We start from the raw sequence: 115343 nt of genomic DNA on the forward strand, positions 1-115343 counted from the left end.
TGACAGATCCACCGGAAATTCCCGGTATATCCGTCACAACGGCGGAAAATCCCGTGCCCGTTTCAAAAGTAGTCACTCCGCGAACCGTGGCAATCTTCCAGAGATTCTGGCTGGTCCCTCCCCCGGTCAGTAAATACAATGAGCCGTAAGCCTCACCATAATCTCCTGCATTGTAGGACCGCGGCGCAAATTGCTGATAAATGACCCTGTTGACAAGATAAGGTATTGGCTCATTTTGCGAGGCAGGAATAAAGCTGGTTGTGGTCTTTACTTTCCAGTTCCGGCTGGTTTCGGCGGCGTAGATTTCACGCACGCGGATGACGTATCCGTTCCGGGTTGTGTCCCTGACATTGGAAAATGTAATATCCAACATTTCCCCGGTATTGTAAGCAAGATTTTTGCCGGGGATGATGCTGTAAGAATCCAGCGTTAAATCTTTCCGCGTCGTCTTGCTTCCTCTTCCCAGGTCCACGGTCAATTTTCCCGCGGACGTTAATTGCCAGGGGACGGCAAAACCCGCGAAACTGGAATAATTCCACTGGCCTTTAGGACCCGCAAAGTAATGAACAATCGTGCTGTGCGTCCGTGCCGGAACGTTCGTCTGCGCATACTGGCCGGGAATGAGAACGGTAGTTGCCGCCGTCCCCGTCGCCGTTATCGCTTCTGTGTCCAGATAAGCAGGCAGCGTAAAAAGGCCCGTCACGCCGGCCATGCCTGCGGCATACATGCGATTAACTGCCGCCGTATCCGTCGCCGCCCCCACGGCAAGCGGAATATTGATGCCTCCGTTGGCGTTGACGGCCCCCGCCGCCGTCAGACCTCCGGCCAGCGTCATGTTGCCGGAGGCGTCCACCTGCGGCATGGCCTCAAGGGCCTGCTGGGCCGCCGTCGCGGCGTTGGCCGCAGCGGTGGCAGATGTTGCGGCATCGGAGGCAGACGTGGACGCGGTAGCGGCGGACTGGCCAGCCGTCCGCGCCGCAGCCTCGGCGATCGCGGAGGATTGCCGCACATCCCGTCCCAAGCTATCCAGTTGCCTAGCGGTGGCCAGCTCCATCCCTCCCAGGGTGATGCCGTCGTCATAGTCCACCACCACGGTCATCAGCGGGGCCATCGTGCCATTCACCGTGGGCGGGTTGGCCACCTCCGTCACCAGACCGCGCCCAGGGACGGAAGGGGTCAGGACAGCGTGCATGCCCAGAGCGTAGGGCGTCATCTCCGTCCCCTCGCACACCTGGATGATGATTTTGTCTCCGCGCTGCAATATAACGCCCGGCGTAAATACCCACGTGGCCGTCTGACCGCTGGACAGGTTGGACACATAGGCGGAGGTGCCAATCAGGCTGTAAGCTCCGTCCGTCAGCCGCCAAATCCGCAGGCAATACTGATTCAGGGCGGGGTCGGTGAAAAAATACACGGTTGAAATACTCGTCAGGCGGCAGCTGTCGGGCAGATGCCCGGCCAGTATCTCGTCTCCCCACGTCATCGCGTAGCCTCCGACGATGGTCCAGATGTCGGCGGCATCTCCGCTGGACAAGGTGGATTTCCCGGTCGCGGCTTCCAATTCCACTCCCGCATCCTTGAGCGCGGCCGGCAATTTATTTGCTACAGCCTCATTGACCAATTCCCCGCTTTTCACCTGGCCTTCCAGCGTTTCCACAAACCGCTTTGCTTCATCCCGGGCCGCTTCGGCCTGTCGTACAAGTTCCTCGACCACAATGGACGGATTTTCCACAATGGTCACGGAGCCGTCTTCCGTTTCGGGGATGGAGACATCAAGTGCACCAGCTACGGCTGCGGCCTCTTCCGTTCCATCCGGAGGCGTAACGCGAGACACGACATGCACGGCTCCCTTCAACAAGGGGTATTCTTTGCCCGATGCGTCGGTCAGAAAAATATCATAAGCGCCGCATCCGGAGGCCAGCCTCGGCCATGTCACCAATGCCGTACTCGCCCCCGTAACGGCACAGTCCAGCATGATCACCCCATCCTGTACTACCGCGCCGCGTAGCGTCATGCCGCTGATGTCCATATCCTCACCGGATGGAGAAATAAAATGCAGCGCAAGAGACTGCGGCAGGGATTCCGTGGCGTGTATGTTGTAGTTGGCGGCTTGCCTCATGAAAATATGATGCGGCAATCCTCAAATCCGTAAATAACCGGGACTGGATATAAGTTTCAAATTTCGCAAGAGACAGGACCTTCCGCCCAAGAGTCATAATACCACCCTTCCGTGTCCGGAGGCGTGTACACATCCGTTTCCTCCGTCCAAATGCCACGGGAGGAACGGCCGGCCCAAATAGCCATGAAAATCACATCGGCCCGGTCCGGGGAATGCAAGCCCTTTCCCCGCATGTCCTCTTTGGACATGACGCGGAGGCGGCCCTTCTGATCCCATTCCATCTGGCGTGTAGTCATCTGGCGGAATGTGACCGGGTCGAGTTTATCAATGCGGATCTTTCCGTTGACGATGTCGCGAGCTCCCAGTATCCACGCTTCGGAAATGGTGTTCAGATAATGTTCCGGGTCTTCCCCGGGCAATCCTCCTCGGAACTCTTTGATACGGTAGCCGTCCCCGCCGCTTTCAACCGGTTCGGCCATTTGCTGGACGATAGGCAGTCCCAGGCCGTCCGAATCTCCCCACGCATTATGTGCCTTAATGCCGAGTTCCTTGAGGCGGTTTGCCATCCGGCGCCGGGCCTGTACCGTGCTGGATTGTCTAAACGCCTGGTCCAGGCTGACAAGATTTCCTTCTCGTACAGCAATGGAATTTTCATCTCGACCGGCGGCAAAATCTAAAGCGGCCCATTGTCCGCCCGGTCTGAACGCCGGAGGATGGTCTATCGCATGCCGCAGTTGTTCCGGAGTAATGACAAGCATGTCTTCCCCTTCCGTCCATTCCGCAAGATGCATGGAACGGTAGAGGGGATGGGATTCTCCGTAGGTTTCCAGGTCTTCCGCACGTTTTTCCGGACGGATGTGGGGACACATGTATGACGTAACCCTGGTTCGCCTCCAGTTTTTGGCCTCGTCGTGAAAGCAGCGGTAATGCTTCCCCATAGCGGAACCGGGGGAAGAAAGATACAGATACCGGGTGACGGTGCATCGGTCCGCCGCCTCAAAAATACCGTCCTGAACGCCTTTCGCTTCATCCACGATATAAAGGACAGGCGTTGCCGCCGTCGCGTGATACCCTTCCGCCTTCTGTTCATCATTGGTAGAAAATATAGAGGTAAAGCCTCCTTCCGGAGTCAAAATTTCCATCTGGTTCCATTTCCAACCCCGGAATGCCGGATGAGACTGGTAAGCACGGATTGCGGGCCAGAGCTGGGTTTTTAACTGCCGCCAGGAACCGGACGTAAGAACAACACGTCCGCGGGGAAAGCAATACAGCCACCACAGTACAACAGGACCTACCAGGGAAACAGTTTTGCCTGAACCGTTAGCCGCTACAACGGCCGTGCGCCGGTAATCGTTAATGTCCTCATAGGTGTTGATCTGCCAGTCGTAGGGGTCCAGCCCCAGCACGGCAACGGCGAATTCAGCCAGCCGTAAACGGCACCGGGATACTATGTCATCACACCGTTCCGCCATTCTCTTCTTCCGCCCTCTTTCTGCGGATGGATTCAATTCTGTCCATGACGGAAGCTATTCTGTCTTCGTCGTATTCCGTGATCATCTCCACAGGCCCCCCATTGGCCCCGGTGAGTTCCACTGCCTGCCGTTCCCCGTAACGGGCATTTCTCTTCCCGGCCAGCCATTTACGGTATTCGGCTCTATTTTTGTCCATCTGCGCACAATCGGGGCTGCTTCCGTCAAGTATTTCCAGTCCCTTTTCCACCAAGGCATCCGCCGACATCTCGCACGCGCGCGCGTAGTTGCGTAAAAAGTCGTCATGCTCATTCATCCAGTTATAAACTGTCTTACGTTCCGGCATGTGCTCGTCCCGTACAATCTGCATCAACATTTCCCCTTCGGCAATGCGTCTGCATATTTCATCCGCCAAGGCGTCCGTATATTTGGTCGGGCGTCCTGTTCTCTTCGGCGGAATGGTGGATTTTTTCTTCATTCCAAGTGGTGGGGTTCTTCCCCGTCTTCCGGGGCATGGGTGCAGTAATACACGTCCTCAAGGCTGGGGTCATTCATGAGGCCCGGGAGAAAGTGAAAATGGCGATAGACGTCGTCCCACGTCAATTCCCCCCGGTCAATGAGGGTGAAGAGCTCTGCGGTTACTTCATCCAGCCTTTTTTCATGAATAAGTTTCTGAAAGCGTTCCGTATGGGTCTGAATTCCTTGATCGTCCATTGATTGAGGTTCCTTTCTTGGCGTTGGCGGTTAAGTTGCTTGATAAGGGTTTTGTCGCGGGATTCCACGGCAATGAATTGAGCATAGGCGCGGGCGAAGCACTCACGGCGACTCTCAAGGTAGCGGTAGTACCTGCCGGGAATACTGCGGATGATGGAGAGCGTGGGGGACTCCATGATCACATTCATGAGTTCGTCCATTTCCGGAGAATGCTCGGAGCCATACTTTGAACGCTTCTCTTTTTCCATCTCGCTGGGAATCATCCCAAGCCGGTACTGGCACTGTCCCTTGCCGAGCCCCCACAGATCGACATAATGGCCTATCTCGTGGCAGGTGGTCAAATCCGGATATTCCCCGGCGTTGGAAATGGCAATAGGGGCGTTCGGTTCCCAAGGGTTGAAGCTCCCCAGGACTTTCATTCCGGGAGTCTGGCTAATGTGGGCTTGTGGGAGCGGGCCGTCCGTGTGTACGGCATCGATGGAACTGACCGCACGGTTGACGGCGGTACGGACTTTACGGCTGATGCCGGACTTGGGGAGATTGATCTTGTCCCCTACTTTGGACACCATGTCCATGTTGAGCATCATCTGCACGGGGGGAGCGTCAGGAATATATCCGTTCCCGTCCTGGTTCTCTATGCGCCGGGCGAGGTCATGGGCCGGGATGGCAAGCCGTCCGTCCCTGTCCAAGGCATCCAATCCGAAGCGCTTTTTAAGGCTCTCCCGAAGCCGGGCGGCAAGAGCCGGGTCTTTCACTTTCTGGACGGAGGCCGACCGGTTCATAAGACGCTCCGGCAGCGTTGCTCCGAAACAGGACATATCCACCGGGCCGGGAACCCAGTCGGGAGCAATCAGGCCAGATCTGATACACTCGGCTCGAGATACGCTTTCAATATCCATCCATGAGTTGAAGCCGTACAAAGGCCAGGGCAGCAGGAAGCCGCCTATCGCCGGAGAATTCATCTCGACGGCCCAAAATTGGAAGTCCGTCTTAAGCCGGACGGCTCCTTCATTGAGTACATGTAAAGGCCGGGGCATCCTGGCACCCGGATGCCGGACGAAACGCCACGCCGGGTAGGCGTAGAGCATTTCCGGGGTCATGCCGCTTTCCCAGCGGGCCTGCCCGTAACAGCAGCGGGTCATCGTATCAAAAATTAGAGACAAGCGGGAACGGGCGCCGATGTTGGTAATGCGGTTATCTCCCGCATCCGCTGCCATTCCTTCTGCGGCCATAAAAGCGCGGGCCTTGGCTATGAAGTCGGCCTTCCCCTGCATCACGCCCACCGTTGTTGACGTACCGTCCGGAAGTATGATCTCCTGCTTTTTGCCGGATAAAAAGTCGTCAAGCATGTTGGCGAGACGTTGCAGGAACTGCGCTTTTTCAACGTCCGCCGTAAAAATGGAATTCACCCGTTCCGCGGCGGGCAGCATGGCCCGTTCGCGTGTGGACATGGGGCGAGCATCTATTTTTTTGCGCCGGAATATGTCAACGGGAGTTACCATTTTCGCTTTGAATTTCATTGTCGTCCCGAGACAAGGGTAAGTCATCCGTTTTTTCAGGATATGTAATTTCCGATTCTTCCGGGATTTCCCGGTCATAAATTCCAAGGCGTTTATTATAGCGGAGAAGAAGCAATGCTCGGCGCTGGGCTTCCATGTAATCGTGTGTTTCCAATCCGATACAAATTCTCATTCTTTTGCGCTTGGGTCCCAAATAAAGGGATATTCTCAAGGCATGAGATCCGCAGGGTTGAGTAATAATGTCCAGTTTTTTCATGATTTATTGACGGGGTAATTGGGCTCTTCTTCGTATTTTGTGAGTTCTGCCGTCCAGCGGAATTGAATACGCCCCAGCCGTCCGAATCTGTTTTTGCCGATGATCCACTGCGCTTCCGAGGGGTCGTGCTTGTCGGGCTTGTACATGTAGGGGCGGTGGATCATGATGATCTGGTCCGCGTCCTGCTCAATGGATCCGGAGTCGCGAAGGTCGGAAACGACCGGTTTGCCCTGGGCGTTCCCGGCTCTTTTTTCGACGTCGCGGTTGAGCTGGGCCAGCACCAGGACGGGGATATTGAGTTCCTTGGCCAGGGATTTGAGGCCGGCGGAGATTTCCGAGACTTCCCGTTCCCGGCTTCCCCGGGCCTGCTGGGTCGTGGAGCGCACCAGCTGCAGGTAGTCCACGCCGATGCATTTGACGCCGTGTTCCCGGACCATCCGGCGGCCGCGGGCTCTGATGCTGTCAATGGTGAGGGAGCTTTCGTCGTCGATGTGCAACGGAGCGGCCGTGATTTTCCTGACGGCGGCCGTGAAATGCTGCTGCTGTCCGACCGTCATCGGCTTTCCGCGGCGGATGTCGTCGGAGTTGATGCCGGCCATGCCGTAGAGGACACGTTCCAGGAGCTGGGATTTCGGCATTTCCAGGCTGAACATGCCCACGGGGGTTCCCTCAAGGCAGATGTTGGTGAGGATGTTGACCAGGGCGGCGGTTTTCCCGACTCCGGGCCGGGCGGCGAGCACGATCATGGCTCCGGGCTGCAGGCCGTCCAGGGTCAGGTCCAGGCGGCGGTATCCGGAGGAAATCCCTTTGATGGCTCCAGGGTTGTTCATGCGCCATTGCAGGTTTTCAATGATGGCTCCCACGGCCCCGCAGATGGTTTCGGTCTGGCGGACTCCGCACCGGTCCCGCAGGGCGGACATGCCGCGCTCGGCTTCATCAAGGGCTTCTTCCGCGCTTTTGAGCTGATCGCCGGCAGCTTCCGCCATCCGGGTGGCAAACGCGAGCAGCGCATGTTTTTTGGCGGCTTCCGTGACCATTTCCAGGGCGGCGGCGGTTTTGTACCGGGCAAGGGCTCCGTAGGTGGCCGTTTCCACAACTCCGGCGTGTCCTCCCACGGCGTCAAGCTGGCCCTGGGCTTCAAGGCGGGCGATGACGGTGAGGGCGTCCACGGTTCCTCCCGTGCCGGCGACGGTTTCCAGGGCCGTCCAGATTTGCTGGTGCGCCGGGAGGCCGAATGTCTGGCGGCTGATGCCCTTGTCCCGGAGGTCCGCCAATGCCTGGGCGCCGTCCATTGCCTGGGAGAGCACCAGTTTTTCGGCGTCAATGAGTGTCTGCGAGTCGATCATGTTGTTGAAGTTGTTGGGGGTTAGAGGTCCTGAAGGTTCGAATAGGGGTCTCCGTTTTCAGGAGGCGGCGGATGGTTGAGGACGTAGCTGGTGGCGAAGCTGATGGCGTCGGATTGCCATTTGGTCACGGGGATGCCGTTGCGGGTCCAGTTGACGGCGTCCCTGCTTCCCCAGTAGGCCGTGGCGCAGTCCGGTATCTGGTCGGGAGCCAAACGCACACGCCCCGCAAAAGCCGCGGCCTGCAAATGAGCTTCGACTTCCTCCACGGTGCATGGAGAGGGGGTAAGGGGGTGAATTCCTTCCTTCCCTTCCTTCCTTACGGTTTCTTCATGGGTTATGTCTGGGTTATTAAAAAAAACCGACTGGGTTTCTTCTGGGTTTTCGGAAATAACTGACGTTGGTTTTTCGTGGGTTTCCTTTTCGGTTTCTACACTGGTTCCAATGTCGGTTTTCCTGGGTCTCCCCCCAAGTTTTCCATTTTCACGGGCGGCCTTCCGGCGCGTTTGCACGCTTGCCTGAATTTCATGCGGATAGCCGAATACGACGAGATTGTCGCCGTCAAAGTGGTAGAGTTCGTTTTCCACGCTGATTTCCTGATCCGTCACGCCGCAGGTCTGCATCCAGCGGCGCATGCCCCAGGAGCGGCAACCCTCAATAATGCCGCCGTTTTCCTGTTCGCAGCACCAGGCCAGCAGAGAGATCCAGGTGGCGCGCTGTATGGGTTCCGCCCCGATATATTCGGGGCTGGAAAACAAGGCTGTTGGGATATTGATGAATTCCATAATAAAAAAAGCGTCAGTTGGGGGTTGTAGTTCATCCACAGGATTCAATCTTCTTGCACGGTGATTGTTATTTGCGGCTCTTCACCCCACCATTTATCCACGCTTGCGGAATAGACCTGGGCGTCATCTTCCCAAAATCTCAACCGGGTCATGACATCCTGCAGGGTTTTGGCCAGGTTGTCCCAGTCCGGTTTGGTCGTTTTCGGAATGAGCCCGATCCGTTTTTTTTTCGGCTCGCTTTTGCGGTAGGGCCAGACGAAAGCCAGTTTCAGGGAGACCGGCCCCGTCAGGGGCCGGGCCGGTTGATAAGGTTTCAGCAGAGTCAGGTAATCGCTGATGACCAGTTTCAATTCTTTCGTGTCCGCCAGTTTGGCGTGTTCCCCGATATGGACGATTTTTTTGTTCTGGTGCGTTTTCGTCGGGGGAACGATCGGCAGCATGATGGTCATCGGCTTGTTCATGACGCTTTCGAATTCCTTTCTATTTCCCGGGCCTGGGATTCGGCGTCGAAGTCCAGCTTCAGCTGGCCGTCGTCCTCAAACCAGGCATTCGCCACAGCTGTTTTCTTGATGGAGCCTGACACTTTCACACAGACTTTCTGTTCCCCGTCAGGGATTTTGACACTGATGGAGAGGCTGAAATCGGATTCGTCTTCCGCCGCCTGGCGCCTGATGTCTTCGTAGTCGTCGAATTCATCAAAGGCCATGCGGACGGATTCCAGGATGGTTTCTTTTTCGTGTTCCGTTCGCGCGCTCATCATTGTTGATTAGAAGGGGATTTCGTCTTCTTCCGTCGGCGGTCCCGCCGTGGCGCTCATGTGGTTGTTGGCCGGCAGATCCGCCGGGCGCGGAGGCAGGGACGCGCTGCCGCGCCCCGCCGCTACCCTGTCCTGCGCCGCCATGATGGCCCGGGCTTCGTCCGGCCCCAGCACGTCTTCGCAGTTGCTGAATTCGGGATAACTCCCGTCCGCCCTGGGCTTGTCTCCCCGTTTGACGCTGAGCCGGACGTAGCAGGGCTTGCCGAGGTATTCCGCCGGGTTGATGATGACCTGCTGGCCTGCCTCAAATACCTTCCCGGTTACGTTTTTAACGAACAGGTCGATTTTCCAGGCCAGGTCTTTCGAGGCGGTCAGGTAGTGACGCACCGTCGCCGCCCCTTCAGGACCAAAGGCCCTGATGTGGACAGCCAGCTGTGGGCATCCCCGCGTTTTGGCTCCCTGGGAAATTCCTTCTTCCATCTTGACTATTTTTCCTTCATAGACGCCCGCGGGGAGGAATCCGTATTCGCCGGGCTCGCCTTCTGAAATATAGCTAAACATAATGGTTATTTGTTGGTTGTGGTTTTGGAGACGGAGATTTTTTTGACGTAGGAGGATCCGGCCCCCGTCCTGACCAGTTCTTCCGGGAATTGTTGTTCCGGCAGGGCTTCCGCGAACAGGGCGCGGAAGACGTCCGCCTTGAGCGGTCCATAGGATTTCAGGAGTTTCGGCACGCCAATCCAGGTGGCGTATTTGGCCACGTCTTCCGGAGCGACGGTGTCCGTGCCTTTCCGGGAGACGCGCCTGAATCCGGGGACTTCCGTTCCGTTGTTGAGGTAGTCGAGGATTTTTTCTTTTCCTTTTTTGGCATAGGATTCCAGGATTCCGGCCTTGGTGACGAATTCCGCCAGCCTGGAAGGGTTTTCCGCGATTTCGGCAAAGCTCGCTTCCAGCGTTCCGGTTTCCGCCAGGGACAGCATTTCCTGCGCCGCCCGGTTCCGCAGCGGACAGGTGTCCTGCGAGGCGCACCAGCCGCAGTAGTCGCAGAGGCGCGGCCCACCGCCGCGGTCCACGGAGTCCACCACGTCGTTGACGATGGAGATTGCTTCCCGGTAGGTGAATTTCCGGGTGACGATTTGCTGCTGGTCGCAGAAGAGGAGGTGGCAGGTGATTTCATCCAAGAATTCCCGTTCCATGAAGGATTTCGCATAAGAGGCCTGCTGTTCCCAGTAGTTGCGGATTTGGCCGCTTTTGAGGTCGAAGAGTTTGCCCAGCGCGGGGCAGAGGCAGTCCGCTTCCCCGCCTGTCACTCGGGGGTGCCATTGCGGGAAGGCGCAACGGTTTTTGTCGGCAATGACCTCTTCTCCGGAGCAGAGCGTCCGGACCGTTTTCACTGCCCAAAGGATGGATTTCTTTTCATCGGCTTGCAGGTGTTCACACGCCCTGAATTCGTCCACGCCCATGAGCAGATCCCGGAAGGCGGCGTCCATCCGGGTTCCCCTCTGGGCCGCTTCCCCCGCGTCGGGGGAGGAGATGAAGCAGGGACATTGCGCCAGCTTGGGGAGCAGGGACGGCCTCAATAATTCCGTGGACGGTGCCGGACGGGGGGCGGCAATGTCAGAGAGGATTTTTTGCAGGTCGTCCAGGTTGACGGCGTATTCCACTCCGTCCAGGGAGAGGACGGCATGCCCGGTTTCGCGGGCGACGTTGATGCAGGTGACGGGTTTCATCGGCACGCCCCTCCTTCCATGAATTCTTTTACGGAGTTATTGAACCGGGCGGGAGTTTTCAAAATCCGGGCGGCATATTCCGCCGGGACTTCTTCCAGCCCTTGTCCGGCAGTAATGATTCCGCGGCTGATCATGAAGGCGAGGGCGTCTTTTGCGTGGTCAATCACCGCGGCCAGGGCATCCGCCTGACGATCTCCCGCGGATGCGGCCGGAGGCGGCGCCTGCTTTTCGCCGTCCGGAGCGTTCCCGGAAGATCCGCAGCCCTCTCCAAACAGCAGGCGGGAGATTTCCCCGGCGTCCATCGCCATCACGGCGGGCATCCCGTGCCGGTTTTTGGCTTCCCACGGGGCGGAAGGAGAAGTGTAAACCATGCGTTGGTTGCCTCCATGCCCCTTGCCGTCCTGGACTGTTACAACAAAGTTGCAGAAGAGCATGGCGTCAGCCCATTCCTTGACCAGCGGGGCAACGAATTTGGAAAGGTTCAGTTCATGCTTGTCGTAGGCTCCGGCGGTTTCCGGCATTTCAAATTTGACGCGGCGGGAGTGTCCCACCAGCACCACATTCATTCCTGCGCTCATCAACGCGTTGAGGCGTGACAAGAGATCCATGGCCACAGGCTCTATCATCTTGTACCCCTTGCCGTATCCAAAATCTTCAATGGATTTCAGGGAGGCGTTGGCCCGCTTATTGTGTTCCCTGATGAAGGCGTTCACAAACAAACGCTCGCACCAGTCTATGGAATCAATGATGACCGTCCGGAATTCGTGCCCGCCCTGCGTCAATTCTTCTATCGCATTGATTACGTCTCCGTAGCTCCGGCAATCCAGCCGGGCTACGTCGATGTGGGAAGATCCCTGTTCCGTGTCCAGCAGAACAGGGGCGGGCAGCCCCGCCGCCAGCGTGGATTTTCCCACGCCTTCCGGCCCGTAGATGATGACACGCTGCGGCCGCTGCTGCACTCCGCGCTTGATGTTTTGTAATAGGTTCATATTATTTCCTTGTTTGACTGTATTCAGGTCGGGTGTCAGTTCCTGCTGGCCCCGGCCATCTTTTTTCAGGTAGTTAGAGATTTGCATTGAACGAGCCGGTTTTGCGGTAGCGCTTTCCGGTCGTTGTATCAGAGAGTTGTTCAATAATGGCGGTTGTAACCCGATTCAGGTCCACGTAAAGCACTCCGCCACATTTGACAATCGGAAGCAGTTTTTTACCGTCGGCGCTTTCCAACATAGCCCGGCTCGGTTCAGAACCTTTGGCAAATAGTCCGCATTGTGCAAACTTGGAGAGCCTTACCAGCCGGGACGGCAACGGGGGAGCAGTGATATTGATGTTGATTTGAGGTGCACCGGCAAATGTGGCATCGGCGTTTTTAGGCCATGATTGAGACAGGACATCAGCTAATCCTTTTGAAATGTCTCTGACCACTTGTTCAGGCAACCTATGGTCTTGGTTCATAATTACTTAATGTTAATGTAAATAAAATAAACAATCGTGAAGGCACCAACCAGCAGAGCGGAAAAGACAAGGTTCTGTACGATACCGGGCCGGGGCTTGAGAGCGTTTTCCGGAAAGTTCAACGGGCAACCGTAAAGAACCTCCATTTTCGAGGCACGGTCGCGGAGCATCCAGTATTGTTCGTTCGTCATTTTTTTCATTGTTGATTTCTTGTTTATCTCGTTTTAGTTTGTTAAAGTTATGCGTTCGAAAATAGAATTTTATTCTTATCGCTGGGTTGAGCCTAAAGAAGTTTTCGGAATTCACGGATATTGGCGGCCGGATGAAGTTATCTGTGCTTTCCTCGACCAAATACGAATAGAACCGCCAAGAGGGCAGGAAACAACCGTGGCAACCATTTCAACAGGCCCCCCCGATGGACAAGAGCAATACATTGTTCCTGCTTTTGAGTATGAAAGGATAAAGCATGCCCAATACGGACACGGGCATGCCCTCCCCTTCTATTCAATACAGTGGGATCCCTCTGCACCAGTTTAAGCGTCCAGGCTGGCGCATCTGTGCAGTAAGTCCCTTGAGGAATCAACAGGACTCTATCAAGCCTGGCCTGATAGACCTCATACAACATGGAATCATCTTCGTAGGTGAACTGTACAATATCGCCCGGAAGAAAAGGGTTTTCGGGGGACGGCTTGTTTTCAAAACCATCGTAGACTGTTTCTAATAATTTCTTTTGCATGGTATTTATCGTTTGTTAAACCGGGTTAAAGCTCATACTAGCCGAGCAGCTTCAATTCTTCGATCAGGGCTTCTTCCATTAGGCCGTAGATTTCTTTGATGATGCCCCTGCCTTTCGGCTTTGAACGGTTAATGGCTAAATTCTTCGTACCGGGGCGTTTGATATTGATAACTTAATGTAAAATTGCTATTGCTTGGTTATGGCTAAATTCGAATATAAATACTTGGCAGTAAACCACAATAAGGACGTATGGGAAAAGCATATAGAAGTTCTTAATAATCAAGGAAAAGATGAATGGGAACTTGTGTCGGCTATTTATCCTATTTCTGAAAAATTGCACGGAGATCCATCCTTGGTGTTCTTATTCAAAAGAGAGATTCCTGAGCCTTCTCTAGAAGAGAGGTAAACTTATCTTTTTCTTCCTCTTTTAGTAATCCCCCCGGCTTACAGGCGAGGCTCAATCCTAAAAGCCTCCGGGCTCCGTAAATTCTCCCTGCGTATTTCGCCCGGAGAATTTTATCTTCAGGTTCATTGAAGCTGAAACATGGATTGGCGTCCTGTATGGTTTCGACTTTGAGCATTTTATCCAGCTCAATGAGCAGGTTGACTATCGTTTGGTTTTTGTTCATGCTACCGGCTTCTTGGGGTTCTTCGAGCGGGGGAGATCGCGGGCCGTGGTTAGTACAAACCCAAGCCTTTGAGCTTCTCGGATAAGAAGGGACTTCATTACTTCTTTGGGACGTATTCCTTGTTCGGCATAGGCCAGCAGACAGTTCTTGATGCCGTCCTCCATTTCGCTGAATTTGATGATTGAGTACATGGCGTGTTACGTTTGATGAACACAAATTACTGCGAACGTCTACGTTTCGCAAGAAAATTATTCTGCATTTGTTGATATTGATTCATTTTTTAATGTTGCAATATCAACAAAATGTAGTAATATCAACGTATGACACCGACTAAGGAAGACATAAAAAAATGGCTCAAGGACTCCGGAAAATCCCGCGAATGGCTCGCGGAACAATGTGGAGTCGATAAAAGGACTGTTGATCTCTGGTTGAGTGTCTCTCGTAAAGTTCCCTCAAAAGCCCTCCTCATCATTCAGCGTCTCATGACGGATAAAATTTCCCCCATTCCTCCCCAAGTGGAGATTGATTTCACGGACGAGGAATGGGAGGTAATAAGCGCAGCCATGACCGCCACCCAGCAAACGTTCATGGAATTTATCAACAGCGCCTTCCGTAACGCGCTCAAAGAGTTTGCAGACATAGCCCTTCAAAACGCCGCCAAAGAAAAAGAAGCTGCTCGTAAGAAATTTACCCCGGTAAAAACATTCACAGCCCCCCCCTTGGAAGCCCAGGGACAAATCATCGGCAACATTGCCGCCGGCAACCTGGCGGATGGAGACACCATCCCGCAGGACATCCGGCTATACCGTGAACTGGAAAAAGGGGAATACCTGCTGCGCGTGAACGGTCACTCTATGGAACCTTCCATTCCGGACGGCTCCGTAGTCATCATGAAAAAATACACCATCCCCCCTATCCCCAAACCCGGAACCATTGTTCAATACCATGATGAACGCGGCGTGACGCTCAAAAAACTGGTCCGCAGGAAAAACCCGGAAACCGGCAAAATGGAATACACCCTCCATCCCATCAACCTTGCCTTCGGAGACATCGAACCAATGGACGGCGGCAAAATCTCCGGCGTGTACGTGGAGACGCTGGAACGCTGGGAGAAAGTTTAAGTAGTTTCAAGAAGTTCACACAAGAGTTCTTCTTTGAAAATGGAGGTTGAGCGAAGGGAATTATTATGGGAGTGGAAAAAATAGATGTAGAAGTGTTTTCTTTTTTCTCGGGATTAGGTCTTTTAGATTTAGGATTTGAGAATGCAGGGTTCAATATCGTCTTCGTAAACGAATATAACAAACGGTTTCTACAGGCATATCAGTATGCACGGAAAAATAGTGGACATCTGCCTGTTTATGGATATAGTGATAGAGATATTAGGGAATACCTATCGGATGATGTGTGGCATCATTCATTCCCGACTTATGACGAACGAGAAAAAAAGCTAATCGGTTTCATTGGTGGACCACCATGTCCAGATTTTTCTGTAGCAGGAAAAAACATAGGAAAAGATGGTGCAAATGGCTCAAGAATTACAACATAGAAAAGAATTAAGAAGTCAATCGGATACCCCAACTCCTCAAGACTGGGAAACATGATCCTTTTCTATTAAATTTGATTACCTAAACTTGGTTTCAACTTCCAAAACTGTTTCGCCATCTCTCCGGTAAGTCCAACCATATTGGTGTATCTATTACGTAGAAGTTCGGCGGAACGGTGTCCCATTTCCATTTGGAGCTTTCCAAAGTCTGCATAGGTTTTCGCGTGGTAGCTGGCAAAAGTGTGACGCAATACATCTTTAGGCCAAGGCTTTTTCTTCCCCCACCCTGCCCGCTTTCTGACTGCTTCCCACCGGGAGCGCCAATATTCCGGAATAATAGCCCCCTTGCGTTCCTTCCCCGGAACCAGGGACAACCATGCCCGCAAAGCCTCGCAGACCGTCACATGCCTTGCTCCCCCTGTTTTGGAAGCTGCAGCCCTGACAGTAATAACGCCATCCTCGAAAGATACGTCTTCCCACGTTAACCGCATCAATTCTTCTGGGCGAATACCGGCAAAAACAAGTATCGCCACGGCAGGTTGAACGGATGTCAAATCCAACTGGGAAGAATCATCCGGCAAAGGCGGTCGGCAAGCGAGCAGCAATCGTTCTACTTCTTCAGGCGTCAATGCCCTGATTTCCCGCTCCTGCGTCTTTAACGCATCAAGCATGCGGGTCGGATTGGAAAGAGCCCATCCACGCTTCATAGCGAGCGTCCAGACGCCGGAAAAGACTACTCTCGCTTTATCCTGCTGAATCGGTGAATCAAAAGCCCTGCCAAACGCCGCACGACATTCCTCTCCTGTGATGCCTCCAATGGGGCGCACACAAAAATCGGGACATCGTTTCTCCATGCGACGAATCATATACCGAATTTGTTGCAAGGTACGCTCACGCCGCCTTGTGATTTTTTCCTTCACACGAACCATTTCCCAAGCGGCTTCACTCCAGGAAGGAGACTTCTTTTCATGCCGTATCTGTGCGGCTCCCAATTTGAAAGCATGCTCTATTTCGGCTATATCTCCTATCCCGGCTTCCTGCATTCTTTTCACGAGTCGGCAAGCATCCACCAACCCTATTCCAGAGCCCTCCAAAATATCCAGCGCAGATAAAGCTTCTACCGCCTGAGCTTGGGTTAATTCAACAATCCCGGCATCCACAGCCACTTTTCCAAGCTTGATTTCCCCGGCCGCCGCCAATGCTTTTTTATAGGAGGGATAAAACCGCTGTTCCCTCTTTCCGGATTCCGAAAAGGAGGCGGGAATTGAGAGGCGCCAGCAGGCTTTCCCCATCTTTTCACGGGAAACATCTTTTACAGGCGTCAAAGGAGCCGCTTTCTTTTTCCGTTTCTCTTCCATCCCGGGTAACTACTGGGTAACTATTTTTGACCGGAGATACAAGCAAAAAGGGGTAAATTCAGCATATTTGAAAACAAAAAAGGCCCGCCAAAAGCGAGCCTTTAATTTACATAATTCATTGTTATTTAAAGAAGTACCCCCGACCGGACTCGAACCGGTACGTCCTTGCGGACAACAGATTTTAAGTCTGCAGCGTCTACCATTCCGCCACGAGGGCATTGACCGGACGGCACTCTACAGGAATGCCGCCGGGATTCAAGCACGAATCCCTTCCGATTTTTAAATATTAATCACGGACCTCCACCACCATGCTGATTTCCACCGCTACATTGAGCGGCAGGGCGGATACGCCTACCGCCGTGCGGCTGTGGCGGCCAATTTCTCCAAAGGCTTCCACCAGCAGGTCGGACGCGCCATTCAGCACCTTGGGATGGTCATAAAAATCCGGTCCGGCATTCACAAATCCGTTCACGGCCACGATTCTGGATACTTTTTCCAGAGAACCTACCGCCTGCACGATGACGGCCAGACGGTTTAACATAGCGGCGCGCGCAGCGGCCTGCCCTTCTTCCACCGTCAGATCCTGCCCTACTTTGCCAAAGTATTTGTCTTCCCCGTTCACGGAAATGCCGCCGGAGAGGTGAAGCAGGTTGCCCGTGCGTACACATTGCACATAGGAGCCTACGGGAGCGGGAGCATCGTAAATGGCGTACCCAAGGTCGGAAAGTCGTTGACGTATTTTATCCATATAGAGCATTTGACAGAAGTTGAATTGAAAGGATACACCGGAAATATTTGCATTTCCAGATGCCTTTCATGACATTTTGAACAATTTTCGGTCTGTTTGCACGTAAAATGATTGCCATCCCCCTCATTTAGTTGCTATTGAAACAACCCGTACATGATGACCGACGAAACTCCCTCCACAGACCCCAAGCAGCAGATTCCGGATCTTTCCGGCTTGGCCGACTTTCAATTTGGTCCGGCCTGGGCGAGACCTGGAGCCCGTCAGGAACGGCCTGCATCCTACACGGAACGCAGATTCGGCGACAGGCAGGGAGGCGACCGCCGCCCGCGGCGCGACAACCGCGAAGGACGCCAGCCCCGGGGGGAACGTCGCGTTGACGGCCAAAGCGGCGAAAGAAGGTTTAACCGGGAAGACCGCACGCGCGGCTCCTTCCGCAACCGCCGCGATCAGACGCTCCGCTCCGCCGTGGCGGAACCGACGGAAGGTCTGCGCGTGGAGCTGCGCCCCGTAGATTCCGGGCTGGCCGCCTTGCACCAGGAAGTACAGAAACACCGCCGCACCATTTCCCTGCTGGATCTTGCCAAGGTTGTCATGGGCTCCTACGACCGTTATGACCTGGTATTCATGAAGCAGGAAAACGGCCCGGATTTGTATCATTGCAAGCATGGAGACGGCGCCTGCTTTATTTCCCGGCAGGAGGCCGTCAAACACCTCTGGCAGTCCTCCTGGATGCCCAAGTATTACGAATCCGTAGAACAGGAAGTGGAAGCTCCAAAAGGAGATTTCAAAGCCATTGCCAAATGTTCCCTGAACAACGAGCTGGTAGGCCCCGTCAACTGGCACGGCTACCAGTCCGCCCTGATGAATCTGCATCGCACCAAATTTGCCAATATGCCTTTTGAGGCTTTCCGTTCCAAGATTGTGACGGACAAGAGCGAAGAAGCTGTCCAGGCATGGCAGGCAGCCGTTTCCAAACGCACCGCCTGGAAGCCCCTTCGTGAAGGAGCCTCCGAGGCGCTTCTGGAATCCCCTGCCGCGGTAGAACAGGATTTCGAATCCAACCATTTTGACGAGTGCTATGACGTTACGGATAAGGTGTTCGTCAACGGCGCCGTGAAGAAAAACCACCTCTCCCCCGGTCTGTGGGCGCACCTGATCCAATTATCCGGCACCACCCGCCGCCATCCCAGCATGCTGATTCCAAACCTTTGCCACGGGTTAGCCCGGCATCATATGCCTATTTTCAAGTGGAAAGGCAACCATTACACCGGCCCGGCGCGCCCCAAGGCCATGGAAGAAGGCACCGTCTTATCAGATTCCCTGATGTCCATTGCCACCTGGGCGGCCAATAATCCCGGCAAAGGCGTCGACGTCATGCTTAAAGAGCTGGCCCCCGTCCCGGAACAGGAAAAGGCCACGGAAGAGGAAATAGCCCAGGCCATGGAAAAACAGCAGAATTTGGTTCGCGACCTGCTCTGGCTGTCTGAACAGGGCTATATCTTGGTTTTCTCCAATAACACCGTCAGCCGCCCAAAAACCGTTTCCACCCAAGCGACTTCTCCCAAGAAGACCCCCAAGGAAAAACGGAAACCGGAAGAGAAGGGACAGGACGCGCCGGCAACGGGCTCCGCTGCACCAGAAAAACAGACGGCTGCCTCTCCTTCCGGGGCAATGCCCGCCCAGGAGGAAGCATCTGAAGAAAACAGCGTGATTACGGAACCTGAGGGGCTGCCCTCTGTTCCGGCGGAAGAACTTCCTGAAGATAATATTCCGGAGGAAGTTTCCGCAAAAGCCTGACGCCTTCCCTTATATCTCCCTTCCCGTCATACAGTCCGCAGGATTATCTTGATTCTGCGGACTTTGTTTTGTAGAAGTGGGAAAAATCAACAGGATTTTACAATATGATCAGTACAACAATGGCAGCTGCTCTTAATGAGCAAATCAAATGGGAAATGTATTCAGCCAACCTTTACCTGGCCATGTCCGCCTATCTTCAGGATGCCGGTTTGACGGGTTTTTCCCACTGGATGCGCATTCAATATCAGGAAGAAACCGCTCATGCGCTGAAATTTTATGATTTCCTTCTTTCCCGCGGAGGTCAGGTTACAATGCTTTCCATAGACGCGCCGGATGCGAACTGGTCCAATATTCTTGAAATTTTTGAAGAAACGCTGTCCCACGAACAGGAGGTCACGCGCCGCATCAACGACTTGGTGCACCTTGCCAAGGAAGAGCGGGATTTCGCCACGGATATTTTCCTGCAATGGTTTGTCACCGAACAGGTGGAAGAGGAAGAAACCGTCAAGGACATCATCAGCAAATTGCGCATGATCAAGGGAGAAGGACAGGGAATGCTGCTTCTGGACAAAGACCTGTCAGCCCGCACCTTTACGCCGCCTCCCGCCAACTAATCATTACTATTGTTCTCCGCCTCCGCCCATTCTCTAAAAAAGAGTTCCAGAGAGAACTTGCCGGAGAATGGCGGAGGAATAAAATACCTTGCGGATACAGGCATAAGATTGGCGGCATGCAATGATGTTGCCGGTAATAATGCTTTATTCCATGATTTTCTGCCTGCAATGATTCAAGCAGCTGGCGTTGTTGTATTGCCGGGCTGAAAAACGGCAAGCAATGCCGTCTTTCTTTTTTCAGGAAATAGACCAGCGGATCACACAATTTTCCGTTGTGCGGAATCGTGAGGAATGTCCAGAATATGAGCATGGACGGCGTAACTGGCCTTTTACGCACCGTTCCGGTAGAAAATGCTGCGTCCTTGTAATAGCGCATTAACGAGTGCGGGTGATGTGCCCGGACCTTTCATTTCTACTGCTCCGTTTTCAAAAATAGGCCGTTCCAGATAATAGGAGCCTTTCAGGTAATCTCTTAGAAACCCGGCAATCTTTTTTCGTCTCCCTGAACACTTCTCCTATTACTTCCGCCTGCCTTTGACTTTTGGGGAAGAAGCAATTTTTTCTCTCTCAAGAGCGGAGCATAACTCTCAAGCCGGCCCCGTGACAGCGCTTGCTCCATCAGCGCGGCAGGGTAATTTCCATTTGACTTTTTCTCCCCCTTTAAGACCGTTTAAAAAGGTTTTATCCTGCCTTTACGCGCCAATGCGCGTCATAGGTCAATATCACCGCAAAGCCCCCCCTGCGGCAGGAAGGAGCCCTGAAAGAAAGGTTTCGACGGCAAACTTCCTTTCCTAATCTTCCGGCAGACACGCAGAGGTTCCAAGTCTGCCTCAAGGACAGGAAAATATTGCTTCCTGCTGTATAAAATTTTCGTCCGGCAAGTCTTTATTTCCCATGAAAATCCTCTGCACAAGAGCTCTCTCCAATCCAGGCTTGTCATGCTGCAACGCCTCTTTATGCCAGATTTGCTTCGGATTCCCGGAAGTTTTGTAAAAAACTAACGTTTTTCAATAGTTTACATCTATTTTCAACATGTTATTCACATTCTATATTCAAAATATATCCATTCTATTAACAGTCAACATATTGTATTCCAAATACCATCAAAATGCTTATTATCCGCAAATGTAAAATTTTAATAAAAATTTATATTTTTGACTTGCCCGCAGAAGGACGCGGCGGTAGGTTGGCCGAACCGCCGGCGAGTCTCCGGGCGGGTATCGCTATCAATACTCCCATACATTCACAACAATCATGAGCTCCATTTCTGAAGAAGCAAACAAGCTGGCGGATTTCATCCTGTTCACGCAACGTTCCTGCATTCTGAATCTTTCTTCAGAATTGAATGAGGGCAAGGTTTCCTACCCCCAGTTTTTCCTGCTGACTTATCTGGCCAGCGAAGATTTTCTGAGCATGTCCAGCATTGCCCTGAAAATGGGGCATTCTACCGCGGCCGCTACCGGGATGGTGGATAAATTACAGGAAATGGGCTACCTGAAACGCATGAGCGCGGCCAAAGACCGCCGCAAAATCATGGTCGCCATCACTCAGGAAGGGCGCGACCTGGTGGGACGCATGCGCCAGAATATCGTTCGGGATCTGGCAGCCCTGATGGCTGGAGCGGATCCGGACGCACGCCAGACGCTTGCCGATACCGGAAAATCCATCAGAAAGCGCCGTTTGGCCTGATTTCCGATTGTTTCCTCTCCCTGCCCTTACGGAAAAACCGTTCCTCTGTTCCGGGAAAAGACTTTTTCTTTTCCTTTCTTTTTTAAAAGGCTTCCGGGGAGATTGTTTTTGCCTGAACTGTGGCATCGTGTTAAATACTGGCCGTCACGAATGCAACAGACCATGGATCTCCATACCTATTTACGCAATTTTCCAGACGCCCAGGGCCGCTTTGGCGAATACGGCGGCGTTTACCTGCCGGACGAGCTGGTTCCCGCCTTTGAAGAAATTACGGAAGCCTACCAGACGATAGCCCACTCCGCCCAGTTCATTAATGAACTGCGGCGCATCCGCAAACAGTTTCAGGGGCGCCCCACCCCGGTTTACCACTGCGAGCGCCTTTCCCGCCATCTGGGCACCGCTCAAATTTACCTGAAGAGAGAAGACCTGAACCATACAGGCGCCCACAAGCTCAACCATTGCATGGGGGAAGGCCTCCTGGCCAAATACATGGGCAAGAAGCGCATTATCGCGGAGACGGGCGCCGGCCAGCATGGCGTGGCGCTGGCTACGGCTGCCGCCTTCTTCGGCTTGGAATGTGAAATCCACATGGGTGCGATAGATATCGCCAAACAGGCTCCGAACGTCACCCGCATGAAAATTCTGGGCGCCAAGGTGGTGCCTGTCACGCACGGCCTCCAAAGCCTGAAGGAAGCCGTGGATTCCGCTTTTGAATCTTACCTGAACAGTTACCAGGATTCCATTTACTGCATCGGTTCCGTGGTTGGCCCCCATCCCTTCCCTCAAATGGTGCGTGATTTTCAAATGTGCATCGGCGTGGAAGCCCGGGAACAATTCCTGGAAATGACGGGGCTTCTGCCGGACGCTGTCTGCGCCTGCGTGGGCGGCGGCAGCAATTCCATGGGCATGTTTACCGCCTTCCTGGGAGATCCGTTGGATATTTATGGCGTAGAACCCCTCGGCAAAGGCCCCAGGCTTGGGGATCATTCCGCCTCCATCTCCTATGGAAGCAAGGGAGTACTGCACGGGTTTGAGAGCATCATGCTTCAGGACGAAGACGGCAATCCGGGACCGGTCCATTCCGTAGCCAGCGGTCTGGATTATCCTTCCGTAGGGCCGGAGCATGCCTATCTGCACGACATCGGCCGCGTTAACTATGTCACCGCCACAGACGAGGAAGCCGTGGACGCCTTCTTCAAACTCTCCCGTTACGAAGGGATTATTCCCGCTCTGGAAAGCTCCCATGCTATCGCGTATGCCATGAAGTGGGCCCGGGAAAACAGAGGCGGCGCCATTCTGGTAAACTGCTCCGGCCGCGGAGACAAGGATGTGGATTACGTCGTAGAGCATTACGGCTATGGGGAAGACCGCCAGTTCCCCGCCTGATTGCCTGCCTTTCCCCATGTTCGGCGGATGAAGGACGCTGTCATCCTTCATCCGCCATTCTTTCCGCAAGGCTCTTACCGCCTCCACGCCTCCTTTTCATGAAAGAATTGTCCCGTCTGGTTCACCGGAGTTTTCACATTATTCCGCGTCAGGAAGATTTCCGCCCCCTGGTTTTGGGAGCCTCCGGCCGTACGATCGTCCGCATCCATGTTGACGGCCGCACATGCATCGGCATCCAGTGGGGAAATGACCGTTCGGACAATGATTCCTTCATTCCCGCAGCCCGGCATCTGCACGCCCACGGTGTCAACGTTCCGGAAATTTACGATTACGAACCTCTTGGCCCCGGCTGCGGAGCCGCCCTGGTGGAAGACCTGGGAGACGCCAACCTGCTGGCTTTCCGGAAAGAACCCTGGTCTTCCCTGCGCCTGCGTTACATCCGGGCTATGGAACAACTCCATCTGCTTCACTCCTGCCCGTTTCCGGAGGAATTCTCCCTCCAGCCCGCTTTTGACGAGGCTCTGTACCTCTGGGAACAGTCCTATTTCGCCGAACATTTCCTGGGCGCCCATCTGGGGCTGGAAACGGCTTCTTTCCTGAACCATCCCGCCCTGAAAGAGCAGGCGCAGTTTCTGGCAGCCCTTCCGGAATGCCCCATCCACCGGGACAGCCAGTCCCAGAACGTGCATATCCACGCGGGAAAAACCTGGCTGATTGATTTTCAAGGCATGCGCGGCGGACGTCCGGAATATGATCTGGCTTCCCTGGTCTATGACGGCTACGCCCGTCTGGAACCGGAACAAACGGATGAATTGCTCAGGGAGTGGGAAAATATCTCCGCTCACTCCATAGATCACCGCATTTTCCGCGCCTGCGCCCTCCAGCGGATTATGCAGATGCTGGGCGCTTACGCCAATATCGGCCGCAACCAGGGGAAAACCTGGTATCTGGATCAGATTCCCGCCGGGCTGGAACACCTGCGGAGGCTTCTGCCAGGCTCCACGCTTGCAGAACCGCTGGCTGCTATGCTAGCATGATTTTCCCAGTCCTGCTGATGAAGCTTCCCCCCAAATTCCTGCTTGTCCTGTCCCTGTTCCAGATTTCCCTGGGGCTGGGCTGGATTCTGGGGTATGCGCTTCTTTCTCCTACCATTTTCTGTTATGAACAGGCGGCGGAACGTTTTCTGGCAGGGAAATACCAAACCATTCGCCCCGAAGGATTGAATACGGAAAGCAGCATCGTCCTCCAGCCCTACGATTATTTCAACAAAGGGCAGACATCCCAGCTCCCTGTGGTTTCCCTGCACCGGGAATCATCACTGAACAGTTTTGCCGCCTATCCTCCCAATCCCATGGATTACACGGTGCTGTTCCGGCACCTGTATGAACAGGGAGCCAGGAATGTTTACGTAATGTCACCCATGACCTGGGAAGAAAAGCCGGACAACATCGTCAAAGCCGCCGTGGGATATGAACTGGACCGCTTCCGCCACAAGGCTCTGGGACGGCAGATGAGCGAGTCCTCCCGCCATGCCCCCCTCCCGCCGGATTGGAAAGACCTGGTTATTCCCGCCCCCAATATCGCAGGAAAGACGGACCAGTTCCCGCGCGCGGACAGGTTCGTAGGGGAACCTCCGCAAATAACCACGTCAGCCCCCTCCCTGGGAACCGTTGTGGAAAATAACGATCTGTTTTCCCCTTCTCCGGAAAACAGGGTCTCCCCGCCGCTTTTTATCCGCTGGGGCGGGGATATCATTCCCACTCTTCCCCTGGTCGCCGCTCTGAATGCCCTGGACCTGAAACCCGGCGATGTCAGAATCATTCCGGGAGACACCCTTTTTCTGGGCGGCAAACGCTCCATTCCATTAGATAAATACGGCCGCATCCCCCTGGCGGCAAACAGCAGCCCCACCATTCTGGACACCAAGGAAGTGATCGTCCCCGTCATGTCCGGCCTGCGTCCGCCGGATACCACTGCCGTCAGAAAACTGCTTTCCTCTGCGGACGCGGTACTCGTTTCCGAACCCTCCGCCCTTTCCGACACGCCGGACGCGCAATCCCTTCTGGCGGCGCAGACTGTCCGCAGCATCATGGGAGCGCTTGCCCCTGCCCCTGCCATTCTGATACCCGTAGCCCCTGCCTGGGTACAGTGGATCATCGTTCTGGATGTCCTGCTTCTGTCAGTATGGGCTTTGCGTTTTCAACGCAGAGGGCGCTTCATCACCTGGGGTCTCTGTATCCTGTTCGTTCCCTTCATCGCATGGTATCTCTTTTCCGCTCATGATCTATGGTTCCCGGTCATGACTCCCGTAACGGCGATATTGTGCGTAGCCTTGGCGTGCAGCCTGTTCCCCCAGCTCTCCCCCCCCTCCCGCGATGCTGAGGATGAAGACGAGGAAGACGACGACGCTCCATCGTCGGCAGGCAGCGGCGCCGGCCATGTACTGCCCCAGGACAACCTGTACCAGGAACCCAACGAAGTACCTATCCCCCATCACTCCAAAAGAGAACGCACCGACTCATGACACAGCGTAAGCATATCCTCTTCATCTGCACCGGCAACACCTGCCGCAGCCCCATGGCGGAAGGCCTGTTCCGGAAACTTTCCTCGCGCCATCCGGAATGGCAGGCCGGTTCCGCAGGAACTGCCGCATGGCCCGGGCAGGAGGCCAGCCCGGAAACGCTTCACGTCCTCCGGGAACATGGCGTCAACCTCTCCAGCCATGAAAGCCGTCCTGTTACGGATGAACTGATGAAAAACGCCACAGATGTCTATGCCATGACGGAGAGCCACCTGGCCGCCCTGCTTGCCAATTTCCCCGAATATGCGGATAAAGTCAGGCTGGTCACCTGCTACACGGGCAACCGCGGCATCGCCGATCCCATCGGCTGCGGACAGGCAGCCTACAACAAAGTAGCGCAGCAACTGACCACCGCCATTCAGGCCATCATCGCCCGGATGGAACAACAGGAGTAACTCCTCTTTGACTCCTTCCTCCCTGTCATGGCTCCCTCTTCCATACGCATTAATCTGTCCTGCCAGGAACTGGTGCTGGAAAAATCCGGAAAAATCCTGCTCCGCTGCCCCGTCTCCAGCGGGAAAGCGGGTGCAGGCTATAAAGAAGGTTCCGGGAAAACCCCCACAGGACATCTCCGCATCTGCAAAAAAATCGGGGACGGAGAACCGGAGGATACTATTTTCATCTCACGCCTTCCGGCAGGCCGCTATCCCGCCGCCATCCCGAAAAGTATGGATGAACATTCCGACTTCATCCTGACCCGCATTCTGTGGCTGGACGGGCTGGAACCGCATAACGCCAATACCCGGAGCCGTTATATTTACATCCACGGCACCAACGATACGGAACTGCTGGGCACCCCGGCTTCCCATGGCTGCATACGCCTTTCCCCCAGGGATATGCTGGCGCTTTTTGCTCTGGCGGAAGAAGGAATGGACGTGTTCATTCAATGTTAATCCGTTCTTTTTTAGACACAATCTAAAAAAGTTATTCGCGGAAAAGGAAAATAATTGAACAAAGGCTCTCTTGGGATGTATAAAGTATGAAGGTATCGGTATTTGGCTGCCGTCTTCCTGTTCCATAAACATCCACTCATCCCCAATCAATCATGGACGATCCGGTCTTATTATCCCGTCTCCAATTCGCCATTACGATCATGTTCCACTACATCTTCCCGCCGATGACCATCGGCCTGGGGGTGGTTCTGGTCGCCCTGGAAGGCCTCTGGCTGAAAACGAAAAATGACCTCTACCACAAGCAGGCCAAATTCTGGACCAGAATCTTCGGCATTATCTTTGCCCTTGGCGTAGCCTCCGGCATCGTGATGGAATTCCAGTTCGGCACCAACTGGGCGGATTATTCCCGCTGCGTAGGCGACATCTTCGGCAGTCCTCTGGCGGCAGAAGGCATTTTCGCCTTCTTCCTGGAATCAGGCTTTCTGGCCATCCTGCTTTTCGGCTGGGACAAGGTGGGTCCCAAAATGCACTTTCTTTCCTCCTGCATGGTCGCTCTCGGCGCCCATTTCAGCGCCATCTGGATCATTGTGGCCAACTCCTGGATGCAGACGCCCGCCGGATACAAGCTGGTGGAAGTAAACGGAAAAATCCAGGCCCATATCACCAGCTTCTATGACGTTGTTTTCAATCCATCCACCGTGGACCGCCTGACGCACGCGCTCTCCGGCTGCTGGCTGGCGGGAGCCACGCTCGTCCTCAGCGTCTCCGCCTGGTATATTTTGAAAAAACGCTTCACCGGAGGGTCAGAAAAAAGTTTTAAGGTGGCATTGGTCATCGGCCTCATCGGCGTGGCCGGCATGGGCATCACGGGAGATTCCAGCGCACGAGAAGTCTCCATCCATCAGCCCGCCAAATTCGCAGCCATGGAAGGCGTCATGGAATCCGGCGCTCCCCAGGCTCTCCATCTCATCGGCTGGATGAACCCGTCCACCCATGAAGTGACGGGCGTCTCCATCCCATACTTGCTCACCCTCCTGACCCATCATGACCTAGACACGGCCATCACCGGCATGAACGGCATCCCGCAGGACGAACGCCCCCCCATCCTGCCCGTCTTTTACTCCTTCCATCTCATGATCCTGATCGGCTGCGCCCTGGCGGCCCTGTTTCTGGTGGGCCTGTGGGGCTGGAAAAAGGGCTGGCTCTTCCAGAAGCGCTGGCTGCTCTGGTGCTTCGTTTTCTCCGTACTGGGCCCGCAAATAGCCAACCAGGCGGGCTGGGCCGTAGCGGAACTGGGGCGCCAGCCATGGATTGTGTACGGCATCCTGAGAACGGAACACGCCGTATCCCCCACCCTCACCGCGGCGGAAGCCCTTTCCTCCCTGGGTATGTTCTTTATCATTTATGCCCTGCTGCTGGCCCTCTTCCTCTATCAAATCACCCATAAAATCCACAAAGGTCCGGATCAGGAAACTGACGAAGACGACGGCGCCGGGGAAGGCAAACTCCAGGTTCCTTTTGTCAAAGACTAATCTTCACCCCTCTTTTAAAACCATGTTGGACAATCTCACTCTCGCAGACCTGCAAATCATCTGGTTCATCCTCGTCGGCGTGCTTTTCTCCGGATACGCCATTCTGGACGGTTTTGACCTGGGAACCGGCGCCCTTCAGCTTTTCATCAAGGGCGATGAAAACAGAAGACTCACACTAAATGCCGTGGGCCCCGTATGGGACGGAAACGAAGTCTGGCTCATCACGGGCGGAGGCGCCCTTTTCGCCGCCTTTCCGTACGTGTACGCCTCCGTCTTCTCCGGGTTTTACCTGGCCTTCATGCTCTTGCTCCTCACCCTTATCTTCCGCGCCGTGTCCATTGAATTCAGAAGCAAGCAGCCCATGAAATGGTGGCGCAGGGGATGGGATACCACCTTCTCCATCAGCAGTCTTCTGGCGGCCCTGCTCATCGGCGTAGCCATGGGGAACGTTACCAAAGGCATTCCTCTGGATGAGCAGGGAAACTTCACCGGAACATTCCTCAGCCTACTGAATCCTTATTCCGTTCTTCTGGGGCTGACGACGGTCGCCCTGTTCTCCATGCACGGGGGAATCTACCTGCTGATGAAAACCCAGGGCAGCCTTCAGGAACAAATCAGGAAACTGCTCAGACCCTGCGTCATCATCTTCACTGTCCTGATCATCCTGCACGGGGCTGCCACCCTGCTGTATGTTCCGCACGTAGCGGCGGCCCTGGAACGTTCCCCCTGGATTTACGGCATCGCCGCCCTGGCGGTCATTTCCATCGCGTCCATCTGGCTCTTCATCCACAGGAACCGTCCGGGCTGGGCCTTCGTCGCCTCCTGCTCCACCATGGGCTGCATGATGGCTCTCTTCGGGACAGCGATGTTCCCCAACCTGCTTTACTCCATGCCCAACCCGGAACACTCCCTGACGCTCGTCAACGGCTCATCCACGCGGGAAAGCCTGGTCGTGATGACATACATAGCCATCATGGGCGTGCCGCTCGTTCTGGCTTATTCCGCCGCCATTTACTGGGTCTTCCGTGGAAAAGTTCAGCTCAACGAACACAGTTATTGACGCCCTGCGGGCAAAAATAGCGATCAGAGAACTGAAAACGCCCCGTACCATCCGCTCTGCCGCATGCATGCCTCCATCTTCTCCAAACTCCCTCCGGAGGAAATTACGGCGCTCCATCAATCATGGAAAAACGATCCCCTGTCCGTAGATCCTCTCTGGGCGGCCTGGTTCGAGGGCTACGAACTGGGGAGCGGAGAAGCCCCCGGGAAAAAAGAAAACACAGGGACCGATGCGGACACGTCCCTTTACACCGTTCCTCCGGAAAGCGCGGAAGGCCGCGGGCGCGTCAACCAGCTCATCCGGGCCTACCGGGTCATGGGACACCAATGCGCCCGCTTCAATCCGCTGGAGCCGCCGGAGCGGCCCCGATTCCCCGTCACCCCGGAGGATATGGGATTCCGAGAAGAGGATCTGGACCAGCCCGTCAACATCGGCACCTTCATGGACGGAGGAACACTCACGCTCCGTGAAATCATCAATCGGCTGCAAAAAATCTATTGTGGAGCCATCGGCTTTGAATACCACCACATAGACAATCTGGAAATCCGCTCCTGGATTGAAGAAAAAATCCAGCTCCGGGCAAACGGCGTGGATTATGGCCCGGAAGTCCGGAGAGAAGCCTTCTTCCATCTCTGCAGGGCGGAACTGTTTGAGGAATTCCTGGGCAAGCGCTTCATGGGGGAAAAACGCTTCTCCCTGGAAGGAGGGGAAGGAGCCATCGTCCTGCTGGACGCCATGATCAAGCGCTGTCCCGCCGCCGGAGTCTCCCACATTGAAATGGGCATGGCCCACCGCGGAAGGCTGAATGTGCTCGCCAACATCCTCCACAAACCGCTGAAAACCATCTTCCACGAATTCACGCCGGACTACCTTCCGGAATCCCCCATCGGCAGGAGCGACGTCAAATACCACCTCGGCTACGCCGCCACGCGCCACGTGGACGGGCATGACCTCCACATCCGCCTCTCCTCCAACCCCAGCCATCTGGAAGCCGTGTATCCCGTGGTGGAAGGCAGAGCCAGGGCCATGCAGCACAACCTGCAAGACGCGGAACGCAAGCATGTGCTGCCGCTCGTCCTGCACGGAGACGCCGCTTTCTCTGGGCAGGGAATCGTGGCGGAAGTGCTCAATCTTTCCCTGCTGAAAGGCTACCGCACGGGCGGCACCGTGCACCTTGTCATCAACAACCAGATCGGCTTCACCACCGGCCCGGACGAAGCCCGCTCCTCCCGCTACGCCACGGACGTGGCCCAGATGCTCCAGTCCCCCATCCTGCATATCAACGGAGAAAGCCCGGAAGACCTGGTATGGGCGGCGGACTTCGCGCTCCAGTTCCGCCAGAAATTCGGAAGGGACATCATTCTGGACATGTACTGTTACCGCCGTCTGGGCCACAATGAAACGGATCAGGCCGCCTTTACCGCGCCCTTGCAGACCAAGCGGATTGGGGCGCGTCCCACCGCCGCAGCCCTGTACGGAACGGCGCTCAGGGAACGCGGGGAATTGACGGAACAGCAGGAGCGGGACATCCGGAAAGACCTTTGGGAAGGCATGGAACAGGCCTACCTGCAAATGAAGGAAAATCCCGAGGACTACCTCCTGCCCGCCACCGCGCAGGATGCGGATGAAACGCCCATCCCGCGTACCAGCATACGGACGGGAATCAGCCCGGAGTTGTTCCAGCGCATCGGAAATATCCTTACGGAACTGCCGGACGGCTTCACGCTCCACCCCACGCTGGAAAAACGCTTCCTGGCTCGCCGCAGGGAGGCCTTCCGGGAAGGCGGACCGCTGAACTGGGCCATGGCGGAATCCCTGGCCTGGGGCAGCCTGCTCGCGGAAAACCACACCGTGCGCCTGTCCGGCCAGGACTGCCAGCGCGGCACCTTCTCCCAGCGGCACGCCGTCCTGCATGACTTCAATGACGGCTCCCTGTACATTCCTCTGGAAAAGCTGAACCACGGCACTACCGCGTTCCGCATTTACAACTCCTCTCTGTCGGAAGCCTCCGTGCTGGGCTTTGAATACGGCTACGCACTGGACAACCCGGACGCTCTGGTCATGTGGGAGGCCCAGTTCGGGGACTTCGCCAACGGAGCACAGGTTATTGTGGACCAGTTCATTGCGGCCGCGGAGGCCAAATGGCGCCAGAAAAACCGCATGGTGCTGCTGCTGCCCCACGGCTATGAAGGGGCGGGCTCGGAACACTCCAGCGCCCGCATGGAACGCTATCTCCAGCTTTGCGCGGACGACAACATGCAGGTCATCAACCCCACCACCCCGGCCCAATACTTCCACGCCCTGCGCCGCCAGGTGCACCGAAATCTGCACAAGCCCCTGATCGTCTTCACGCCCAAAAGCCTGCTCTCCCGTCCGGAGGCCGTCTCCCCGCACCGGGAATTTCTGGCTCCCTCCCGTTTCCGCGAAGTGCTCCCGGACCCGGACGCTCCCGCGCCGGATCAGGTGACGCGCGCCGTCTTCTGCACCGGGAAAGTTTATTATGACCTGGCCGCCTGCCGGAAGGAACGGAATATTGCAGACACGGTAATCATCCGTCTGGAACAAATCTATCCTCTGGCCCGGGAACAGCTCACCTGCCTGCTGGCACCCTACCAGAAAGTGCGCGACTTCGTCTGGTGCCAGGAGGAACCCTCCAACATGGGGGCCTGGGGCCACCTGCGGAACAGGCTGGGGCGCCTCTTCGCCACCTCCTTCCGCTATGCGGGACGGCCGCCCATGGCCTGCCCTGCGGAAGGAGCCAAGGCCCTGCACGCCGCCGCGCAAAAAAGACTTCTCGCCGCTGCCTTCGGGCCGCGGGCGCAATCCTGAACCCATCTTCCTCCCATGAGCGACATCCTGACTCCCAACTTTGGAGAATCCGTCACCTCCGCCACCGTAGCCGCGTGGCACAAGAACGCCGGCGATCCGGTAGCCAAAGGCGATACGCTGGTGACGCTGGAAACGGACAAGGTTTCCACGGATCTGGAGGCGGAAGAAAGCGGCGTACTGGAAATCCTCGTTCCGGAAGGGGAAGAAGCCCTTATCGGCGCAGTTCTTGGCCGCATTTCTTCCGCTGACGGAACCGCAGCCGCACCGGAAAGGGAAGCTCCGCTCATACCGCTTGAGCCGAAAAAAACGACCTCGCCGGAAACACGGGAGGCCCCCGTTTCCGCGCCTTCCGCCCCAGCTGCGGAATTTCCGGGACAAAAGCCACACGGGAAAGTCCCCCTTCCGGAACAGGTTCCTGCCGGAGAGGACAGGGAGGCAGAAAAGGAAATTGCTCCACGCTTCATCAGAAAACCCATGAGTCCGCTGCGCCGCACCATCGCGGCCCGGCTGGTGGAGGCCCAGCGCCAGGCGGCCATCCTCACCACGTTCAACGAATGCGATATGTCCTCCGTGATGGAACTCCGCAAACAATTCCATGCAGAATTCCGGGAACGGCACGGAACCAAGCTTGGTTTCATGAGCTTCTTTATCAAGGCAGTAGTCAAGGCCTTGCAGGAAGTGCCCCAGGTCAACGCCAGAATTGACGGCGCGGACATCGTGGAAAACCTGTACTATGACATCTCTGTAGCCATTGGCACGGACAAGGGCCTCGTCGTCCCCGTGCTGCGGGACTGTGACCGGAAAACGTTTCCGGAACTGGAACAGGAACTCGCCGTCCTGACGGAAAAAGCACGTAGCGGAAACCTGTCCATGCAGGACCTGCAAGGCGGATGCTTTACCATTTCCAACGGCGGCACGTATGGATCGCTTCTTTCCACCCCGATTCTGAACCCTCCCCAAAGCGGCATTCTGGGCATGCACGCCATTCAGGAACGCCCCGTGGTCCGGGACGGCCAAATCGTCGTCCGGCCCATGATGTACCTGGCCCTTTCCTACGACCACCGCCTGGTGGACGGCAAGCAGGCCGTGCAATTTCTCGTTGCCGTCAAAAACGCCGTGGAAAATCCAGTATTCGAGTTATGAGGAGCCGCAGGGAAAAAGTCTAAATAACAAGAAGAAAAAAACAAATATCTTTTTTAATTTTCCAAGTATTCAGGAAATGAATCCCCCAGGTCTTTTGTCAAGAGGCGCTTTTCAAGGGAAGGGGAAAATTTTTAGGGAGGGGGATTCTTCAAACTCTTTATAAAAAATACTACCCTCCTCTTGACGAACTGGATAGTTAAAGCATATATAAAACACGGATTATTTGTAACAGAGAAATGTGCCATATTTGAATCGATTGAACTAATCAGCAAATCACAATTAAAAAATCAATCACTCTAAAACCGCTGTATTTTCAAAAAATTTCGTCTGTTGCGCCCAGTCTTTTATTTACTTCCGCTTTTCCCTTTATGATTCTAAAAATTCATAAATGGCATAATAAGAAAAAAATAATTTCAATGAGTGTTAAGCATGGTTTTTGATTATAAGAAAGAATACAAGGAATTTTACATGCCGAAGAACAAACCGGCAATCGTTACTATTCCTAAAATGAATTACATAGCAGTTCGTGGCAAGGGAAATCCCAATGATGAGGGTGGAGAATACCAACGCTCCATTGAACTACTTTACGGAATTGCCTATACTATCAAAATGAGCTATAAGAGTTCTCGCAAGATTAAAGGCTTTTTTGAGTATATTGTCCCGCCTCTTGAAGGCTTTTGGTGGCAAAATGGCAGCGATGGAATGGACTATGGCCATAAAGAAAATTTTAAATTTATTTCTATTATCCGTTTACCAGACTTTGTGACTAAGGAAGATCTTGAGTGGGCAATCGAGGAAGCAACCAAAAAGAAAAAGAAGGACTTTTCAACGGTGGATTTTCTTACCTATGAAGAAGGCGATTGCGTTCAATGCATGCACCTCGGCTCTTATGATAACGAACCCGAAACCATCCGCCAGATGGAAGAATACGCAAATGCCAATGGATATGAGATCGATATTACCGATACTCGTTATCATCACGAAATTTATCTTTCCGATCCACGCAAATGTGATGTGGGCAAACTGAAAACTGTCATCAGACACCCGGTAAAGAGAAAACAGAAAATATTGGAGAAGAAATAAATGCGAGGAATTATCTATACGTTATAAATATATTTTCCCCATAAATTAGTATCAAACAACTTCCCATTCATCACGCAAACAAAAAACGAAAACAGAGGCTGAAGCGGAACTGTTTCGGAACTGTTTCCAAAATCTTTTTGCCCTTTCTTTTCCGTACTTCAATGCGGCATGAGCCGTTTTGGATTACTCCCGCTCCGTTTTCGCGGTTGTCTGCCCACTCGTGCCGCAAATGGCCCTGTTGCCTGTGGTTTCCAGGTTATCCCCGTTCTTTGATGATATAAACAAGCAAACCGCGGCTTTCCAAAACTTACAATCAATCTACTACATTGACTATCAATCCTGCTTAAAGCCTGTCTGATAAACTTACGGGAATTGTTGACGCTGCAGCCCTCATCAACAAGTTTATCCTTGAACGTCTTTTTTCAACGCAGATTGTCATTCACCCGTTTGCATGACAAAGGAATGAATGGAAGAACCCCGGATGGGGCCCTTCCATTGAAAACCGTTACATGTGGATGGCAATTCCCTCGGAAGCCAGCATGGATTCATGGATGGCCTCAGACAGCGTGGGATGGGCAAAGATGGTGGCGTGGATGTCCTCGTCCGTCAGTTCCGCCTGAATGCCGATGCCCAGCGCGGCAATCAGCTCCGTGGCTTCCGGCCCCACGATGTGGGCGCCCAGGAGTTCTCCGTTTTTGGCGCCGTACAGGGTTTTTACGAAACCGTCCGGTTCTCCGGCGGCTACAGCCTTGCCAATGGCCTGGAAGGGGAATTTCCCCACCTTGTATTCCACGCCCGCCTCTTTGAGGGCGCGTTCCGTTTTACCTACGGAAGCCACCTGCGGGTAGCAATATGTGCAGCTCGGAAAAAAGCCCACCTGCCTGGGCTGATAGTCCGGATTAAACATGCCCTCTACTGCCTGCACAGCTTCAAAAGAAGCCGTATGCGCCAGCAGCACGCCGCCGATCACATCGCCTGCCGCATACACGCCGGGTATGGAAGTCGCGTAGCGGTCATTCACCTTGATGAATCCCTTTTCCGTCAGCTCCAGGTCCAGGCCGGGCGCGGCGGGAACAACCGGCTTCACGCCGATGGCCACCAGGCAGACATCCGCCGTGATTTCCTCTTCCTGTCCCCTGCTGTTTTTTACGCTGGCCCTGACCTGTCCGTCACAGGTTTCCGCAACAGATTCCACGGAGGCTCCCGTCATCACCTTGATGCCCTGCTTCTTGAATGCGCGTTCCAGCGTCATGCAGGAGTCGTCGTCTTCATTGGGAAGTATGCGGGGAAGCGCTTCAATAAGCGTCACTCTGGTGCCGAATGAATTGTAAATGTAGGCAAATTCCGTGCCGATGGCCCCGGAACCGATGATGATCATGCTTTCAGGCCGCTTTTCCAGCACCATGGCTTCCCTGGAGCCGATGACGGTAGTGCCGTTCAGGGGGAGGCTGGGCACCGTGCGGGTGACGCAGCCGGTACAGACCAGGATATTCTTTCCCTCCAGAACATTCACCGTCCCGTCGGCGGCCTTTACTTCCACCCTGCCGGGAGAAATGATGGAGGCTTCCCCCGTAACGGAATCCACCTTGTTTTTCTTGAACAGGAACCCCACGCCGCCGGCCAGGCGGTCGCTGACCTTGCGGGAACGGTCGATCACTTCGCTCCAATCCACGCTGACGCCCTCCACCGTCATGCCGAATTCCCTGGCACGGGCCGTTACAGTCAGGTAGGCCTCAGCGTTTTTCAGAAGCGCCTTGGTGGGGATGCAACCCCAGTTCAGACAGGTGCCCCCTACCCGCTCGCGTTCCACGCACACCACGGATTTCCCCAGCTGGGCGGCGCGGATGGCGCCCACATAGCCGGCAGGGCCTCCACCAATGACGATGAGATCATATTGCATGAAATTACTATAAAGGCATCCCCCCTTGCGGGTAAAGAAGGAATATGAGCATGCGCCGACTCAGGGGGGCCGTTCCCGGAGAACAGTTAACAGGCAACAGCACGACAACTATTAGCCAATCACTATTAACTCTTAACTATCATTGCCCCCCTTCACCCACTCCACCAGGTCCCGCATTTCCGCGGCGGTATCCGCATACAGGCCATCCGTGTAAATTCCATGGTCATACAAAATTCTCCCTTCCACCATGGTGAACACGCAATCCTTGCCGGAAGATGCATAAACGGCATGGGATGTCTCGTTGAAAATCGGGCACAGATTCGGTTCATCCAGGTTCAGGGCGATCATATCCGCGGGAGCTCCCGGAACCAGTGTTCCCAACCCCGGCGTCCGGAAAATGCGGGCGCCCTCCGCCGTAGCCATCTTCAACGCCTGCATGGCGGGAAGCGCAGTAGCGTCCCCGCTGTACCCCTTGGCAAGAATAGCGGCCAGCTTCATTGTTTCAAACATATCCAGACTGTTGTTGCTGCACGCTCCGTCCGTTCCCAGAGAGACGGGAACGCCGGCCCGCACCATATCCCGCACGCGGGCGAAGCCGGACGCCAGTTTCAGGTTGCTGACCGGGTTATGGACAACCGCCGCCCCGGAAGCGGCCACCAGCTCCAGTTCCTCATCCGTCACGTCCACCATATGAGCCAGCACGGCGCGTTCATTCAGCAGCCCCATATCGCGGGCATAGTCCACGGGGCGCCTTCCCCCGTGCAGGGAACGGCACTGCTCCACTTCCCCGGCGGATTCGGACAAATGGATATGCAGCATCAGATCCAGTTCCTCCGCCAGCTTCATGGAACTCCGGAGCACTTCGTCACTGGTAGTGTACACGCTGTGCGGCATCAGGGCCACCTGCACTCTGCCGCGGCCGGAAAAGCGTTCCGCCTGCTCCCGGTACAGGGCTTCCGCACCATCCCACCCCCCGTATGCCGGAGAGGAAAAAGCAAAAACGACTTCCCCGCCAACACAGCGCATTCCCATGCGTTCCGCTTCCTGGAGGACATTGGCCTCCAACAGGTAGGAATCTACAAACGCCGTGGTGCCCGTCCGCATCATTTCATACATGCCCAGCCGGGCCCCCAGGGAGACGATTTTATCCGTCAGCCGGGCTTCCACCGGGAAAATATGCCCGGTCAGCCATTCCATCAGCGGCAAGTCATCCGCAAAACCGCGCAAAAAAGTCATGGGGACATGCGTATGGGCATTAATCAGCCCCGGCATCAGCAGCACATTTCCCAGATCCCTGCGGACGGCGGGCGTCCACCTGGCTTCCAGCTCTGCAACGCCCCCCGTTTCCAGAATTTTCCCGTCCCGGACGGCGATGGCCGCATCTCCGGGAGCGCCGGACTGTTCCGCCCCGCCCAGAATGCGGGAAGCGGTCACCAGCACATCACACGCTTGTTGTTCCATGAAGCAGAATGTACCCCACCGGGAGCGTTCTGGCAACTTCATCTCCCCGGGTTTGGGGATTTCGCGTCCATTTGATATTTCATGTTTGACTTCAAAAGAGAAAACTGCCAAGAATGTATGACAGTTAAATTCACCATTTATCTCCATATGAACAAAACTATACTGTTAGGTTTGGCCATTGCGGCCTCCGTGTCTTCCGCCAGCGCCTATCATGCCGACAAATACGACGGCCAGTTCGGCATGTCCCTGGAAGGGGCTTATGGAATCGCCACCAAAGACGCCATGCCCAACGTGGCCGGCGGCAATCTGAGCATTTTCAACTATATTGAAACCGGCAGCATTGTTCATCAAATTTCCCTGAACGGCGGTATTCTGGCCGGTTCCCACCATCCCAGCGTGCAGGACCTGGGCATCAGTGGTTCTTATACCGCCAGCCTCCGTTCCACCTATATTCCGATGATGGCCGGTTACACGCTGAACCTTCCCATCGGCGACTACACCATGTTCTATCTGGGCGGCAAAATCGGCGCCACTTACGGCGACGTGAAGACCACCATTCATGGCCTGGAAGACGGCAGCCGTTCCCGCACCATTTCCTCCACCAAGTTTTCCTGGGCTGCTCAGGCCGGCTTCAAGTTCAGCATCTCCAACAGCGCGGACTTCGTGCTCGGCTACGAATACTACCAGATTCAGGGTTACAATGATCCCGGCTACCACACCATCAAGCTGGGCTTTTCCTGGAACTTCTAACAACCAGCTATCAGTTTTTACTGCCTTTCGGCGGCTCCGTTACACTGCGGAGCCGTCTTTTTTTGCGCATGAAATGCCAACCCGCACAACAGCGGAAAACAAGGGAACGAAAAGCTGATACGCCTCTTTAAACCGGGACGGCTCTTATCCGGAAAAAGGAGGACTGTTTCTTCCGGGATGTCCGGACGCAACAAGGCCGCCCCTCATTCAAGAGGGAGCGGCCCTGGAAAGTTCAGCAATTCAGTGGGATCTTACCTGGCAGGCTTGAACGGTTTGGGAGACGCATAGACTTCATAGTCCTTGATGCGGCCGTTTTCCCGGTTCTGGCGCGGCAGGTAGCGGAATCCTGAAAGTTTCTGCACCTTGCCCAGATCCAGCACGATCATGTGCGGGTGCTGGGGGTTGTCCCCCTGCCACTTGGTATGCCAGTAGGTGGTGGGCTGGTTGTCCATCACCAGGCCCGCCTGGGCGGCTTCCCCCGTCGTTTCATGAGAATCCGCATAAACCACAGACCACTGTTCGCGGGGAAGCAGGTTGCCGGAGGCATCCAGGAAGTTCAGCTCCGCAATGGCGGCATGGGGGCCGTTGTCATGGGCGTTTTTACTGACAATGGCGATGTAACGGGCCTGGACAGGAGCGCGGAATTTGATTTCCTGCTGATCCGCCCCCCTGGCGAAGGTCCCCTTATGCACCAGCTGGCCGGCAGCGGGAGCCACAGGTTTGCCCACGCGGAAGACATCCGCCATGGCGGGGTCTCTGTTGACTTCATAAATGGCTTCCTTCACCCCCTTCACCGTGCCGGAACCTCCGTCCACGTCCAACACCACGATTTCATTTTTCCCAGGCTTCAGGTATTCTCCGGGGCAATAAAGAGCCTGCTGGGAGCCGATAAACCAGAAGCGGCCCAGATTGCGGCCGTTCACCCACACGACGCCTTTCTTCCAGCCGTCCCGCATATCCAGGTAGGTATCCTTGGGATTGGAAACGTTGAAATATCCGCGGTGGAACACGGGCTGGTCGCCCGCCGGCTTCTTGCCGGAGAAGGGAAGAAGCTCCACTCCCTTGCACGGGAAGTTGTAGATAAGGAAGTTTTCCAGCTTTTTGCCGTCCAGCGTGATGGGCCCCCGGATGCCCTTGCGCTCGCCCTGGATCTGACCGCCGAAGTTGATGCGGCCCATGTTTTCCACAAAGATGTCCACCGTGTGAAGTCCGGAAGGAATCACCACGTCACAGGAATCCTGCTTGTAACGGCGATCCGCCGCCCCCTGCCTCTTGCCGTCCACGTAAACGATGGCGCGGTCCTGCATGTTGTTCATCTTCAGTTCTCCTTTCACCGGGCCTTGCACCTTTGTCCGGTACAGGATGAAGCCCAGGCTTTGCCCCAGGGCTTCCATGTGGACGGGATCCTTGCGGATGGCGGGCTGAGGAAGGCGGGAGAACATGCCGGCCGTTTCCGTAAACGTGATGGGGGGCAGCTCCATCATTTCCGGCTGGGCGGGAGGTTCGGGAAGCTTGTACGTATCACCGTAATAATCCTGAATGGTCTGGCGGAACGTGCGGTAGCGGTCCGTCAGGGTTCCGTTTTCGGAAATGGGGGAGCCGTAGTCGTAATTGGTGACGTCCGGCGTGTAGGCGCCTTCCCAGTTCGCCCCGTTCATGAAACCGAAGGAGGTCCCTCCATGCGCCATGAAAAGGTTGGGGGAAACATTATTTTCCAGCATCCACTTCAGATCGCGGTTGAAACCCTCCGTACTGCCGCCATTCTTGGGCTTGCCCCAGTGGTCAAACCATCCCACCCAAAATTCGCCGTTGATGCGGGGCGTTTTGCCTTTGTGCTTTTCCAGATTCGCAAAGGCGCCCTTGGCTCCGCCGCCGAAATTCATGGCGGGAACCACGCCCGGAAGCGTGCCGTTCTTGATCATCCAGTCATTCGGGCCGTCCGACGTGAAGGGGACCACGCCCGGAAGTTCTTTCCGAATCACGTCCAGGTGCTTCTTGACGTAATCCTTGTCGGAACCATAGGAGCCGTATTCATTTTCCACCTGGGCCATGATGATGGGGCCTCCCTTGGTGATCTGCAGCGGTTCCAGCATGGAACAGACTTTTTTAAGATAAGCCATGGCCGGTTCCAGAAAGCGGGGGTCCTGGGAACGGACTTTCAAATCTTCATCTTTCAGCAGCCAGCCGGGAAATCCGCCGAATTCCCATTCCCCGCACACATAGGGCCCCGGACGCACGATGACCCACAGGCCTGCTTGTTGGGCTTCCTTGATGAATTCCACAAAATCCAGATTGCCGGAGAAGTCCCATTTGCCCGGTTCCGGTTCATGAGCGTTCCAGAACAGATAAGTGCAGACGGTATTCATGCCCATGGCTTTCATGCGCTGGAACCTGTCTTTCCAGTGCTGGCGCGGCACGCGGGGGTAATGCATTTCCCCGGAAATGATTTTGACGGGCTTTCCGTCCATCAAAAAATTTTCCTGATTAGTGGAAAAGACATGTTTGGCTCCGTCATTGGATTCCGGCAGAGGCATGGGAGCGGCCACGCCAAGATGCCCTGCCAGAAGAAGAACGGGGAAAAAGGATAATTTCATGGTGATGGAATTAATAATTAATTGCAGTAAATGAGATGGGGATTATGATGAAAAACCTCCTCCTTTCAATTTAAAAAGAAACGGCGGCCTGGTTTTATTACGGAGCGGAACCATCCTTTCTTTCAAGATGCATTATTTGATGCTTTTCCTCAAACGGAACGCCCCGGCTCCGAGCCTCCAGCGTCTCCCTCTTTATTTCCTCATCCACCCAGTACAGGTGCGACTCCAGAGGATCGTAAATTCTGGGGGAACAGAACCGCGTGGGTGATTCCGGCCAGCGTATCCAGCGCCAGCAGGCGATATGCGTGTAGGGCTCCCTCCAGCCGGGAATCCAGACACAAAGTTCATGAAGACGCTGCTGGGCACGGTGAAGGGCCTGCTTCAGGGAATCGGTATCCGGGGCATTGCGTTCCGCATCCAGAGCGGCATCCAGTTCAGCGTCCGACACGGCAACAATATTATTCGTATTGCTTACGGGATTTCCGCGGGCGTCATACGCCAACTCGGAAGAGAATGTTTCATACAGCCGGGGGAACGGCGTCTGCAACGGCCACGCCCACAGAGCCGCCTGATACCGTTTTTCAAAAACCTTACGGGAACAGACACTGTAGGTAAGGGAATCCAGACGCAGGTCCACCCCGCACTTCAGCGCTTCCTGCCGGAGAATGGAACAGACATTGGTCATCAGGGTGGATGAATCCGCAAATGTCAACTCCACCACCAGCCGTTCTCCACGTTGATTTTTCAGCACGCCGTCAGTCCCCATTTCCCGGTAACCGGCGCGGGCAAAATATTCCATGGCTTTTTTCTTGCTGTATTCCGGCGCTTTCAACGGAAGAGTCAGGTCTCCGTACCCCTCCATGTAGGAACCGAGCCTTCTCATATTCCCGCGGAACAGGGTATCAATCACCATGCCCATGTTCACGGAATGCGCCAGCCCGCGGCGGATATCCGGATTTTTCAACAGTTTGTCCGAGCAATTCAGATACAGGCCGTACGGAGGGCAGGCATAATTGGCTTCCTGACTGTATTTATCTATATAGCCCCGGTGCACTTCCGGCTGCTCCAGCCCCGTTTCCCACACCTCCGGCTTGCGGACGTTCATGATGTCCAGATCCCCGCGGCGGAACATTTCTACCGCCCTGTTTTCCATGTTCACAAACACATGCTCCACCTGGTCCGCATTGCAGGAATGGCGGTAATACTTCCTGTCCTTTGCCCACCATTTTTTCACGCGGGCCAGGGTAATGCTTTCACCTATCCGGATTTTAGCGGGAACAGCCATGTAGCCTCCCGTATTTGGAGGGACTTTCCACTGGTAGCGTTCCAGAAACAGAGCGTTGAAATCATGATAAAAACCGGGATGGGCCGGATGAAAATCCACACAGGCCATGTAAGGCAGCAACGGCCCGCGGGACGGCAGCGTAAGGGCAATGACGGAATCCCCATATACCGTAATCTGGTCATACATGGAACGGAACAGGGTAGTCCAGAACGGGTCCCGGGCAAAACCGGACGTGCGGAGGCAAATATTCAACAGAAAATCCTGTGCTTTCACGGTGCGTCCGTCCGAATAGGCCGCTTCCGGATCCAGATGATAAAAAACGGTTTTTCCGTCTGCGGACAGGGCCCAGCGGTCCGCCAACCCCGGAATGGGGCGGAAGGTTTCCGGATGCAGCCCCACGAGGGGAAGCCACACGTTGTCAATGGCGGAGTAATTGAAAAAATTTTCACTTCCCGGTCCGAAAGCACGCAACGTTCCGGGAAACGGAGTATTGACCCACAACCGGACCTTCCCCCCCTTGACGGCGCGCGGATCGCCCACCTCCGTCTCTTCCATTCCGGTTTGCCATTCCAATCCGTCTGGCACGTCTTCCAGGGGAAGAAGGCGGATATGGTCTTTCAATAACAGCCTTTTCCTGATGCGTTCCACGGAACGGGACTGTTCCGCCAAACGCCGGCCGTCCCCTTCCCCTCGGGAAACGACCAGAAGTTTTTTCTTCCTTTCCCCTTCAGCCAACTCACGGCGCAGCTCCCGCTCCACGGCTCTGTTCCAGCGTTCCACAAAACCGTCAAATACGGCAGGCATTCCCCTGCCGTCCATCCGCCCGGAAATCTCATGCCAAACATCCCCCTCCCGCTGGGAAAAGTAGAAGACACCTCCCAGAAAGACGGAAAGGGCCAATGCCCCCAGTATGGATATCCAGCGCAACACAGCTCAGATGACTGCCGCATGTTAACCGATTCCGGGAACTACGGAAAACAGAAAGCCCATCTTCCGCGCGGAACTGTTCACTTCGCCTGAAACAGCCCGCAAAACGGAAGATGGGGGAGCAATCAACAATTAGTAGTGAAAGGAATTAGAATTCGACCGTCACACCGCCGAAGATTCCGAAGCCGCGGGCTTCACGCGGGCCGGAGTTATAATCATTCGTCATGATGAATTTCTGGTCAAACAGGTTTTCCAGACGCACATGGAGGGACACATTGTCCGTTACCTGGTAACGGGCGAACAGGCGCGCCGTAAAGAAATTGTCCAGACGGGCATAGTTGTAGTCCGTGCGTCCCATGGCAGCCGTCACGCCGAAGCCGACCGTCAGCTTTTCAACCGGGGAGGTATAAACCTCTGCGTTGATGGTGTGGCGGGCGGTATTGGCCATCTGAATGGTTTCGTATTTGCCGATGGAATCGCGCTTGGGCATCGTGAAGGTATAATTGGCATAATAGCCGCTGTTCCACGCGTCCTTGAACTGTCCCTTGAACGCTGCTTCCACGCCGTAGGAAGTACAGTGGGAATAGTTGGCGTAAGTGGTATAGGAATCAGGCCAGGCGCCTACGCTCATGGTGCCGATTTCATCGTCAATACGGGTCCAGAAGCCCGTCACGGAAGCATAATGGCCGTCCGCCAGACGCTGTTCCACTCCCAGGTCGCCGCCCAGGGACTTGGACACATCCAGATCAGGATTGCCAACATAACCGTAATTGGCCGCATACTGCTCAAAATAGGTGGGTGCGCGGAAACCGGAACCCACGGAACCGAAAATACGGGTGGGAGAATCCTTGCCCGTCACTTTCCAGGAATTGGAATAACGCCACGTAAAATGATTGTTCCAGACGGAATCATGTTCCAGGCGCAGGGCCACGCTGGCGTCAAAGCTGTCCGTGGGGGACCACATTTGCTCCGCAAAAAAGGCAAGCGTGCTTTGCCATTCATCCTTGGCAACGTAATTGTTTTCGCTCATGTAATCGGAACGGTCCCAGGCCATGCCGGCGATGGTTTTCCATTCCTTGTTCCACGTCAGTGCGTTGCGCCACTCCATCTGAAAGCGGCGGTTGCGCATCACGTTGGGCTGGAAGTCAAATCCGGGAGTATGGCAGGAATAGTCCATGTTGTAATGCCCCACCATGAAGCTGGTGGACCACAGCTTGGAAATCTCCGCATCCACACGCCCTGTCACCAGGTTGCTGCGGTTCTTGTCTTCCGTATTGTACAGATGGGAATCCGGAACGGAAGGCCACTGGCTGTAATCCACATACGGCGTGGGATATTCAAAGTAGGAATCCAGGCGGCGATAGGTAAAGTTCACCTTCACCTTGTCATTGACGTCATAGCCCAGGCGCACGGCTTCCTGCCACTGGCGGAAATCGTTCATGCCTGTCCTGTTGTCATAAATAGCCGGATAGATTGACGGATCGTTTTCCGTAGTTTCAAACCCAACGCCCACAAAATAGGAAAGCTTCTTGATCTTGCCGGATGAAGTGACATAGCTGTTGAAAGAGCCGAAGGAACCGGCCTCCGCAAAAATCCTGGTTACGGGCTCGCCTTCCCCCTCCGGAGTATCCATCGCGACGACACCGCCAATGGCTCCGGAACCGAAAACGGCGCCCTGCGCGCCTTTCACCACTTCCGCATTGCCCACCGTAAAGAGATTGGTGATGCCAAGCAGCTTGTTGCCGGACATATTGGCATCACTGATGCGCATGCCGTCAACCATGGTCAGGGTGTAGGTCTCCTTGTTCATCCCGCGGATGACGGTATTACTCACGGAACCGCGCTGCCAGGTGCCGCCTCCGTCCAACGTGAAAACGCCGGGCGTCTGGGAAAGAGCGCCCGTCAGGGTTTCAATGCCCGCCTTCTGGAATTCTTCCGGTTTGATGATGGAAACGGACACTCCGGAGCGATTGTACGGCACGCCCACAAAGTGAGACGCCATGGTCAGTTCCGGCATCACCTGCATGGTTTCCGTTTTGACGGAGGGCTTGGAGTCTTCCTTTTTAGCGGACTCGGCAAGGGAGGACTGGCCTGCGAATGCGGCAAGGCCAACAGCAATAGCGCCCATTTGAAGGGCTTTCTTCGTATAAAGCATGGTTGTAGTGCCTTACGTTCGGTAACTCGCCGAACAGTTGGACAACCTCACAGGCTGGTTTCCTGGCTTGCGAGTCAGGCTCGCTTACAGTGGCGGTACCGCTCCGGATTCACACCGGGATTCCCCATCTATTTCCTGCCCGGCTACGGGCGTCCCTGAGGTCTGTAACCCTTCCCATAAGGGTTCATGGGACGGATGAAATACCAAAGAGACCGGTATGACAAGACAAAAAATTTTTTCTTTGAACATTCCGCCGTCTTGAGAACGTTTCCTCGTTTCGGCGCCTTTCTTTTCATCCCTCTTTTCCATACAGGGCGTTCCATTTTTGTCTTGTCACTCCCGGCGCATACAGGACATGATGCGCTCATGACGCGCCTTGTTCCCACTGTTCCGGGACTGGGAAGATTTCCCGTTTCCGGCGAAGCCTCCGGTTCTGAGGAATTCCGAATTTGCAAGGCGTTTCCTTTCTTTCTCCGGTACGGGCAGACCTTTGGCGCGCCGGTTCCAATCACTGTAGCATGAACGTTTTTTCACATGGCGGAGACTTAAAATCCCTGGCGGCGGAAGCCTGCCGCCCGGAACGGGATATTCTGGACTTCAGCGTCAACCTGAGGCCGGAAGGAATGCCGGAGTTCATCGCCTCAGCGCTGTGGAAGGCCATGGAAAACGCGGTACCCTACCCTTCTCCGGACATGGCGGATTTGCGTGATCTGGCGGCGGTTCATTATGGGATTCCAGCCGGCTGCTTTGCATTTGGGAACGGGGCCAATGAACTCATTCACGCCCTTCCGCGCGCATTAAACCTGAAACAGGCCGTCATTCCGGAACCCGCTTTTTCCGAATACAGGCTGGCCTGCCTGCGCCACGGCACGGATGTTCTTTCCATCCGGACGGAGGAACGGAATTCCTTCCTCCCGTCTCTTCGCCGTCTGGCGGAACAGGCAGCAAACGGAAGCGCCATTTTTCTGGCGAATCCCGCCAATCCGTCCGGTGGCCTGCTGGACGCAGAGGCCCTGCGCAGGGCCGTTCAGGGCCGCCCTGAAGTCATCTGGATCATTGATGAATCTTTCATGGATTACGCAGAAGGGACGAAATCGCTGCTCCGGGAAGCATCCCTCCTGCCCAACCTAGTGGTGCTGCGCTCCCTGACCAAGTTTTACGGCATGGCCGGCGTCCGGTGCGGTTTTTCCATCTGCGCCGCTCCACTCGCGGAGCGGCTGCGGCAATCCCTGCCCGCCTGGAACGTGAACGCCTTCGCGGCGGCGGCGGTGAGGGCCGCTCTGGAACACCCCTCTTCCTGGGCGGACAGGGAACGCGCCCGGAACCGGGAACGCCGGGATGACCTGTTCCGCAGGCTTTCCTCCCTGCCGGGTGCCGCCGTACTCCCGTCTGAGGCCAACTTCCTGCTCTTCCGCCTGGCGGGGGCGCCTCATGGCCTGGCAGCCAGGCTCCTGAAAAAATACGGCATCGCGCTGCGCGACTGTTCCAATTATCCGGGACTGGAAACGGGCGGCTGGTTTCGCTCCGGCGTCCGCACGCCGGAGGAACACGCCCTGCTGGCAGAAGCTCTGCGCGCCGAACTGGCGGGAGACGGCCCTTCCATTATCCGTAAATCGCCCAGACCGGCCCTGATGATTCAGGGCACCTGCTCCGATGCAGGAAAAAGCGTGCTCACGGCAGCCCTGTGCCGCATTTTCCTTCAGGACGGCTACCGGGTGGCCCCGTTCAAGGCGCAGAACATGGCCCTCAACTCCGGCGTAACTGCGCTGGGAGAGGAAATGGGCCGCGCCCAGATAGTGCAGGCCCAGGCCTGCCGCGTTGATCCGGATGCCAGAATGAACCCCATTCTTCTCAAGCCCCATTCCAATACCGGCTCCCAGGTGATCGTGATGGGGCGGCCCGTAGGCAGCATGGACGCGCGGGAATACTTCACGGCCAAAAGGCACTTCTGGCCGGACGTATGCAAGGCATACGATTCCCTGGCGGATGAATATGAACTCCTCTGTCTGGAAGGGGCCGGAAGCCCCGGAGAAATCAACCTGAAATCAGCAGACGTGGTCAACATGAACATGGCCCGCTACGCGCGTGCCAGGGTTCTGCTCGCCGGGGATATTGACCGGGGCGGCGTATACGCCTCCTTTCTGGGAACGTGGATGACATTCGCCCCATGGGAAAAAGAACTGCTGGCGGGGTTCGTGGTCAACAAATTCCGAGGAGACCCGGATCTGCTGGTCCCTGCGCACAGCTACATGCGGAACCATACGGGCAAGCCCGTGCTGGGCGTCATCCCGATGATGCGGGACATCAACATTCCGGAAGAAGACCGCGCCACGCTGCCCCCTGGCCACGGGGAGCACGGGAAACATGCGGATTGCCTGGATGTGGCCGTGGTCATGCCCGCCCACGTCTCCAATTTCACGGACTTCGCCCCGCTGGCGGCGGAACCGGACGTCCGGCTCCGCCAGGTGCGGACACGGGAAGAATGGGGAAATCCGGACCTGGTCATCCTGCCCGGCACTAAAAGCGTGGCGGCGGATCTGGCCTCCCTCCGTTCCGCCGGGCTGGAAGACCTCATCCGCCGTCATGCCGGAAAAGGAAAATGGATTCTGGGCGTCTGCGGGGGGCTGCAAATGCTGGGAACGGACATTCTGGACCCGCTGCACATGGAATCCCCGGAGGAGCGCACGCCGGGGCTGGGGCTGCTGGAACTTTCCACCACCTTCGCCGCCGCCAAAACCCTGCTCAACGTGCGCCGGGCAAGCACGCCGCTGGCCCCTCCCGCCGCAGGCTATGAAATCCACCACGGCGTCACCAGCCACAAAGAATCCAGCCCTCCCGTCATGTTCCGGGAAGACGGTTCCCCCTGCGGCTACGGCAAAGGCCGCATCTGGGCCACGTACCTGCACGGCATGCTGGACGGAGACCAATTCCGCCGCGCGTTCATCAACATGGTCAGGAAAGATTCGGGGCTGAAGGCCAACCCAGCCCTGCACACCGCTTATGACCTGGACGGAGCGCTGGACCGTCTGGCGGAGGTAGTCCGGAAACATCTGGATCTGAAAACCATTTACCGAGCTCTCCAACTGAAACGCTGACCCATGTTCCCGTGCCCGTTCATCCTGCCTGCGGCCTTCCTGCTGGATATTCTGGCGGGAGAACCGCCCAACAGGCGCCATCCCGTCTGTCTGATCGGCCGGTGCGCGCGCCGCATGGAAACACTGGCGAGGCAGAGGTGGGGAGGAACTTTTCATGCGGGAATGGCGGCGGCGCTGGCAACCTGTATCCCTGCATGGTTCGGATGCGCGGCGCTCTTCCTCCCCTTTTCCTTATTATCCTCCCTCCGTGCATCCTGGATTCCGTCCGTTCTGGTCATTTACATCTGCATGGCCCCGCGCAGCCTGGCCGAGCATGCCCGGAACGTGGAAAACGCCCTGCGCAACGGGAATGATGGAGAAGCCCGGCGCTCCGTCTCCATGATCGTGGGGCGGGATACGGAACGGCTGGACCGTCACGGCATGGCCAGAGCTGCCATTGAAAGCGTGGCGGAAAATCTGACGGACGGCGTCTTTTCCACCTTGTTCTGGGCCGCCGCAGGCAGCCTAGCTGGGGGCTTCTTCGGCGCGGCCTTTGCCGCGCTGACGCACCGCGTTTTCAATATTCTGGACGCCATGTGGGGAAAAAAGAACGACCGGTACAGACACTTCGGCACCTTTGCCGCACGCACGGACGATGCTCTCAATTTCCTACCCGCCCGCCTCATCCTGCCGTGCATTTCCCTGGCGGCCCTCTTCGTGAAGAAAACTTCCGCCCGGAGGGCGCTCACCACGGGCTGGGCCTTCCGCCGCGCCCATGCCAGCCCCAATTCCGCCTGGAGCGAGGCGGCTTTCGCGGGCGCGCTGGGCCTCCGCATCGGCGGCCCGGTCTCCTACAAGGGAATTCCTGCGGACTACCCGTGGATAGGAACCGGGCGCACGGAAGCTACCGTCAGCGACCTGGCCCTGGCCATACGCCTCATGTGGATGACCGCCGCCGCGGGCACGGTGCTCTTCACCCTCATCCTCTTCTTTATTCCCTACTTCTGACCATTATGAACAAACTGCATATTCCCCCGCTGGACGAACAGGCTGCAAAAGCCGCCCTGGATCATCAGAAAATACTGGCCAAGCCCCCCCTCGCCCTGGGGAAGCTGGAACCCGTAGCCATCCGGATTGCCGCCATGACCGGCAACCCCGCGCCGCGCCTGAAAGACAAGGCTGTGGTCCTCTTCGCCGCGGACCACCACATAGCCGACCACGGCCTCAGCCTGACGTCCACGGACGTCACTTACATCCAGACCCGCAACTTCCTTCAGGGCGGGGGCACCATCAACGCCTTCACGCGCAACGCGGGAGCCCGGCTCTCCGTGGTGGACGTGGGCGTGAATTACGACTTCGGCGATCTGCCGGGGCTGGTGAAAAGAAAAGTCATGCACGGCGCCAACGACTTCAGCAGGGGACCGGCCATGGCAAGGGAACAGGCGATGGAATGCCTGCAAGTGGGCATTGACATGGCCCGTGAAGAAAAAAGCAAAGGGCTGGACATCGTGGCCGCCGGAGAAATGGGCATCGGCAATACGACGCCCTCCTCCGCCATCGTGGCCGTGCTCACGGGAACCCCGGTGGAAACCGTGACGGGACGCGGTTCCGGCGTCAAGGGGGAAGTCATCCGCAAAAAAATAGAGCTCATTGAACAGGGTATCGCCTTGAACAAACCTGACCCCTCCGACGCCATCGATGTGCTGGCGAAAGTGGGAGGACCGGAAATAGGAGCCATGGCCGGACTGATGCTGGGCGCGGCCTCCCTGCGCGTCCCCATCGTCATTGACGGCTTCATCGCCGGGGCGGCGGCGGCCATCGCCCAGGGCATCCGCCCGGAAGCGGCGCAATACTTCATCGGCTCCCACAACTCCGCGGAACCTGGGCATCAGCTCATTATGGACCACATCGGCGTCACCATGTACATGGACCTGGGCCTCTGCCTGGGGGAAGGCACGGGGGCTGCCCTGTTCTTTCCTCTGCTGGACGCCGCCACGCGCGTGCTGTCTGAAATGAAAACCCTGCCGGAGCTGGACATTACCGTTCCGCGCTGACCCCAGCTTCCCCGTATTTATGACTGTCATCACCACCATCCGCTCCGCCTTCGGCTTTCTGACCCGGCTTCCGGTAGGACCGTGGCCGCTGCAAAACGACCTGAACGGCATCTCCGCATGGCTCCCGCTGGTCGGACTCGTCGTGGGAGGGCTGGCGGGCGTCCTGACCTGGGCGGCCACCCTGCTCTTTCCCCCCCTGGTCTGCGGCGTCATCGGCTGCGCCTGCTGGGTAGCCGTCACGGGCGGACTGCATCTGGACGGAGTGGCGGACTGCGGGGACGGACTGCCCGTGGAAGTGCCGAGGGAACGCCGGCTGGAAATCATGAAAGACTCCCGCCTGGGAACCTTCGGCGGCACGGCTCTGTTCTTCAACCTGGCATTCAAGGGAGCCGCTCTGGCGGCTCTGGCGGCCTGCGATTCCCGGGAACTTCTGCTCACGGCGTGCGCTCTTGCAGGATTGCTGGCCCGCAGCCAGATCTTCATCGCCATGCGCTTTCCGGGCGCGCGCCCCGGCGGCATGGGGGAAGCTTTCAAGCAGGGGACACGCCCCGTTCACGCCCTGATAGCCGCCGCCGTCACCCTGGCTGCCTGTGCGCTGGCAGGATGGCACGGACTGTACGCCCTGCTCGCCGCCCTGGCCGGTTCCACGGCGTTGCTCCTGTATGCCCGCCGCCGCCTGGGCGGCGTCACCGGGGATGTGTTCGGCTGTACCGTGGAATGCACGGAATGGATCGTCCTGCTCACCTTCTGCACCTTATGAAAACTCCGCACAAATGCCGCGTTCCTGGCCTCAACATCGGCTGCACCTCCTTCATCATCCCGGACTACTACGTGCCCGCCATCAGGGAATGCGTCCATTACGCGGATGATGTCGCCCTGCTCCTGCTGGAAGCCGGAGACTGCGGCAAAGAACTCATTACTCCTGCGGAAATACGGGAACTGGCCGGCATCGCCGCTGATGCCGGGGTCAAATGGAACGTCCACCTGCCCACGGACGGCGGTTTCGCCACGGAAGAATCAAGCCGCCGCTATACGGAAAACATCATCCGCGCCATTGACCTGACACGGGAACTGGAACCCCACACGTGGGTCATGCACGTGGTTACGGACCATATTCCCGGCCCGGACATGCGCCCCCACCTTACGGAGCGTGAAACGGAACGCATCCTCCGCAGCCTGGAGCAAATAACGCCCCATTTGCCCGCTCCGGAATGCCTGGCCCTGGAAAATCTGGAACGCCACCCGACCGACTACCTGGACAAACTGGTCTCCGCCACTCCCCATTCCCGCTGCTTTGACATAGGCCATGTCTGGAAGGAAGGTCTGCGGCCGGAAAAACTGCTGCCGCTCTGGCTGCCGGACATACGCATGTGCCACCTGCACGGGCTGGAAAAAAGGGACCACAAATCCCTGCACCACATGCCCCCCGCCACGCTGGACGCCATCCTGCACCCCATGTGGGATATCCGATTCTCCCCCCCCATTACCCTGGAAGTCTTCAGCCTGGACGACTTTCTGAACTCCCACCAGGCCATGCTGGAATCCCATGAACGCTACATCACCAAACACTGACGCCAATACCGCACGCATGACGCTCGTCCTGGGCGGCATCAGAAGCGGCAAAAGCCAATACGCTGAACAAATAGCCGCCGGATTCGGGGGAAAAATCCTGTACGTCGCCACGGCGGAAGTGTGGCCCGGGACCGGCTCCATGGAATACCGCGTGCGCAAGCACCGGGAACGCCGTCCTGAAAGCTGGCTCACGCTGGAATGTCCCCGTCATGTAGCTTCCGCCGTCAGGGAATCCGGCTTGCTGGACCAGGTGGACGGCGTCATTCTGGAATGCGTCACCCTGCTTGCCTCCAATACCCTGTACGCACAGAAGGACCCCACGGACTACGAACCGTTCCAGGAAGCGCTGATTGAGGAAATAGAAGCTCTGAAAAAACTCATCCGCCAATCCCCCGTGCCATGGGTGCTTGTTTCTTCTGAAACCGGCATGGGCATCAGCCAGTCAGATGCGGAAACGCGCCATTACTGCGACGGGCTCGGCATTGCCAACCAACTCCTTGCCAGAAGCGCGGATGAAGTTTACTTCATGGTCGCGGGGCTGCCCCTGACCGTGAAAAAAGGCTGAACCACCCGGAGAACGATGCTCCCATTGGTCAGGAAAAGAAAATGCCGGACATGAAGCGTATCATCACCCTGTGCCATGTTGGCATCGCTTTCATCATCCATGAAAAACGCTTCCGGGAAACTCGTGGCACAGGCAGGAACTACATGAGGAATCCGGCATCCATCCGGGACGCCATACCTTAAACGTCAACGCCGGTCTGAACCGGGCCATCTCCAAAGCCTGGAACACCGGAGCCTTTTACCGACAGGAACAGCGGAAACACGTGATCAACCAGAACGTTAACGCTGCCGTGCGCTGCTTATCTCAAACACTTATTTCCAACCGGAAACATGACGGAGAGAATCCGCGGGAAATTCCCTCCGTTTTTTCCGCGGCTCACTATATTCCACAGGAAATTCTTGACTCTCCGGCCCTCTTGCCTCTTAATTCTTTTGCCTCATGTGCCGTCGTGGCGGAATGGTAGACGCGCTCGACTCAAAATCGAGTTCCAAAAGAGTGTGGGTTCGAGTCCCACCGGCGGTACCAACTTCAACAAAAAGACTACCTCGTTAGAGGCAGTCTTTTTTTATTCTACCTATTGAATATCAAAAGAGTTACATCGTTTCCCCCTGTCCACAAATTCCGTCCATTTACTAGGGGAACGCTAAAATGCGTTGACGTTTTGTGTAAAAAATTGTGTAAGTAATCCGTGGCTATCATCAGACATCTTCCAACGTCCCGGTTCTGGATTGCTCAATTTGCCCGCAAACTCCCTGACGGCGCGTGGAAAACTGTTTCCCGCTCCACAAAGATTCCAGTTGAACCGCCTCCCGGTTCCGAACAAACGGCCAAGGAACTACGGGAAACTGCTCAGGAGATCGCCAATACCTACGAACGCACCGCCAATCAAAAACTCAAAGCTACCCATATCCGGCGCGTACTCGCTGACCTGAGCAATGATACGCTCAGGCTTCCATCCGTGCGGGAATGGATTGAAGAGAGGCTCGCCCTCATGTCCAAATCAAAAAAAGAAGCCACCTACCGGAACTACAGAGACGCAACGCGCCTCTTTTTTGAATGGATAGAAGAAAAAGATGCTCTTCCGCTGGATTCCGTCACATCTCTTATGATGGACGAATTTCAAAACTGGCTGAACAGCCGTTTCCGTCCGTCCACCCGAAAAAAACATTTTAGTGCCATCCGCCATTTTTTCAGCATCGCAAAAAAATTGAACCTGCTGGACACTGACCCTTGCGAAGCGGTGACGCATCTTTCATCCCTTTCCCGCGCCGTTTCCTCAGAAGTTTCCCGCCGCCCGTTTAGCTTAGAAGAGCTTCAACTTATCCTGAACAACAGCAACGAGGAATGGCGCAGTATGATACTCACCTCCCTATATACAGGCGGCCAACGGCTGGGAGATATTGCCTGCCTCCAATGGGATGCCGTAGATTTTGAAAAAGGCACTCTCCACTTTCGCACCCAAAAACGCGGCAAATCCCTTGTCGTCCCTTTGTGGAACCGTTTACGCGCTTTGCTGGAAGAAAAATACCCCCACCGCATCAACGAGTACATACACCCCTCTGCGGCTCAAAAATACCAGCGCACGGGAAGATCATCCGCCCTGTCCAACGAATTCGGAAAAATCCTCTTCACCTGCGGTCTTATTGAACGCGATCCGTCTCTTGCCGGAAAACGATATAAGAAACAATATGGAACTTCTCAGGACAAAACCCGGCAAAAAAACGCCCTTTCCTTTCATAGTCTACGTTACACGGCTACCACTCTGCTTCATGAAGCGGGAGTGCCGCCCATGATTGTACAGAAAATAGTAGGTCACGATTCAGCGAAGATCCATGAAGGATACGCCGCTTTCTCCCTGCGGGAATCGGAAGAAGCCTTCAACAAATTGCCCTCATTCTAGTCGTTGCTGATGGCACCGGCCAGAATCAGGCCATGCCCCCGTGCAATGCTCAGTTCCAAGGCACGTTTATATTGCCCATCCGTGGGAGCCACTACATTCACCCAGCCGTTCCCCTCACTCACAGGGAACAGTTGCATACTCCCGGAACCACAGCCACACTTGGCACCAGTCAAATCCACCTCATCCATCAGCACGCTCACTTTCGGAGTAACAGTTTTCATTCCGCTAAACTCCGGCAAATCCATTTGGGTCGTCCTCAATACGGCAGTAAACGGCACACTCTTTTTTCCCACGCAATCATAATCGCGGGCTTCCCAATCCATCTTTTCGAGCATAACTTCCCCATCCCTTTGCACCGCAAGGAATAATTCATCCACCGCCCTACCTGTCGCCGTACAGGCCAAGCCAACAACATCCCCCCCAAAATCCCAGCAAAACCAAGAAGCAAGTTCCTGATCCGGATTATACAGCATCCCCATCAATTTACCTGCATACTCCCCGGATTCCGGAACAACCCACGCCACCGGTTCCGGCGCACGTTGCCATACCATTCCGTTAATTCCTCCGCTCAACACGCCGTAGGAAAATACGGTCATATCGCGTGCGAAATAAAATTCATTATCCATCGAATAACTAATGCGCCTCAACCTCTTTCCGGAACGATCAACAAACATGATCGAATCCGTAGTCATTAACACGTCACTTGTTGAAAAGCTTCCGCAATTACTGTGCTGTTCTGCTACGGCAGAAGAACTGCTCAGTACGTCGGCTTTAATAGACCTGACGGCCACTTCCCCGCAGGTTGTCCCACACAGCAAAGCCGTTCCAGAACTCGCCGCCCACACAAGTTCGCTTTGTTGACTGCTCACAAGCGTTAATAACATGGCATCCGCCGTATTATCGCCGGTACGGAAATTGAAATAATCGTCCACGGCACTAAACCACAGCGTCAGAGGCTGTCCGGACGTGCCGCCGAACACCAGCCGCCCGGCATGTAACACGCATGTTACAGGGAAACCGTTTTGCTTCCGGAATGCAAAAAAATCCCACTCCCAGCAATGGCGCACGTCAAACATGTCAGGATCATTTAACAGGGTCACTTGTCCTGTCCCATCATCCTTTAAGGAAACAATCTCCGCATAATTGATTAAATCAAACCTCTTACGCTTAAAATACTTCTTGCCCATATTACTAACGGCAAGATTAACGTCATGCTCTAAAATAACGCACCTCATCAACAAAGGAACGCCATCATTATTGCCCGTTAAAATGACCTCCGTATTAGGCGTATAGGAATCAACATTGGTAATCATGTTCTCCCACCTCAGACCATCAGAAGAAGTCTGAACTGCCCACAAATTATAATCGGATTTATTGACAGACCCAAACTCAAATTCCCCGCTCACCACCGAACGGAAAAACTCTATCCCAGGCTCAAAATAAGACGGCCACGCATCCAAATCGGCACCGCTTGCTACCGTTGAATCAGCAGTCCATTCCTTCACGCAAGTCCAATACTTACGAATGCCGGAAATATCGGAATACAACTTTTTACCTATAGCATAACTCGTTGTCTTGAGGTTTGCCGCCGACAATCCATTCATGTGTTGGCTCACATCGAAATACCTCTTCCGTTCGCTGATTTTATGCCGTATTGCCAGTACGTCGCCTACACAAAACATCTTACCGTCATACTCCGCGCAAATCACATCCCCATCTTCGGAAGGTGTTACAGTCATCCTGCGGAAAACCTCTATCACAGGCTGTTCCGTCCAGTTGGAATTACTGGAATATTCATAAAATTTAAACCGCAACAATGTATCCCGTTCTACAGTTTCTTCTAATTCCGTCAGTTTCCCGTCAAATCGGATACGTTCTTTCCAAGAAGATCCGTTATCGGTAGAAACCTCTATAATGACTGTACCTGCCCATTTACCCGGAAAATTCAAACGATAGGTCATGCCGCCCGCCACCGTCACGGAAGGGAAATAATTATAATAAGCTTCCGACTTGCCCGTAGTCAAACTGGCCTTTTCCCAATAATAAACCCCCTTCCCTGAATGATACTGTACAATGATAATATACTCATTATTCAGCTTATATCCATGTTGCTTCACATATTGCTGAAAGCCAAAGCTATAAGTCTTCCTGTCCACTTCTACCACTTCCTCCCCCGATTCCAATGTATTCTCTCCGGTCTCCCCTCGTTCGCAAAAATCCCAGGCATCCGCTACCCTGAAATTCACTCCGGAAAACGACAAAGGGAAAGACTGATTAAAACTCCCTTCTAATGGATAATGATCCCACGTAATTTCTGCCACATCATACACGCCGCCCCGGTTCGTCAACTTCACGGGCAATCTGTTGGAATTGGTAATGATAACCAGATCATTAATTTGCCGCATCCGGACAATGCCGCCATTAGAATCATAAGCGCACCGGAACAATTTGACACCATCCTCAGAAAAAATAATCAACTCCGCGTCCAGCACCACGACCACGGACAACATCCCGTCCGACCAGCGGAACGCTCGCATGGCAACAGGCCGTCCGGATAAATCCGCCAACCACCGGCTACCGAAACGCCTGCGGACGGCACCGGATTGCAACAACTCAAAATTCTTCATTTCCACGCATGCGCGTGAAACACCGTCCACATCAATCCTGCCAGCCAAATCACGGGACATCAGCCCGGAACCAAAACCAAACCTGCTAAACTTCATAAATCAATAAGTAGGGGGGAAAAAATCACCATCCACGCCAATCATGGCATCCAGCGGAGCCACAACCCGCCCATTACTCGCATACTGCCTGACATCAACCAATTTTGCCTCATCTAAAACAACATCGTATAACTTATGCAAAGACAGCTTCTTATCCATACTGCCTGACACAATCACGGCCAAACGTTCTGACGTTTTACACACAACGCATTCTATGAAATACGCCGGCAGATCTGCCACACCGTTATTCTCCAAAGCGTCCACGCAACTCCGGGAGATATACAACACCTCTAAACAATTTCCTGCAAAACACCTTAATTCACGGCCAAGCAGTTCATAGCTCTTTGCTGAACACCATAACATCAAAAGAAAATCATCAGGAAGAGCAAACACTCCATCATTCCCGGATAATGTCACCCGCTTTCGTGCAAAATACCACGAATGACCTTCCAGACATCTCAACAATACCCCCTTGATGATCTTTAATGACTGTTCATAATGAGGATGCTCGCAACCCGGCAATTCTGTCACCCCTAAGGCTTCATATGCTTCTTCGCGTATATCTAAAATACTGATATTCATTATTTATTATTTGGAGGTGAAAAACTTGAAAAATGCCACGGCGGCAGGGTTGGTAATGACGAACTCCGGGTAATCACAGGAAGTGAACACCCTGCGCCCGCCCTGCGGATTGACGGCCTCAACGGTCAAATCTACGGCAAGAACATATTTATAACGCTCATCCGCAACATCATACGTACACACCATACCTAACCGCGCCCATACTTGGGAAGCCTGCCAGTCCTCACCCATGCCCACCAGCGCGGCAACTACGGCCTCCATGGCCGGGGCATGGTCCGCGGGTATCTCGTCGGGAGCATATCGGGCTGTCCGGGTGTATCCGTCCGCGTCCTGATAGACGGCTGTCAGGGTGAATTCCTGCCAGTTGCCAGGCTGGGGGAATTGAATTTGTATCTCGGAATTATTCATAAGGCGTAAACTCGTAAGTAGAAGTTGACTGTATCAACCGGGTTTCCAATGCTCGGAACGCCGCATAAGAGCCATTAGGCTGGTTATACCCCGGAACTGTCAGTTGACGCATCGCCCCAATGAAGCTAAACGCATTGATGCCGGAGCTATCCCAATAAACCCGATCTACTCCGGTAAAATCAAAACTGTCTTGAAGAGCGTGCAGATCGGCAATGCACAACAGCCGGCGGGTATCGTAAGCATTAGACCCTATCCACAACCCCGCCTCCGCTCCACTGGTGGCAACCCTGTTTTGAACACAAGCTAAAAACATGGTAGCCGATGGATTTGTATTGAACGACGGAATTACGGACTGCGTTTCATGCACCACCCACTTCCGCGCCGCCGTGTCATACATCAACTCCCTGACCCGGACGGGATATCCAGCAGGAGAAGACGACGCGTCAGACTGCAAATAAAACGTCACATCAACAAACCGCGGGAAACTCGCGGTACTACCGGGAGCCGGAGACAGCGTGAACATATCCAGAGATTCGGCAGTCTTCTCAACCACAGAACCACGTTTGCCAATGGAAAAAGAAATTTTACGCGCGACAGTACTGCCCGTGTTGCCCGCCGCCAGAGGCAACACAAACCCGCACCATCCAGAATAATTGCTTACGCCCAGGAATGGATTAAGAAAATGAACCTTAATCGTGCAGGAGCCTTCCGCGGTCTGCTTCAACCGAAAGCACCATCCGGGAACGGTCTGCTCAACCGTTGCGGCCGCGCCGTATGAATTAAAACTGGAAAGGAAACTCTGGGAAGCAAACGCCTCCGTCACGGCGGCCAGCCCGGAAGCGTAAAGGCGATTGACGCCGGATTCATTGGTCGGCGCCCCCACGGCCTGCGGGATGTTCACCCCTCCGTTGGCGTTGACAGTCCCGTCAAACGTGCCTCCCGCGGCGGTGATATTGCCGGCCAGCGTCATGTTGCCGGAGGCATCCACCTGCGGCATGGCCGCCAGAGCCTGTTGGGCCGCCGTCGCGGAATTGGCCGCATTGGTGGCGGAGGTCGCGGCATTAGTCCCCACTTCATTAATACGATTTTCCGCCTGAACTATGGCCTCTTTAGCGGTTTCGGCACGCTGAACAAGCAGCGTAATCGTCCCCACCGCGTCCCTCCGGGTAGATTCCACCGATGCCACAGCGGACTTCCCGGCCTCCGTAATAACCGTGGTAGCCGTCTCTTTAGCTTCCTCCACCGACTGAACCGCTTCTTCCCGGCCTGATTCCACCGATGACACAGCGGACTTCCCGGCCTCCGTAATGGTCGTGGTAGCCGTCTCTTTAGCTTCCTCCACCGACTGAACCGCTTCTTCCCGGGTAGATTCCACCGATGCCACGGCAGACTTCCCAGCCTCCGTAATGGTCGTGGTAGCCGTCTCTTTAGCTTCCTCCACCGCCTGAACCGCTTCTTCCCGGGTAGATTCCACCGATGCCACGGCAGACTTCCCAGCTTCCGTAATAGCCGTAGTAGCCGTAACTACAACATCCTCAAAACCATCTAATTTCTGTACAATAAATTCTTTCAGTTCCCGAATGGAAGAAACATGACCTCTTGCCTCTTCGGCAAATGCCCCGGCTTTTCGGCTCAATAAATCTACCAGCCCAACTTCTGACAATTCAACAAGGATAATGCCATCCGCAGTATCCGGCAAAACCAACGTAGCCGCATGATTAACAGAATAACTTTCCTGATCTAACGGAGGCATTACACGTCCGGAAACCACAAATGCCCCCCGAACCAACGCTTTTTCCACCTGTCCCGTCACTAAGAACAAATCGAAACTATGCCGCCCGGCTGGAAGGCCAGACCATCCAAACAATACCTTCCCCCCTTCTGCGGAGCACATCAATTCCCGCAGGGGAGCCGTATTCACGGCCCCCCTGAAAGTCACGCCTTCCAAATCTACCACACTCCCCGCAGAATCTGTAAGCGTCAGCTCAAACACCTGAGCCAGACCGCTCACCGTCTTAATATCCATCACGGCGGGTTCCAGCCCAGCCCACGTATTCAGCTCAACCATATCTTACACCTGTTGGAAATACCCATCTATGGCGCGGGCAATCGCTACGCAAAGCGCGTCAACCCGCTCTTCTAATCTGTCGCAATCCGTAACATGGGAGGATGCAAACGCAGGTTCCAGCATCAACGCCGGCATCCGAGTATCCTTAAAATAATAATACCCTCTGTCACTCTTAAACTTAACCGGCTTCAAACCGCGATCCGGCAACTTCAGTACATCACACATTGCCGCCTGTATCAGTTCAGCCGCTTTCTTCCCGTTTTTGGAGGCGTACCAATACAACGTTTCCGTCCCTCCAATTCCCGTATCTGCGCCGTTAAAATGAAACTCTACGGCCAAATCCGCGCCAACGGCATTACACCTCCGAGCCGCGTAAATCGGTGTCGTTCCCCCAGCCTCAGACCGGTTGCACACCACAGCCTCATAACCCAGCCGCTCCAACTCATCCTTCACCTTGCCAATATGCGCCGTCCAGAAAGAAAACTCTGAATGCTTCCGAGAAGTCATTACAGACCCGCCATCCTGCGGGCTATGCCCGATGCTCAAAGCAACAACCTTCATTTCCCGCATCCTTTCCCTTTATTTTTCTTATTTCTTGCCATAACTATCTCTCTTTAAGACATTATTTATTTCTCAAACTTCCTCTCGATATCTTCTACCCTTAAAGCCAACAACTGAATGGCTTTAGCCGTTTCTACCTGAGCCTGCGTCTGCATGGTCATTAAATCACAAAGCCGGTCATTGTGGTGGCTGACCACCTCCCCGATGTACCAGCACGCCCCGCCGCAAATAGCCAAAGACATCATGACACAGGCAATCACCGGAGACGCCTTAGCGATTTCCAAAAAACGTGCCGGCACTTCGGAAAGTTTGCACATAGCCTTTTACTTCTTTAGCGATTGAACAACAGGAGCTATTTCATCCTGAGACTTCACTACGGACACCACCACAGCCCCCGTCTTCCCGTCACGGGACACCACCAGCATCCCCTGTTCGGAAGACAGGCTCATACCGGCAGAAGTAGAGCAACCGCCCAACAGCGCAGATGCCGCATAAACCAGACAGGCAAGAACCAGCCACAACAGCCGTTCCCACCATTTCAATCCTTTGCCTTCCGTCTTCTGATAGGCATCTTTCACGCCCTGCTTTCCGGCCTCAATAGCCGCCTTTTTCTCTTCATCAGTAAGCTTTTTCATGATTTTCAACTTCTTTTTTCTGATTCTTTTATTCACTATTAGCTATTTATATTAAATGTCCTGAGAAAAATCCTCAGGACGGTTTCATTACGCTACATCCGCTTCTTCGTAGCATTTAATAGCTACTACACCTTTATCTTCGGCTCGTACCCCACCAAGAGCTATTGAAGTGAAAATCTGCGGGCAATTCTTTTTATCAGCACGTTTACTGATTTCACTTCGGGACTCTTCCCAGAAGCCAAATTCTAAAGCATCCTTCACGTAAGCTACGCAAGTTCGCACCTTTGATTCCTCGTCATAAGGCAAAGCTTCGGTGACAATCCATTCAAACCCCATAAATGTCTTCAAATCACCGTCTATCAATGCCTTCACAGCCACATACTGTTCACTGGAAGCTTTTTCATCTCCCAGCATTCTCATTAATTGATCAACGGAAACCAACAAAAACGCACTATCACCGCGTTTCATGGCTTCAGCCTTCATCAACCTTCTCTTGGCAAGACGTATTTTATCAAACGTCAGGCCAGTAACGATTCCCGTTTCTTCTTTTCCAAGAGGTTCATACTGTGCATCTACAGCAACTATCTGAGAAGGGGGTAATGCCAGTTTATCCGTTCCGTGTGCTCCAACCAAGGCATCCCCCAAAAGAGCATTAACCATTCGATCATCAATAGTGCGCTCACAAGCGGCCAGCATGGCATCCTGCGTTTCGCTGAAAACCTGATCCGCTAATTGAGATGTCAAATCAAACTGCTTGTCATGGACATATCCATCTTCGTAAAACTCCGGATACATCCAGCGTTTTTGAAATGTATTTGCATTGTCAGGCGTTTGTCCTTTGCCGTCTGTCGATTTGGTCAGAGTACGCTTTCCAATAGTTGAAATCTCAACAAGTTTGTCTCTCAACCCGGTACGCACTCTGCATCGTCCCCGCAATCTAGAAGCCGTCTGTTGCAGAGATGCCCGTAACCTACGACTATACTGGATTGTCTTTATGTCTTCTGATGTCAATTCATTTGCCATGCCTGAAACATGACGGAAGGCAAAATAAAAAACTATCCTGCTAATGATACACCTACCGCAAAATGTCCCAACCTATCCATTACTGATTTTTACTCGCCAAACCACTTCTCCGCCATCCCGGCAAGATGTTTCAGATAATTAGCCAATGTCGCCATTCCCAGACTGACGGAAGTAATCGCCCCGCCACGCGGATTCCGCCATGCCCCCAGCATGGCCGTAATACTGCCTAAAGTAGCAACTCCCCGGGATTTCATCCTTACTGACTGCCAGTTATCCACCTGTTCCAAATCCTGAAATAATCCCGTCAAATCTTTAATCATAAACTCCAGCTCAGAACCGGCAATGCCCGTCCTAGTCTGAACCTTTAAATCAAAAATATCTGCCGCTTGTTCAATCAGCCAATCCGCGCCACGCCCTAAAAACGGCACTCCATTCAACGGCCCCAGTACAATCCCCGGCAGATAATTCAACGGATTCTTCTTCTCGTCATCATCGCCCCCCGGTCTCATGACATTATTAATCAAATACCCAAGAACCTGCATAGCCACCCCCTGAACCAGCCAGCTCCGCATCGCCAGTTTCTTTTTGCCTCTTTTCCATAAACTGAACACAGTCGCCCCCCGTTGAAGCGTTTCCGACATCAAAAACCATTCTTCAGAAAAAATCCCCTTCGTCTTTTCAAGCATTTTTGGCATTTGCGTCCAATTCGTCGGCTGAGCCGTAGAAAGCCCTTCTTCTATCACATCCCGAGCATACTCCATCGCCTCCGGCTTGCTCATGCCCTGTTCCACGCCCTGACGGAAATAATGGTCAAATGCCGCGGCAAAACTCACCGCATTGCATCCGGCATCCAGCCAGCCTAACGCATTCATACTTTTCTCGCTCAACTGTTCCAACAGTCCCAGCCTGCCCCCAAGCTGCTTTTTATATCCCAAAAGGACGGAATACATAAATCCATCCTTCCTTGCCTGAAACAAATCGGAAGAAAACAACTCCCGAACGCTCAACACAGACTTCCCGCTAATCACCCGGGACATTCCGTGAATCCACTCCGCCGTGCTCAAATCGCATCCATGCAGGGCATTAAATACTGCCGTCGTTTGTCTCAACAAAGACGTCACCTGACCAGCCAAAACGCTCACCGCACGGGCATTCATAATGCGATTTTTCACAACTTCCGCCGCATCCAGTTCGGCTACAGCATCCCTACCCCCATGTTCCAGCCGGTTAATTAACGTTTGAAAACCCCGGTAATCCAATGCCCCTATATTCACCTTCAATTTCTGAGCTACAGATGGATCACTCAAAATCCCCTGATACCGTTCTACCATCTCCTGAGTGCATACCCAATTAACAGCATTCGCATGATGCTTCCAAAACAGAGCAAGCGCGCCCTGCGTCGTGTTCAGATATCGTTGGTGACTCTCATCCCGGACAGAAAGAAAACCGTCAGACCTGCCTACGGCTATCGTGCCGTCGTCGCCAAGAATGGAAGCCAGTTCACTATCATCCCTCGTCTCATCCACCATCCAGCGGAGCGGGGAATAATTCCGGCGTTTGCTGAAAGGCACTCCGTAGCGGTCTTCGTAAAGCGGCCTGATCATATCTCCCACCTGAGCATATTCTTCAAACAAAATACTCTTCAAAGCCATCCCCTCCGGGCCTATAAACTCTTCCAGCTTCATTTTATGCTCATCCGTCCACCCCCTGCGCCTCATCGGCGTCATCCTGTCTGGAATCCGGGAATCAAACACGTTCGGCTGATCCATGCACATCAGTACAAAAAGGGCCTGATCCCGGCTCAGCTTCGGCATGGGCTGCGGATCCATATCGTACCATTCTTCCACCTCAAACCACTTCCGCGCCCGATTCTCGCCGCGTCCCCATGCCTCATACTCTTCCCTCAGCAAATCAATCGCCTTCTGAGAATACATATCCACACCCCACCAAGGATTCTTTTCTCGCCTTTCCAAAAGCTTCGCCGCCTGGTCAATCGTCAGTTTCGTCTTCTTCACTCCCTTTTCCCGCAACGTCAGCCCCAAATCCACCTTGGTATCCCATTCTGCCAACCACTGGTTCAACATTCTTTCAGACGTAGCCCCGCTGAGCTTCTTCATCACATCATGCATCTTCTCCACTTGCTGGGCACGCAATGCCTGCGTCCGATTGGTCACATTGAGAAACTCTACCTTAAACTTGCGGAAAAACTCACCTCCCGGACCGTCGCCCAACTGTTGCAATTTGTTGACCGTATTATCCAGCCAACTACTCAGCACCCCTCTCTTAATACGTCCTGTTTCGCTATCCGTCCCCAAATCTGTCATTTCTGCCTCTGCCAGATGCATGTTCTTCTGATTCACATCCTTCGGCAACTCATCCATCAACGCTTTACCTACCTTCTTCCATCCCTCCAATTTTTCATGCAGGTGCGCTTGCCAAACCTCCGCGTTGCGGCTGATAAACGCGCTCACCGCCTCATGAATACCCAGCATTCTGTTTACGTCACTGCTGCGGGCGGCAGAATAATTCATCCACCAATTAAACTCTCCTTCTAACCTCATACGTTCCTTCATCAACGCATCCATCCCGGAAACCACTTTTCCATCCTTAAATTCATTTAACTGCATTTCCAGCATTCTCAAGCGCTCACTCAACTCCGCCGCCTTTTTCTCAGCAGCGGCATGTGTCGCATAAACCGCAGGCTTAATCACACTCCGTAAAAACTCCGTAGGAGCGGCACCCAGACGGCTCACCTTGAACTTCCGCGTCTTCTCGTCAATCACCGCTTCATGTTCGGAAATCATCTTCCTTGTTTCCGCAAAAAGACCATCCCTTACATACAGTTCAATCACCTCAGCCGCACGCCGATAAGTTTTCAACACCAATTCATCTACTCTCTTCCCGATGAAAAACGGCATCTCCTCAGGCATAATCCCCATATCAACGGCCAATCTTTCTACATCATGCCTAGCTAACGTATAGCCGGGATGAAACGCTCCGCCTTCCAGCAGCTTCATCCATCGTTCCAGTTTTTGTTCCTGCCCCGCAAGTTTACCGCGCACGCTCTCCGGCAATGTCTCCACGGCAACCTTCATAATGCTCCGGGCTTCCGCGATGCGCGCCCTTAAAAACTCATCGCTCCCTTTAGGCTTCAACATCAACGCCCTCATTGCCAGCTCTTCCCTTTCCAGTCTCTCCGTTACATGCCGCCAATACTCACGCACGGCATCACTCCGGGTCTTCTCCATTTGGCGTTTCATATCTCCAAGAAGATCTTCCCTCACGGAAAACGTTGCCGACCCATCCACATAATCCGCCCACTCTCCCCCGGTGGACTCATCCGCAAACGCTGTAATCTTAATATCGTTGTCGTCAAAAATCACGTAATTATATGTCTGCTCTTCCTCCACTTTCCCGCGGGTATAGCCGTCTGCGTACCTGATGCCTTTAATATCGCTGGACAGCAAAGACACGCTGGCGGCCTTCTGTGCTTCTTGTTTCGTGCCATCTTCTCCATCCCAAAAAGCATCGAACAACTCCTGATAAACGTCTTTGCCGCTCACGTTTTCGCCGCGGTAATCCGCCCGTCTTTCGGCACGTTCCAAAGCATACCGCACCTCTTCCACCGGGGAATCCTTCAACAAGGCAAGAACCGTCTCGTCCACGTAATCCCAGCCCAGCAGCTCGGAATCCTCTACATTCAGTTCCACGCGGTAGTTGGATGGCATGCCCGGCCTGACCTCTATCTCGTCCAGAAGATCAATCAGGGAACGGTAAACGCCGTGCAGCTGGACCATCTTCTCCAGCGTCTGGTGGTACGTCCTCCCGTATTCCATGGAATGTTGAATGTCCTCGCGCAACTCTTTCTTAATCGCATCTATCTTTCCTTCATCCCCTCTGGCGTCAGACAAATCGCCGAGAACAGTCCAGATCATATCACTCGCATCTTCCTTCACCTCCGGCAGGGCATCCTTCGGCAACAACCTGTCATCCAGGGCTTGATGCATCACCTCCATATCGGAAGTCTCCACATCGCCGAACTTCCATGTCGCATTATCCTGCGCGAACCAGTTCATATAATCCCGGTTCACCTCCGGATTCTGGGCAAAATACAGCCCCCAGCCATACGCCTGCGCTCCTTCTCCTTTACCCATGAAATCCGTAGAAAACTTCCGGAAAGAATGAGGGGAGGCATGCAGGGCAGTAATGGAAAACGTCACCCCCGGTTCCGTAATCACCGCGTTGCCCGCCTCAAAATGGCCGTCCCGAAACAGACCCTGTTCCTGTGCTTCCGCAACAGAATTGACATTTCCCCCTTCATTTGCCATACTACCCTTGCGGCGTCGGGGAGTATAAACCCCTTCTACGCCGGGTTCGGTTCCGGCGGGCGCCGTCCTCTTAACCCAGGCTGTCTTAAACGTCAGCCTGGGCTTTTTGCTGCGTCGGCCTGTCGTCTCAATCACCTGCTCCACCGTATGAATCTCCCCATGCGGATACTCCTTTACATAAATAACGGATGACAGATTCTTACCCTTAGGTTTAAACTCTACCCGGTCATAATGATCCAACACGTCCAGAGCCAGCTTGATATCCTCCTTGGTTAAATTCAGCTGACTCCTCTTCGCCTCGGAATCATGGCCATGACTCTTCAGCGCATGCGCGATACTTTTAGCCGGGAACTCATGCACCATCCCCGTCACATCAATCCCAAGACCGGCCTTAATATCGGCAATCTCTCGCACGGATGCGCCACGATACTCCACAACACCCAGACTGGTCTTATCCGGAACATCGCTGGAAACCACCATATCCACAAAATCCATCACCTTCCGTTTCCCGGCATCCTTCCCCATTTCATCCAGCTTATCCGTTATGGAAAAGGAAACAGTCTTTCCGGCCTCTTCCGGCAATTTATATATATTTTTATACCGCCTGTTCCATGCTCTGGCGGCCTTGAGAACATCCTTCATTTCCTGCAGGGAGGCGCCTTTCATTTTTTCAAAAAACTCCCTTCCCTGAGCCTCAAATTCCCGCTTCATCTTCTCCCCGACAAAATTCAGGAACTTGCTGTCTGACTGCAACTTGTCCGTATCCGGATGTTCCAGCTGATACAAATAATTCTCCAACCCATACTGTTCCGCATAGGCTACGTGCAAGTCATAAAACCCAAGCATCCGCTCCGGTTTTCCCTTAATCTCATTGAGCCGCTTCTGAAACTCTCTTTTACCGGCATCATACCGCGTCTGAATAAAATCCGCCCCCACGGCATCATAAACGAAAGCAGCGAAATCGCCCTTCACGGCTCCTGAATCCACCGCCTTCCGGAATGCCCCGGCCAGCCCTGCCATATCCGCCACCTTTCTCAATAACGCCATGGCAATCTCCAAAAAACGCTGCACGCTCTCCGGCAATTTCCGCTTCCTGAACTCGCCCACATGCACCGCCTGCATCAATTTGCTCATCCCCTCCACAACGGCCAGTTCCTGCTTCTTCACGCCGCTCTTGCCATCCAGCAAATCAACATCAGCCAACATCCAATGCCTGACGCCCTGAGCCTTAAAAGCCTCCTGAGTCTCTTTTAAATTCCCGGCAAACCACCCCAATTCACGCCCGGCCTTTATTTCCCCCTTCACATACAATTCCGCCATTTCCTCCACCAGATCCAGAAACGTAGCCTCACCCTCATAATACCGGATCACCTTCTTGCCGCATTCCAGTTCATAATTAAAAGCGGGAGTATGCACTCCGTAATCCCCGGAACGGGCGTCAATTTCCCTCTGGGTGATTTTTCCGGTTTCCTGCGGGTTCCGGCTCAATTCATTGCGTTTCATCGCCACCTCCACGCGGTTCCTGAAAGACCCCGGCAACACGGACAACACAACATCCTCTTCCTGAGCATCCGCTTCCTCCCTGCTCCACATATCTTTGGAATGCCGCCGTTCATTCACTCGGTTCAGAGCCTCATCCGCCATTCGTTCCAGATAGCGTCTCGTCATCAACTCTCCGGATTTTTCAAACTGCACATCACACCGTTTTGCGAAATAATCCACGGCCTCATTGCCCAATACCGCATTCTTCAAGGTAAAATCCTGATTGGAATACCACTCCCGGGCCTTTGCCGTCAGATAATATCCTGCCTCATCCATGTTAAATTCCACATAATCAGTCCTCCTTCTTCGTTCCTGCCCTTCATTTTCACCTCCTGATTCCTCTTTGATTTCCTTGCCCGGTTCAGCCCCGACGGAATCCCTGGCTGAAACTTCCTCCTTCTGCCCCTTAAAATCCATGGACTCCGCGCCATAAACGCGCACCTTTCCATCCACAATCTCAAATCTGGGAATAGCTCCCATCTCCATCAACATGTTCGCTTCATTGCTGTCCGGAACAATCATCAGAGCAATATCATTCTCCACATTGGCCTTTCCTTCCCGGACCATCTTCATCATTTCAGAACGCTCCAACCCCAAATCAAACAACTTCAACCTTTCCCCGTCATTCTTTGCATTCAGAATCGCCTTAATATCCGCTTCGGCAAAACCGCCTCCTTCCATCGCTTCCCGGCTATCCGCCCATTCCAGTTTCATCCTGTTAAACTCCGCAATAGCCGCCTGGGAAGCCCGGAACGGGCTATTCTGAGCATACCGGCCATACCCAAGCAGTACGGACATCGGCAGTCCCACCAGAAAATTCCTCCACGTCATCGCCTCTTTGGCTTCCGCCAAAGCTTCATTAAAACTCTTCCCGTCCCCCCCGGTAAACATATTGGACGCCAAATACCGCGCATATGGCTCCATCACCGTTTGGCTATGCAGAACAACGCCCTCCATCCCCACGAACAAGGGGCCGCGCCCCCACCAGCGGTCTGTTTCCAGAGCACGCGCCAGAAGCCCCCTGTAGCCCGCCTTCTTCCCGGCCCAGTTCATCAGTTTGTCATAAGCCTTCCCTACCAGCTTCCCGCCTTTTCCAAGCCCCCAGATATTGGCCGCCCACATCCCCACACCTTCGCCCATGGCCGCCAACGCAGCCTTCGCTGGTTCCGCGCCCTTTGCCAAATACCCCGTTTCTTCCTGCTCCATCGTCTGCAAAACTGGCAAAACACCAAAACTCGCCATAAAAGGTACAGCCCCGCCAACAACCGAACCCGCATCTTCAATAAACCTGCCTAAAACAGTCTTACCCCTTGATTGAAACTGCCCCATACGTACCCGTTGTAAATCCTGCGCCACCTGATTCACCCGCTGAACCCACTGCGGATCATTAACTTCCGGTCCATTCAACACATTCGGATTCTCTTGAGCCTTCCGCCATAACATGTAATCTCCCGGCGTCATGGCACCCCCTGCCTTCAATCTCTTGCGCCGCTCCGCATCAGCCATCATCTTCTTATGCGACGCGGCCCTCATCGTGCCTAAGACAGCCTCGCCAGCCATTCCGGCCACATTGGAAGCAGCATTAAAAATATTCTTATGCAACTCAGGCTTCAACATGAGCTGCATCCCCTTCTTGGCCAGTCCCCCCCACGGCAGAGATTCAAAATAGCGATTCATCAGCCCGTGCTCATCCGAATCCTTCATCACCAGCCCCTGAACAGCCTCCAAAGCCATCTGATACGCTACAGGATCCTCCCTGTTCAACTCGACCAGCTTCGATACCAGCCAGCTGCCATCTCCCTCTTTACTAAATCCCATTACCCGGACCCCCGTCACACCAGTCCTTACCCCCTGAGCATGCGGACTCTTGCCGTCTTCCCCATATGCGAACTCCCTGATTAAAGCCGCCGCCTTCTTCTGGCTCTCCGCCATCCGGGCCGCGCCTGCCAGAAACTCCGGACTCCGTCCCTGATGGTCATGGGGATCTAAAGAAAACTCCTTCCCGCTTCCCGTCGCCGCCACGATCTCTCCCCATACATCTTCCATATCCTTCTTCACCTGTTCCCTTCTGGCGCGTCCCACTCCCGCCTGACGACGCAATTCCGCCGCCATGACAGAAGCCTCATCCGTATCCAGCCCCAGCTTTTGAGCCAGATATGCCCGGCCCAGTGAAGTGCTTGCCCCTACAAACGCCCGGTCATAACCGTCCACCAAAACCTCATCCTTTTCTTCCTGACTCAGCCCCCTGTAAAATTTTACCGTCCCGGCTCCCAGCACTTGATCCACCTCCTGCTCCTGTCCGGCATCCAAATCCGCGCCATCCCCAATCTCCGCCAGCAACTGCCACGCACGCGCTTTTCTCACATCTCCCGCCGCGGCGACGGAGCCTTCATCTATTCCGCGATTCTTCTCATAACGCCTCAAAGCGGCCCGTTCAACGTAATAATGCGGACTGTCCACGCCGGCCATCCGCCAGTCATTCAACACCCGCCAATACTGCCGGTCATTCATAATCCCGCTCCCCGGCACGTGGTGAACACCCCCATCCCTCTCTTCCAGCTGCCTCTGCATCTCATTCGCCTGTTCGTCGGACAGGAAATTCAACTGCGCTTCCGGCCCCACTTGCGGCCTGTTCACAATCGGAGGTCTCAAATCCACATGCCCGGATTCATCCGGAACATTCAACTGCGCATTTCTTCCCGCCTGCGGCCTCAAATCCCCCCTCGTTTGCCACTTCATATTCCTCTTCGGCAAAGGGTTCCTTCCTTCATAAACCCCATCCGAGCCAATCATAGACTGAGTATCCGGAGATTCATACGACCATGCTTTTATTTCCTCTTCCTCCTCAGCCTTTCTTCTGTCCTCCTGTTCACGTGGAAGGGAATTCTCCCCTTCCACGGCATCCTGAGTCCAAAAATCCTTTCTTTTGGCTTCCTCATTCTGTTTCCAAACCGTCTTCTTGAAGCTTTCAACCACTCCTGAATCAAACAAATTACGCATCGTCAAATTTCTTTCTCAATAGTTAGTATTCATAAAATTATTTGGAGAACAGTTTCCCTCTCCCCTCATGTTTCGCTCTTTCCGCATCCGGAAAATCAAACCGGACTGCCGCCTTGAACCTGCACCCGGGAACCAGCCGCAACGCAATAGCGGCCCTCCGGGAAAAACCAAACGCGCGGCCCGGCACCACGGCAACCTTCTGCGGACGATAAATCCGGCCATCCGCAAGCTCAAAACTCACATCCGGCACATACTGTTCCCTCAACTGCGGATAGCGTGACAGATGATCTTCTCCGACAATAAAACACTCATCATTCCATACCTCTTTCACATGAGCATCCCGCACATCCGCTACGGGAATATTCATTGCCTTCGTCCTCACGCTCAGACTTTCATCCGGTTTTGGCAAGGCAAGAGCCTTCTTCCTCAAATCAGCCAATGCATTTTGAGCATTTTCCATACGTTTTTCATCCGTCAGCATGGACGCATCCTGAGCAAATGGAGCTGGAAAAGCTACCCCCCTCTCTCCCTGCCCCTGTTCCATATTCCTCTTATGCTCCATGCGCATCAAATCCAGCGTGGAGGCATCGCGTCCGGTCAAATGCCTCATTTTATTCTGCATCGCCTGTAAAAACTTCACCGTATTCCTCTCTTTGGGATGCAACGCCTGCCACTCGACCGCCCACCGCCGCATCTCCATCGCATTCCGTTTATTCTGAATTTCCGCTTCCTTATGGCACTGTTCCACATCCAGCTTCAAATAGCTCTCCCGGCGGGCCAACTTCTCCTTTTCCTCAGCTTTCACCTTCCGCCCGGTCTTTCCGGCCCATTCCCCAGTTCCGGATGCCTTATCAATCTCAAACTCCTGCAATTTTTTACGATGCCACTTCTGGGCATTAAAAGTCTCCGCGCTTACAAATTCTCCCATGCCTTCCATCGCCTTAATCACTTCATCAGCATCGAAAACAATGCGCTCTCCATCCAAAGCAGTCATCGCCGCAATCCTGTTCTCCAGCGTAGATTCCATAGCCTCCTGAAAATCATTACTTACTCCATGTTCCTTCCACCTCCGCTTCAACTCTCCCAGATACATCATATACGACGGAGACCCCACGCCGCCATCCTTCACCAGTCCGCTCACATCCGCCGCCAACACCTCATTCATGCTGGTTACTCCAATCTCTTCCGTTGTCGGCAACTGTCCCTCAGCCGCCCTGATCCTCATTAAATCCACCACCGGATCAGCCACGCCGCTACGGAACTCCGGCTTCTTTTTCTTGATTCCGCCGGAAGAGGAAAAACCATTGGCAACACTCCCGGCCTGCTCATGAACTCCTTCTCTTTCAACCATTCCCCCGCCCTCTCCAGCATCCTCAAACGGTTCATCCAGCAAAACACGGTCATAAAGCTTCCGGCCCCCTTCTCCCAGCGGCATGCCGGTAACATCATACAAGCTGACAGTCGTAGGAACCCCGGACTGCCCCTGCAACAAACGGCCATAAGAGGCAATAGCCGTATTGGACAAAACGCCCTGATATTTCCCGTCAATCAAATCCGCCGCCAACTGGTCGGGATTCTCGTCAAAATCCTTGGCCGCCTTTAACGCGCCAATCTGTTTCTTTGCGGAAGCCAGCATCCTTGATGCCTTCATGCCGTCCACATACACGCCCACCCCGGAATTCAGCACGGATTGAACGCGTTCCATATCTCCGCTTTCCACGGCGGCGGCCCAATCTGCGGAAAAAGCCGCCCTGGCCCTCTTCGCGCTCGCTCTCCGCTGTCTATCCTGCAACGCCTCCCCCCCGCGCTGAAACAAATCCTCAATGGCGGCGCGGTAACGTACAGCCGCATCCGGAGTCATAAACTCCGGTTCATCCACCAACTCGCGCTTCTTGGCAAGCGTTTCTTCCCAATCCGCTCCATTGTCAATATCCTGTTCAGCGGAGGCAATCAATCCGCGGGCGTTAGTGAGTCCCATCCGGAAACTCTCATCATCCCGCAAAACATTCTCCTTGTGCATCAAATCCTGCCCCAAATCATCCACCGCCCGCCCAATTTTAGCCGCCTGTCCAAATACTTCGGCTGTAGCAAGCGCCGGAGCCGCGGCCGCATTCCCATTCACATGCCCAGCCCGGAACCCGTTATCTCCCATCAGACCAACTTTCATAACTCTCTTCTGATTAACTATTCGTCGTTACCTGCTCAACACCTGCCCGGCCTTCATGGCCGGAACTGCCGCCATGCCGAAACCGGTTAAAGAAAGAGCCGTTCCGGCTACTGCCCCTAAAATCGTCCCCAAAGCCCCGCGCTTGGAGGCCCGCGCGGCCTGTCTCGCCTGCCACTCTGCCAAATCAGCCTGATACAGCGCACTCCTGCGCTGGTTCTCCCGCTGAGTAGCCGCCTGAGCAATGCCATGCTCATACTGCTTCATCAGCGTTAATTCATTCATATTGCCGGTTCCGGTGGACATGAAACCGGATGCCGCCTGAGCCGCCCGCGCCGTGCTCGCGTCAGCATTCTGGTTCATCCTTTGCAAATATTCATCCGCCAGCGCGGAATCATACGCTCCTTGAGCCGCCCGCCGCATATTATCCGCCGTTGCCAGTCCTGCCGCTTTCTGAGCTTTCCCGGCCTGATACTGGTTCAGGGCGGACAAGGCCCCACCGGCCAAACTCACGCCATTGCCAAACAAGGAAAACTCCTTCGCATGATCGCGCATGAACCCCTGAAACCCTGTCGCGCCCGTCGCCATACCAATAAAAACTATTAACTGTTAAATGAAATTACCCCTGCATCGTCATCCGGGTCAGCTCATTCACGCGCGTCTGCGCCCTCTTCCAATCCGGATGCGTGCTGTCCATATAAGCCTTGCTCAACTCATGCGTGCCGTTGTAAATGGATTCAAGCTCCTGTTCCGCAGTAGCAATGGAAGCCATTTGGTTTACATGGGCAAACCCGGCTTCTTTCATCCGTTGGGAAAGGCCGTAAAAAAACTTCACCACCTCTGGATTATTCCGGATTTCCGGAAGATTGAACACGCTGGCATCTACTCCGAACTCTACGGCTAAATTGCTGAGCGTATTATTGCAGGCCTCCATCACAGACTGAAACTTGCTTCCGTAAGTCTGCTGTAACTGCTTTAACTGCTCATTACTGGCATCTATCCGCGCCTGTTCAATCTGCGCTTCCGTCTCATTGATGAACGTCCGGACATCACCCATCACGGAAGACAGGGCATCCTGAGGAATCCCCGCCTTATGAGCCGCCACGCGAGCGCGTTCAAAAAGCTTGTAATCCAGACTCTCAGGCTCCACCCCCTCAAACAGCCCGGTAGCGTAATCCGCCAAATCCGGAAAAGCATCGCCACCGGCAGGAGGCATTAAATCGCCGGTTCCCTGAACCGGAGGGGAGGAAATGCCGCCGGAGGGAGTCGAAGGCGAAGGCGCACCGGGTCCCTGTGTTGAAGGCGCATTGGAATGACCGTCATTTCCCAAAACCGGCTGTACAGTCACAGCCACATCATTATTGTTTTCTTGTTTTTCACTCATAGAAAAAATTGATTGTTAATCGTTAAAATATGATACTTCTTCCGTATTGCCCGGTTCGTGGACTTTCTTCCAGCTCACGACCATACTGTTCCAGACTAGCCGGAATGCGTCTTGTCTCATCGCATCCAGCGGATTCCATTCACCGTTAAAAACGCGGAAAGCCGCCTGATGAATGCCGAATTCCCCACGGAACCACTCTTCCAAAGCCTTCATGGAAGCCCTGTCCAGCTTACCGAAAGCATCACTCAACAGCTTCTTCTGCTTTTCTAATTCCTCTTCTTCGTCGAACTCAAAAGGATCATTCATTATCAAAAACTGTTAATTGTTATCCCTCTCCGGCAGGAGGTTGCACCATCATCATCCTCTCCTGCATTTCCTGCAAAGCCTCCATCTTTTCCTTATCGTTCCTGATAAAACTTTCCGGCACGCCCATGCCGCGCACAACTTCCTGAGCCGCAAAATCAAAATCAAACCGGGCAATCACGCCGGGGTCAAACTTGGCCATATTGGCAATAGTATCCTGAGACCCGACAAGCCCGGAAAGCTGAACCTGCTTCATTAGTTGGGCAAACTTGGAATTGTAAACGACATCAGGCAAAGCCTTGGGATTAAATTCCTGCCCTCCCTTCCCGTTAGGCCTCATCAATTCAGAAGGCACATTCGTATCAAACAGCCGGGCATCCAGCATCAGACGGAAAATCCTCAGCATCATAGGCCGAAAATCATTCAGGTGCTGGCAGAACGTAGGGCTGAACGCCAACAGCCTTTCTTCCAGCCGGGCGTTCACCTCCGTTGCAGTCATTTGGCCTGTTTGTGCGCCGAACAAATCCAGCATATCCAGATAAAAAGCAGACCGCACTTCCTGACGATCCATTTCCATTTCATTCATCACTTCCCGATAATCGCCCACCGTACCCCACTCAGCCGGTAAAACAGCATCCGATTGACTGACGACAGTCTGGCCGCCCGGCCTCAAACTCACGCGGCCCACAAGATCTTTCGAAATCTTAAGACGGGGAAAAGCCTTCAGTTCTCCCAGCGTCCGGGTAATCCTCCGGCTGTACTGCAAAGACAGGATATTAGACCAGCACAGCCGGGCCGGGGCCAATCCCCACGGACCAACCCATTTCAAAAAACGGGAAACCATGTAAGGGAATTCGTCAAACCCGCCCTCTTCCAGAATGTCCTTGTTCCCCTTCTCTACGTAAAAAGAAAAATATTCCTTCTCTGTTAATGGATCATAATTTTCCTTTCTCCCTACGGCATGGAGAATGGTAAATTTCTTTTTGATGCGCTCTGTTTCGTCCCTATAGGCATCCTTCATTGGCTGGTTCAGCTTCCCCGCGCCGCCAAGCCAGCGGGCCGCCTGGACGGCATTCCATTCAAACTTGCGTATCAATAAATTCGGCATGCCCTGTTCATCTTCTGAGAACACGAATGAATCAAAAGGGACATAGGCAAACATCAGCCTGTTTTCATTGCTGATGCCGCCGTAATAACTCCCCGTGCCAAACCCGCATCTGTCCAGCAACGCCTGATGATTGACCGTATAAAAATTGCTTTCAGCCAATGCCTGATACGTTCTTTCCGCGCAATCTCTCAGCCACTTCTTCACCGGGCCGCTCTTTTGCACCGCTGAACCAAGAGCGGCGGAAGGCTCAAAACTGAACCAGAGCTTTCCGGGATCGCTCAAAAAACTCTGATGCGCCGCCGCAAGCCGTTGATTGGCCCGTACAGCCGTGGAATCATGCAGGTTTTTCAAACCGACGCCCAGAAAGGAAAAACTGCTGGGCAACCCGGTAGGGGAAAAAGGATAAACAAACTTCTTCAATTCTGAGGCCCAGCTTGCCGCATCCTGCTTTTCCCTCTCTAAATTGTTATATAGCGAAATGACTTCTTCCCCGTTCATAACTCACACCCTGAACTGATTAACCCAGCGTCTTCCGGTAACTGGCTCCGGAAGACTGACCAAAAACAGAACTGCCATTCCCTTTTGCCGTGAAAGTTTTATCAAATCCATAACGCTTTCGGGCGCGGGCCTTAACGGTATTTTCCGCCGTTTCGCTCGTATCAATGATTTCCGGTTCCTTGACCACCTCTTTCTGCTGAGGAATCGGAGCCGCTTTTGGACTAAAAATCTTTCCCATACGCGGCATTATGCAAAAGAAATGCCGCAAAAAGCATCCTGCTGATGATACACCCACCGCAAAATGTCCCACCCTTATCAGGGCATATCCGCAACTCCGGCATCGTAACAGGACGCGGTTCCCAGGCATTCCATGCCGACGATGGAACTTTCAAACCCCTCAATCAAACCGTGGCAGGCGGCCTCAATAAACATCCGGAAAGCGTCTGCAAAATGGGAACAATCATCATGATCAATCTTCCCGTTCTGATCCACATGGTAATTTTCCATGCAATCCAGCAATCCCGGAAGCCCTTCCTCACTGCCATCCTCAATTCTTTCGCCGCATCGTTCATGCCAAACCGTGGAAGGGAGAAAAGAACGCACTTCGCCAATGGACAGCCAGACGCTTCCCGTCTTCGGAACCAGCCTGACATCCCGGCATCCGTTTTCTTCCAAAGTCTGTTGATTCGTCTTTCGGTCATTAGTGGAATGATGCCCGCCGTCATGGGGAAGCAAATGGCGAAACACCTTAAACCCATGCGTCTGCTCAAAATCCCTGACCCTTGCCAGCATATCCAGCACGCATGACTTCTTGGCCTGAATCCCGCCAATAATGCGGGTTTCCCCTCCCACCTTCTGGAAAAACACCGTTGCCATGTGGTCAGCAACGCCAATATCCCAGGTGCAATAAACAGGAGCATAGGAATGCACCACAAACCGGCACCCAATACGGTTATCGCGGCGCAGCTTCCGGAATTGAGCGCAATAAATAGCATCGTCCCCAATCGCGTCAAAAGCCTCATCCGGCACAGTAGGGTACTCTTCCCCCATGTTAAAATCAGACTGCCCGTTCTTCCATTCCCACCACAACCGCGCGGATTCCGGCACATCCACGCCATAAACCTCTTTCATCCGGGTGAAATATTCAATGGTTTCATCCCTGAATACATACCCTTCCGGCACGTCCAGCTGGTAACGGCTTTCTTCGTACCACGGGAAAAAGAAAAACCGCCAATCCACCGGGAGAAGAGGCTTCCCCCGTTTTGACATGGCAGTCTTCATCAAATTGTAATTCACGCCGCTCCTGCCGCCTTCGTGCGTGCTTTCTACAATGATTGTTCCGTTAGTCGGCACGGACTCAAACCCGCCGTTCACCACTTCCCTTGCCCTGTCCGGGAACCGCTTGGCCATTTTGGCCAGTTCGGAAACGTGCATGAACTGTGTTGTGCCTCCACGGAATGTATTGTCAGTGTAAATAACAGACCCGTTCCGGAACGCCAGCTTATTAGCTGTAGCTGTCACCGGCACAATAGACCCATCCTTCTTGACCGTTCCCAAACGCCTCTTCTTCTCGCGCATCAGCCACGCAATAATGCGCCGTTCACGCTCAGCCCCTTCCGGCACATAATCCAGATGCTCCCATTGAAACCGCACTCCCAGAAGTTTTTTCTGACCCTCCGGCAGTCGCCAATCAATAATTGCCGCAGTCTTATTCTCATTCCAAAATACAAAATCAGCCATCAACACGCCTACCAGCGTAGAAAGGCCCAACTGGCGAGCCTTCAAAATAGCGTTGCGGCCATGTTGCCTTTCAAGAAACTTCCGCTGTACTTCATTTGGCCGGAAAGGAATAACAATGCCGTCAACATTCTTGATCCAATACAGATGTTCCAGCCGCCAAAGCCGGTTATTCAACCTGCTCTTCCAAAAGTTCAGAACCTCCTGATACTGTTTCTCTCCCCTCTCCATATTCAAACAAATCTTCAAAGAACAGCCCTTGAATGCTCACATCCTGCTTTTCCGGAGCATAATCACCCGTCATCTTGTTATCCAAATCAATCGCCTTCATCCGCTCCGCATGGGAAGGAGGCACTTCAAATAAAAATTCATCACCGGAAAACAACGCTTTTCCTCGCGCAATTTCCGCGAGCTTGAGCCTCTTTTCCTTCAGCGTCAGGCAATTTTCATCACAAAGACGCTCACGGATTTTTCTGATTTCTTCCTTGATTCCCGGCTCTTTCATCTTCCGGGAAGCCGCCGCCTGCGCGGATTCGTTGCTGGTGCAACAAAAACCTGCCTCAATATAAGCCTGATACGCCATCAATCCGGAGGCCACTTTCTCGCAAAAAATATGGTCACGCTCACTTAACATTTCCTAACAATCAATTACATTACAACAACTTATATCAAATCTTGCAAAGCCTCACTCTTTTTTGGCTTGGTATTCTCTTCTTCTTGCGTCCCCCCGGCATTCCTCAAGGCTTCAACATTCTCCTTCCGGGCAAGGCAAGCCACCAGTCCATCAAACTCTCCGAAACACCGTTGCAAAGTATCAGACCCTTTTTCTGTCAAAGTATAAATATATTCCACCTGACCATGACCGGAAGACCGGTAAGGCCTCAAAACAACATCACCCTGATGCCTCAGGCGTTGGAGAACCTGCCTCGTATATTCCCGGTCAAAACCCGTTTCTAACGCAACCTCCATGCATGTTTGTTCCCGGTCAGCCAAAGCAACCATGACCGTTAATTGACCCTGATTCAGCGCGGATAAATGAACACGCCTGAAAAAACCGCGTAATGCTCGCAACAACATTTCCATGCGGAACTCCTTAGCATAGGACGGCAAGAAAAAAATAGTCCCCAAATAATGGTTCCAGCTCTGGAATCATTCAAAAAAAACAGGAGAGAGAGCATCAAATCCGGTTGGCGCGAGATGAGCCAACCACGTTACAAACGTCTAAAAGATCTCTTATTGGAAAGAATAAATGGATAAATCCTGATATCGGAGCATGCCGAAAATCATAACAATCTCAACGGCAATACACAGCAAAAACACAGCATGAAGAAATCCGTCAGAAACCTTGCGGAAATCCATTGGAAAACCGCGCAAAAACTATCGCCGCGCCTTGCCCGCTTCCATGTCTGCTTGGCGCTCGCAAAGCCCCCTCAGGGGCCTTCACTCCTGCCAACCTGAAAAGGGAAAATATTTTGTCATACTCTTTCTGGAAGCTGATTGGCGGAATTGCAAAGATGCCCTGTTTGACAAAATCTGCGCATCATCGTACCTTCCTGTTCTGCATGCTTCGTTTCATCATCATTTCCCTTGCCTTCCTCTCCCTCCCTTGCGCTGCTGACACGGCCAGAGCGGCTTGGCAGGACGCCATAGGCGAACGCGTGAAGAAGTCCCAGTATTCAGCAGCTTATGAAGCCCCAAGTCATCAGCCGGCAACTCAAACGGATAAAGACGGAGGAGAGAAAAATCTCCACAACATTGGCCCGGACGATGTTGACTGGGACGGCTTTTATATTACCGCCAAGGGGGAAAAAATCTACTGCCCGGAAGCCTTCCGGGAAAAACGCAGACAATACGCCATCAAAAAACAAAAGGAAAGGGATGAGCTTCGCATTGCCAATGAAACTATCGCCATAAAAACAACCTGTATCGTCATTGGCTCCCTCGCCTTGATTTACCTCATTCGCAACTGGTTCAAACCGGAAACGCCGCCATCCCCCGCGCAGCCTGTTCCCCCCGTTATCCCCTCTCCCCAAAATCCCCTGTGGTGGGAAGAACAGAGAAGGAGAGCTGAACAGGAAAGGAAGAAAAAAGAAGCGGAGCAGAAAAGAAGAGCGGAACAGGAGCGTCTGGAGAAGGAACAGCTGGAAAGAATCAGAAATCAGGGGAGAAGCCACGAACAGAAGCCAACCATTGGCTCTCCCGCGCCGCAAACACCAGCCAATCCTGCCCCGGATCCCCCAGACCCAAAAGCAGAACAGGGACTGGCCTATGAACGCTATATAGGCTATCTGATGGAGACAAAGGGGCATATCGTCTTCTACCGCGGCGCCTATGCCGGCGAAAAAGACAAAGGCGTAGATCTCGTGGCCCTGCAAGATGACCAAACACGCCTCATCCAATGCAAATGCTTTAATGAGGACATTCAAATCTATCAAATCCAAAAATACCTTCGTCACATACAGCATGACTGGGAAAATGCGTTTGACTCCCCCATCCATGGCCTCTCCCACACATGGGAACTCTATTACACCCCCTGGCTCAGCAAAGCCGCATATCAAGCCTGTGGGGATAACCATATCCAACTCACTAAGCAAAGTGCTAATACTGCCCCTCTGGTCAAAGCATTCCTCTTTCAAGGGGAAAAAAGCTACATGCAGCCCGGCCAGCAGTTTTATGACCACATCGTCAGCTATATAGACGGTCAAAATTACAGACGTTTTTACAAACCGGAAGACGCGGAAAAGGAAGGGTTTGCCCATCTGCAACTCATTGACGTCAATACCGTCAAACTCATCAATGAGGAGACTATTAATAACTACGCCCTTGACCACCCATTCATTCCCATGAAGACGATCAACCGCCCCTGGCTGGATTTCTAAAATCAGAAAAAATATTCTAAAATCATCTTTTTACAAAAACTGAATTGACGATAGAGGATTATAGGTTATAGTAACCACAGATGCCAAACCAACACGATCCAAGAAAGCGAAGCCTTGCTGTATACATCTCCCGCGAACGCTACTACCAAGTTAAACGTTTGGCTGAGCGTGAAGGTATCAGCATGTCTCGTCTGCTTGAAATCCTTGTTGAACAAGCCGTCCGTAACATTGAATTAACCGCAGAAGACTATGAACAAATCGCAGAAGAAATCAGAAATGCCCGGTCAGGAAAAAAAATCGATTACCGTAAAACTAAACAATGATATTTTTTTCAAACTTAAAGCGTTAGCTGAAAAAGAACACCGCTCAAAAAGCGCACAAATTTGTTTTTTTATCGAACAAGGTTTTAGTAACCTAGAATATCAGTTAAATCTAGAACGAGCCATAAAAAAATAGTCACAGGTTTTAGTAACCTTCAATTTATTATGATTCACAAATAAGCTCGCAGTATGAAGTCAATTTTCAGCAATCCCCCTTTGAGTGAGAATGCCAAGGTTGATGAGAAGTTCTCTGCCTCTGTTGGTAATGCTGCATTCAGTTCCAGCCATGGAACGGCTGCAATAGATGAGACCGGCATCTTCAAGCTGTGTAGCAATAACCTCGGCATAGTCCAAATTCCATTGAAGATTTTTCGCGAAATAGTAAAGATCAATAGTCTCACTATATCCAACCATTCTTGGAAGGAGTTGGAGTTGAGGCTCTGTGAGGCGCGCGCTTTTCTGGGAGTGTTGGAGAAGCAATTGTTCCAGTTGGAGCGTAGCTTTCCTGAAATCAGCAAGGAGCTTGCGATGCTTAGGGATGAGGCGGCGCAAATAGGATATGTGGTGGCGGATGCGCAGAAGGAAGTGGAGTTTGCGGCGAAAGACAATCGCAGTGTGACGGCAGAACTTGCCAAGGCGTACAAGCGTTTTCCAGAGCTGCTTTCTGAAAATGGCAATGAGAGCGGTTCCTACGACGACGAGAAGCCCGGAAATGGTATTTCCCACAATGTTAATCCAGTCAAGTCTGGACCAGTCAAGCCTTGTCAGCAAATCCCACATGCCGAGGAGGGTAACCAATAATCCTGAACAATTCAATTCTAACCGTGACTCCGGAAGAACTCAACGCCTTGGCAGACCTCGTCGCAGAAAAACTCTGGGACAGGTTCGCCGTTATTGGCGCGGCCAGCATCTTCCGTTCCACAGCCGCCAACCCTTCCCCTGCCCCGGTGACAACGCCGGATGACTATATTTCTACGGATCAAATCACCCATGAATTCGGGTGTTCCAAGCAATGGCTTTACAACCAGCGCAAACGTCATCCTCAATGTTCCCGCCTTGTTAAAAACAACTCTTACGACCAGCGCGGAAAACGCTTCTGGAGCCGTTCTTACATCAAAAAAATAATCCATGAATCAGAGGAATTATGAATGCAAATCAACGCCTTATCCTCAATCTGGACACCAAATACAGCCGGCACCTGCTTTCCTTGCCGGAAACGGAACTCCGGAAACGTCTTGTTCATACATTGGAGCAACTGACGCACTACGCTTCCCTCGCGGATTCCGAAGTGCATCAGGAAGACCCTGTTTTTGGCAGTATGCTTTTTGCCCATCTGATCAATGTGGGAATTGCACAGCAAACAGACGGCAGTGTTCATCTTACCCAGCGCGGTAAAGACTTGCTGTTTATTCTGGCGTGCTATCTGGACGCTACCATCACGGAATCAGCTATTAACTGACCTGCCCTGTGAACTACTCGCCCGTTCAGCATCATCACACCCAGAGCCGGGAATTTAAGTCTGCGCGGCTATCCCAGCGCGGAATCTGGATAACCCTTTTGCAATATTGCACCAGTCAGGAAAACAACGGAATCATTAAAAATTTCGCATCTTGGAAACCTGCTGAAATTCGGAAAACGCTGAACGTAGATCCTGCCACTCTCCGAAAAAAATCCACCCTTTGGAATATGGTCGGGGAAGACCTGCATATTTACGGCTATCCCCACGACAAACAAGCCATACTTAATAAAAAGCGTCAAACTCTGGCTAACAATACCGGCGTGCAACCTTCCCCCCGTCCGGAAAACAACAGTTCCCCGCCTCACTCCGTGAAATCGGAAAACAAAACGCCACCGCTCGCATTCTGGGCCTTTCTGCGGAATACCTGCGTTATGGATGCTTGGCAAAACAAAGACCTCAACCAAAAAGAATACGCCGCCGCCATACAGGCTTACCAGCAAACGATCACATGCGGAGAGCGGGACTGGCAACTATTAAAAGCTTACTATAACGGATATTACAAACGCGGCCAGACCAGAGACAGCCACAACAATAAATACTACTGTCCGGCCTCCCGGCTTAAATTCTACGAAGACATCATTGACGTGCTTACCAAGGCGGAATTATGGGCGAAAGACACGCGCTGGAAACCAAAAATCTCCCCGGCCAACACGCCGCCGCCACAACGTAACCTTGCCATCCCTCCCCCTCAGGAAACGGACGTTCCCGTTACCCCCGAAGAACTTAAACAATTTTTTAACGAAATAAACCCGCACTAAACAACTGGGAAAATGAGATACTACATACACCCCTGCAAACTTCGCTTGAGCCGCCTGTGGATTTTTGACGACGGCGTTAGAAGCTGTTGCCGCGTCGCTGTCAAATTCGGCATCCGAAAACGGCATGCTGTCAAAGGAACCTCCGTCACCATGTCCCCCGGAGAAGCCAGACAGGAATTAAATTCTATGGAAAAAGCCCTGTTTCAGGGAGGTTACTGGCCGCTCTGGTTCTGGATATTGTGCTGTAGTGTTTACGTCCTCGCGGCGATACAATTTTTATCATTCATTTTCAACATTTAATACCGTGTACAATGAACATTTTTCAAGCCTACTTAACCATCACAAGAAATATCAATACCAACCCTATTCTTACTCACGGAGAAACTATTACATTGGCCGCTATAGCCATTGGAGTAAACACCACCCAGCAAATAGCGGATTCTCTGCACCTGAATTTTAAGAGCATTCAAAGGAATATTTCTAATCTTCTTAAAAAAAATCTCATTATCCGCCACAGAAAAACTATCTGGCCATACAACACTTACCACACCCTCACCCCTTCCGGAGAAACCACTATTACAGCCATTATGAATTATAAAACAAAACCACAACTTTCTAACTATGAATAACAATGTGAAAGAACGGCCCGCCCTGTTCGGCGGGGACATGATCCGCGCGCTATTGCAGGAATACAGCATGCCCGGCCAGTACAAGAACCAGACGCGCACCACGCACGGCCTGCACCGGTTTAATGATTTCCCGAAATTTCTGGAAGAAAAAAGCTGGGAGATTCAGGAATTCATCGAAGTCGAACCCGGCTTGTGGCTGGCTGTCTCCAACGACGAAGACGGGGAATTCCCGGATATATTTGATCCGTGGGTAAGATGCCCCTATGGGAAAGCGGGTGATCGACTGTGGGTGAAAGAAACTTTTTTCGAGGTGTACAATGATCAATTCCAGCCCACCGGGAAATATTGCTACGCCGCCACTCAACAAGGTTATGTAAATGTCTTGGACGACGACGGATGCATCAAAATTAACAAAGATGGCTCGGATGCGTCACCATGGAAACCCAGTATTCACATGCCGCGTCGGGCCGCCCGGATTTTACTGGAAGTGACGGAAGTAAGAATTGAGCGGCTGTTAGACATTACACCGCAGGATGCCCAAATGGAGGGCATTGAAAGCGTCTGGCACGACGAAATAACTGATGCCCACTTATGGAAGGATTATTCAGGGAAATCCAATGGATTGGCTTTTGCCCGGATGTCTTACTTTTCCCTGTGGGATAAAATTAAAGGAACCGGATCAGCTAAAATGAATCCGTGGGTATGGGTGATTAAGTTCAGGGTTTTAACAATTAACGGAGATATTAAATGAAAAAGCTTTTATGTCCGCTGTGCGGGGAAATGCCCAAGTTTGTTACAAAAGACATAGATGAAATAGAAGTATGTCAAATACTGTGCGAATGTGGACTGGCGACAGAAGTAAATGAATACTGGCTCTTACCCAAAGGCGATCCAGAAGAAGATGAACTTAGAGCATGGAAGAACTGGAAAAAACTTGTTTCCAAATTCCCGCCTTTCCTAAGGGTACATCAGGGAGACAATCTCAAACTGGATTTTGAGGACGATATTTTAACCGTCATCGGCAAAGATACTGACAGAGGGAAACTATATCTAGAAAACTGCCGTGGAGATGTGGAAATAGCCACGCCGGATGACGTGGATCAATGGCCGTGGGAACTTAAACAGAAAGGGGGGGATGAATAATGAAAAGGAACCCTCACGTTATCGTTCAGCAAGTTTGCCCGTGCGCCAGAACCAAAGACGGAAAATACCGCGTTCTCTCTGCAATTGTACGCCACAAGGGACTCATAGCCCGCTTTTGCGTAGAGTACCCTACCAAACGGCATGCCCGATGGGCGCAACATCTTATTTGCACGACAAGGAATCATACACGCCTGCGGGTATTTGATGAATTAAGGGCTATCATTGCCGGAAAGGAGGCCAGCAATGATTAACATTCTCTTATCCATCAAAAAGCTTTTTTCTGTTTCTAAGAAAAAACTCCCTCAAACAAAAAAGAATGAAAAGGAATTTGTTTTCAAGCCGTGTTGCAGAAATTGCATTAACAATGAAGGAGATTTTTTTTGCTACACATACGGATTGTTTAACACTCCTGAAAGCTTAAATAATTATTGTCCGGACTGGAAGCTAACAGACGACTTTTAAGAACAGTAAAAACGATTAACAATTAACAAGAAAGAATATGAATAAACAACGCCGCAAAGAGTTGGAAGACCTGCATGACAACCTCCAAAACCTTCACGAAACGCTGGAAACGATCATGGAGGAAGAGGAAGAGTATAAAGACAACCTCCCGGAAAATATGACCAACCGCATAGAACAATCTGAAAATGCCGTTTGTTCCATGATGGAGGCCTTGGAAAATATAGCTGGTGCCATAAACAACCTTGAAGAAATCGAATAATCCCCATGAAAAAGACAAGACAATTTGACGACATCAAAGCCGGCGAACTGATACGCTTCCTTGTTGAGCCTTCATCATCGCCTTACGAAAAGAAGGGAAAAGCACATTGGGATTTTGGCATTGTCGTTTGCGATTATATGAAAAATTTCTTCGCTGTTACCACCACAGGGAAATGGAGTGCTTTTTACACTTTCAACATCCGTAAGGACGGCATGGACAAATCAGGAAAAGGGGCCAAACAGATTGCCTTCCGAATCTCGCCGCAAGAAGCGGAAAATAATGTTGCTATTCAGCTGTTTTTAAGAATCCGTGAACAAATAAAAGCACTCGAAAAGGAAGCAAGGTGCCTAAATAAACAAATAGATGAAGGGGAAATAATCATGTTTCCGGAATATCCGTTGCCTGAGGATTAAACGCTTAATTTATGCCAGTATGAAGTCTGGAACGATAAAAAAGAAAAAGTCCGTAAGAAGGACAAAGGCGGCACCAAAGACGGTTGTCCGGCAAAGTTACATCTTGCGCAAGCGGTGCCTGCTGGCCATGCTTTGGAATCGCGTGAATGAGATTGAAAAGCGCGTGCCGAAGTCTCTGGATGAAGCCGTGGAGTTATCCCGGCAGTCCCGAAGATGGAGGAAGAGACTGGCAAGGTTTACCAAATTGAAAACAACGGCATTTCCGGCTTATGCCCTGATTGTGGATTGCTGGGGTAAGTCACTACTGCTTGGAGCCGGCACCCGGAAGAAGATGGAGGATCTGATCAACAGCTCCGAATCAGTCAGGAATGCCGGGTATAAACTGGTTTGCCTGAGCGAACTGATGACAGGTTCACCGCAGATCGACAAGATGGCATTTGCACAGGGGAAGGAGGGGGAATGAAGGACTGGACAGGCAATAAAAAGACGTTAGGAGCTTTGCTGGGCGCGTCCAATCACACCTCCGAAGAACGACAACGGGAAGACTACTATGCAACAGACCCGGCTATGGTTAGGGATCTACTCAATGCCGGCGCACCACTACGGAAACGTGTATGGGAACCGGCCTGTGGGGCTGGTCATATCGTCAACGTCCTGCGTGAACGTGGGCACGAAGTGTACGCAACCGATATTGTTGACCGGGGATGCCCTGATTCCTGTCTTCAGGATTTTCTTTGGGAGTTTGACGGCGCACCTATGGGTGACGTGGACATTATGACCAATCCGCCCTATGCCACAGCCCGTGAATTCGTCGAGAGGGCTCTACAGGTTGTCAAGCCGGGGGCTAATGTCTGGATGTTGCTGAAATTGTCATTTTTAGAGGGCCAGAGCCGGAAGAGGTTATTTAACGATACCCCACCCGCGGATGTGTGGGTGTTTTCAGAGCGGCGGATTTGTGCGAAAAATGGTGATTTCTCCCGTTACAAGGCGGGAGCTATGGCTTACGCATGGTTCCATTGGATTAAAGACCGCTACGAAAAGTGTACGGTCAAGTGGTTATAAACTACTCTCAAAAACGGCGCCATTATATAAATCATTAAATATAAAATAATTATCATAAATTATACCCTTAAAAAACGCCAAAACGGCGCCATCTTCAAAAAACATGAATACCGAATATAAGATATATCAACTTAAAAAGTACCTCAAAGAACAAGAAGAGGAAAAGCATCTACAAAAGATATATGATCCCCGCCGACGTTACCGCAAAGGAGATATTGTGCGTTCCCGACTATACGGACGCGGATTCCTGTGGGCTAAAGATGGTCAGATATTCCATGTAGCAGAAGATGAAAGAAACGGAGAACCCGGTATTGTAATGAAGGAATACAATATTCACACAGGGAAACCGGTACATCTTACCTACGCGGAAATCGAACTGGTCAAGCCCATTGAGGAAAACAGACCGTTTGAGATACACGCGGCAGATGCGATATATAAGATGCTCAACGGTCGCAAAATAATGGAACGGCCATTTATAGGGGCTAAAGGCAACCCTGATTTTGATTCCCCGGCTATTCAAATAAAATTTATTCCCGGATATGGTTTCCAACGGAAATTAGCAAATCAGAGGGATAGTTGGGATTTGTATAGCCTAAATAAAAACGACATGGAAGCGAAGTGGCGTGAAGCAGAAGAAAGGGAATGAGAGCGCATGAAAACCTGTGAAGAATGCCTATATTGGGACAATTTTGACGGATGCTGTATCAGCTCACAATCCGGACATTGGTTTGATGAAATGCCAGCTGATACGCCGGCATGTGGAGCCTTCCGTTCCGAAGAAATAGAACAAGAACAAGTTAATGATGCCGATCAACAAAAATCAAAATCAGTGAAATATGACGCTAGAAAAAAAACATTAGCTTATTACGCTGAATATTGTCGAATAACAAATTCTTCTACTTCCCCTAAAAAACTACTCTACAAAGATATGCAAAAAGCTACTACCACTAACGGCCTCTGTATATGGACACCAAACCTTGTTTTTTTCGCATGGGAAATAGGCAGTCAAACACTCTGGATAGAGCATGCCATAGGATACCTTTCTGACCTGCTTCCGTTGGCATCAGCCTACGGCCCGGAATGGATGGTCCATTACCAACACCGCGACAAAATACGCCATCAAAATATGCACCGTTTACTAGGCAGACTATAATATTATTTGTGTAAAAAATTGTGTAAATAAATCATAAATAACTTATTGTAAACAATAATATAATTTCCGGCGGTACCAATTAATAAACCCTGGTAGCTGAACGCTCCCAGGGTTTTCTATGATCAGCCGGTAACGCTTCATTTCTCATAGAGACTTCCCGCGGTAATACCAGGACGGAAGGAGATGGGCCCGCGCCCGGTTTACGCCAGACAATGATCTGGTGGAAAAATTCCGTTCCCGCTCCTCTGCCGATTGTCGAAAAACCGTTGACGAACAGTATTTGGCTGGATTGCATCATGGATACTGCGCTTCATGGCGGATGATCAGGAAAAAGAAATGGTTCATGCCGCTTTTGCCACCGTCGGCTTTTCCGGATCGCCATCTACACCCGACCTTATGCCGCCACAGCCAGACGATCCCGGAACGGCCACTTTTAAAAAGTCTGTGTCACCAGGGCGTGTTCGTCTGATACCTCTATTGTATCAGTGGGAGCTATGAATATATATTGTCCGGAATTTTCCGTTTCCAGAACAATCAGGGAGGCAGCGTCGCTAAGAAGCGCATGGACAGTACACGCAGCCGTGCAAGTCAGCGCATAGGATGCGCCCGGTATGGTATTCACTTTCATCAAGCAGATTTAGTGCCGGAAACGGGAGAAAAATCATCCATGCCGATACGTGCACATTTCCTGCCGGGGAATATGAAAAAAGGATGATGAGAAATGGACCATCCAACAAAATAATCAATAAAGTATTTATATTAAATATATTATCTAATAATCACAAACCAATGACGACTGTATTGCGCATACATGTAATGCATTGATAATAAAATATCATATATACATTATCCGCCTGTTTCACTTCATCAAAAAAGACCAGGAGCCTAAATTGTTAAATAATTATCATATAATCAACAATTTACAACAATACTGCACTCGTTTCGGATTTAGAGGGGTAGGCAATCCCTACAATTGGCTCGAATTCACGCAATGCAATACGTATATAGAAGAGTATGACTTCGTTGCCGGCATCTTCATTGGTTGAAACAGTAGCCAATAAAATCAAACAGATGATTCTCAGCGGCAGCCTGATCAATATCCTGCCCGGAGAAAGGGAACTCGGACACAGGTTATCCGTAGGCAGGGAGACTGTCAGAAAGGCCCTCACTCTTCTGGAAAGGGATGCATGGATTGCCCCCGCACGCATCAAGGTTCCGCGGCGCATCCTGAAAACTACGGAAGAAGAAACGGTTAAAAACATCTTTTGCCATTCGGTTCAGGAAAAAAGAGAAATTCTCGGTTTTCTGACGCCCCTGCCCCTGAAAAGGCTGGCTCAAAGCGTATTGGCGGAGATATACACCATCTCCAAAATTCTGGAGGAAGACGGCATCAGCGTCCGCATTTTTGAAGCTCCCTGGATTTTAGGCAATAATCCGGACAAGAGGCTTGCCAAGCTTGTTACCAAATCCGAATGCGTCTGCTGGATACTTCACCGTTCCTCGGAACAAACCCAGCTCTGGTTCAAAAAGCACCGCATTCCCTGCATTGTGCGCGGCACTTCCTACCAGAGCAGCAACCTGCCCTATCTGGACCGCCACTGGGCGGCCACCACGCATCATGCGGCGCAGCACCTCTGGAACAAGGGACACAGAACAGTAGGCCTGTGCTTGCCTCCTGATCCATTGAAGGGCCACCAGCTCATGCAAAAAGGCTTTTTCAGTTTTGCGGAACAGGGATGGAATCCCGTCCTGGTTCCCTCCCCGTTTGAAACGCCACTCTTCTTTGAATACCTTGCCAAAGCGTTTAAAGAACATCCGGATATGTCCGCCCTGGTAGCCACGCGGGGCAATCAGGTCGTTCCTATCCTTTCCTGGGTGGAAGCCCGCTCCCTGAGCATTCCGGACCAGCTCAGCCTGGTAAGCCTGACGTACGAACCCTTCATGGAACGCCTGCTGCCCACTATCACCTATTATGAAGAGAACCAGACAAAAACGGTTCACAAACTCATACGGATGCTCCGCTCCCTGACAGCCGGGAAAAATATCAAGAGCATTTCCGTCATTCCGGAAATATACCCCGGTCAATCCGTTTCCCGGCACGTCCTTTCCGTATAATACCTTTTTCCGGAAAGGAAAGCATCAACAGAAAAATATATTGGCAACAGGCAAAGAAAAATTCCTTTAGAAGACAGAATCTTCTTTCCGGAAACGTATCAGGAATATCCCCGCCATGATTGTTTCCATACTGCCACGCTCTGCACGTTTTTTCCTCTTTTCATGGCTGCTTTGTTCCCTGCCGGTCTTTCTGGCGCCTTCCCTGCATGCGGATGAAATCAACGTTATCCTCATTGGCGGCCAGTCAAACGCCACAGGGCAAGGGTACGTCAACAACATTCCTCCCTGCTTCAAGACGGATAAACGGATTCTTCTGTACTATTCCGGTTCCCTCAAAGGGGTAGAACCGGCAGAACAGCTTGTTCCCTTGAGCCCGGCCTCCGAATCCCCCGACCGTTTTGGCGTGGAATTAAGCCTGGGAACAGCGTTGCAGAAAAAATTCCCGCAAAAAAAATGGGTCCTCATCAAGCACGCCCGGAGCGGAAGCAACCTTTTCCTGCAATGGAACCCTGGACAAACTTCTCAGGATAAGCAAGGGGAAGAATACGTCAAACTGATCCGTACTGTCCGCAACGGAATGGAAGCCCTGAAAAAACAGGGATATACTCCTGTCCTGAAAGCCATGGTGTGGCAACAGGGAGAAGGAGACGCAAGGGACATTGCCGGCATCAAAAACTCTCTGTCTTACGGCGCCAACCTGAACAACCTGATTAAACGCATCAGAGCAGACCTGGAAGCCCCCGATCTGGCCTTTATCTACGGCAGCGTTCTTCCCGTGCCCGCTCCGGCCCGTTTTCCAGGCAGGGAAGAAGTGCGGCAGGGACAAAAGGATGTAGCGGAAAAATCCCGTACTTCCCTCTCCGTCAACAATGCGGTTTATGTTCCCGCAGACGATCTCCAGCTGCGCAGCATGGACTTCCGCACCCCCTATCCCACGGATACCATCCATCTGGGCACGCATGGAGTTCTGGCTCTGGGAGAACGCTTTGCCTCCGCATTGGAAAAAATATGGAGACAAAAAAACTGATGCCACCGCTCTTTTTTCTTCCTCACTTTCTCCAGCCCTGGCAGCCCCATCCGGAAAACCGATAATGTTTGACATCCCTCCGGGCTGCGGATAGGGTTGACTATCATTTCATTCCCTGCCTCCAACGCTGTTGAAAGGGGGGGGGACTCAACAGAACTCTCTCATCCATTATTGCCCATGAACCCATTGAAAGGAGCATGCATCATCGGCCAGTCCGGAGGCCCCACCGCCGTCATTAATGCCAGCGCGCTGGGAGCCATTCAAGCCGCCCTGCAAAGCGAACAGATCACGCGCGTGCTGGGAGCCGCCAACGGGATTGAGGGAGTGCTCAAGGAACGCCTGTTCGACATGGCCCGGGAGGATTCCGAAGAACTGGAGCTGCTCAAATATACTCCGGCCTCGGCCCTGGGTTCCTGCCGCTACAAGATGTCCGACCCATCCGCGGACGATACGGATTACCGCCGTCTGCTGGAAATTTTCCGAAAATACGACGTACGCTACTTTTTCTACAACGGGGGCAACGATTCCATGGATACCTGCAACAAGATATCCAAATTCATGCAGCAGTCCGGTTACGAATGCCGCGTCATCGGAATCCCCAAGACCATTGACAATGACCTTCACGGCACGGACCACTGCCCCGGTTTCGGCTCTGCCGCCAAATTTATCGCGACCTCCTGCATGGAAGTTCATCAGGATCTCCGCGTGTACGACAAGGGACGCGTCACCATCGTGGAAATCATGGGCCGCCACGCCGGCTGGCTGGCCGGCTCCGCAGCTCTGGCCACGTATGCGGGAGCTGGGCCTGACTTGGTTTACCTGCCGGAAGTTCCCTTCCGCATGGAGGAATTCTGGCAGGATGTGGACCGGATTTACAGACAGAACGGCTGCTGCATGGTCGCCGTCTCGGAAGGCGTGCAATATGCAGACGGCCGCTTTGTCGCGGAATCCGGAGACAGGGACGTCTTCGGCCATACGCAGCTGGGCGGCCTGGGAGCCATGCTTGCGGAATCCGTCAAGCGGCAAACCGGAGCCAAAGTCAGAAGCATTGAACTTTCACTCCTCCAGCGCTGCGCTTCCCATGTCGCCTCCAAGACGGATATTGATGAAGCGTATATGGCGGGAACAGCCGCCGTGGAAGCCGCCGTTTCCGGCCAGACGGATAAAATGGTAGCTTTTGAACGGGTTACGGAGAATGGCATTTATTCCTGCAAGACTAAATTGATAGGTCTGGGAGAAGTGGCCAATGTGGAAAAACTTGTCCCCCGCGAATGGATCAACGCCCGCGGCAATGGCGTGGAACAGCCGTTCATTGACTATGTTCTGCCTCTGATCCAGGGAGAGACGGCCATGCGGAAGGAATGTTCCCTGCCCCGCTTCGCGAAACTCAGGAAAGTGCTGGCGAAACCGGGACAGCAGTAGCTGTTTCTTCGGGAAAGCGTTTTGCCTCATCACCCCGGCCGGAGTTGCCCGCCCCACGCTTTTTCAGGTAAACATCCGGTCGGCTCCCTTCCCCTTTCCCGGTCTCCTGAAAGGGATGAGAAAGAAAAGCCGGTATAGCAGTTTCGTTCATCAACAGGAAAAACCAGCTTCTTCTCTGACGGCTCCTTCTGTCTTTCTCTCTTATCCATAACGTGCGTTTTATCTTTTCAGAATCCTCCGCTTATAGAAAACCGCATCTTTTTTACTGAATGGAAATGGAGCCGATTTCCCTCATATCTTCTTATGAAACAATGTTTTTCAAATATATCAAAAACAAATGGGAAGGAACAGGTAAACGAAAAATCTTGCAGGCAAGGATAGAAAAAGGCTAAAATAATAAAGGAGTTCAACATTCGGCTTCTATCATTTCGCGGCGCAAAACTGCTTGTTTCCGGATATCTTTCAGGAAACCGGCATGGAATCGCTTCCCGCTTGCCTATCCAAGTTTTTCCCGCATGCCATGCTCGATTATCTGTTTCAACATTTTTATTCAACGCTGGCTATCCTTGCTTTCTGCATTGCCATCCTGATTCTGAGAGCCCTCGGCAAACGCGGCAGTTTCTGGATTCCCGTCTCCACGGCCCCTTTAGGCTGCATCACCTTCCTGGCCGTCTTTCTCCTGCTGACGGCTTTCATTATTGGGACATTCGGCTTGTTCACCACAATTCCCTTAGCGGAAAGTCTGGCTTTTGCCCTAGCATGGCTGGCAGCCATGGCGGCAGCTCTGATTGTCATTTCACGCCTGACCAGCTATTACCTTCGGCAGAAGCCATCCGCAGGCAGGCATTATCCGGAGGAATATGGAAAAATGCTCTCAGCCCAGCTCCGGAACAAAGGCATCCTGCTATTCGCAATCATCGGCATCATCAGCTGCGCCATTGACATCATTACACTCCCCTTCCCGATTCCGGAACTCCCTCCGGGATCGCCCCTGTCTGCCGCCACCATGATTCCCCTGCCGCCGGAAGCGCCTTTTGACGTACGCCTCTCCTCCCGCGTCACGACCAGATTTTCCGGAGAATGCGACTTTGACGTGACCGTCCGGAAAAAGGGAGGCGGCAGATATGTTTTCCCTGCCATTCTGATCAATCCCGGGGGAAGAAGCGCCGTTACCATTTACAGGCTGTGGCCGGAAAACAAGCGTCATCAGGGCAGCCTGATCTTCACCAACGGAATACAAAGCTGCCTGCTTAATATGGATACCATGCAAATGAAATCCCTGAGCGGCCCCGCTTCCAATTACCCTCCTCCTGCCGGTGAAGACCTGTCCGGAGAAGATATGAATCTTCGCCTGGAAACGGTAGGACGGTACCGGGGGCTTTCCTTCGTACGCGGAGCGGACCACTCGGCTACAACACGTTCTTATATTCTGAAAATTCTGGAAAACATGCTGGCGCGGACGGAGCGCCTCCAGGAAGCCATTGACACAAACTCTCACGAATCCTCAGCCGAGTAACAAGCGGGCTTACTGTTAACCCAGCCGGGCGTCTCCTCCCCGGCGGCGAATGGCGCGGATCACCGTGCCGCCGCCCCCTTCCAGAGCCAATCCGGTTCCGCGTGACAAAAACTGCTGCAACAAGCGCGCCTGACGCCGGAACTCTCCGCCCTTCTCTCTGCATACGATGCGCATTCCTTCATCCAGCTTCACGGGCTTTGCCGCCTCCCTGGCCTCCACCTTCACGGACACGGGCCGGGGCATGCTCTGATTCTGAGCATTCTCGTACATGCCGCATACGCAGGAAAACAGAACAGAAAACACATGGGAAACATGCCGGAAAATCATGTTCCCTATACACTGTTTTTCTCAGGCATCTTTCTTTTTCCTCCCAAATTCTCTTCCGCCCCTTAAAGCCGGGGGCAGCATCCTCTCCATGACGTGCCGTTTTGCCCGGAACGCCTGAAATGCCTTCATGCTCCCCTTGCCTTCCTTTTACTGGCGGCGTATGATGGGCATCATGAAAAAAGACGATGCGTCGGGCCTGTTCGCCGCCTTTGCAGACCGCCCTCTGGCGGATCGCCTGAGGCCGACCGCACTGGAAGAAATCATGGGCCAGGACCACCTGCTGGGGGAAGGAGGCCCTCTCCGGCTCATGGCGGACTCCGGCAAAATGACCAGCTTTATTCTGTGGGGGCCTCCCGGCTGCGGAAAAACCACGCTGGCGCGCATTCTGGCGACGCGCACGTCCATGCATTTTACAGCTCTCTCCGCCGTCTTCTCCGGCATGGCGGATTTGAGAAAAGCCTTTGACGAAGCGGCCAGGCGCAGGGAATACGGTCAGGGGACCCTCCTGTTCGTGGATGAAATCCATCGGTTCAACCGCGCCCAGCAGGACGGCTTTCTGCCATATGTGGAAAACGGAACCGTTACGCTGGTGGGGGCCACTACGGAAAACCCTTCCTTTGAACTGAACAGCGCCCTTCTCTCGCGCTGCAAGGTCTTCGTCATGCATTCCCTGGACGCCCCGGCTCTGGAAAGCATCATTGAACGGGCGGAAGCCCTTCTTCAGCGCAAACTTCCGCTCGCGCCGGAGGCGCGCGCCACCCTGACAGAACTGGCAGACGGAGACGGCCGCTACCTCATTAACCTGATGGAAAGCGTCTTTGACCTCCGCAAGCCCGATGAAATGCTGGACACGGACGCGCTGCTGAAAATTGTCCAGCAACGCGCCCCGGTTTACGACAAGGACCGGGAAGGCCATTACAATCTCATCAGCGCCCTGCATAAATCCCTGCGGGGATCGGATACGGACGCGGCCCTGTACTGGGCCGCGCGCATGCTCGAGGGCGGCGAGGACCCTCTCTACCTCCTGCGCCGCCTGACCCGTTTCGCCATGGAGGATATCAGCTTGGCGGACCCAGCCGCACTTCAAATGGCCATTGCCGCGTGGGACACCTATGAACGCCTGGGCTCCCCGGAAGGAGAGCTGGCGATTGCGGAACTGGTCATCTACCTGGGCTGCGCCCCCAAATCCAACAGCGCCTACACCGCGTGGAGCGCAGCCCGGAAAGCGGCACGGGAATACGGCTCCCTGATGCCCCCGGCACACATCCTTAACGCGCCCACCAGACTAATGAAGGAACTGGGCTATGGAAAAAATTACGCCTACGATCATGACGCGCCGGACGCATTCTCCGGGCAAAACTACTTTCCGGACAACATGCCCCGCCGCCAGTTCTACAGGCCTCCGGAACGGGGTTTTGAACGGGAAATCAACAAACGCCTGGCCTATTGGGACAAACTGCGCCGCCAGCGGGCGGAAGAGGACGCCGGAAACTCCGGTACGCGCAGGAACTGGAAAAAGCCTCCCGTTCCGGAAAAGCAGGAGCCTTCATGACGCATCCACCGGCCATACGGCCACTTCCGCAATGCCCTGCCCCGGAGACAGGCGGATGCGTACGTACCTGGCGCCGGTCCCTTCCGGACACATTGCGGTCAGCTCCGTCCCATCCCTGCGCAAAACGGCGTTAATGTCTTTCCAGATACTTCCGTCTCTGCTGACCTGAACCACGGGGGCCGGCCCCTTCCAGCTTCCGGCGGCTTTCACCTCCACCCGGTCCAGGCGGAATTCAAACTCCATGTCCAACATCCACCACGGCGCTTTGTCTTCCACGGACGGACGCCATGCAGAAACATCGTCGCCGTCGGAAGCCTTCATCGCCTCCTGAAGCCCGGAGGAAGCGGAACAGGGCCTCAATACGGCCAAATTGGCCTTCTCTCCGGGTTCGGACCGTCCGTACCGCGCCAGCTGGATATCCCTCTCCTTGGCAGTAAAACGCTTGTAGGTTCTTTCCTGCGTTTCCGCGCTCCTGCCCGCTGCGTAAGCCGGAGCATTCCGGCAAACGATTTGGAGGTTATCCCCCTTCAATCCGGGAGAAGACGCCCTGATCACCGTCTTCCCGGCATAATAAGACCGGAACTCAATCGCCGCACAGCCGTCAATCAAATCAATATCCGTTCCGGGCGTGAACGTGATGCTCTTGCCGGTGGGGAACTCCCCGGGCCCCGATTCCACCGTAAGCGTCACCGGAACGGCATTGGCTATCCGCTTTCCGGCGGCATCCGCCACTTTCACGGTCACATGCACGTCGTCCGTGCCGTCCGCCGGGCTGATGACCTTCTTGTCCGCGGACAGCTTCACCTGTGCCGGAGCCCCCTCCACGGGCCACTCCGGAGGAGGAATATTCCTCAACTCATTCCTGTACCAGTACCAGGCCCGCTTGGGAATGCGGAAGTAATCCACAATGCCCATGCGCCCGCCGGAAGGCCAGATGCTGCCGTGGTCAAAGCCGCACCAGACCGCCTCTCCCACGCGCCAGGGATAGCGAATCCCCGCCTCTTTATCCTTCTTCATATCCCCCCACCCCGGCGCATACATCCCCGGCCTCCGGCAGCTCACGGAACCGTACTCCGTCACCATGCTGGGCCTGCCGGGCGTCTTCACATGGGAGCCGTCCCCGTTGAAGGCGGCCATGTCCCCCAGCTTGTCAAAATTTCCGCGCTGCCCTCCCCCGGCGCACACGGGGCGCGTCGGGTCCAGCTCCTTCACCAAGGCAATAAGCCTGTTGCACAAGGCCCTGGCCTCCGGCCCATGCCTGGTAAAAAACGGTTCATTGCTAATGCTCCAGATGACGATGGAAGGATGGTTGCGGAATTGCAGCACCATCTCCCTCACCTGGCGCATGCAGCTTTCCTCAAACGCAATACGGTCCTTCTTTTCCGTTGGATAGGCATCGCAATTCCAGTACCTGTCATGCTCCTTGAACCCGCCCATTCCCCAAAAAACGCCTTCATTCAGCATGCACATTCCCTCCCGGTCGCAAGCATCCAGAAACGCCTGGGAATGAGGGTAATGGGAGCCGCGTATGAAATTAAACCCGGCGTTCTTCATCAGCCGCACATCACGGCGGGCCCCGGAGTCCGTCACGGCATCCCCCCATCCGGCGTGGTCCTGGTGCACATTGGCTCCCTGCAGATAAACAGGTTTCCCGTTCATCAGCATGCCACGGTCCGCCGTCAGTTCCAGAGTACGGAAACCCAGGGGATTTTCAACCCGGTCCAGCACCTGCCCCTTCTCGTCCAGCAACTCCGTCGCCACGCGGTACATATTGGGGGCTGTGGGGCTCCACAACCCGGGAGAGGCCAGCGGAGGCAGGTCAGCCTGTACGCGAGACTCTTCTCCGGCGCCCAGCTCCACGACCTTCTCTCCCCGCAGCACCACGCGGCCGCTTTGCTCCTCCCGCACAGTATGCCGCACCGTCACTTTCCTCACAATCCCGGTATCATTCTTCACTTCCGTCAGAATCCGGACCTTCCCGCGGGCCGCCGTCACCTCCGGCGTCTGAACCCATACTCCGTGCGCAGGCAAATACACGGGAGAACACACGTGCAGATGTACGTTCCGGTACAGGCCTCCGGAAAAAGTATGCTCCCCCGCCCGCGGCGCCATGCGGGGGCTCCAGCGGTTATCCACCCGTACCTCCACCCAGTTCTCGCCGGGTTTCAGGAAAGGCGTCAAATCCGACCGGAAGGCCGTATATCCCCCTTCATGCCTTCCCGCAGTCTTCCCGTTCACCTTCACCTCCGCCACCTGGAAAGCTGCGCCGCAATCCAGAAACACCTTCTTCCCCTGCCATTCCTCCGGCATGACCAGCTTCTTGCGGTAGGCGCCTCGCCCTGTGTAAAAGGAATCGGACATAAAGTAGGGCAGACTGAACGTATGGGGCAGATGAACCGTCTGCCAGCCGCTCTTTCCGGGCTCGTCCTCAAACCGGAACTCCCAGCCGCGGTTCCAGATCATCCTCTCGCAGGGGAATGCAACTTTTTCCGCAGAGGAAACGCCTGTTTCCGCTCCGGCCATGGAAAAACACAGGGCAGCGCCCAGCATGCAGGCCATCATCTTGCGCATGCGTATGTTACCATTCCGTCCTGCTTTTTCTTTCAGTTAAAAAATATTTCCGCCCGTGAAAAGCCCGCAACAACAAGCCGTGCATCCCGGAAAGGGAGCACGGCTGGAAAACTTCTCCATCCGGGGAGCAGCGCAAAACGCCTGCCGCCCCGTTACTGGGTGATGATATTCAGTTCCGCAACAGTGGCGCTCTGCTCGCCGCCCTTCACCGGAGACCGGGCATCCAGCTTGAAGTAGCGGGCCTCCACAGGCCTGCCGAAGTCGATGCGCTGAACCGCGGGATCCTTCCTGATATAATGGTACGTGAACTGGCCTTTCTTCACTTCCTTCCAGTTCCGCCCGTCATCGGAAACGGAAAACGCGTACTGGCTGATGAGGCCCTTGTCCCTGTCCATTCTGGGCGTATAGATAAACCCGGTAAACTTCATTCTGGTTCCCATATCCACGGCAATGGAGTGGGGAAAACCCGGCAGGCCGTTCGTGTACGACGTGTGCCAACAGGTATCCGGATTCCCGTCAATGGCAAAGTGGGCGAAACCGGTATCCGGCTCTTCCGAGGAAGCGCTTAAAATTTTCCATTCGCCCTGCCCCTTGACGAGGGGGAATTTTCTCTCTCCGGGAGACGTGGAAGGAACCTTGCCGGACTTCACCCAGGCCCTCACTTCCCCTTCGGGAAGCTTGAAGGGATTCCGGTACGCTTTTTCCGGCCCCTTGTTGACGGAATACGTTATCTCCGCCTCAGGCGTGGAGGAAACCAGGCTGACCATGCCGTTTCCATCCCGTTCAATGACGGGGGAATGGGGAACAGCCAGTCCCGTGCGCGCCAGATTCAGCAGGGCGGACGAGGGCGCCAGCACAAACCCCAGAGCTGTGGCCTTGCTCAATGTCTGGTACCTGGCCAGCGGGCGGGGCCCGCAGGAAGAGCCGCCCAGCCCCATCTGGAAAGCATCCAGATTCACAATCACTTTATTTTTCTCCGGCAGCCTGTCCAGGCTCCTGGCGTCGTTAAGCTCCTTCGGCGTATAACGCAGAACGGAAACCTCCAGCAGAGCCCCGGGAGAGGCTGAACCTACCCACAGAGCCCGGGCCTCCCGGGGGTTGGACAAGGCTATCCAGTCCGTCTCCATGCGGTTGCCCATATCCTGGGGCCGGGAATAAGCAAAAAACATATCGTCCACGGAAGTGCGGAAAACGTCCTTCCAGCAGCTCGTGCGGCGGTCCCGGTAATTATCCCACGGTCCCAGCCCCAGGTACTCTACCCGGTCATACGCGGCAGGCATCCCGAAAGTGACGCCCAGCCGGAGGAGTTCTTCTCCCCTGGCGGAGGGATACATTCGGACGGAAGCATTGATAATGCCGTTGCCGAAAACCGTCCACGCGACTTCCCCGGAAAAGGCAAGCTCGGAACCTTTCGTCCAGAACTGCGCCGTGATACGGGCCACGCCGGGGGAAATGACGGCAGCGTTAACGTCCGAATATTCCGCTTTCATATTCTGCATCTTCATTTTCCCTTCAACCTTGCTCCTGATCCAGGCGTCGTTATCCACCGGAGAGCGGTACGCCTGGAGCTCCACCGGATAGCCGGGCAACATCAAATCCCGGCCGCCATACCGGAGGGAGGAAAGCATCCCGTTTTTGAAGGAGGCGGAAAAACCTTTTCCCTGCACGACCACGGGATCTCCCTGACGCACGGAAACGGCAGGCAAACCCGCCGGGGGAGGCGCGGGAACCTCCTTCTCCGCGGACGCCGGAAACCACTCGTAAGCTTCGCACTCATTCACCACATGTTCCAGTTGACTGGCGGAAAGTTCCTTCACGTCTTCCGGGAGCTTGAACCGGGCATCCGCCAGAACCATCAGGGAACCGGTCCGCATGGCGGCTGAAGGCAGATTCACCGTTGCGGATTTGCCGGGGAGGACCTCCGGAAGAACCATGCGCTCCACGGCATGGCCGCCGCCGGGAGCTAGGGATACCAGATAAAGCGTATAACCTTTCAAAGGCTTATGGAAATATTTGTTGCGGACGGACAGGGAGCCGTCCCTGCGCTCAAAAGCCATGTACTGGTATACTTTCTTCACCTCCTTCGTCTTGGCCGTGGTGTTCCGGTTGCCGAGAATAATGCCGTTGTCGCAGAAATTGGCCTGGTTGGGCCTGTCTCCGAACATGCCGCCGTAAGCCTGCGTCACTCCCTTGAAAGGGGCGGGTTTGTAAATGCCGTTTCCGGCGGGATCAGCGCGGAGGGACTGGTCCGCGAAATCCCAGATGGCCCCGCCCACCATGCGCGGGGAAGACTCGAAGGCATCCATGTACTCCTTGAAATTACCCAGGGCATTCCCCATGGAGTGGGCATACTCGCACACGAAAAAGGGGCGGGAAGTTTTCTGCTTCCCCCAGTTTTCCACCCGGTCCACGGGCGGATACATGGCGGAATCCATATCCACGGCCTTGTGGCCGTGCGGAAATTCGCAGTAATGGAGGGGCCGCGTACCGTCATAAGCCCTGACAGCCGCTGCTGCCGCCTCAAAATTGGGGCCGTTGCCGGACTCATTGCCCAGGGACCAGAAAACAATGGATGGGTGATTCTTGGAACGGTGCACCATGCTCATATTGCGCTCCACATGGGCTTTTTTCCAGGAAGGCTTCCGGGAAATATCCATGCTGCCATTGCGGATGCCGTGGGCCTCGCAGTTGGCTTCGTCCATCACGTACAGGCCGTAGCGGTCGCACAGCTCATAAAAATAAGGATGATTGGGATAGTGGGAGCAGCGGACGGTATTGATATTATGCGCCTTGATAATCTGCACGTCCTTTTCCATCACTTCCCGCGGAATGGCGCGGCCGTAATCGGGATGGGCTTCATGGCGGTTGACTCCCTTGAACTTGACGGCCCTGCCGTTGATCAGCACGGCTCCGTTATCCGCAATCTCCACGGAACGGAACCCGATATTGACGGAACGGGTATCCTTTCCATTCAGAGAATAAGTCACCCTGTACAAGTTGGGCGTTTCCGCCGTCCATGGCTTCACGCCGGGAAATTTCCTGTTCAGGGAAATCTGCACCTCGCCTCCGGAGGGAATGGAGGGAACCTCCAGCGTTCCGGAATCCAGCCTTCCCCTGTTGTCCGTCTGCACGCGGCCGGAACCGTTCCGGCCCTCCCAGTTCAAGTTAGTGGAAATCCCGTCGATAGAATAATTCAGCTTCATGCCGGCGGGAATATCCTTTTTACCGGAATTGCGGATGGTGAACGTTCCGTCCAGCGCCCCGGTTGTGTAATCCTCCCTGTCCAGTCCGGCCTTCAGGAACAGGTCGCGCACGTGCGCCTGCGGCTGGGCAAACAGGGTCACGTCCCGGAAAATGCCGGAAAGGCGCAGGAAATCCTGATCCTCCAGATAAGAACCGTCGCTCCAGCGGTATACTTCCACGGCAATCGTATTCCTTCCCGGCCTGACATAGGGAGTAAGGTCAAACTCCGCCCCTGTATAGGAGTCTTCGGAATAGCCGACCTTACGGCCATTCACCCACACATAAAAGGCGGACTCCACTCCGTCAAACCGGACCATCACCTGCTCCCCCTGCCAGGAAGCGGGCAAATTGAAATCCCGGCGGTAGGAACCCACGGAATTACGCTCCCTGTACGCCGGCCAGTTCCTGGGCGGTTCCCCCATTACCTTGGGAGGATTCGGCTTGAATGGATAGGGAACATTCGTGTAAATGGCCGTTCCATAACCGTAAAGCTGCCAGTTGGAAGGAACCTTGACCGTATCCCATCCGGAAACGGAATAGGAAGGATTGAAGAAATCGGCAGGCCTCTCGTCCGGAGTCATGGAAAATTTAAACTTCCAATCCCCATTCAAACTCAACGTTTTATCTGATGCCGGAAAAACGGAGGCTCGGGGAGCCTCCTTATTGATTCCCGTCACCTCTTCATTTTCCCAATCCGGAACGTCCCCCAGCAGGGGAAGAGCCGGAGCCAGAGCCATCAAGGAAAACAGAAACAAGCGCACCGTCTTCATCTCGGAATGAATATGGAATTGCTTACTTATACTTTTTCAGGGACGGATCCTGATAATGCTCTGAATCCTTCTTCCCGTCACCTCCGGCAGGTTTCAACGTCCATTCGCAGGAATCCGTGTACGTTTTCCCTCCTATGGAAGCCGTGGCCGTAATCGTGTTGAGACCGGGCTTGAGAGTCACTTCAGGCCAGACGGCGCGCTTCAAATCATCCGGTTTGACGCTCCCGACGGTCTTCCCGTTGACGCTCAGCTTCACCTCGGAACCATTGCAGTAAACCTTCACGGGCACCGTTTTTTCCGTACGTTCCGCAAACCTGCGGGATGTGATGTACACGGTAGGACGAGGGCTCCAGTTGGCCCTGTAGAAAAAATAGGCGTCCTTGGGCGTCTTGCGGTCATAGGTCACCAGTCCCTTGTCGTTCATGCCGGGGCTCTCCCCCTCAAAACGGGAAGAGGAACCGAAGTCAAACATGTTCCAGACAAAGGCCCCCCACACCTCCGGCCTTTCCCTGATGCACCTGTAATTGACCTCATGAGCATGGGACTGCCATTCCTCCGGATGCCAGAACCCGGCAGGAGACGGCCTTTGGGCCGGATTCTCATGCATGCCCACGCTGGCTCCATGGCCGTATTCACTGACGGCAATGCCCATCTTGCCGCCATAGTCGCGGATGTAGCCGTTCAGATTGCCCTTCATGGTTTCGGGGCCTCCTCCATACCAGCCGGGATACGTATTGAACGCAATATGGTCGGGAATATGGTTCAGTTTTTTGCGGCCCGGCTGGTTGCTGGCCCCCACGGTCATGCGTGAAGGATCCGTCTCCTTCACGAACCTGTTCAACGCCGTCAACTCAGCTTCCATGTCCACCCCCTTGGTGGCAGCCTCGGGCTGGTGGCCGATCTCATTGAAAATGCCCCACATGCAAATGGAGGGATGATTCCAATGCTGGAAAATCATCTCCCGGGCCTGGAGGCGGTTATTCTCCCGGAACTCCGGCGTATCCCACACCAGATTGACGTTGGGAACCTCGGACCAGACAACCAGCCCCGTCTTGTCGCACAGGTCGTAAATATTGGCGGATGCGGGATAGTGGCCCGTTCTAACCCCGTCCGCCCCCATATCCGCAATCAGCCTGATATCCCGCGCCTCATCTTCCGGGGAAAGAGCCCACCCCTTCCCCTTCATATCCTGATGGCGGCTGACCCCTTTGATCTGCATGGCCTTTCCGTTCAGGACAAAACCTTCCTTGGGATTGACGGAAACCGTCCTCAGCCCCAGCGGCTGCACCAGCTCATCCGTCTGGCCGTCCGCCGTCCTGATGGAAGTTTTCACCTGGTACAGGTAAGGATTCTTCACTCCGTTCCAGAGTACGGGATTGGCGATTTCCAGCGTTACGGGGACCTCCAGTCCATTCTTTTCCCCGGCGGCGGCCTTTACTGTCTTCCCGGCTGCCTTCCTGCCCTTCATGTCCAGAATTTCCACCGCTACCTCCACCTCCCCTGCCTTTCCGTCCGAATTGAGAAGAGTCTTTACTTCCACCACGGCCTTGAATTCGCTTAGAGACTTCGTCGTGACGAAAATACCGGGAGAAGCGTAAAAAAGAGGGTCAATGCAGATGCCGTCCGTCTCAATCAGTTCAATGGGCCGGTACAGGCCGCCGAACATGGAAAAATCCCCGCGCTGGGGGGCGATATGATTCCGCTGCGTGTTGTCCACCAGAACGGAAATCGTATTGGAGCCTTTTTTCAAAAGGGGGGTGATTTCATAACAGAAAGCCGTAAACGCCCCCTCATGGCTGCCGGCAGGCTTCCCATTGACGGAAACCTCGGAAACGATGCTGGCTCCCCCGCCGCGGATGAAATACCTCTTGCCCGGCTTGGGCTCCACCGGAAGCGTGCGCGAATAAACGGCCGGGCCGCGGCGGTAAGCGTTGCTGTTGACGGATTTGGCGTCTTCCCGCTTCCCCTGAGCACCGTTGGCGGCATCCTCCGCGTTCCATGTATGGGGCACCGTCACTTTTCCAGCCGGTTCTCCGTTAAAACAGAAATCCCAGGAACCGTTCAGGGGATAAACCTCGCGGGCGTCCGCCGCTAAAAAAGCTCCCAGCACGCAGCAAAAGCCGGCACACGATACGTTGAAAGAATGAATTCTGAGGTTCATGGTATAGAAAAGCGGTATGTTCCATATACGTTCAACCGGGTAAAATACTTTCATGCAGCCGTTTCTTCCCCCCTTTTCCACAAAAAATCTACTCGGCCCGGACAAGCCGCGTCCATGTTGACATTCAACACAGGATACCGCGCTTTCTCACATTTTCGGTTCCTGTACCATCAGAAACTTTGATTTTCCGTCCGGTTCAAAGAAAACATAAGTAACAACATATCCTTGACGGTTACGCTTTTTCTAGTGGTAAGCATAAGTTTTCCTCATTATAAAAATGGCCTTTTTCATTAAAACCGTGTTTGGACAAACACGAGAAATGAACATGAAAAAAGCACCGAATACAAACAAATTGAAATATGTCGGAACCGCGCTTCTGGAAGGGGAATCAGTCACCCTGATCCAGGCTGCAAGGCTGGTATTGGAAATCAAGGAAGCCCTGGGGGATGAAATCTGCACCATTACCCGGTGCCGGGAAGTCGTCTCCCTGGGGCTGAATGCCATTAAAAACAAGCGTCAAACCGTCAGCTTCGGTACGGCGGCCGTGGAATGCCTGCGTTCCAAAAGCCACCGCCGTCCCCGAACGCTGACGGACATCAGGAGCATCATCCACAAGCTCAAAAAGAGCAATCCGGAACTGGAACAGACCTCCCTGCGCAGTCTGAACGTGGAGGAATGCCAGAACATCCTGATGAATACCTTTACCACATCCCGGCAGAGGCACAAGGCCAGGCTCATCCTGAGCGGTATCTTCTCTTTCTCCGTCAAACGCGGATGGTGTGACGAGAATCCCATCCTCCGCGTGGACACGCCTTTCCTGCAGGAACAGGAAATTCCTGCCCTGACGCTGAAGGAAATTACCCGGCTTCTTAAGGCATCCATGGAAGAATTTGACGGGAGTTGCGCAGCTGGAGCGGCTCTGATGATCTTTGCAGGCATCCGTCCGCAGGAAGTGGAACGCCTGCTCTGGGAAAACATCGCTATCCGCGACGGTTGCGTCATCCTGAACTCCAAACACACCAAAACCGGGGGCGCCAGGCACGTCACCATCCTGCCCGTACTCGCCAAATGGCTCAAATTCTGCCGTGACAGGACCAAACCCGGTCCCTGTTCCCCCATCTGCCCGAAAGGATGGACCATCAAGTGGCGCAAAATCCGGAAAAAAGCCGGCTGGGGAGGAAGAAAAAAATCATGGATGCCGGACTGCCTGCGGCACACTTACGCCAGCTACCACGCCAAGCACTTCAAGGACTACAACCTGTTGCAAATGGAAATGGGGCATCGTTCCTCCTCCCTGCTCCGCACGCGGTACCTGAACATGAAAGGCATCTCCCCGCAAACGGCCACGCGCTTCTGGGCTCTGACGCCGGCCAAGGTCATTGAGGAAACGAAACCGCCGGAAGAACCGGCGGCCTCCTGATCCGCAACAAAGGAAAACGCGCCGGAACGGGACAAACGCTCCTTGCCGAAGCAAAAAAACAAGGCTGTTTCCTACAGCTCGTAATAAGTGTATCCATTCAATCCGGAACGGAACACTTCCAGGGCCCTCCGGCGTTCGGACGGAGATATGTTCCCCTCGGCTACGGCCTGCTCCGCAAACGTGCGGAACTTGTTGATCAACTCCTTGGGATCATACTCCACGTAGGAAAGAACATCGGACACCGTGTCGCCCTCCACTTCATGGGTATAAACGGGACGGCCGCCTTCCAGATGCACGCCAACCACATTCGTGTCTCCCAGCAGGTTATGCAAATCCCCCAGGGTCTCCTGATAGGCTCCTACCAGGAACACGCCTATGTAATAATCGTCCTCGCCGGGTTTGATGGCATGCAGGGGAAGGGCGGTTGCCACGTCCTCACGGTCAATGAACTGGTCTATCTTTCCGTCGCAATCGCACGTGATGTCCGCCAAGACGGCCTTATTCGTGGGCCGCTCATTCAAACGGTGCAGAGGCATCACGGGGAAAAGCTGGCGTATGGCCCAGGAATCAGGAAGAGACTGGAACAGTGAAAAATTACCGTAATAAAAGTCCACCATGGAGCAGGAAAGCTCCCTGAGATCTTCCGGAATGGTCTCCATTTCCGCCAGCATGCGGGAAATACGGCTCAGGATATGCCAGTAATAGGCCTCTCCCAGCCCGCGCTGCCGCAGGGTGGCATTCCCGTAAAAAAACTGGGCGCGAAGCTGATCCCGGTAATAACAGGCGTCATTATAACACTCCTGCATATTCTTCCTGGCCAGCGTCCTGTCCGTATCCGCAAAAGCCTTCAACAATTCCGGAGCGTCTTCCGGAAGTTCGGGCGGAGGTTCCTCGCCGGGAGCGCTCGTCACATCCAGCACGTTGAACACCAGCACGGAATAATAAGCCACCACGGCCCGTCCGGACTCCGTCACCAGCGTGGGATGGGGAACCCCGTACTTGGAACACATGTCCCCCACCACCTCCACCACGTCACGGGCAAACTCCGCAATGGAATAATTGCAGGAAGAATGGAAATTCGTCTTGGAACCGTCATAATCCACGGCCAGGCCGCCGCCCATGTCCAGCGTGCCCAATGGAGCCCCCTCCTTCACCAGGTCCACGTAAATGCGGACCGCCTCCGTCAGCCCCTCGCGCACCACGGAAATATTTGGAATCTGGGAACCCTGATGATAATGGAGCAGCTTCAGGCAGTCCAGCGCATCCACCTGCTTCAGCTTATCCACCACATCCACCACCTGAGCCGCGTTCAGTCCAAAAACGGACTTGTCCCCCGCGGATTCCTGCCACAAGCCGGAACCTTTGGCGGCCAGCTTGACGCGCACGCCCAGATTGGGGCGGATATCCATTCTCCTGGCGCGCTCCAGAATAACGTCCAGCTCGGAAGGCATTTCCAGAACGATAAAAATATTCAGCCCCATCTTCTGGGCCGTCAACGCCAGGTCAATGAACTCGTCATCCTTGTACCCGTTGCAAATCAGATAGGCATTCGGATTATTCATGTGGGCCATGGCGGCTATCAGCTCCGGCTTGGACCCGGCCTCCAGACCGTAATCATACTTGGTGCCGAACTCCGCAATCTCTTCCACCACCTGGCGCTGCTGGTTTACCTTAATGGGGTAAACGCCCTGGTACTTACCCTGATACCCCGCCTCCTTGATTGCTTTCCGGAAACTGTCGTTCAGCTCCGCAATACGGCTGCGCAGCAAATCCCGGAACCGGAACAGAACGGGAACGGTCGTCCCGCGCTCCTTCAGCCCCTCCAGCAGATCGCACAGGCTGACATCCTTCTTCCCGCCATCCTCGTCATTCAGGCGTACGGTAACCTCTCCCTTTTTGCTGATGCGGAAATAACCGTTCCCCCAATCGTCAATACCGTACAAATCTGCGGAATCATGGTGACTCCATCCGCGGACTTTCTGCTTGATGCCTTCTTTAGCTGCTGCCATGTCAATTTGTCTGGTCAAATGTTTTAGCCCAGGCGGGCTTCAAAATCTTCATAGGAAAAACGGCGCACCGTCTCCACGGAACCGTCTTTTCTCTGAATGGCGATGTCCGGATGGCGCACGCCGTTGAAAAACGTGGTCTTCACCATCGTATAATGCGCCATATCGTCAAACACGAGTTCGTCTCCCACCGCCAGAGGCTCCGCGAAGGAATAATCCCCAATCCGGTCTCCCGCCAGGCACGTGGGTGCGCCCAGCCGGTATGTATAGGCTCCTTCCCCGGCCTTCCCCGCCAGCGCATAACTCTCCCCTTCCATCCGTACAGCGGGCTGCTGCTCGGAACGGAGGGAAGCGTCACCTGCAATCTGGAACACATCCGGCCGATAAGGCATTTCCAGCGTATCAGGCATATGGGCGGATGCGGAAACATCCAGAATGGCATGATTCACCCCCTCCGAGGAAAAAAGATCCAGCACCCGGCACCGCAGCACTCCGGTATGAATGGCCGCGGCCTCTCCCGGTTCCAGCCACACCTCCACGCCGTAGCGTTCACGGATGCGGCGGATAAGCGCCGCCAGCTGCTTCCGGTCATAATCGGGTTTGGTAATCCAATGCCCTCCTCCCATATTCAGCCAGGAAATCTCCGGACGGCGCAGAAGATGGCCGAAGTGGCGCTCCACCGCATCCACCGTCACTGCCAGGTCATCCGCTCCCTGTTCGCACAAAGTATGAAAATGAAGACCGGAAATGCCGGACAGATCCGCCCCCTGCATCATGTCCGGCGTCACGCCCAGGCGGGAACCGGGAGCGCAGGGATCATACATGGGCGTGTGCCCTGTGGAACATTGGGGATTGACGCGTAGGCCACATTTCAATTCACCGGAAGCAAAGCGGGGATGCCGCATCACTTCCTCCCGGAAACGGGCCCACTGCGTCAGGCTGTTAAAATCAAGATGGCTGGAAATCTCCGCCAGCTCCGCTATTTCCTCCGGCGCATGACCGGGAGAATACGTCAGCACATGCTTCCCGAACCTGCGCCGGGCCAGCCGCGCCTCCCACAGGCCGGAAGCGCAGCAGCCGTCCAGCCAGGGGGACACGGCCTCAAAACAGGGCCAGCAGGAAAACCCCTTCAGCGCCAGAACGATACGGCACCCCGCGTCATCCGCCACATCCCTCAGGATAAGAGCGTTGCGTTCCAGGGCCGGCAGGCTGACGATAAAGGCGGACATAAAGCAACGACAACCTAAGCGATTCAGAACGATTTGCGAGAAAAATTTTAGTAATATACCATCATACCTCCCGGGCAGATGCGTGGGAACTGCCTGTCGCACCCGCTCCCGCCCGCGTCAAACGGAAACGTCAAAAAACGCCACAAATCGGCGCTTCCCGCATTCTTTTCCTTGAAATGGGAGGTATTTTCCTCTTTTATAACGTAACCATTGCGATTGCCATGACTAACATTCATCCCTTCACTACTGCAGCAGCCTGCATCCTGACCGCCGGGGCAGCGCTCTTCACCAGCTCTTGCCAACCAGCCTCTCCCGAGAGCTATGCCCGTCAATTCGCTACTGCCCAGAACGTATCCGTGCACGGCTACAACGGCCGCGAAACGCTGACCGCCCGGGTTTACGCCGACTGGGGCAGCATGCCGGCCAACGCGCGCCGCGCCATGGAAGAATACATCAAGGGCGCTGAATGGAAAACAATGGACTACATCCGCCCGCAGTACTTCATCCAGGTAGACCGCTCCTTCTGGGCGATCTGCATTGACAATGCCGGCAACATGATGGGCGTCATTCCCTTCCGCAATGGCGAGGACGCCCGCAAGATGTCCGTCAACAACCACTTCAAGATGCTGGTCAACACGACGGACCGGGCTCCCGCGCTGGGTTACGCCATCCTGAAAAACCTGGCTTATGCCGATGGCCTCCGCGTCAGCACCCGCAAGGCTGACGGACTGGAAACCCCCGTCCCTGTCCCTCCGGCCATGAAGGTAGTTGTCCCGCCCAAGGGAACCGCTCCGGGCGCAGCGCCCGCCGCCAAATCTGCCGCAGCGGCCGCTTCTGAACCCGGCGCCACGGACGAAACTCCTGCTGACGATACGGAAGCTTCCTCCGCAGACAGCGCTGCTGAAAGCGAAGATGCCGCGGCAACGGATGATGCCGCCGTCACCGACGATTTTTAATCCCACCCTTTCAGGGAACTTCGTTATTTAAACTCTGCCACGCCTCGACGCCATACCCGTCGGGGCGTTTTTTTATTCCTCCCGGCCCCGTTTCCGCCCTCCTTTCCTCCCCTGTTCCGGGAAAAGCGATAACGGTCTTCATTCACGGAAGAGCGATGATCCTGCAGCCGGACATAAAAAAATGTCCCTTCATCCCTAATCCGGACTGGAGCAAAAACTCCTGAAAAGGAAGCGAGGGATCTTCCGGTCTCAACCTGTCCCGCCCGGCGGAGGCGAATCCTGCCGGGGTTCATGAAAAAACTTTGGAAAAACGTTATGGCGAAGCATCAAAAACCATGCCCTTTCACCTGGTCGGGCCACGGGACGGAACTCCCGGCAGGAACGCCCAGCTCGTTATCCTTCTTATAGGTTGGCATTTGCGCCTTCCTCTCCCGGAGCAACCTGCCCATGACGGCAGCCATTTCCCTGGTTTTCCGCGGCTCCCTGGAAGCCAGATTTTCCTTTTCGCCGATATCTTTCCTTAAATGATACAACTCAAAGCGTTGGTTCAGGTGGCGGTAAATCAGTTTCCAATCCCCCTGGCGCAATGCGGTGGAAGAAGTGTACTGCGGCGCCAGCCGGCTGCCCTCCCCCCAATTATTCGGCTGGTGGAACAAAAGGGGGCGGTCTTCAGGAAACCGGCCGCCTTTGAGCAAAGGAACCAGGCTCAAGCCGTCAAGCTTCTGCGGAACCTTTGCGTTCCGGCATCCGGCGATATCCAGAAGAGTCGGGAAAAAATCGTCAATAACCACCGGGACGGCACACCTTGAACCGCCCTTCGTCACGCCTGGCCAGGAAACAATCATAGGCTCCCGGATACCGCCTTCCATGCACGACCCCTTGCCGAAGGAAAGAGGATAATTGGCCTCTTCATTGCCCAGTCTGCCGGAGATGGACAAGCCCCCGTTATCCGACATAAACACCAGTACGGTATTTTTATCCAGATGATGCTCCCGGAGGTACGTCATGATATCACCCAGGCTCTTGTCCATCCCCTCGATCAGCCCGGAATAATGCTTCTCCGTCCGGGACCACGTGTGGCCGTCCTCCGGATTTTTGTAGGCATCCGCAAACCTCTTGTCATAAGCACGCTCATCCAGCGGAGAATGCAAAGCGTAATGGGCCATGTACAGATAAAAGGGCTTGCCTGCCTCCCCGGGATTGGTCCTGATGGCTTCCAGGCGTTTAATGGCCTCCTGCGTCAGGGCCTCCGTCAAAAATACATCGTCCTGGTAATAATTATTCTCATCCAGCCCGCGCACATGGTTGAACCCCTTTCCGTAATGCCTGGAACCGCGGTAATCCGCCGGATGGCCGATCTCCGTACCCGCGATATTATAATCAAATCCCATATTCAACGGATTGGAGCCCGGAGTTCCCTGCGTGCCGAAATGGGCCTTCCCGCAATGGACGGTAACATAGCCGCACTTCTTCAGCATCTCCGGCAGCGTGGCCGCCGTGACAAAAGGGCGCGTCATATGATAGCGCATATCCTCCCCGGAAATGGGGCGTTTCGTCGTTCCCCTGGCGGAAGCGCCAACCGGCTGAAGGCCGTTCAGCGCCCAGTCCGGAGGCTGGAGGCTCCTGCTGTTGGCGTCCGTCGTCCCGTTCTGCTCCCGTACCCAGCAGGTCACGCGGTGCCGCGCCGGATTCATGCCGGACATCAGGCTCACCCGGGAAGGCGTGCAAAGGGGATGGGCATACGCATCCGTAAACGTCATGCCCTGGGAAGCCAGCTTCTCCATATTTGGCGTCCGGTAGCGCCTGTTCAAAAACGTTTTCTTCGGATTGCCCTGGCTGTCGGACCAGAAAGGCAGGGACGTATCCTGCCAGCCCATGTCATCTACCAGGAAAACGATGATGTTGGGCTTCTTTCCGGAAGCAGGGCCGGAACCGTTGCCCTGAGCGGATGCCCCGGCAAACAGGAAACTTGCGCCGCAGACGGCAGATATAATACAGGAAGTAAACTTCATGGTTGCAATCATTTAATACGGTCAACAAAAACCTTTCAGTTAAAAAATACGCGCAAACACCTTCTGCCCTTTCCTCTTTTCTCCGAAAAACGGCATCATGCCCCCGGCGCATGGGAAGCGCCTGTATTCCGCCGGGTTTAGGCTTGATTGACCCGCGGGCGGAGTATACATTCCCTCCCGTCATGTCCGAGCGTAAGAAACCATATCCCTTTGACGTTTTTGAACCTAAATGGCAACAGATCTGGGACGAAAGGAAAACCTTTAAAGTAAACAACCCGGGGGAAGAGGGCTTTGATGCGTCCAAACCCAAATACTACGTGCTGGACATGTTCCCCTACCCCAGCGGAGCGGGGCTGCATGTGGGCCATCCGGAAGGATACACCGCCACGGACATTATAGCGCGTTTCAAACGCATGAACGGCTTTAACGTGCTCCATCCCATGGGATGGGATTCCTTCGGCCTTCCGGCGGAGCAATACGCCATTAAAACCGGGCAGCACCCCTCCGTCACTACCTTCCGGAATATAGACAACTTCCGCCGCCAGCTCAAAATGCTGGGGTTCTCTTACGACTGGGACCGGGAAATAGCAACAACGGACCATAAATACGTCCGGTGGACCCAGTGGATATTCCTCCGGCTTTACAACTCCTACTACAACAAGGAACTGAAAAAGGCGCGCCCCGTTTCCGAGCTGGAGGAACAGGGATTAAGCCGGGAGGAAATCGACCAGCGCCGGCTGGCTTACGTGGCGGAAGCGGCCGTCAACTGGTCCCCGGACCTGGGAACCGTCCTTGCCAATGAGGAAGTGGAGGAATGGAAATCCAAGGGGCACCGCGTGGAACGCCGTCCCCTGCGCCAGTGGATGCTGCGCATCACGGACTATGCGGAACGCCTTATTGACGAGCTGGAGCCCCTGGACTGGCCGGAATCCATCAAACTGCTTCAGCGCAACTGGATAGGCAAATCGGAAGGGGCGGAAGTGGACTTTACCCTGGACGGAGAAACGATCACTGTTTACACCACCAGGCCGGACACCCTCTTTGGGGCCACCTACATGGTTCTTTCCCCGGAACACCCGCTGGTGGATGCCGTCACCACGCCGGAACAGAAAAATGCCGTGGAACAATACCGCGCCCAGTGCGCCTCCAAAAGCGACCTGGAACGCACAGACCTCTCCAAGGAAAAAACAGGGGTCTTCACCGGAGCCTATGCCGTCAATCCGGTCAATGGAAAGAAAATCCCCGTCTGGATTGCGGACTATGTGCTGATGGGCTACGGAACCGGAGCCATCATGGCCGTCCCCGCCCATGATGAACGCGACTTCGCCTTTGCCCAGGTCTTCGGTCTGCCTGTTCTCCAGGTAGTTCAGCCGCCCAGTGAAGACATGGACTGGCGCGGCTTCTGCGGTTATGAAGGTTCCAGCGTGAACTCCGGCTTCCTGACCGGGTTGCCTACTCCGGAAGCCAAGGAAAAAATGATCCTCTGGCTGGAAGAAAACGGCAAGGGACGCCGCAAAGTAAACTACAAGCTGCGCGACTGGCTCTTCTCCCGCCAGCGTTACTGGGGGGAACCGTTCCCCATCGTATGGGAAAACGGCCGCCACCATGCCCTGCCGGAAAGCGAACTCCCCGTACTCCAGCCGGATCTGGACGACTTCGCCCCCACGGGAGACCCCCGCGGCCCTCTGGTCAAGGCTGAGGAATGGATAGCCTACACGCCCACGGCCCACCGGGAAACGAATACCATGCCCCAATGGGCCGGCTCCTGCTGGTACTACCTGCGCTACCTGGATCCGGCCAACACGGAACGCTTCGTCAGCCGGGAAGCGGAACAATACTGGATGGGGTCCGCCGGCACCCCCGGAGGCGTGGACCTGTACGTAGGCGGCACGGAACACGCCGTTCTCCACCTTCTCTATGCCCGCTTCTGGCACAAGGTCCTCTTTGACCTCGGGTACCTCAGCACCAACGAGCCCTTCCAGAAACTCGTCAACCAGGGGCTCATTCTGGGGGAAGACGGCCAGAAAATGTCCAAATCCCGCGGCAACGTCGTCAATCCGGACGACATCGTCCGCGAATATGGAGCGGACTCCCTGCGGTTATATGAAATGTTCATGGGCCCTCTCAAGGACGTGAAACCCTGGGCGACCAAAGGCGTGGAAGGCATTTCCCGCTTTCTGGCCCGCGTCTGGCGCGTGGCCTTCCGGGAAAATCAGGAAGGAGAATGGGAAATCAACTCCAAACTGGCGGAGAACGCTGCGGAAGCCGAGGTGCTTGCCGTACGCAAGGAACTGCACAAAACCATTAAAAAAGTGACGGAGGACATCAATGCCATGTCCTTCAACACCGCCA

General features: G+C 54.0%; 99 protein-coding genes, 2 tRNA genes and 1 riboswitch (1 of these 102 running past the window's edge). Of the genes, 50 read left to right on the forward strand and 51 right to left on the reverse strand.

The features are described from left to right. The 15 genes from CI070_RS07210 to CI070_RS13120 all read right to left on the reverse strand — a co-directional run. Positions 1-2119 (reverse strand): hypothetical protein (locus CI070_RS07210; protein WP_179218387.1); only part of this gene is annotated, 2119 nt, incomplete at its 3' end. Between the two features lie 56 nt (positions 2120-2175). Beyond that, positions 2176-3591, reverse strand: a complete 1416-nt coding sequence (locus CI070_RS07215) for a hypothetical protein (protein WP_094136371.1) — start codon at positions 3589-3591, stop codon at positions 2176-2178. Then, positions 3575-4066 (reverse strand): hypothetical protein, encoded by a 492-nt coding sequence (locus CI070_RS07220; RefSeq protein ID WP_094136372.1) that lies wholly within the window; start codon positions 4064-4066, stop codon positions 3575-3577. The genes CI070_RS07215 and CI070_RS07220 overlap by 17 nt, the downstream gene beginning before the upstream one ends. 160 nt (positions 4067-4226) lie before the next feature. Continuing rightward, complete coding sequence (locus CI070_RS07225; RefSeq protein WP_094175325.1) at positions 4227-5753, reverse strand: hypothetical protein; 1527 nt, start codon at positions 5751-5753, stop codon at positions 4227-4229. A gap of 34 nt (positions 5754-5787) precedes the next feature. Continuing rightward, positions 5788-6078 (reverse strand): hypothetical protein, encoded by a 291-nt coding sequence (locus CI070_RS07230; RefSeq protein ID WP_094136373.1) that lies wholly within the window; start codon positions 6076-6078, stop codon positions 5788-5790. Beyond that, entirely contained in the window at positions 6075-7424 is a 1350-nt protein-coding gene (locus tag CI070_RS07235; protein WP_065529057.1) for a replicative DNA helicase, read from the reverse strand. Before CI070_RS07235 ends, CI070_RS07230 begins: the two co-directional genes overlap by 4 nt. 20 nt (positions 7425-7444) lie before the next feature. Next, the gene (locus CI070_RS07240) at positions 7445-8206 is read right to left on the reverse strand and encodes a hypothetical protein (protein WP_094136374.1); all 762 of its coding nucleotides are present in this window, start codon (positions 8204-8206) and stop codon (positions 7445-7447) included. A gap of 44 nt (positions 8207-8250) precedes the next feature. Then, a complete protein-coding gene (locus tag CI070_RS07245) occupies positions 8251-8667 on the reverse strand; it encodes a RusA family crossover junction endodeoxyribonuclease (protein WP_094136375.1) in 417 nt (138 codons plus the stop codon). Then, a complete protein-coding gene (locus CI070_RS07250; RefSeq protein WP_094136376.1) occupies positions 8664-8966 on the reverse strand; it encodes a hypothetical protein in 303 nt (100 codons plus the stop codon). Before CI070_RS07250 ends, CI070_RS07245 begins: the two co-directional genes overlap by 4 nt. 6 nt (positions 8967-8972) lie before the next feature. After that, positions 8973-9524: a hypothetical protein gene (locus CI070_RS07255; protein ID WP_065529051.1), complete on the reverse strand. Its 552-nt coding sequence runs from the start codon at positions 9522-9524 to the stop codon at positions 8973-8975. A 5-nt stretch (positions 9525-9529) separates the two neighbouring features. Then, a complete protein-coding gene (locus tag CI070_RS07260) occupies positions 9530-10699 on the reverse strand; it encodes a DUF2800 domain-containing protein (protein ID WP_143245606.1) in 1170 nt (389 codons plus the stop codon). Continuing rightward, a complete protein-coding gene (locus tag CI070_RS07265; protein ID WP_157759310.1) occupies positions 10690-11682 on the reverse strand; it encodes an ATP-binding protein in 993 nt (330 codons plus the stop codon). Before CI070_RS07265 ends, CI070_RS07260 begins: the two co-directional genes overlap by 10 nt. 73 nt (positions 11683-11755) lie before the next feature. Beyond that, entirely contained in the window at positions 11756-12145 is a 390-nt protein-coding gene (locus CI070_RS07270) for a hypothetical protein (protein WP_094167845.1), read from the reverse strand. A gap of 2 nt (positions 12146-12147) precedes the next feature. Further along, positions 12148-12345, reverse strand: coding sequence for a hypothetical protein (locus CI070_RS07275; RefSeq protein WP_065529048.1), 198 nt, complete (start codon positions 12343-12345; stop codon positions 12148-12150). 128 nt (positions 12346-12473) lie between these two features. Next, a complete protein-coding gene (locus CI070_RS13120) occupies positions 12474-12881 on the reverse strand; it encodes a hypothetical protein (protein ID WP_143245607.1) in 408 nt (135 codons plus the stop codon). Positions 12882-13080: 199 nt separating this feature from the next. On the opposite strand from CI070_RS13120, the gene CI070_RS14590 reads away from it, so the two are divergent. Next, positions 13081-13287, forward strand: a complete 207-nt coding sequence (locus CI070_RS14590; protein ID WP_084042703.1) for a DUF4177 domain-containing protein — start codon at positions 13081-13083, stop codon at positions 13285-13287. On the opposite strand, the gene CI070_RS13575 is transcribed toward CI070_RS14590, so the two are convergent. Both CI070_RS13575 and CI070_RS07290 read right to left on the reverse strand, forming a co-directional pair. Next, positions 13247-13510, reverse strand: coding sequence for a hypothetical protein (locus CI070_RS13575; protein WP_065529046.1), 264 nt, complete (start codon positions 13508-13510; stop codon positions 13247-13249). The genes CI070_RS14590 and CI070_RS13575 overlap by 41 nt on opposite strands. Continuing rightward, complete coding sequence (locus CI070_RS07290; protein WP_065529045.1) at positions 13507-13701, reverse strand: hypothetical protein; 195 nt, start codon at positions 13699-13701, stop codon at positions 13507-13509. Before CI070_RS07290 ends, CI070_RS13575 begins: the two co-directional genes overlap by 4 nt. Before the next feature lie 129 nt (positions 13702-13830). On the opposite strand from CI070_RS07290, the gene CI070_RS07295 reads away from it, so the two are divergent. Together CI070_RS07295 and CI070_RS07300 are read left to right on the forward strand one after the other, a co-directional pair. Then, positions 13831-14631, forward strand: a complete 801-nt coding sequence (locus CI070_RS07295) for a LexA family protein (RefSeq protein WP_084042702.1) — start codon at positions 13831-13833, stop codon at positions 14629-14631. A 65-nt stretch (positions 14632-14696) separates the two neighbouring features. Further along, complete coding sequence (locus tag CI070_RS07300; protein ID WP_094136378.1) at positions 14697-15056, forward strand: DNA cytosine methyltransferase; 360 nt, start codon at positions 14697-14699, stop codon at positions 15054-15056. A gap of 65 nt (positions 15057-15121) precedes the next feature. On the opposite strand, the gene CI070_RS07305 is transcribed toward CI070_RS07300, so the two are convergent. The 3 genes from CI070_RS07305 to CI070_RS07315 form a co-directional block, all read right to left on the reverse strand. After that, the gene (locus tag CI070_RS07305) at positions 15122-16411 is read right to left on the reverse strand and encodes a tyrosine-type recombinase/integrase (RefSeq protein WP_065529037.1); all 1290 of its coding nucleotides are present in this window, start codon (positions 16409-16411) and stop codon (positions 15122-15124) included. A gap of 134 nt (positions 16412-16545) precedes the next feature. Continuing rightward, positions 16546-16628: transfer RNA gene (locus CI070_RS07310), tRNA-Leu, on the reverse strand. A gap of 69 nt (positions 16629-16697) precedes the next feature. Continuing rightward, positions 16698-17168 (reverse strand): Atu1372/SO_1960 family protein, encoded by a 471-nt coding sequence (locus CI070_RS07315; protein WP_094136379.1) that lies wholly within the window; start codon positions 17166-17168, stop codon positions 16698-16700. A 144-nt stretch (positions 17169-17312) separates the two neighbouring features. Here CI070_RS07315 and CI070_RS07320 point away from each other — a divergent pair, with 144 nt between their 5' ends. After that, the gene (locus CI070_RS07320; RefSeq protein WP_094136380.1) at positions 17313-18956 is read left to right on the forward strand and encodes a hypothetical protein; all 1644 of its coding nucleotides are present in this window, start codon (positions 17313-17315) and stop codon (positions 18954-18956) included. Positions 18957-19060: 104 nt separating this feature from the next. Beyond that, positions 19061-19570: a ferritin gene (locus tag CI070_RS07325; RefSeq protein ID WP_179218388.1), complete on the forward strand. Its 510-nt coding sequence runs from the start codon at positions 19061-19063 to the stop codon at positions 19568-19570. Here CI070_RS07325 and CI070_RS13950 read toward each other — a convergent pair. Continuing rightward, positions 19548-19946, reverse strand: coding sequence for a hypothetical protein (locus tag CI070_RS13950; protein WP_143247136.1), 399 nt, complete (start codon positions 19944-19946; stop codon positions 19548-19550). The two genes, CI070_RS07325 and CI070_RS13950, sit on opposite strands and share 23 nt — an antisense overlap. An 878-nt stretch (positions 19947-20824) precedes the next feature. On the opposite strand from CI070_RS13950, the gene CI070_RS07330 reads away from it, so the two are divergent. The 11 genes from CI070_RS07330 (at position 20825) to CI070_RS07380 (ending at position 33766) form a co-directional block, all read left to right on the forward strand. Further along, positions 20825-21259 carry a MarR family winged helix-turn-helix transcriptional regulator gene (locus CI070_RS07330; protein WP_094136382.1) on the forward strand — a complete coding sequence of 145 codons (435 nt, stop codon included), beginning with the start codon at positions 20825-20827 and terminating at the stop codon, positions 21257-21259. A 162-nt stretch (positions 21260-21421) separates the two neighbouring features. Further along, positions 21422-22645 (forward strand): tryptophan synthase subunit beta, encoded by a 1224-nt coding sequence (trpB, locus tag CI070_RS07335; RefSeq protein ID WP_094136503.1) that lies wholly within the window; start codon positions 21422-21424, stop codon positions 22643-22645. Between the two features lie 98 nt (positions 22646-22743). Then, positions 22744-23682 (forward strand): phosphotransferase, encoded by a 939-nt coding sequence (locus CI070_RS07340; protein ID WP_094136383.1) that lies wholly within the window; start codon positions 22744-22746, stop codon positions 23680-23682. After that, on the forward strand, positions 23679-25169 hold the full coding sequence (locus CI070_RS07345; RefSeq protein WP_094136384.1) for a hypothetical protein: 1491 nt from the start codon (positions 23679-23681) through the stop codon (positions 25167-25169). Before CI070_RS07340 ends, CI070_RS07345 begins: the two co-directional genes overlap by 4 nt. Further along, positions 25166-25621 (forward strand): low molecular weight protein arginine phosphatase, encoded by a 456-nt coding sequence (locus CI070_RS07350; RefSeq protein ID WP_094136385.1) that lies wholly within the window; start codon positions 25166-25168, stop codon positions 25619-25621. Before CI070_RS07345 ends, CI070_RS07350 begins: the two co-directional genes overlap by 4 nt. 27 nt (positions 25622-25648) lie before the next feature. Then, complete coding sequence (locus CI070_RS07355) at positions 25649-26119, forward strand: L,D-transpeptidase (RefSeq protein ID WP_094136386.1); 471 nt, start codon at positions 25649-25651, stop codon at positions 26117-26119. Positions 26120-26271: 152 nt separating this feature from the next. Next, positions 26272-27651, forward strand: coding sequence for a cytochrome ubiquinol oxidase subunit I (locus CI070_RS07360; protein WP_094136387.1), 1380 nt, complete (start codon positions 26272-26274; stop codon positions 27649-27651). Positions 27652-27673: 22 nt separating this feature from the next. Further along, positions 27674-28711, forward strand: a complete 1038-nt coding sequence (gene cydB, locus CI070_RS07365; protein ID WP_022198840.1) for a cytochrome d ubiquinol oxidase subunit II — start codon at positions 27674-27676, stop codon at positions 28709-28711. Between the two features lie 63 nt (positions 28712-28774). Continuing rightward, entirely contained in the window at positions 28775-31540 is a 2766-nt protein-coding gene (locus tag CI070_RS07370) for a 2-oxoglutarate dehydrogenase E1 component (RefSeq protein ID WP_094136388.1), read from the forward strand. A gap of 15 nt (positions 31541-31555) precedes the next feature. Further along, on the forward strand, positions 31556-32683 hold the full coding sequence (gene sucB / locus CI070_RS07375; protein ID WP_094136389.1) for a dihydrolipoyllysine-residue succinyltransferase: 1128 nt from the start codon (positions 31556-31558) through the stop codon (positions 32681-32683). A gap of 429 nt (positions 32684-33112) precedes the next feature. Continuing rightward, positions 33113-33766, forward strand: a complete 654-nt coding sequence (locus tag CI070_RS07380) for a GyrI-like domain-containing protein (protein WP_094136390.1) — start codon at positions 33113-33115, stop codon at positions 33764-33766. A gap of 505 nt (positions 33767-34271) precedes the next feature. On the opposite strand, the gene lpdA is transcribed toward CI070_RS07380, so the two are convergent. Beyond that, positions 34272-35666, reverse strand: a complete 1395-nt coding sequence (gene lpdA, locus CI070_RS07385) for a dihydrolipoyl dehydrogenase (RefSeq protein WP_094136391.1) — start codon at positions 35664-35666, stop codon at positions 34272-34274. Positions 35667-35798: 132 nt separating this feature from the next. Then, complete coding sequence (locus CI070_RS07390) at positions 35799-37127, reverse strand: amidohydrolase family protein (RefSeq protein ID WP_179218389.1); 1329 nt, start codon at positions 37125-37127, stop codon at positions 35799-35801. A gap of 147 nt (positions 37128-37274) precedes the next feature. Here CI070_RS07390 and CI070_RS07395 point away from each other — a divergent pair, with 147 nt between their 5' ends. Next, positions 37275-37877, forward strand: a complete 603-nt coding sequence (locus CI070_RS07395; protein WP_179218390.1) for a porin family protein — start codon at positions 37275-37277, stop codon at positions 37875-37877. A 251-nt stretch (positions 37878-38128) separates the two neighbouring features. On the opposite strand, the gene CI070_RS07400 is transcribed toward CI070_RS07395, so the two are convergent. The 3 genes from CI070_RS07400 to CI070_RS07410 form a co-directional block, all read right to left on the reverse strand. Continuing rightward, positions 38129-40471, reverse strand: coding sequence for a beta-galactosidase (locus tag CI070_RS07400; RefSeq protein WP_094136393.1), 2343 nt, complete (start codon positions 40469-40471; stop codon positions 38129-38131). A gap of 97 nt (positions 40472-40568) precedes the next feature. Then, on the reverse strand, positions 40569-42686 hold the full coding sequence (locus tag CI070_RS07405; protein WP_143247151.1) for an extracellular solute-binding protein: 2118 nt from the start codon (positions 42684-42686) through the stop codon (positions 40569-40571). A gap of 145 nt (positions 42687-42831) precedes the next feature. Further along, the gene (locus CI070_RS07410) at positions 42832-44838 is read right to left on the reverse strand and encodes a TonB-dependent receptor plug domain-containing protein (protein WP_094136395.1); all 2007 of its coding nucleotides are present in this window, start codon (positions 44836-44838) and stop codon (positions 42832-42834) included. Between the two features lie 35 nt (positions 44839-44873). Next, positions 44874-45010, reverse strand: a riboswitch (cobalamin riboswitch). A 346-nt stretch (positions 45011-45356) separates the two neighbouring features. On the opposite strand from CI070_RS07410, the gene CI070_RS07420 reads away from it, so the two are divergent. The 9 genes from CI070_RS07420 to CI070_RS07460 all read left to right on the forward strand — a co-directional run bounded on the left by CI070_RS07420 (position 45357) and on the right by CI070_RS07460 (position 54003). Next, positions 45357-47933, forward strand: a complete 2577-nt coding sequence (locus CI070_RS07420) for a cobyric acid synthase (RefSeq protein ID WP_094136397.1) — start codon at positions 45357-45359, stop codon at positions 47931-47933. 3 nt (positions 47934-47936) lie between these two features. After that, on the forward strand, positions 47937-48920 hold the full coding sequence (gene cbiB, locus CI070_RS07425) for an adenosylcobinamide-phosphate synthase CbiB (RefSeq protein ID WP_094136398.1): 984 nt from the start codon (positions 47937-47939) through the stop codon (positions 48918-48920). 5 nt (positions 48921-48925) lie between these two features. Next, positions 48926-49966 carry a nicotinate-nucleotide--dimethylbenzimidazole phosphoribosyltransferase gene (gene cobT / locus CI070_RS07430; RefSeq protein ID WP_094136399.1) on the forward strand — a complete coding sequence of 347 codons (1041 nt, stop codon included), beginning with the start codon at positions 48926-48928 and terminating at the stop codon, positions 49964-49966. Between the two features lie 19 nt (positions 49967-49985). After that, a complete protein-coding gene (gene cobS / locus CI070_RS07435; RefSeq protein WP_094136400.1) occupies positions 49986-50726 on the forward strand; it encodes an adenosylcobinamide-GDP ribazoletransferase in 741 nt (246 codons plus the stop codon). After that, the gene (gene cbiR, locus CI070_RS07440; RefSeq protein ID WP_179218391.1) at positions 50723-51538 is read left to right on the forward strand and encodes a cobamide remodeling phosphodiesterase CbiR; all 816 of its coding nucleotides are present in this window, start codon (positions 50723-50725) and stop codon (positions 51536-51538) included. Before cobS ends, cbiR begins: the two co-directional genes overlap by 4 nt. Then, positions 51513-52103, forward strand: coding sequence for a bifunctional adenosylcobinamide kinase/adenosylcobinamide-phosphate guanylyltransferase (locus CI070_RS07445; RefSeq protein ID WP_094136402.1), 591 nt, complete (start codon positions 51513-51515; stop codon positions 52101-52103). The genes cbiR and CI070_RS07445 overlap by 26 nt, the downstream gene beginning before the upstream one ends. A gap of 50 nt (positions 52104-52153) precedes the next feature. Beyond that, positions 52154-52285 carry a hypothetical protein gene (locus CI070_RS14125; RefSeq protein WP_256943552.1) on the forward strand — a complete coding sequence of 44 codons (132 nt, stop codon included), beginning with the start codon at positions 52154-52156 and terminating at the stop codon, positions 52283-52285. A 260-nt stretch (positions 52286-52545) separates the two neighbouring features. Beyond that, positions 52546-52628 (forward strand) — tRNA-Leu (locus CI070_RS07455). A 163-nt stretch (positions 52629-52791) separates the two neighbouring features. Beyond that, positions 52792-54003, forward strand: a complete 1212-nt coding sequence (locus CI070_RS07460; protein WP_094136404.1) for a tyrosine-type recombinase/integrase — start codon at positions 52792-52794, stop codon at positions 54001-54003. Here CI070_RS07460 and CI070_RS07465 read toward each other — a convergent pair. The 18 genes from CI070_RS07465 to CI070_RS07550 form a co-directional block, all read right to left on the reverse strand. Continuing rightward, entirely contained in the window at positions 54000-56726 is a 2727-nt protein-coding gene (locus CI070_RS07465) for a hypothetical protein (protein WP_094136405.1), read from the reverse strand. The two genes, CI070_RS07460 and CI070_RS07465, sit on opposite strands and share 4 nt — an antisense overlap. Before the next feature lie 3 nt (positions 56727-56729). Further along, positions 56730-57308 (reverse strand): hypothetical protein, encoded by a 579-nt coding sequence (locus tag CI070_RS07470; RefSeq protein ID WP_094136406.1) that lies wholly within the window; start codon positions 57306-57308, stop codon positions 56730-56732. Positions 57309-57314: 6 nt separating this feature from the next. Next, complete coding sequence (locus CI070_RS07475; RefSeq protein ID WP_094136407.1) at positions 57315-57716, reverse strand: hypothetical protein; 402 nt, start codon at positions 57714-57716, stop codon at positions 57315-57317. Beyond that, the gene (locus tag CI070_RS07480; protein ID WP_094136408.1) at positions 57709-59784 is read right to left on the reverse strand and encodes a hypothetical protein; all 2076 of its coding nucleotides are present in this window, start codon (positions 59782-59784) and stop codon (positions 57709-57711) included. Before CI070_RS07480 ends, CI070_RS07475 begins: the two co-directional genes overlap by 8 nt. A 3-nt stretch (positions 59785-59787) precedes the next feature. Next, a complete protein-coding gene (locus CI070_RS07485; RefSeq protein WP_179218392.1) occupies positions 59788-60345 on the reverse strand; it encodes an N-acetylmuramoyl-L-alanine amidase in 558 nt (185 codons plus the stop codon). Positions 60346-60410: 65 nt separating this feature from the next. Next, positions 60411-60662, reverse strand: a complete 252-nt coding sequence (locus CI070_RS07490; protein WP_094136410.1) for a hypothetical protein — start codon at positions 60660-60662, stop codon at positions 60411-60413. Between the two features lie 6 nt (positions 60663-60668). After that, the gene (locus CI070_RS07495) at positions 60669-60980 is read right to left on the reverse strand and encodes a hypothetical protein (RefSeq protein WP_102747129.1); all 312 of its coding nucleotides are present in this window, start codon (positions 60978-60980) and stop codon (positions 60669-60671) included. A gap of 87 nt (positions 60981-61067) precedes the next feature. Further along, positions 61068-62003, reverse strand: coding sequence for a phage capsid protein (locus CI070_RS07500; protein WP_256943553.1), 936 nt, complete (start codon positions 62001-62003; stop codon positions 61068-61070). An 89-nt stretch (positions 62004-62092) separates the two neighbouring features. Continuing rightward, positions 62093-70873 (reverse strand): hypothetical protein, encoded by an 8781-nt coding sequence (locus CI070_RS07505; protein WP_094136413.1) that lies wholly within the window; start codon positions 70871-70873, stop codon positions 62093-62095. Positions 70874-70910: 37 nt separating this feature from the next. Continuing rightward, positions 70911-73040 carry a hypothetical protein gene (locus CI070_RS07510; protein ID WP_143245610.1) on the reverse strand — a complete coding sequence of 710 codons (2130 nt, stop codon included), beginning with the start codon at positions 73038-73040 and terminating at the stop codon, positions 70911-70913. Positions 73041-73067: 27 nt separating this feature from the next. Then, complete coding sequence (locus CI070_RS07515) at positions 73068-73550, reverse strand: hypothetical protein (protein WP_146018707.1); 483 nt, start codon at positions 73548-73550, stop codon at positions 73068-73070. Between the two features lie 106 nt (positions 73551-73656). Next, positions 73657-74421 carry a hypothetical protein gene (locus CI070_RS07520; RefSeq protein WP_094136416.1) on the reverse strand — a complete coding sequence of 255 codons (765 nt, stop codon included), beginning with the start codon at positions 74419-74421 and terminating at the stop codon, positions 73657-73659. A gap of 15 nt (positions 74422-74436) precedes the next feature. Continuing rightward, positions 74437-74727 (reverse strand): hypothetical protein, encoded by a 291-nt coding sequence (locus CI070_RS07525; protein WP_094136417.1) that lies wholly within the window; start codon positions 74725-74727, stop codon positions 74437-74439. Between the two features lie 19 nt (positions 74728-74746). Further along, positions 74747-76330, reverse strand: coding sequence for a portal protein (locus tag CI070_RS07530; RefSeq protein WP_094136418.1), 1584 nt, complete (start codon positions 76328-76330; stop codon positions 74747-74749). Positions 76331-76349: 19 nt separating this feature from the next. Beyond that, entirely contained in the window at positions 76350-76640 is a 291-nt protein-coding gene (locus tag CI070_RS07535) for a hypothetical protein (protein ID WP_143245612.1), read from the reverse strand. 5 nt (positions 76641-76645) lie between these two features. Beyond that, the gene (locus CI070_RS07540; RefSeq protein ID WP_143247153.1) at positions 76646-78070 is read right to left on the reverse strand and encodes a hypothetical protein; all 1425 of its coding nucleotides are present in this window, start codon (positions 78068-78070) and stop codon (positions 76646-76648) included. Between the two features lie 166 nt (positions 78071-78236). After that, positions 78237-78701: a terminase small subunit gene (locus tag CI070_RS07545; RefSeq protein ID WP_094136421.1), complete on the reverse strand. Its 465-nt coding sequence runs from the start codon at positions 78699-78701 to the stop codon at positions 78237-78239. A gap of 29 nt (positions 78702-78730) precedes the next feature. Beyond that, positions 78731-79150: a hypothetical protein gene (locus tag CI070_RS07550; RefSeq protein ID WP_143245613.1), complete on the reverse strand. Its 420-nt coding sequence runs from the start codon at positions 79148-79150 to the stop codon at positions 78731-78733. 479 nt (positions 79151-79629) lie between these two features. Between CI070_RS07550 and CI070_RS07555 the strand changes: the two genes are divergently transcribed. From CI070_RS07555 to CI070_RS07650, 20 genes are all read left to right on the forward strand, one after another. After that, positions 79630-80946, forward strand: coding sequence for a restriction endonuclease (locus CI070_RS07555; protein WP_179218393.1), 1317 nt, complete (start codon positions 79630-79632; stop codon positions 80944-80946). Positions 80947-81026: 80 nt separating this feature from the next. Further along, positions 81027-81269, forward strand: coding sequence for a hypothetical protein (locus tag CI070_RS07560; RefSeq protein WP_094136424.1), 243 nt, complete (start codon positions 81027-81029; stop codon positions 81267-81269). 186 nt (positions 81270-81455) lie between these two features. Next, positions 81456-82067, forward strand: coding sequence for a hypothetical protein (locus CI070_RS07565; RefSeq protein WP_094136425.1), 612 nt, complete (start codon positions 81456-81458; stop codon positions 82065-82067). Positions 82068-82090: 23 nt separating this feature from the next. Further along, complete coding sequence (locus CI070_RS07570; RefSeq protein ID WP_094136426.1) at positions 82091-82414, forward strand: hypothetical protein; 324 nt, start codon at positions 82091-82093, stop codon at positions 82412-82414. Further along, the gene (locus CI070_RS07575; RefSeq protein ID WP_094136427.1) at positions 82411-82725 is read left to right on the forward strand and encodes a hypothetical protein; all 315 of its coding nucleotides are present in this window, start codon (positions 82411-82413) and stop codon (positions 82723-82725) included. The genes CI070_RS07570 and CI070_RS07575 overlap by 4 nt, the downstream gene beginning before the upstream one ends. 431 nt (positions 82726-83156) lie before the next feature. Further along, positions 83157-83543, forward strand: coding sequence for a hypothetical protein (locus CI070_RS07580; RefSeq protein ID WP_218824061.1), 387 nt, complete (start codon positions 83157-83159; stop codon positions 83541-83543). A 311-nt stretch (positions 83544-83854) separates the two neighbouring features. Continuing rightward, positions 83855-84172: a hypothetical protein gene (locus CI070_RS07590; protein WP_094136430.1), complete on the forward strand. Its 318-nt coding sequence runs from the start codon at positions 83855-83857 to the stop codon at positions 84170-84172. Further along, the gene (locus CI070_RS07595; protein ID WP_094136431.1) at positions 84165-84923 is read left to right on the forward strand and encodes a hypothetical protein; all 759 of its coding nucleotides are present in this window, start codon (positions 84165-84167) and stop codon (positions 84921-84923) included. The genes CI070_RS07590 and CI070_RS07595 overlap by 8 nt, the downstream gene beginning before the upstream one ends. Next, a complete protein-coding gene (locus CI070_RS07600; protein WP_143245617.1) occupies positions 84920-85315 on the forward strand; it encodes a hypothetical protein in 396 nt (131 codons plus the stop codon). The genes CI070_RS07595 and CI070_RS07600 overlap by 4 nt, the downstream gene beginning before the upstream one ends. A gap of 499 nt (positions 85316-85814) precedes the next feature. Beyond that, positions 85815-86036 carry a hypothetical protein gene (locus tag CI070_RS07610; protein ID WP_094136434.1) on the forward strand — a complete coding sequence of 74 codons (222 nt, stop codon included), beginning with the start codon at positions 85815-85817 and terminating at the stop codon, positions 86034-86036. A 5-nt stretch (positions 86037-86041) separates the two neighbouring features. Then, on the forward strand, positions 86042-86449 hold the full coding sequence (locus CI070_RS07615; protein ID WP_094136435.1) for a hypothetical protein: 408 nt from the start codon (positions 86042-86044) through the stop codon (positions 86447-86449). Between the two features lie 127 nt (positions 86450-86576). Then, positions 86577-86912 carry a hypothetical protein gene (locus tag CI070_RS07620; protein WP_143245618.1) on the forward strand — a complete coding sequence of 112 codons (336 nt, stop codon included), beginning with the start codon at positions 86577-86579 and terminating at the stop codon, positions 86910-86912. Further along, positions 86909-87511 (forward strand): class I SAM-dependent methyltransferase, encoded by a 603-nt coding sequence (locus CI070_RS07625; RefSeq protein ID WP_094136437.1) that lies wholly within the window; start codon positions 86909-86911, stop codon positions 87509-87511. The genes CI070_RS07620 and CI070_RS07625 overlap by 4 nt, the downstream gene beginning before the upstream one ends. 103 nt (positions 87512-87614) lie before the next feature. Then, a complete protein-coding gene (locus tag CI070_RS07630) occupies positions 87615-88157 on the forward strand; it encodes a hypothetical protein (protein ID WP_094136438.1) in 543 nt (180 codons plus the stop codon). A 6-nt stretch (positions 88158-88163) separates the two neighbouring features. Further along, positions 88164-88664, forward strand: coding sequence for a hypothetical protein (locus CI070_RS13125; RefSeq protein WP_143245619.1), 501 nt, complete (start codon positions 88164-88166; stop codon positions 88662-88664). Positions 88665-89226: 562 nt separating this feature from the next. After that, positions 89227-89379 (forward strand): hypothetical protein, encoded by a 153-nt coding sequence (locus CI070_RS13580; RefSeq protein WP_179218394.1) that lies wholly within the window; start codon positions 89227-89229, stop codon positions 89377-89379. A gap of 299 nt (positions 89380-89678) precedes the next feature. After that, positions 89679-90779, forward strand: coding sequence for a substrate-binding domain-containing protein (locus CI070_RS07635; protein ID WP_094136439.1), 1101 nt, complete (start codon positions 89679-89681; stop codon positions 90777-90779). 115 nt (positions 90780-90894) lie between these two features. Beyond that, on the forward strand, positions 90895-91806 hold the full coding sequence (locus CI070_RS07640) for a sialate O-acetylesterase (protein WP_094136440.1): 912 nt from the start codon (positions 90895-90897) through the stop codon (positions 91804-91806). A 177-nt stretch (positions 91807-91983) separates the two neighbouring features. Then, the gene (locus CI070_RS07645) at positions 91984-93228 is read left to right on the forward strand and encodes a 6-phosphofructokinase (protein ID WP_094136441.1); all 1245 of its coding nucleotides are present in this window, start codon (positions 91984-91986) and stop codon (positions 93226-93228) included. A gap of 520 nt (positions 93229-93748) precedes the next feature. Continuing rightward, complete coding sequence (locus CI070_RS07650; RefSeq protein WP_143246901.1) at positions 93749-94744, forward strand: hypothetical protein; 996 nt, start codon at positions 93749-93751, stop codon at positions 94742-94744. A 15-nt stretch (positions 94745-94759) separates the two neighbouring features. Here the strand turns inward: CI070_RS07650 and CI070_RS07655 are convergent, their stop codons facing one another. Then, positions 94760-95014: a hypothetical protein gene (locus tag CI070_RS07655; protein WP_179222819.1), complete on the reverse strand. Its 255-nt coding sequence runs from the start codon at positions 95012-95014 to the stop codon at positions 94760-94762. 229 nt (positions 95015-95243) lie between these two features. Between CI070_RS07655 and CI070_RS07660 the strand changes: the two genes are divergently transcribed. After that, complete coding sequence (locus CI070_RS07660; RefSeq protein WP_256943702.1) at positions 95244-96623, forward strand: replication-associated recombination protein A; 1380 nt, start codon at positions 95244-95246, stop codon at positions 96621-96623. Here CI070_RS07660 and CI070_RS07665 read toward each other — a convergent pair. The 3 genes from CI070_RS07665 to CI070_RS07675 all read right to left on the reverse strand — a co-directional run bounded on the left by CI070_RS07665 (position 96618) and on the right by CI070_RS07675 (position 105368). Beyond that, positions 96618-99194 (reverse strand): glycoside hydrolase family 2 protein, encoded by a 2577-nt coding sequence (locus CI070_RS07665; RefSeq protein ID WP_094136443.1) that lies wholly within the window; start codon positions 99192-99194, stop codon positions 96618-96620. The genes CI070_RS07660 and CI070_RS07665 overlap by 6 nt on opposite strands. A 152-nt stretch (positions 99195-99346) precedes the next feature. Next, the gene (locus CI070_RS07670) at positions 99347-103207 is read right to left on the reverse strand and encodes a glycoside hydrolase family 2 TIM barrel-domain containing protein (protein WP_094136444.1); all 3861 of its coding nucleotides are present in this window, start codon (positions 103205-103207) and stop codon (positions 99347-99349) included. 22 nt (positions 103208-103229) lie between these two features. Continuing rightward, positions 103230-105368, reverse strand: coding sequence for a glycoside hydrolase family 2 protein (locus tag CI070_RS07675; RefSeq protein ID WP_179218396.1), 2139 nt, complete (start codon positions 105366-105368; stop codon positions 103230-103232). Positions 105369-105693: 325 nt separating this feature from the next. Here CI070_RS07675 and CI070_RS07680 point away from each other — a divergent pair, with 325 nt between their 5' ends. Beyond that, on the forward strand, positions 105694-106788 hold the full coding sequence (locus CI070_RS07680) for a tyrosine-type recombinase/integrase (RefSeq protein WP_179218397.1): 1095 nt from the start codon (positions 105694-105696) through the stop codon (positions 106786-106788). A 71-nt stretch (positions 106789-106859) separates the two neighbouring features. Here the strand turns inward: CI070_RS07680 and speA are convergent, their stop codons facing one another. Beyond that, positions 106860-108797: a biosynthetic arginine decarboxylase gene (speA, locus tag CI070_RS07685; RefSeq protein ID WP_094136506.1), complete on the reverse strand. Its 1938-nt coding sequence runs from the start codon at positions 108795-108797 to the stop codon at positions 106860-106862. A 23-nt stretch (positions 108798-108820) separates the two neighbouring features. Then, a complete protein-coding gene (nspC, locus tag CI070_RS07690; protein WP_094136447.1) occupies positions 108821-110023 on the reverse strand; it encodes a carboxynorspermidine decarboxylase in 1203 nt (400 codons plus the stop codon). Positions 110024-110244: 221 nt separating this feature from the next. Between nspC and CI070_RS07695 the strand changes: the two genes are divergently transcribed. After that, entirely contained in the window at positions 110245-110979 is a 735-nt protein-coding gene (locus CI070_RS07695) for a hypothetical protein (protein ID WP_143245621.1), read from the forward strand. Positions 110980-111305: 326 nt separating this feature from the next. On the opposite strand, the gene CI070_RS07705 is transcribed toward CI070_RS07695, so the two are convergent. After that, a complete protein-coding gene (locus tag CI070_RS07705) occupies positions 111306-112991 on the reverse strand; it encodes a sulfatase (protein ID WP_256943555.1) in 1686 nt (561 codons plus the stop codon). A 182-nt stretch (positions 112992-113173) separates the two neighbouring features. On the opposite strand from CI070_RS07705, the gene leuS reads away from it, so the two are divergent. Then, positions 113174-115343 carry the 5' portion of a leucine--tRNA ligase gene (gene leuS, locus CI070_RS07710; RefSeq protein WP_094136508.1) on the forward strand. It continues 404 nt past the right edge of the window, so the window shows 2170 of its 2574 coding nt (coding positions 1-2170); its start codon is at positions 113174-113176; the stop codon falls past the right edge of the window.

Origin of the sequence: Akkermansia muciniphila (assembly GCF_900184965.1) — a bacterium.
Classification (GTDB): Bacteria; Verrucomicrobiota; Verrucomicrobiia; order Verrucomicrobiales; family Akkermansiaceae; genus Akkermansia; species Akkermansia muciniphila_A.

Bases quoted from the DNA above. Each gene is read 5' to 3' on its own strand.
- CI070_RS07215 (WP_094136371.1), bottom strand. From the start codon at position 3,591: ATGGCGGAACGGTGTGATGACATAGTATCCCGGTGCCGTTTACGGCTG.
- CI070_RS07220 (WP_094136372.1), bottom strand. From the start codon at position 4,066: ATGAAGAAAAAATCCACCATTCCGCCGAAGAGAACAGGACGCCCGACC.
- CI070_RS07225 (WP_094175325.1), bottom strand. From the start codon at position 5,753: ATGTCCACACGCGAACGGGCCATGCTGCCCGCCGCGGAACGGGTGAAT.
- CI070_RS07230 (WP_094136373.1), bottom strand. From the start codon at position 6,078: ATGAAAAAACTGGACATTATTACTCAACCCTGCGGATCTCATGCCTTG.
- CI070_RS07235 (WP_065529057.1), bottom strand. From the start codon at position 7,424: ATGATCGACTCGCAGACACTCATTGACGCCGAAAAACTGGTGCTCTCC.
- CI070_RS07240 (WP_094136374.1), bottom strand. From the start codon at position 8,206: ATGGAATTCATCAATATCCCAACAGCCTTGTTTTCCAGCCCCGAATAT.
- CI070_RS07245 (WP_094136375.1), bottom strand. From the start codon at position 8,667: ATGAACAAGCCGATGACCATCATGCTGCCGATCGTTCCCCCGACGAAA.
- CI070_RS07250 (WP_094136376.1), bottom strand. From the start codon at position 8,966: ATGATGAGCGCGCGAACGGAACACGAAAAAGAAACCATCCTGGAATCC.
- CI070_RS07255 (WP_065529051.1), bottom strand. From the start codon at position 9,524: ATGTTTAGCTATATTTCAGAAGGCGAGCCCGGCGAATACGGATTCCTC.
- CI070_RS07265 (WP_157759310.1), bottom strand. From the start codon at position 11,682: ATGAACCTATTACAAAACATCAAGCGCGGAGTGCAGCAGCGGCCGCAG.
- CI070_RS07270 (WP_094167845.1), bottom strand. From the start codon at position 12,145: ATGAACCAAGACCATAGGTTGCCTGAACAAGTGGTCAGAGACATTTCA.
- CI070_RS07275 (WP_065529048.1), bottom strand. From the start codon at position 12,345: ATGAAAAAAATGACGAACGAACAATACTGGATGCTCCGCGACCGTGCC.
- CI070_RS13120 (WP_143245607.1), bottom strand. From the start codon at position 12,881: ATGCAAAAGAAATTATTAGAAACAGTCTACGATGGTTTTGAAAACAAG.
- CI070_RS14590 (WP_084042703.1), top strand. From the start codon at position 13,081: ATGGCTAAATTCGAATATAAATACTTGGCAGTAAACCACAATAAGGAC.
- CI070_RS13575 (WP_065529046.1), bottom strand. From the start codon at position 13,510: ATGAACAAAAACCAAACGATAGTCAACCTGCTCATTGAGCTGGATAAA.
- CI070_RS07290 (WP_065529045.1), bottom strand. From the start codon at position 13,701: ATGTACTCAATCATCAAATTCAGCGAAATGGAGGACGGCATCAAGAAC.
- CI070_RS07295 (WP_084042702.1), top strand. From the start codon at position 13,831: ATGACACCGACTAAGGAAGACATAAAAAAATGGCTCAAGGACTCCGGA.
- CI070_RS07300 (WP_094136378.1), top strand. From the start codon at position 14,697: ATGGGAGTGGAAAAAATAGATGTAGAAGTGTTTTCTTTTTTCTCGGGA.
- CI070_RS07305 (WP_065529037.1), bottom strand. From the start codon at position 16,411: ATGGAAGAGAAACGGAAAAAGAAAGCGGCTCCTTTGACGCCTGTAAAA.
- CI070_RS07315 (WP_094136379.1), bottom strand. From the start codon at position 17,168: ATGCTCTATATGGATAAAATACGTCAACGACTTTCCGACCTTGGGTAC.
- CI070_RS07320 (WP_094136380.1), top strand. From the start codon at position 17,313: ATGATGACCGACGAAACTCCCTCCACAGACCCCAAGCAGCAGATTCCG.
- CI070_RS07325 (WP_179218388.1), top strand. From the start codon at position 19,061: ATGATCAGTACAACAATGGCAGCTGCTCTTAATGAGCAAATCAAATGG.
- CI070_RS13950 (WP_143247136.1), bottom strand. From the start codon at position 19,946: ATGCGCTATTACAAGGACGCAGCATTTTCTACCGGAACGGTGCGTAAA.
- CI070_RS07330 (WP_094136382.1), top strand. From the start codon at position 20,825: ATGAGCTCCATTTCTGAAGAAGCAAACAAGCTGGCGGATTTCATCCTG.
- trpB (WP_094136503.1), top strand. From the start codon at position 21,422: ATGGATCTCCATACCTATTTACGCAATTTTCCAGACGCCCAGGGCCGC.
- CI070_RS07340 (WP_094136383.1), top strand. From the start codon at position 22,744: ATGAAAGAATTGTCCCGTCTGGTTCACCGGAGTTTTCACATTATTCCG.
- CI070_RS07345 (WP_094136384.1), top strand. From the start codon at position 23,679: ATGATTTTCCCAGTCCTGCTGATGAAGCTTCCCCCCAAATTCCTGCTT.
- CI070_RS07350 (WP_094136385.1), top strand. From the start codon at position 25,166: ATGACACAGCGTAAGCATATCCTCTTCATCTGCACCGGCAACACCTGC.
- CI070_RS07355 (WP_094136386.1), top strand. From the start codon at position 25,649: ATGGCTCCCTCTTCCATACGCATTAATCTGTCCTGCCAGGAACTGGTG.
- CI070_RS07360 (WP_094136387.1), top strand. From the start codon at position 26,272: ATGGACGATCCGGTCTTATTATCCCGTCTCCAATTCGCCATTACGATC.
- cydB (WP_022198840.1), top strand. From the start codon at position 27,674: ATGTTGGACAATCTCACTCTCGCAGACCTGCAAATCATCTGGTTCATC.
- CI070_RS07370 (WP_094136388.1), top strand. From the start codon at position 28,775: ATGCATGCCTCCATCTTCTCCAAACTCCCTCCGGAGGAAATTACGGCG.
- sucB (WP_094136389.1), top strand. From the start codon at position 31,556: ATGAGCGACATCCTGACTCCCAACTTTGGAGAATCCGTCACCTCCGCC.
- CI070_RS07380 (WP_094136390.1), top strand. From the start codon at position 33,113: ATGGTTTTTGATTATAAGAAAGAATACAAGGAATTTTACATGCCGAAG.
- lpdA (WP_094136391.1), bottom strand. From the start codon at position 35,666: ATGCAATATGATCTCATCGTCATTGGTGGAGGCCCTGCCGGCTATGTG.
- CI070_RS07390 (WP_179218389.1), bottom strand. From the start codon at position 37,127: ATGGAACAACAAGCGTGTGATGTGCTGGTGACCGCTTCCCGCATTCTG.
- CI070_RS07395 (WP_179218390.1), top strand. From the start codon at position 37,275: ATGAACAAAACTATACTGTTAGGTTTGGCCATTGCGGCCTCCGTGTCT.
- CI070_RS07400 (WP_094136393.1), bottom strand. From the start codon at position 40,471: ATGAAATTATCCTTTTTCCCCGTTCTTCTTCTGGCAGGGCATCTTGGC.
- CI070_RS07410 (WP_094136395.1), bottom strand. From the start codon at position 44,838: ATGCTTTATACGAAGAAAGCCCTTCAAATGGGCGCTATTGCTGTTGGC.
- CI070_RS07420 (WP_094136397.1), top strand. From the start codon at position 45,357: ATGAACGTTTTTTCACATGGCGGAGACTTAAAATCCCTGGCGGCGGAA.
- cbiB (WP_094136398.1), top strand. From the start codon at position 47,937: ATGTTCCCGTGCCCGTTCATCCTGCCTGCGGCCTTCCTGCTGGATATT.
- cobT (WP_094136399.1), top strand. From the start codon at position 48,926: ATGAACAAACTGCATATTCCCCCGCTGGACGAACAGGCTGCAAAAGCC.
- cobS (WP_094136400.1), top strand. From the start codon at position 49,986: ATGACTGTCATCACCACCATCCGCTCCGCCTTCGGCTTTCTGACCCGG.
- cbiR (WP_179218391.1), top strand. From the start codon at position 50,723: ATGAAAACTCCGCACAAATGCCGCGTTCCTGGCCTCAACATCGGCTGC.
- CI070_RS07445 (WP_094136402.1), top strand. From the start codon at position 51,513: ATGAACGCTACATCACCAAACACTGACGCCAATACCGCACGCATGACG.
- CI070_RS14125 (WP_256943552.1), top strand. From the start codon at position 52,154: ATGAAGCGTATCATCACCCTGTGCCATGTTGGCATCGCTTTCATCATC.
- CI070_RS07465 (WP_094136405.1), bottom strand. From the start codon at position 56,726: ATGAAGTTTAGCAGGTTTGGTTTTGGTTCCGGGCTGATGTCCCGTGAT.
- CI070_RS07470 (WP_094136406.1), bottom strand. From the start codon at position 57,308: ATGAATATCAGTATTTTAGATATACGCGAAGAAGCATATGAAGCCTTA.
- CI070_RS07475 (WP_094136407.1), bottom strand. From the start codon at position 57,716: ATGAATAATTCCGAGATACAAATTCAATTCCCCCAGCCTGGCAACTGG.
- CI070_RS07480 (WP_094136408.1), bottom strand. From the start codon at position 59,784: ATGGTTGAGCTGAATACGTGGGCTGGGCTGGAACCCGCCGTGATGGAT.
- CI070_RS07485 (WP_179218392.1), bottom strand. From the start codon at position 60,345: ATGAAGGTTGTTGCTTTGAGCATCGGGCATAGCCCGCAGGATGGCGGG.
- CI070_RS07490 (WP_094136410.1), bottom strand. From the start codon at position 60,662: ATGTGCAAACTTTCCGAAGTGCCGGCACGTTTTTTGGAAATCGCTAAG.
- CI070_RS07495 (WP_102747129.1), bottom strand. From the start codon at position 60,980: ATGAAAAAGCTTACTGATGAAGAGAAAAAGGCGGCTATTGAGGCCGGA.
- CI070_RS07500 (WP_256943553.1), bottom strand. From the start codon at position 62,003: ATGGCAAATGAATTGACATCAGAAGACATAAAGACAATCCAGTATAGT.
- CI070_RS07505 (WP_094136413.1), bottom strand. From the start codon at position 70,873: ATGCGTAATTTGTTTGATTCAGGAGTGGTTGAAAGCTTCAAGAAGACG.
- CI070_RS07510 (WP_143245610.1), bottom strand. From the start codon at position 73,040: ATGAAAGTTGGTCTGATGGGAGATAACGGGTTCCGGGCTGGGCATGTG.
- CI070_RS07520 (WP_094136416.1), bottom strand. From the start codon at position 74,421: ATGAGTGAAAAACAAGAAAACAATAATGATGTGGCTGTGACTGTACAG.
- CI070_RS07525 (WP_094136417.1), bottom strand. From the start codon at position 74,727: ATGAATGATCCTTTTGAGTTCGACGAAGAAGAGGAATTAGAAAAGCAG.
- CI070_RS07530 (WP_094136418.1), bottom strand. From the start codon at position 76,330: ATGAACGGGGAAGAAGTCATTTCGCTATATAACAATTTAGAGAGGGAA.
- CI070_RS07540 (WP_143247153.1), bottom strand. From the start codon at position 78,070: ATGGCTGATTTTGTATTTTGGAATGAGAATAAGACTGCGGCAATTATT.
- CI070_RS07545 (WP_094136421.1), bottom strand. From the start codon at position 78,701: ATGTTAAGTGAGCGTGACCATATTTTTTGCGAGAAAGTGGCCTCCGGA.
- CI070_RS07550 (WP_143245613.1), bottom strand. From the start codon at position 79,150: ATGGAAATGTTGTTGCGAGCATTACGCGGTTTTTTCAGGCGTGTTCAT.
- CI070_RS07555 (WP_179218393.1), top strand. From the start codon at position 79,630: ATGCTTCGTTTCATCATCATTTCCCTTGCCTTCCTCTCCCTCCCTTGC.
- CI070_RS07560 (WP_094136424.1), top strand. From the start codon at position 81,027: ATGCCAAACCAACACGATCCAAGAAAGCGAAGCCTTGCTGTATACATC.
- CI070_RS07565 (WP_094136425.1), top strand. From the start codon at position 81,456: ATGAAGTCAATTTTCAGCAATCCCCCTTTGAGTGAGAATGCCAAGGTT.
- CI070_RS07575 (WP_094136427.1), top strand. From the start codon at position 82,411: ATGAATGCAAATCAACGCCTTATCCTCAATCTGGACACCAAATACAGC.
- CI070_RS07580 (WP_218824061.1), top strand. From the start codon at position 83,157: ATGGATGCTTGGCAAAACAAAGACCTCAACCAAAAAGAATACGCCGCC.
- CI070_RS07590 (WP_094136430.1), top strand. From the start codon at position 83,855: ATGAACATTTTTCAAGCCTACTTAACCATCACAAGAAATATCAATACC.
- CI070_RS07595 (WP_094136431.1), top strand. From the start codon at position 84,165: ATGAATAACAATGTGAAAGAACGGCCCGCCCTGTTCGGCGGGGACATG.
- CI070_RS07600 (WP_143245617.1), top strand. From the start codon at position 84,920: ATGAAAAAGCTTTTATGTCCGCTGTGCGGGGAAATGCCCAAGTTTGTT.
- CI070_RS07610 (WP_094136434.1), top strand. From the start codon at position 85,815: ATGAATAAACAACGCCGCAAAGAGTTGGAAGACCTGCATGACAACCTC.
- CI070_RS07615 (WP_094136435.1), top strand. From the start codon at position 86,042: ATGAAAAAGACAAGACAATTTGACGACATCAAAGCCGGCGAACTGATA.
- CI070_RS07620 (WP_143245618.1), top strand. From the start codon at position 86,577: ATGCTTTGGAATCGCGTGAATGAGATTGAAAAGCGCGTGCCGAAGTCT.
- CI070_RS07625 (WP_094136437.1), top strand. From the start codon at position 86,909: ATGAAGGACTGGACAGGCAATAAAAAGACGTTAGGAGCTTTGCTGGGC.
- CI070_RS07630 (WP_094136438.1), top strand. From the start codon at position 87,615: ATGAATACCGAATATAAGATATATCAACTTAAAAAGTACCTCAAAGAA.
- CI070_RS13125 (WP_143245619.1), top strand. From the start codon at position 88,164: ATGAAAACCTGTGAAGAATGCCTATATTGGGACAATTTTGACGGATGC.
- CI070_RS13580 (WP_179218394.1), top strand. From the start codon at position 89,227: ATGGACAGTACACGCAGCCGTGCAAGTCAGCGCATAGGATGCGCCCGG.
- CI070_RS07635 (WP_094136439.1), top strand. From the start codon at position 89,679: ATGACTTCGTTGCCGGCATCTTCATTGGTTGAAACAGTAGCCAATAAA.
- CI070_RS07640 (WP_094136440.1), top strand. From the start codon at position 90,895: ATGATTGTTTCCATACTGCCACGCTCTGCACGTTTTTTCCTCTTTTCA.
- CI070_RS07645 (WP_094136441.1), top strand. From the start codon at position 91,984: ATGAACCCATTGAAAGGAGCATGCATCATCGGCCAGTCCGGAGGCCCC.
- CI070_RS07650 (WP_143246901.1), top strand. From the start codon at position 93,749: ATGCTCGATTATCTGTTTCAACATTTTTATTCAACGCTGGCTATCCTT.
- CI070_RS07655 (WP_179222819.1), bottom strand. From the start codon at position 95,014: ATGTACGAGAATGCTCAGAATCAGAGCATGCCCCGGCCCGTGTCCGTG.
- CI070_RS07660 (WP_256943702.1), top strand. From the start codon at position 95,244: ATGAAAAAAGACGATGCGTCGGGCCTGTTCGCCGCCTTTGCAGACCGC.
- CI070_RS07665 (WP_094136443.1), bottom strand. From the start codon at position 99,194: ATGCGCAAGATGATGGCCTGCATGCTGGGCGCTGCCCTGTGTTTTTCC.
- CI070_RS07670 (WP_094136444.1), bottom strand. From the start codon at position 103,207: ATGAAGACGGTGCGCTTGTTTCTGTTTTCCTTGATGGCTCTGGCTCCG.
- CI070_RS07675 (WP_179218396.1), bottom strand. From the start codon at position 105,368: ATGAACCTCAGAATTCATTCTTTCAACGTATCGTGTGCCGGCTTTTGC.
- CI070_RS07680 (WP_179218397.1), top strand. From the start codon at position 105,694: ATGAAAAAAGCACCGAATACAAACAAATTGAAATATGTCGGAACCGCG.
- speA (WP_094136506.1), bottom strand. From the start codon at position 108,797: ATGGCAGCAGCTAAAGAAGGCATCAAGCAGAAAGTCCGCGGATGGAGT.
- nspC (WP_094136447.1), bottom strand. From the start codon at position 110,023: ATGTCCGCCTTTATCGTCAGCCTGCCGGCCCTGGAACGCAACGCTCTT.
- CI070_RS07695 (WP_143245621.1), top strand. From the start codon at position 110,245: ATGACTAACATTCATCCCTTCACTACTGCAGCAGCCTGCATCCTGACC.
- CI070_RS07705 (WP_256943555.1), bottom strand. From the start codon at position 112,991: ATGAAGTTTACTTCCTGTATTATATCTGCCGTCTGCGGCGCAAGTTTC.